This window comes from Pacificoceanicola niger (assembly GCF_048553275.1).
Lineage (GTDB): Bacteria > Pseudomonadota > Alphaproteobacteria > Rhodobacterales > Rhodobacteraceae > Pacificoceanicola.
In genome coordinates this window covers 112,402-201,792 of sequence record NZ_JBLZMW010000007.1, presented here as the reverse complement: position 1 = coordinate 201,792, position 89,391 = coordinate 112,402, and the positions used below count along the sequence as shown (strand labels likewise).

Here is an 89,391-nt window from a genome sequence, read left to right as displayed (position 1 = left end):
GGATGCGGCGCTGAAACTGGCAAGGGGCGAGGACGTGGCGCAGAAGGTCTATATCCCCTTCGAGCTTGTGACGCCGGCCAATCTCGACAGCTACACGTCGAAGAACTGATCGTTGCAAACGCAATGCAAGGGCGGAGCCATCTCGGCTCCGCTCTCCCGATTTTCTCGCGGGAAAGCACGGGTGAGACGACGCGCGCGGCATCGGTTGTCGCGCGGGACCGGGATGGTGGCTCAGAAGTTGATCTGATCAGATCAAGGATGGTCGCGCCAATACTGCGCCCGGTCGCTATGACAAGGTCGCGCAACAGGGAGGAAACAGGATGTCCGAGATGTCCCACGGTATCGGCGGGCTGACGTTCGACGCAAAGAAACGCGCTTGGCCGAACGAGATGAACGTGTTCATCGCATTGATCGCCATCATCGCGATTTTCGAAATTCTGGGGCAGATTCTGCCCTACATGAACGGCCAAAGCCTGCTTTTCGATTTCAACACGGCGCGGGACGGCACCATCCTGAACATGGTCCGATTGAAGATCATCATCCTTCAGGTCTCGATCATCGGCATCATCGCCATCGGCTCGACCCAAGTGATCATTTCGGGCGGGATCGATCTGTCGCCCGGCTCGGTCGTAGGCCTGACGGCAATGGTGGCGATGAGCTTTGCGCAGACGGCACTGGTGAACGGCAACCCGAACCCCAAGGCGGTTTTTGGCGATGCCTTCATGGACCTGCCAGTCATCGTTCCGATCCTTGTGGCTTTGGCCATCGGTATCCTCGCCGGGGCCGTCAACGGCTTGCTCATCGCCTATACAAAGATCCCGCCCTTCATCGCCACGCTGGGCATGATGGTCGCAGCGCGCGGCGCGGCGAAATGGTGGTCAAAGGGGCAACCCATTTCCTTCCCGACCGATCCGTTCGCCGCCATCGGCAACGGTTTGGCGGGCTGGTCGCCGGTGCTGATCTTCATTGGCCTCGCAATCCTGTTCCACCTGATCCTGAAATACACGATCTACGGCAAGCACACCTATGCCATTGGCTCTAACGAGGATGCCGCGCGCATGTCGGGCATCAAGGTCGACCGCCACAAGGTGCTGGTCTACACGATTGCCGGGATGCTGGCGGGCCTGTCGGCGCTGGTGCTGGCGTCCAAGAACCTGACGGCGCAGGCCGGTATGGGCGTGATGTATGAACTCGACGCGATTGCCATGACCGTGATCGGCGGCGTCAGCCTTGCTGGCGGACGTGGCTCAATCGTGGGCACCGTGCTGGGGGCGCTGATCTTTGGCGTGATCATCTCGGGTTTCACCTACCTTCGGCTCGACGCGTACTATCAGGAAATGGTCAAGGGCGCGATCATCGTGGCGGCCGTTGTGCTCGACCAGTGGCGCCGTCAACGGGCCGCAACGAGCGGATAAGGAAGAGAGACGATGAGCGACGTACAGACAGACATCCATAGCACCGACTTCTCCCATGGCGCAGCGCCCTCGGGCGAGGTGATCCTCGAAACCCGTGGCCTGACCAAGCATTACGGCGGCGTGCATGCGCTTCAAGATGCGAATTTCACCCTGCGCAAAGGCGAACACGTGGCGATCATGGGCGATAACGGCGCGGGCAAGTCCACCTTCGTCCGGCAGATCACCGGGGTCGAACAGCGCACGCGCGGCGATGTTATCTTTGACGGGAGGCCGGTGTATTTCGAGAATCCGATGGATGCCCGCAATGCCGGCATCGAGACCGTGTTCCAGACACTTGCGCTGGCCGATCAACTGGACGTGCCCGACAACCTGTTCCTTGGCCGTGAGCTGGTGAAGTTCAAGTTCGGGCCCTTTTCGATCCTCGACTACAAGTCGATGCGAGAGCGTACGATCGGCGCTTTGGAGAAAACCGGTGTAAAAATCCCCAACATTCGGGGCACGATCGAGCGCATGTCCGGCGGCCAGCGGCAATGTGTGGCCATCGCCCGCACCGCGACCTTCCATTCCAAGCTGACCATCATGGACGAACCCACGGCGGCGCTTGGGGTGCAGGAAACCGCACAGGTCGAAAACATCATCCGCACGTTGAAAGAGCAGGGTGAACCCTTGATCCTCATCAGCCACAACATGCGGCAAGTGATGGACCTCTGCGACCGGATCGTGGTGTTCCGCCGTGGGAGAATCTGCGCCAATCTCGACATTCGCGCTGGCGATATCACCGGCGAGGACGTGGTGGCCTATATCACAGGTGCGAAGACTCAGCCCGAATACGCTGACGCAGCGTAATTGGCTTTTTCGCCCTTCTACAGACATTCACTGCAGGCCGCGCGCCTTCAGTGCGCAACCGGGCTGTGCCCGTCATGAGGAAAACTATGACAGTCAAATTCGGAGTTCTCGGCGCCGGCCGCATCGGACAGGTCCATGCGCGCGCCATTGCCTCAGTTCCTGGCGCGGCGCTTGTCGCCGTTGCTGACGCAGTCGCGGCGGCGGCACAGGCCCTTCACGATCAGTATGGCTGCGAGATCCGCACCATCGATGAGATCCGGCAGGCCGATGACATTGATGCAGTCATCATCTGCACGCCCACCGACACCCACGCCGACCTGATCGAAGACTTCGTCAAGGCCGGCAAGGCAGTGTTCTGCGAAAAGCCCGTCGATCTGGACGTGGCCCGTGCCCGTCAGGTGATCGAAACCGTTGCGGCGGAAAACGGCACCTTGATGGTCGGCTTCCAACGCCGCTTCGATCCTGATTTCCGCGCGTTAAAGGCCGCCATCGACGAGGGTCGCATCGGTAAGGTCGAGATGGTCACGCTGACCTCGCGCGATCCCGGCGCGCCGCCGCCCGCCTATATCCAAAGCTCCGGCGGCATCTTCCGCGACATGACGATCCACGATTTCGACGTGGCGCGCTGGCTCTTGGGCGAAGAGGTGGAAACGGTGATGGCGCAGGCCTCGGTCCTGACCGATCCCGAGATCGGCAAGCTGGGCGATTATGACAGCGTCAACGTCATCCTGCGCACGGCGTCCGGCAAGCAGTGCACCATCACGAATACCCGACGCGCGACCTATGGCTACGACCAGCGGATCGAGGTGCATGGCTCGGGCGGTTCGGTCTCGGCGATGAACCAGCGCGAAGCGAACATCGAGATTGCCAATGGCGATGGCTACACCAAGCCGCCGCTGCTGAACTTCTTCATGTCGCGCTACACCGCCGCCTATGCGGCCGAGATCGCCGCTTTTGTCGAAGCGGTTCAAAGCGGCGCTGCGACACCGACGACCGGCCTTGACGGTCTGCGTGCGCTGGAACTGGCAGATGCCGCTTTGCAGTCCGCAAAGACAGGCCAAGCCGTCAGCTTGTCCGCATGCTGAAACGATACCCCGCGCCGGTTCCCAAGTGATCCGGTGCATTTACTGACGGGAGCCCCCCAATGACAAAACCATTGGACGTAATCACGATAGGCCGTGCTGGCGTTGATTTGTATGGCGCGCAGATTGGCGGGCGGTTGGAGGACATGTCGTCCTTCGACAAATACATTGGTGGCTCGCCGACGAACATTGCCTGCGGGACGGCACGGCTTGGGCTCAGGTCGGCGCTGATCAGTCGCGTGGGCGACGAGCACATGGGGCGGTTCATCCTCGAACAGCTGCGGCGGGAGGGGGTCGAGACCAAGGGCGTCGTGACCGATCCCGACCGGCTGACCGCGCTGGTGATCCTTGGCATCCGCGACCAGGAACAGTTTCCGCTGATCTTCTACCGCGAGAACTGCGCCGACATGGCGCTGTGCGAGGATGACATCGACCCGGAGTTCATCAAATCGGCGCGGTCCGTGGTGCCGACGGGGACGCATCTGTCGAACGAACGGACACGGGCGGCGGTGCTGAAGGCGCTGACGATTGCGCGTGAGAATGGGGTGAGGACCGCTTTGGACATCGACTACCGTCCGAACCTCTGGGGCGTTCTGGGGCATGGTGACGGCGAAAGCCGCTTTGCTGAAAGCGCCGAGGTGACGGCCCAGTTGCAATCCACGCTGCACCTCTTCGATCTGATCGTCGGCACTGAGGAGGAGTTCCACATCGCTGGCGGGTCCACCGACACCATCGAAGCGCTGCGCGCGGTGCGGGCCGTGTCCGGCGCCACGCTGGTTTGCAAGCGCGGGCCGATGGGGGCAGTGGCCTTTGAAGGCGACATTCCCGACAGCCTCGACGATGGCCAAACCGGCCCCGGCTTCCCGATCGAGGTGTTCAACGTGCTTGGGGCAGGCGATGGCTTCATGTCCGGTCTGCTCAAGGGTTGGTTGGATGGCGAGGCATGGCCTGTGGCGTTGAAATACGCCAATGCCTGCGGGGCCTTTGCCGTGTCGCGCCATGGTTGCACCCCGGCCTATCCCAGCTGGGAGGAACTGCAATTCTTCTTTGAGCGCGGGGTGGTGCAGCCCGACCTGCGCAACGATGTCGAACTGGAGCAGGTGCATTGGGCCACGACCCGCCACACCCGCCCCGGCGCGCCGGGCGATGTGCTGCGGACCTTTGCCTTTGACCACCGGATGCAGCTGGAGGAGATGGACGGGTATACCCCCGAGAAGGGGAGCGCGTTCAAGGAGTTGTGCCTTGACGCGGCCCTGAAGGTGCAGGGCGGTGGTCCCGGCTTTGGCATCCTGTGCGACAACCGCATCGGGCGGTCGGCCTTGCACCGGGCCAGCGGTTCCGGCCTGTGGATCGGCCGCCCGACCGAGGACCCCGGCTCGCGCCCGATCCAGTTTGAAAAGGACCTTGGCATCGACTTTGGTCGCTTGAAGGAATGGGCGGTCGAGGACGTGGTCAAGCTGCTGGTCTTCTGCCACCCGGACGACGACGCAACCTTGCGGGCGCTGCAGGAGGAACGCGTGTTGCGCCTGTTCACCGCCGCGCGGCGAGCGGGGCTGGAATTCCTGCTGGAGGTGATTCCGTCCAAGGTCAGCCCGGTGGACGACATGACGACGGCCACGCTGATCCAGCAGTTCTACGATGCGGGCGTCTATCCCGACTGGTGGAAGCTGGAACCGTTCCGGACCGAGGCGGCCTGGCAGAACGCGGTGGACGCCATCGAACGCAACGACCCGCGCACCTACGGCATCGTGGTGCTGGGGCTGGACGCGCCGGAAGATGAACTGGCGGCGTCCTTCGCGCTGGCGGCGAAACAGCCGCTGGTCAAGGGCTTTGCAGTAGGCCGGACGATCTTTGGCGACGCGGCGCGGGCGTGGATGGCAGGCGAGATGTCGGATGCGGATGCGGTTGCAATGATGGCCGGGCGCTATGCTCGCCTGTGTGATATCTGGGACAGTGCGCGCGGGTGACGGGGTGGGGGCTCTGCCCCCGCTCCTTCGGAGCCCCCTCGAGGTATTTGGGGACCAAAGAATAGACGGGCGTGTCTTTTTGAGGAGGACGAGATGGGAACGATCAGGCTGACCGCTGCGCAGGCGATGGTGAAGTGGCTTTCGGTGCAGATGACGGATGACGGGGAGAGGTTCATCGACGGAGTCTGGGCGATCTTTGGCCATGGCAACGTGGCCGGGCTGGGCGAGGCGTTGCACGATGTCGGCGAGGCTCTGCCGACCTGGCGGGGCCAGAACGAGCAGACCATGGCGCATACAGCGATCGCCTTTGCCAAGGCGTCGAAGCGGCGCCGCGCGATGGCGGTGACGTCCTCCATCGGGCCGGGGGCCACGAACATGGTGACCGCCGCGGCGTTGGCGCATGTGAACCGTCTGCCGGTGCTGTTGATCCCGGGCGATGTGTTTGCCAACCGTCGCCCCGATCCGGTCTTGCAGCAGGTCGAGGATTTTGACGACGGGACGGTTTCGGCGAATGATTGCTTCCGACCGGTCAGCCGGTATTTTGACCGGGTCACCCGGCCCGAGCATCTGCTGACCTGCCTGCCGCGCGCCATGTCCGTGATGACCGATCCGGCCAATTGCGGTCCGGTCACGCTATCCTTCTGTCAGGATGTGCAGGCCGAGGCGTATGATTACCCCGAGGCGTTCTTTGAGCCGCGCGTCTGGCGCATCCGCAGGCCCGAGCCTGACGCGGGCGAGCTGGCCGAAGTGGTCGAGCTGATCCGTGCTGCGAAAAATCCCGTGATCCTCTGCGGCGGCGGGGTGATCTATTCCGGCGCCGAGGAGGTTTTGGGGGCGTTTGCGACCCGGCACCAGATCCCCGTCGTGGAAACGCAGGCGGGCAAGTCGGCGCTCGCGCAGGCGCATCCCATGAACTTTGGCGCGTCCGGTGTCGATGGCTCGGCGGCGGCGAATGCGGTGTCCGAAAACGCCGATCTGGTGATCGGGGTGGGGACGCGGTTCCAGGACTTTACCACCGGGTCCTGGGCCTTGTTCAAGAACCCCGCGCGGCGGTTGGTGTCGATCAACGTCGCGGCCTATGACGCGGTGAAACATGGCGCGGTGCCGCTGGTGGCCGATGCCAAGGTCGCGTTGGAAAAGATCGGCGCGGCGCTTGGCGACCACACGGCCGGCGCGCCCGATGCCAAGCTGCGCAGCGACTGGCTGGAGGCCGTGACTGCCCACTGCGCCCCGCGTGCGGGCGGCGAAGGCGACCGCCCGCTCGATGCCGAGGTGATCGGCGCGGTGCAACGCGCCACCGGTGAGGACGCCGTGGCGATGTGCGCGGCGGGCACGATGCCCGGGGCGCTCAAGCTGCTGTGGCAGGCAAGCCAAGGCGGCTATCACATGGAATACGGCTTCAGCTGCATGGGCTACGAGATCGCAGGCGCCATGGGCCTCAAGCTGGCCACGCCCGAGCGCGAGGTGATCTGCTTTGTCGGTGACGGCAGCTACATGATGGCGAATTCCGAACTGGCGACGGCGGTGATGCGGCGGGTGCCCTTTACCATCGTCTTGACCGACAACCGGGGCTATGGCTGCATCAACCGGCTGCAGACGCTGGGTTGCGGTGGTGCGTCGTTCAACAACCTGTACGCAACGTCGAATATCGTGGCCCAGCCCGAGATCGACTACGTGGCCCACGCGGCCAGCATGGGGGCCCTTGCGGTCAAGGCCGCCGATATTCCAGCCCTCGAAGCCGAAATCGCCCATGCGCGGGGCCGCGACCGGCCCACGGTGATCGTGATTGAGACCAACCCGGCCGAGGGTCCGGGCTTTGGCGAGGCGGGTCATTGGTGGGACGTGGCGGTGCCTGCGGTCAGCGACCGCGAGGGCGTGCGCGCGGCCTATGCGGCCTACCTTGAAAACCGGATGCAACAACGGCTGGTCGACTGACCTCTCAGGAAAGACACTGATATGAAAGTAAAAATCGGCATCTCGCTGATCGCCTGGCAGAACGATGACCTGCCCGAGCTGACCGCCGCCTTCACCACCGAAGGCGCGATGGAGGATGCTGGGCGCATTGGCTACATGGGCGTCGAGCGGGGCCGCCGGATGCCCGCCGATACCGACGGGCTGCGCGCCTATCTGGATCGCTACGGGGTGGCGCTTTGTGGCGGTTGGTGCTCGGGCAACCTGATGGTGAATGATCTGGCGACCGAGCAGGACGCCATTCGGCAGCAGGTCGATCAGTTCGCCGCGCTGAACGCACCCTGCATCGTCTATGCCGAGTGTTCCAACACCATTCAGGGGGATCAGGGCACGCCCGTGTCTCGCCGCCCCAAGCTGAGCCGAGACGAGGTGCTGGCCTATGCCGCCAAACTGTCCGAGCTGGCCAAGTGGTCGGCGGATCGCGGCACGCCACTGGCCTATCACCACCACATGGGCGCGATGATCCAGGACGCCGAGGATATCGACTGGCTGATGGAGGGCTCGACCCCCGACTTGCACCTGCTCTATGATACCGGCCACCTGCATTTTGCCGGGGCCGATCCGTTGGCCGTGCTGGACAAATGGGGGCACCGCGTGCGCCACGTCCACTTCAAGGATGTCCGCCAGCCGGTGCTGGACTGGGTCCGGGCCGAGGATCGCAGCTTTCTCGATGGCGTCGCCGCTGGCGTCTACTCCGTGCCGGGCGACCCCGAGGGCTGCATTGACTTCCAGGCGATCACTGACCGTCTAGCGGCGATGGACTACAACGGCTGGATCGTCGTCGAGGCCGAACAGGACCCCGCCAAGGCGCCGCCATTTGACTACTCCAAACTGGGCTTCGACCATATCGTCGAGATTTGCAACAAGTCCGGCCTGACCGTGGAGCAATAAGATGTTCGACCTGCGCTATCCCTTCTTCAATCCAGCATGGCGCCGCGTCCTGACCGTGGTGTTGGCGCTGGGATGGGCGCTGGTCGAGTTGCTGACCGGCAGCCCGGGTTGGGCGATGATGTTCGGCGCGGTTGGCCTGTGGGCGGGCTATGTCCTGCTGCTGACATGGACACCGGTCGATGACGAAAGGACCTCTGATGACTGATCTTCTTCGCAAACCGTTTGGCACCCATGGCAAGGTCCACGAGATCACGCCCCAGGCCGCAGGCTGGCGCTACGTCGGGTTTGGCCTCTACCGGCTGCGCCCGGGCGATGTGGTCTCCGAGCAGACCGGCGATACCGAGGTGATCCTCGTGGTGGTCGAGGGCAAGGCCAGGTTCACCGGCGCGGGGCAGGACTGGGGCGAACTCGGCGAGCGGATGGATGTCTTTGAAAAGACCCCGCCGCATTCCCTGTACCTGCCCAATGGCACCGACTGGACCGCCGAGGCCACGACCAATTGCGTGATTGCCGTCTGCGCAGCCCCCGGCACGGGCGGTCACGCGGCGCGCAAGGTCGGCCCAGAAGGGATCGAGCTGACCCAGCGCGGCGAGGGCACGAACACCCGCTATATCAACAACATCGCGATGGAGAACGAGGACTACTGCGACAGCCTGTTGGTGACAGAGGTCTTTACCCCCGCCGGCAACTGGTCGTCCTTCCCCAGCCACCGCCATGACGAGGACGATTTCCCCAACATCACCTATCTCGAAGAGACCTATTACCACCGTCTGAACCCCGCTGACGGGTTCGCCGTGCAGCGTGTCTACACGGACGATCTGCTTTTGGACGAGACGATGGCGGTGCATGATGGCGACGTGACCCTGGTGCCCCGCGGCCACCACCCCTGCGGCGCGCCCTACGGGTTCGAGTTGTATTACCTCAACGTGATGGCCGGGCCGTTGCGGAAATGGCGGTTCATCGCCGCGCCGCCGGTCGCACATTTGATGAAGTGAGGAACGTCGTTCCGTGATGGCTTGCTCGCCTGAAGGCGGCTGGCATTTACTGCTTCGCGGTGGGTCATGTTCAAGTAAGGTTGGCCATGATGCGCTAATCGGAGGAGACGATGCTCTGCCCATTTCCCCGGTGGGCTCAGGCAATGGCTTCGATCTCGGCCCTTCCAAGGGTCGAGCAGCGGTTCATGATAGCGATGCGGATCTGAGTTTCGGCGGTCTGACGGTCGGGGTCACGTGACATGATCCGTTCGCCAAAGAGCTTCAGGCGGTTCATCTAAGATTCGACGCAACTTCGGGCGTGATAGCCTGCCCATTTCTTCCAGATCAATCGCTCCATGCAGCGCGTCGCCCTCAGGATCTCGTTTCGCGATCTCGCTGCGGGGCAGTCCGGCTTCCACGCTCGCCCATTGCGACGGATCGGGACAATGGGCTCCGCCCCATGCTCGAGGATCGCCGCATGGCAACGGCGTGTGTCATAGGCGCCATCGGCTGTGACTGTCTCGATACCCTCTTCGGCCGGGATCCGCGAAAGTAACTCCGGCAGGATCGGGCTGTCGCCCTACCTGCTCGAGGTGAATTCGAATGCGTGGATGTCGCCAGTGGTCGTGTCCATTGCCAGATGCACCTTCCGCCATTCGTGTCTGCGCGTCGCACCATGCTTGCGCAAGCCATTCCCCGTTGCCGCGAAAGCGAATGCCGGTGCTGTCGGTCAGGAGGTTCAGCGGCTTGTCTGAACGCCGATACGGGATCTGCACGTGCATCTGAGCCTGACGTCGGTTCAAATTCGAATAGTCCGGCACAGGCCAGTCGAGCCCGGCTATCTCGATAAGGCTTGCGACCAGACCGACGATCCGGCGAAGCGGCAGGCCGAACAAGATACTCAGCGTGAGACAGGTCTGGATCGCACTGTCGGAGAAGGTCTCGAGATGACCGCGCTGGCCACTTCGGGCTGCCCGCCAGGACATGTCCGGATCGAACCAGACGGACAATGATCTTCGCCGTTTCAGAGAAGCGTTATAGTCGGACCAACTTAACGTCCAGTAACGGGTGTCGGAAGACTTTGGCATGCCATGGCATCTAGGCTCCGGCCTCATTAAGATTTGACAGACAAGGTGATGCCGGGGCGTCGTGGAGACCTGCATCATGAGCGATTTGTTCTGGCTGACGGAGGCGCAGATGGTGCGTCTGCGTCCCTTCTTTCCCGAAGAGCCGTGGTCGCCCGAGGGAGGATGACAGGCGCGAGCTTGGCGGGATTATCTTCATTAATCGCAATGGTTTGCGCTGGCTTGATGGTGAGGGTCGAGCCGCCACCGGTTCGAGGCCGACCCGAACGGGGAATACGGCCCGCACAAGACGCTCTACAACCGCTGGCGTCGGTGGAGCAAGATGGGCGTCTTCGCCAGGATCCTGGTCGAACTGGCCGATCAGGGGCGCCGAAACGAGCACCGTCATGATCCCCTCTCCGTGATGCCCTGCCGGGCACTGGACGCAAGCCATCTCAAGGCGCACCGCACAGCCTTCAGCCTGCGGGCAAAAAAGGGGGCGTGATGGAGCTGGAGGTCGGCTCCAAGACCGGCGCCGACTACGGCGAGCAGAGCAGTGAGCGCATGGCGCAACGCAATGGCTACCGCGACCGGGATTGGCAGACGCGGGTCGGCAGCGTCGAGCTACGCATTCCGCGTTTGCGCACGGGATCCTACTTTCCCTCGTTTCTCGAGCCACGGCGCTCGGTTGAAAAGGCACTGACAGCCGTGATCCGGTAAGCCAATGTTCATGGCGTCTCGATGCGTTCGATGGACGACCTAGTGCTGGCGATGGGGTGAGGAGGATCAGGTGAACGTCCAGTGGACGGTCACCCAGACGAACGCGGTATCTCGAAGAGCCAGGTCAGCTGCCAGTGCGAAGAGATCGATGAGTGTGTCGATGCTTTTCTGACCCGGCCTATCGAAGGCGATTGGCCTGACCTCTGGATCGACGCCACTTGCCTGAAGGTCCGCCAAGGCGGCAGGATCGTCAGCGTCGCGGTCACGCTCGCGGTGGGCGTGAACACGGACGGCAGACGCGAGGTGCTGGGCATGGCGATCGGCGCGTCAGACGCCGAGCCCTTCTGGACCGAGTTCCTGCGCGATCTCGTCCGCCGCGGCCTCAGCGGCGTGAAGCTGGTGAATGATGACGCGCATGAAGGGATCAAGGCCGCGACGGTCCGGGTCCTTGCCACGAGCTGGCAGCGATACTGGGTCCACTTCCAGCGCAAAGCCCTTGCCCATGCCGGCAAGAGCAGTCGCCGGGTGGTCTCAGCCTTCATCGCGACCGCCTTGGGCCAGCCGGACCATGCTACGGCCAAGGCATAGTGGCGGCTAGTTTCGGATCCGATGCGACCCAAGCTGCCGAAGCTCGCGACGCTGATGGACACGGCCGAAGAGGGCGTGCTGGCAGACATGACCTTCCCCGCCCAGCACCGAACAAAGTCGCATTCGTCAAATCCGATAGAACGCCTGAACGGTGAGATCAAGCGCGCACGGATGTTGTGGACGTTCGGGCATTGCTTCGAGCCAGTGGCAGTCATGCCCTGACTTCCGAACGAGGATTCGATCCGGCGCCTCGTCGGCGCGATCCTGATGGAGCAGGCCGAGGAATGGACCGTCCCGCGCGCCAAACACATGACACTGGAAACGCTTTCGCCCATCTGCGATGATCTAACTGTCAGCCTGCCTGCCGCGCAGACAGAATGACCAAACCGGCCGGCCTCTGAGCGCGAGGCCCGCGGCGAGATACACCGCTTGCCGGGACTTCATCGTGATCTCTTCATGACGTCCGTATCCTTTGTTGGGTCGGACTCTACCTCAAACCGGAGGAGGAAACGGGTATCAGGTCAAGAAGCACACCCTCAAATCGATTTGGGCAACAAAGACAGCCCGCAGCCAACGGAAAAGGCTCCCCTGGATCGAAGATATCCAAGGTCCGGGCGGGGCTTATTCCAAATCTATCACAGTTCCGCCGCCTAGCTTCGCCTGTTCACATGCGGCTAAATCGGTATGGCACAAAATCGTGTCGCGGCCCGTCAGTTGACGCATACGAGAGATGAGAGCCGTTTCCGTTTGGATGAAGGCTGCCTTGGCCGATGGGAGTTGAAGTACCTGTCCTTGTAAATAAATCGGTTCCTGCGCGGATGCGACTATTGTCGCCAATCTACGGGTTTCTTGCTGCCATGGGCGATAAGTCGAGTACTGCGTAAATGTTTGTAGCAAGTAGCTCCCAAGGATCAACAAAACGAAATTGCGAGCCATCCGTCCCGACAGGCCGCCTTTTTGCGTAAGAATTTCTGAAGCCCGCACAATCAGCAAAGCATAAAAAACCCAGACGAATATAAAGGCGCGCGGTGGCGCAATCACACCAAGTTTGCTGATCTGTACCGTCATCAGGCCAAGACCCATCCAAAGGCCGGCATGCAAGTAAAGCGCTTCCAGCCGGGCATTCCGCCACAACACGATTGAGGCTGCCATCAACATCCCAATGTGAAAAACGACCGCCGGTTTGAACTCAAACGCTGTTTTGACCAAAAAGTCTGAGACGGATTGCGTTACACGCGGCAGGTTTGCGAGTAGGCCATCGAAATCTGTGGCCGGATTACCATCGCGCCATTCTGCCAAAGGCACACCAAAGATCCCGTGTATCTGCCAATTCAGGCTATATGCCGTTAATACCGCGAGTGCGAAGCTGAAAATGAACAAGACAAGGATACTCGCCAAGTCTTTCAGTGACCTTTCATCGCTGCGGACCAAAACAATAGCGAGCAATAGCAACGGATATGTCGAATAGGCCATAAAGCTGACCACGACAAAAACCGGCAACAGCATGCGAAGTTTGGTGGGAGGCAAATAGCAACCTAAGACAGCATACAAAGAAACAATCGCAAGACCTGGGATCAAAGTATTAAACCACAAGGAGATCAGCGATGCAGGCGGGGCCACGAGGATCAGTAAAGCCAGAACAACCGAAAACCATCCCGGTCCCTTTTTCCCAAGCGCCGCCATGGCAGTTGCTGCAGCAAAAAGAGCCCAAAGAGCTTGATACACTGAGAAGTTCAGCCACGCAGGTGTCTCTATTCCACGAAGATGCCAGACATAGTTGAGCCATCGTCCTTCATGCAGCGTCTTTTCCCAAAAAGTTGCAGCGTCACCAAAGTACGCCGGATAATCATCGTGACGGATGATTGGATCCAAAAGATTTGGCAGTGAAATAATCAGTATGCTCAACAGCGCTGCGGTCAAAACCGGGAAAATGCGCGTCCGTTGCGCGTGATCAGAAACCGGAACTGTATTTGGCAAGCTGTCGATCAGGGTCATGATACAGCATTTGCCTCTTTGGCGGAACGGGATGCCCGTGTCGCAATCAGCCATGCACGGGCCTGAGCTATGCGTGTCACAGCGTTTTGCGGTAGATGCGTGACAACAGCGCGGCGCAATTTCCACAACGCATTGCCGCCATTGGCCAGCTTTTGACCATAAGGCACTGAGTGGCGAAGCACATCATCCGGCAAACCTTTTCTGCCTGCCTCATTAACGTACAAAACGGTGTTGAAACGGTACCAAGGCTCAACGCCGGTGGCATTCTTGAGCTTTGGGCGCACGCAATCTATTGCGTGATATCCACGTTCTTCGAATAATCCCTGCCAAAAGGAAAGCGGCCGTTCATTGATATGGAATTCACCGCCTTGTCCGATGACGGCTGCCGAAAACAATACCCGATCGGAGGCATTGGTTAGGCTGTCGATCAGAGTATCAGACGCGGATCCAGGCAAGTGTTCGCCCACTTCCAAACTTTGGGCAAGATCAAAACGGCGTCCTGTTTCGATCGGGCGGGTTAGATCGGCCGCGATGAAACTTTTCTGTGGAATAGTGAGCTGCTTACGGTCCACATAATCGCCATCAACGCCAGCAACCGTCCGGGCGCCAGATCGCGCCCATTCATTCAGCCAGACACCTCTGCCACACCCGAGATCCAGAACGCTTTGCGGTTGAAGGATCGGACCCATTTTGGCGATCAGACTGCGCGCCGAGCGCTGCGCACCTTGATCAATATAGTCGAAAAACGTGTTGTTGTAGATGTGAGTCATGACGCTTTTTCCAGTTGCACAGACCCTTTGGCAAAAACCCAAAGAGACATGAGAAGATAGTTCTGAATTGGCAAGATAATTGTGACCAACAGGGCAGATACCCCGTGACTCAGGCCAAGCTTAGGGCCCAGAAAGCCGGTAATACCTGCTGACGTCATGAAGCCAATTCCAACCATCACGGTAAATTTTAGAACCTGACGTGTATCGCCGACGGGTTTTGCAAAAGTGAAACGCGCTTGGGCGAGATACTGAAACGACACCGCTACTACAAAGGCCGCGGCATTGGCGACGATTATTGGCAATCCGACCCAAAGAAGAGTAATGTACAGGGCGATATAAAGACCCGCCACCGTTGCCCCTACGAGAGCAAATCGGAAGAGTGTGGATTGCATGACCATAGTCAGGCCAAGGAACGGAGATTGACTTGCGCGTCTTGCGAGCCACTTTTGGCCTCGGCGTCTCCGACCTGTTCTGAAACGTAATACAGGGGGCGGCCCTTGGCCTCGACATAAAGCCGGCCGATATATTCTCCCATGATTCCCAAGGTCAGAAGTTGAATCCCGGAAAAGGCACTGATGGCCAAAACGATAGAGGCCCAGCCCGGAGCGGTTTGATAGACGATCAATGAATGGATCACATAGATCATCATCAACCCTGCAACACCCAGACTGAAGAAGGACAGCTCCGTAGCCAGCTTCAGCGGCTTGGTCGAGAAAGCGGTCATGGCATCCGTTGCAAGACGCAGCATTTTGCGGAAAGGGTATTTGGTTTCACCGTATTCGCGTGAAGCGCGGCTATATTCGATACCAACCTGGTTGAACCCGACCCAGGCGAACATACCGCGAATAAACCGCGCGCGCTCCGGCATGGCCAGGACAGCATCGAGAGCGCGGCGGCTAACAAGGCGGAAATCACCGGTATCTTTTGGAATGTCGACGTCGGACATCACATTCAGTAGCCGATAAAACGCATGAGCGGTGGCCCGTTTGAACAGAGTTTCCCCCTGACGTTCGATCCGTCGACCATAGACAACATCATAGCCGCTATCCATCAGGCGCATCATGTCCTGCAGCAGCTCCGGCGGATCTTGCAGGTCCGCATCCAGCATGAAAATCCGATCGCCCTTTGCCGCCTCCAGACCGGCAGTCAAAGCGATCTGGTGTCCGCGATTGGCAGAAAGGCGAAGCCCAACCAGTTGTGGGCAAGTGCGCCTTGCATCTTCTATGGCAGCCCACGTTCCATCAGTCGACCCGTCATCAACCAGCAGGATTTCCGTCTGGTCCTTGTAAGGTTCGACGGCCTCGGCGAGGCGATCCACCAGGAAGGGAACCATCTCCTCTTCGTTGAAACACGGGACCACAATCGACACGAGCATTACGGCATTCTCCACTGCTGCTTGGAAAATGATTAATGCTCTACTGTGCTTCAATTGGGGCAGGGATCGGACATCTGTGTGAAATTGGTCCCGGTTAATCCGACCGGTCCGAGCGTGGTCATCTCTCAGGCTGTCAGGCCCTTTCGCAGAGCGGCAAGGTCGAGGTGCCCTGCGACAAAGACAGCGCCGGCTTCGATGGCCTGCTCCCGCACATCGGGGGAGAGGGTGAGGATGCCTGGTGGCAACCCGGCGGCGCGGATGCGGCGGATCGAGTCGAGAACGGCCTTGATCACGTCCGGATGGGTTGGCTCTCCGGGATAGCCGAGCGAGGCGGCGAGGTCGGCGGGGCCGATGAAGATGCCATCAACGCCGGGCACAGCGGCGATTTCCTCGATCCGGTCCATGGCGGCGCGGGTTTCGACTTGCAGCAGCAGGCAGATCTCTTCGCGGGCTTTCTTGTGGTAGCCCGGAATGGTTGCAAAGCGGGTGGCCCGCGTCAGGCCCGCGACGCCGCGGATGCCAGCTGGCGGATAGGTAACGGCGTCAACGGCCTGCTGTGCCTCTTCGGGGGATTGGATGTAGGGCACGAGGATGGTCTGCGCACCGATGTCGAGCAGCTTTTTGATCTCGGCGGCGTCCAGACAGGTGGGGCGGACGATGGGCGTGACCGGATAGGGGGCGACGGCCTGTAGCAATGGCAGTAAAGTGATGGAGTCCAGAGGCGAGTGTTCGGTGTCGAACATCATCCAGTCAAAGCCGCAGTCGGCCATCATCTCGGCGGCGAGCTGATCGCGCATCGTGCACCAAAGCCCGCGTTGCAGAGTGAAGGTCTTGAGTGCGGCCTTGAAGGTGTTCTTGGGCAAGTCAGCCATGGGAAAGTCCTGCTATTGCGGCCGGTTGAGGGCGGTGAGTTCGGCGCGGTGGTCCTGCATCCTGAGGAAGGCCCGGTAATCGAGGGCATAGGCGGCCTGCGCGGCGGGATCGGGGGTGAAGATCGAGGGTTCCTGTGCCATGGCGCGGGCGATGGAAGTCAGATCGGGTGCGTCTTGCACACTGGCGAAGGCCATGGTGGCCGTGCCGAGCAGGACTGTATCCTGACGGCGCTGGCTCAGGATGCGGCGGCCAGTGACATCGGCGAAGAGCTGGGTCAGCAGATCGCTTTGCGTCAGGCCGCCGACCACGGCGAGATCGGCGGGCGTGCCGGATTGGCCGCCGATGTGTTCGATGATCTGCCGCACGCCGAGCGCGAGAGACAGGGCGGAGCGCCAGTAGAGGCCGCAAAGGCCGTCAAAGCTGCGATCAAGAGTGAGGCCGCTGACGACACCCTTGGCCAGCGGATCAGACAGAGGCGCGCGGTTGCCGTTGAAATCGGGCAGAACATGGATGTGGTTGGCGAAGGTTGGGCCGTTTTGAGCGATCAGCGCCTCCAACCGGCGCAGAATTTGCGCGTGGGTTGGGCGGGGTTCGCTGGCGGCGCGCGGCCATGTATCAAGCATATAGTCGAGCAGAGCCCCGGCGGCGGATTGTCCCCCTTCGCTGACCCATTTTCCGGGCAGCACGGCGCCGAGATAGGGGCCCCAGATGCCGGAGCGATAGAGTGGCTCGGTCCCGATTGACATGATGCAGTTCGAGGTGCCGGTGATCAGGGTTTGTTGCGGGGTGTCGGGGGTTTGCCGAAAAAGACCCTGCGTGCCCAAGGCCCCTGCGAAGGCGTCGATGATGCCACCGCCGACAGTGGTCCGGGGTGTCAGGCCGAGCGCTTGGGCGGCCTGCGGGGTCAGCTTGCCTGCGGCGGTGCCGACCGGGAGAAGGCTGTCCGACAGGCCGGCTTTTTGAGGCAGATCAGCGAGGTCTATTTGGGCAAGGAAGTCGGTTTGCCAGCCGCCTGCGTCAGGCAGGAAAGGCCATTTGGCGGCGCTGGTACAGATAGAGCGGGCGCTGATGCCGGTGGCCTTCAGCACGAGGTAGTCGGCGAGATCGCCGGCCCAGCCGAGCCGTGCCCAAAGGTCGGGACGCTGGCGTTTGAGCCAAAGCAGCTTGGGCGATTGCATTTCTGGCGACATGGTCGCGCCGAGGTGGCGGATCAGGTCGGCGCCGGTGGCGGTGCACAGGTCGGCCTCGTGGACGGCGCGGTGATCGAACCAGGCGATGGTATCGCGCCCTCCCTCTCCGAGGGAGAGCGGGGTGTGGGCCGTATCAAGCAGGACCAGCGAGCAGGTGGCATCAAAGCCGAGCGCCGCGATGGTGCCCGGATCGACGCCCGAAGTGGCGATTGCGGCGCGGGTGGCCGCACAGACCGCCTGCCAGATCTGATCCGAGGCGTATTCGGCGTGGGCCCTGTCCGGTTCGTGCACGGCAAAGCCGACGACTTCGCGCGAGAGCATGGTGCCCTCCGACGAAAAGATGGCCGCGCGGGCGCTTAGGGTTCCGACGTCCACGGCGCAGACATGGGATGTCATGAAGTCACCGGACGTTGGTCAGTTTTTCGATTTGCTGTGGTAGATCCCGCATGGTCGCGATGATGGCATCCGGCGCGAGTTTTGCAAGTTTATCATGCAGGTTGGCCGGACCGGCGTGGCTGCCGCCGGTGAATCCGATGACCCGCATGCCTGCCGCCTTGGCCGCCGTGACCCCGGCGGGGCTGTCCTCGACGACGATGCAGCGCTCGGGCGGGACGCCGCGTTGCTGGGCGGCATAGAGAAAGAGATCGGGCGCGGGTTTGCCGTTTTCAACCATGGTGGCGCTGTAGACAAAGGGCTCCAGCAGCTCCGACAGGCCGGTGAGTGCGAGCGAAAGGTGAATGCGATCGGGTTGCGAGGAAGAGGCGACACAGGCCGGCCATGGCAGCGCGCGGATCGCGTCGAGCACACCCGGAATTGGTTCCAGGTCAGCGCGAAACCGGGTGTAGAGCGCCTCGCGCATTTCATCGATCTGGGCTTCGGTCAGTTCGACGCCGCAAGCCTCGCGCAGCCAAGCGGCGTTGGATGCAGCAGACTTGCCGAGCAGCTGGTCATAGCCTTCCTGCTCGGTCATCGGGCACTTCAGAGCGGCGAGTTGATCAAGGGTGATGGCAAGAGAGATGGGTTCGCTGTCGACAAGCACACCGTCACAATCGAAGATCACCAACCTCCCCTGCATCCTGCCATCCATCATTACTCAACTGCTTTCGAGATAGCGGGTCAGCACCGCCTTGGTTCCATCTTTCCAGAGCGCGTCGAGCCAATGGGCGAACCGTTGGGCGAAGGCTTCGTCTTGCGCAAGGTCACCATAAACGGCGTCCTGTTCAAGCCATGCTTGCGGTCTGTCCTTCGCTTCGAGGGCGAGTGGGACCAAAACGTCCCAGTTTGGGTCGTTGGCTTCAATGTTGGCGCCGGATTCGGTCGTTCCGGCGCAATACCGGCACCAGAGCGCGCATTCGAGCGCGAGACCGTCAAACCTGGCATGCGCCGCGAGCGCGTCGCGCACGGCGGGAATGACGAACTTCGGCTGGCGGTTGGTTCCGTCGAGGCAAAGGCGGCGGATGGTGTCGCCGATCTTGGGGTTGGAGAAACGCTCTTCGATTTTGTCGAAGTAGGCAGAGGTGTCTGTATCCGGCACCGGCGGAATGAGCGGGATGATCTCCTCCTCTTCGATCTTGCGCAGAAAAGCGCGGATCAGCGGATGCTCCATGGCTTCATGGACAAAGTGAATGTCCATGAGGCCCGCCGGGTAGGCGATGATGGCGTGCCCGGCGTTGAGGATGCGCAGTTTCATCAGTTCGAAGGGGATGACGTCGGATGTGAATTGCACCCCGACCTTTTCCAGCGGCGGACGGCCGAGGGGAAAATTATCCTCCAGCACCCATTGCGTGAAGTCCTCGCAGAACACGGGCCAGCCGTCGTCGATGCCGAATGCGTCACGCAGGATGCCACGCTCGCGGTCGGTGGTGGCGGGGGTGATGCGATCCACCATGGCGTTCGGGAAGGCGACGTTGACCTCGATCCAGTCAGCCAGTGCCGGATCGGTCAGCCGCGCCAGCCCGGTCAACGTGCGCCGGGTGACATCGCCGTTGTGGGGAATGTTGTCGCAGCACATGATGGTAAAGGGCGCAAGGCCCTTGTCCCGGCGGGACTTGAGCGCGCAGAGGATCATGCCAAAGACGGTCTTTGGGTTGTCCGGGTTCTGTGCGTCGTGCTGGATTGCGGGATGCTTTGGGTCGAAATTATCCTTTGAATCAAGGAAATAGCCGCCTTCGGTGATCGTCATGGAGACGATGCGGATATCGGCCTGCGCCAGGCGGTCCACGATGGCCGCGGCGTTGCCGGGTTCGATAAAGTCGATCATGGAGCCAAGGACGCGGGCGTCGGAATGGCCTGCCTCCTGCTCGACTAGAGTGGTGAGCCAGTCCTGTGCCTGCAGGATTGCGCGCCCCTTCTTTTCGCCGTCGAAGACGCCCGCCCCGACCAGCGCCCAATCCAGTGCCTCGCCCTTGTTCATGAGCGAATCGAGGTAGGTTGCCTGATGGGCGCGGTGAAAATTGCCCACGCCGAAATGTACGATGCCTGCACTCAGGGAGCGGCGGTCATAACCGGGGCGTCCGACAGTGTCCGGCAGATCGGGCAGCGTGGCGTTGGAGAGTTTGAGGGTCATAGTCTTTCCCACAGGTCGGAGGGGTTGCAGCGGTCCGGGGCAGGGATTGGCCAGCCCCGGCGCGTCTCAATCGATACGCAGGCCATCGGCGCCGAAGCGGTGGATCTTGTCCGCCTCGGGCGTCAGGTAGACGGCGTCGCCATGGTGAGCGTCGAATTCGCCGCCGACGCGCACGGTGATGGTCTCGTCGAGGCCGGTGTCATGCACATGAAGGAAGGTGTCCGAGCCGAGGTGTTCGGAGACGCCGACTGTGCCCTGCCATAAACCTTCGGTCTTGGAGGCCTGCAGGTGTTCGGGGCGGATGCCGATGGCATGCGCATCGTGTTTGGCCGCCTCGGGACCCTCGAAGATATTCATCTTCGGCGAGCCGATGAAGCCTGCGACAAAGCGATTGCGCGGAGCGCGGTAGAGATCGAGCGGGCTGCCGACCTGTTCGATCACACCGGCCTGAAGCACCACGATCTTGTCGGCCATGGTCATGGCTTCGACCTGGTCGTGGGTGACGTAGATCATCGTCGTGTCGAGTTTCTTGTGCAGTTCGGAGATTTCCATCCGCATCCCCACCCGCAGCGCCGCATCGAGGTTCGACAGCGGCTCGTCGAAGAGAAACGCGGCTGGCTCGCGCACAATGGCGCGGCCGATGGCGACGCGCTGGCGCTGACCACCGGAAAGCTGCCCGGGGCGGCGGTCGAGGTAATCCGCGAGGTTGAGCGCCTTGGCCGCGGCGTCGATGCGGCGCTTTTGCTCCTCTTCCGGCACACCCGCCATCTTCAGCGGAAAGGCGATGTTCTTGCGCACGGTCATATGCGGGTAGAGGGCGTAGCTCTGGAACACCATGGCAAGGCTGCGCTTGGCTGGCGGCAGGGCGGTGGCGTCGTTGCCGTCGATGCGGATCTGGCCGGAGGTGACATCCTCAAGCCCGGCAATCAGCCGCAACAGGGTGGATTTGCCGCAACCGGAGGGGCCGACGAAGACGACGAATTCTCCGTCTTCGATGGTCAGGTCCAGCGGCGGGATGACGTTCACTTCACCGAAGCTTTTGGTCACCTTGTCGAGGGTAATGCGTCCCATGTCAGTGGTTCCTTGTGTATTGCGCTACCGCTTTGCTACTTGAGCGCGTTATTTCACTGCGCCGAAGGTGAGGCCGCGGACGAGTTGTTTCTGGCTGAACCAGCCCATGATGAGGATCGGGGCAATGGCCATGACGGAGGCCGCCGAAAGTTTGGCGTAGAACAGGCCCTCGGGGGACGAATAGCTGGCGATGAAGGCCGTCAGCGGCGCCGCGTTGGCAGCTGTGAGGTTCAGCGTCCAGAAGGCTTCGTTCCAGGCCAGGATCACGTTCAGCAAGAGCGTCGAGGCGATGCCGGGAATGGCCATGGGCGTGAGCACATAGAGGATTTCTTCACGCAGCGATGCCCCGTCCATCCGCGCCGCTTCGAGGATTTCGCCCGGAATTTCGCGGAAGTAGGTGTAGAGCATCCAGATGATGATCGGCAGGTTGATCAGCATCAGGACGATCACCAGACCAAAGCGGCTGTCCAGTAGGCCGAGTTTGATGAACAAAAGGTAGATCGGGTAGAGTACGCCGACCGCCGGGAGCATTTTCGTGCTGAGCATCCAGAGCAGGATGTCCTTGGTCCTTTTCGATGGCACGAAGGCCATGGACCAGGCGGCGGGGATGCCGATGATCACGCCGAGGATGGTGGACCCCCCCGCGATGATGACCGAATTCCAAAGGAAACGCATGTAGTCGGAGCGTTCCTGCACCACCGAATAGTTCTCCAGCGTCCAGTCGAAGAAAAACCAGATCGGCGGATCGCTGATCGCCTGGGCTTCTGTCTTGAAGCTGGTGAGGATGGTCCAGAGGATCGGGAAGAAGATCAGCAGCCCAATCGCCCATGCGATTGCCGTGTTGATCGACTTGCGTTTTGTCGTGACAGCGCGTGCCATGGTCAGGCCCTCCTCAGGCGTCCAGGTTCTTGCCAACGATGCGCATCAGGAAGATGGCAAGGATATTGGCGAGAATGATTGCATAGACACCGCCGGCCGAGCCGAGACCGATGTTCTGGCTTTCCAACACGCGCTGGAAGATCAGGTAGGACAGGGTCTTGGTGCCAAAGGCGCCGCCGGTGGTGACGAAAATCTCGGCAAAGATGCCCAGAAGGAAGATCGTCTGAATCAGGATCACGATTGTGATCGCCCGGCTGAGGTGCGGCAGGATGATGTAGTAGAAGCGCTTGATTGCGGGCGCGCCGTCCATTTCCGCCGCTTCGAGCTGTTCGCTGTCGAGCGACTGGATCGCGGTCAGCAGGATGAGTGTCGCGAAGGGCAGCCACTGCCAGCTGACGATCATCACCAGCGAGGGCAGGGAAGCCTGGGACAGCCACTGGACCGGTTCGGCCCCGAAGAAGCGCCACAAATGCGCAAGCAGGCCATTGGTCGGATCCATGAACATGTTCTTCCAGACCAGCGCTGAAACCGTGGGCATGACGAAGAAGGGGGCGATGACGAGGATGCGGACAACACCTTGCCCCCACATCGGCTGATCGAGGAGGATCGCCAGAAGCACACCGAGGCAGATGGTGATCGCCAGCACGCCGCCAACGATGATCAGCGTGGTTTGCACCGAGGGCCAGAACGCGCTGGATGTCACGAAGCGGACGTAGTTCTCGAAGCCCACCCAGCCCAGATCACCGCCGCGCAGTGGCAGGTATTTCTTGAACGAAAAGTAGAGCGTCATGATGAGTGGAACGAGCATCCACCCCAGCAGCAGGACAACGGCGGGAGCCATCATCAATCGGGCTGCGGACCGCGACTGTTGCGTCGCCATGTCTTCATCCTCCCAAGTGTAGCGGGTCATGTGCCGCCGCGGTTGGCGGGCGTTTCGGGCCAGTGAGAAAGGGATCAAGGCAAGTCCTGGACCGGCTGGATCTGCAAGACCGGGCCGCGCGGCGCAGTCTCGGGATCGTGGCGAGACAACTGCGGTTGCCGTTTCCCGAAGGGCAGGAACATCCGGGGGCAGCGCGCAGGCCGCCCCCGGACGGGAAGGCGTTAGCGGTAGCCCGCTGCTTCCATTGCATCATTGGTGATCGCTTGCGCCTTCTCCAGCGCCTCTTCGACGGTCTGCTGACCGGCGTAAGCTGCGGAGAACTCCTGGCTCACTTCGGTTGCGATGCCGGCGAACTCGGGGATGGCCGCGAACTGGACGCCGACATAGGGAACCGGGTCTACGGTCGGGTTGTTCGGGTCCGCCGAAAGGATCGAGTCCAGCGTCATCTGGGCGAAGGGAACTTCCATGTAGTTCGGGTTCTCATAGAGCGAGGTGCGCGCGCCCGGAGGTACGTTCGCCCAGCCTTCGTTCTCGGCAACAAGATCAATGTAGCTCTTGGAGGTGGCCCACTCGATGAACTGCTTGGCGGCGGCTTCTTTCTGGGTGCCTGCCGGAATGGCGAGCGCCCATGCCCAAAGCCAGTTGGCGTTCTTGCCAAGGCCGGTGTTCGGCGCGAGGGCAAAGCCGACGCTGTCCGCGACGGTCGAGTCGTCCGGGTTGGTCACGAAGGAGGCCGCGACCGTCGCGTCGATCCACATGCCACACTTGCCCTGCTGGAACAGAGAGAGGTTCTCGTTGAAGCCGTTGGTGGCGTAACCGGCGGGGCCGGACTCGTCCATCATGCCCTTGTAGAAGTTCAGGGTGTTGGCCCAGGCCTCTGTGTCGAACTGGGCGTTCCAGTCCATGTCGAACCAGCGCGCGCCAAAGGAGTTGGACATTGCTGTGATCAAGGCGCCGCCCTCACCCCAGCCGGCCTTGCCGCGCAGGCAGATGCCGTTGATGTCGTTTTCGCGGTCGGTCATGGCGGCTGCCGCTTCGCGGATGAAGTCCCATGTCGGAGACTGCGGCATTTCCAAACCGGCCTTTTCCATCAGGTCGGTGCGATACATGATCATCGAGCTTTCGCCATAGAAAGGCGCGGCATAGAGAGTGCCCTCGTGGCTCAGCCCGCCTGCCATCGCGGGCAGGATGTCATCCACGTCATAGTCTTCGCTGAGATCGTCCAGCGGCACCAGCCAGCCGTTCGCACCCCAGATCGGGGTTTCGTACATGCCGATGGTCATGATGTCGAATGCGCCGCCTTTGGTGGAAATGTCGGTGGTCACGCGCTGACGCAGGACGTTCTCCTCCAGTGTGACCCATTCGACTTCGTGTCCGGTCTTTGCGGTGAAGTCGTCGGTCAGCCCCTGCATGCGGATCATGTCGCCGTTGTTCACGGTTGCGATGGTCAATGTTTCTGCAGTCGCGGAAAATGCGGTTGCGGTGAGTGCCGTTGCGCCCAGAAGAGCGCGGATCGTGGTGTTCATGAATTCCTCCCGAATTGAGCGATTGCTTGGCTCATGGGCAAATATTCATTACTGAATGCCCTTCGGTCAATGAAAATCGTTTCCGCACTGCAGCAATTACAGGCAGTTCTTGGTTAATGCATTGTGAATATTTGGATAATAATTTGGGACCGTATGTGGCGACCAAGGGGGACGCCGTTGATTTCAGGCGATTTTGTCCTGTGGGAACCGATTCACTTCTGGGGTGAATCCGTCTCGACCGGCTTCAATTTGCGCGCCGCAAGTGCGCTGATCGCGACCATCGCGGCCGCGGTGCCAAGGCAGAGCGGAAGCCCGCCAATCTGATAGCTGACTCCCGAAAAAAGCGTCCCGAGCAACCGCCCGGCCGCGTTGGCCATATAGTAAAAGCCCACGTCCATGGTAACCCGGTCGCCGGTGGTGAAGCCGAGGATCAGATAGCTGTGCAGCGCGGAGTTGACAGCGAAGAGAGCGCCGAACGCCAGCAGGCCGAGGACAAGCGTGACCGTCAGCCAAGGCGCCGGAGCACCCGCGAGCCAGCTCAGCAGCGCCAGCCCGGCGGGGATCACACTGAGCGCTGCGGCCCAATGGCGGGCAAGGCCGGTGATCTCTGCCATGCTGCGGGTCTTGGCTCTGAGCAGACGCGGGGCATTGGCCTGCACGATCCCATAAAGGATAATCCAGCCCGCCATGAAGGTGCCGATTGCGAAAAATGCTGCCCGGTTGCCCGCTTCCGTGCCGTCCGAGAGAACCGCATAGAAGTAGATCGGAATGCCGACGACGAACCAGACATCGCGCGCGCCAAAGAGAAAGATGCGAGCCAGGCTTAGCCAGTTTATGTTGCTGTTTGTGGAGAAAACCTCGGAGATTTTCGCGTCTTTGCGACCGCGCGGCAACCCGCCTGGCATCTTGAGCGCCACGGCCGCGAGGATCAAAGCGAGGATTGCCGCCATCGACAGAATTGCGGCGACAAAGCCGAGCGTGGCCAGCAGGGCGGCGCCAAGCAGGAACCCGAAGCCTTTGATGGCGTTCTTGGAGCCAGTGAGCAGTGCGACCCAGCGAAACAGCCCGTCCTTCGTATCCGGGGCGAGCAGTTTGACGGCTGACTTGGAGGACATTTTGGCCAGATCCTTGGCCACGCCTGAGGCACCCTGCACCAGCATGACAAAAGTGACAGAAGCCGCAATCGTCCAGCCCGGATCAAGCTGTGTCAGTGCCAGCAAGGCGATGACCTGAAGGCCAAGCCCGGCATAGAGCGTAGAGGTCAGACCAAAACGTGCGGCGATCCATCCCGCGCAGAGATTTGTGATCACGCCGGCCACCTCATACAGCACAAAGAGATAGGCGAGTTGGACGGGAGAAAATCCGAGGCTGTGAAAATGCAAAAGCACCAGCATCCGCAGCGCGCCATCGGTGAGCATGAAGGCCCAATAGGCGGCCGTGACCGCGATGTAGGCTGAAAGTCCCTGTCTCACAGGGACTTTCCAACCATCAGAGCAACATCGACGAGCCGGTTCGCATAGCCCCATTCGTTGTCGTACCAGGCATAGATCTTCACCTGCGTGCCATTGATGACCATGGTTGACGGCGCGTCCACGATGCTGGACCGCGGATCATTGGTGTAATCTGTGGACACCAGCGGGCGGGTCTCGTAGCCGAGGATGCCTTTGAGCGGGCCGTTGGCGGCGGCTTCGAACAGGGCGTTGACTTCCTCTGCCGTTGTGGGCTGTTCTACTTCGAAGACGCAGTCGGTCAGCGAGGCATTGAGCAGCGGAACGCGGACCGCGTGTCCGTTCAGTTTTCCCTTCAGTTCCGGGTAGATAAGTGTGATCGCGGTAGCGCTTCCCGTGGTGGTCGGGATCAGGGAATTGAGCGCGGAGCGGGCGCGGCGCAGGTCTTTGGCAGGGCGATCAACGATGGTCTGAGTGTTAGTCACGTCGTGGATCGTGGTGATCGAGCCATGCCTGATCCGCAAGGCTTCGTGAATGACCTTCACCACGGGCGCGAGGCAGTTGGTGGTGCAGGAGGCCGCGGTCACGATGCTGTGCTTTTTCGGGTCGTAGACATCATCGTTGACGCCGAAAACGATGTTGGCGGTTGGGCCATCCTTGACGGGCGCGGAAACGACGACCTTCCTGACGCCGGCGGCGAAATAGGGGGCGAGCTTTGCCTCTGTCTTGAAGGCGCCGGTGCAGTCAATGACCACATCGACGCCCCCGAGCGGTAAATCTTCTAGATTCTTCGAATTAAAGACAGGCAAGCGCGTGCCGTCTACCGAGATGCTATTTCGATCAAACGTGAAATTCGCATCCCAACGGCCATGCACTGTATCAAATTCCAGAAGATGGGCGTGCATCTCTGGCGTGCCAACCGTGTCGTTGATCCAGGCAATCCTCGCGCCGCTTTCGAGCAAGGGTTTGAGGGCGAGTTTGCCGATACGGCCAAGGCCGTTGAGTGCATATGTGATCATGTCGGTTCCATCGTGGCGATGCGATCCATCGCTTTTTGCAGGTCGTTTCGGTGCATTTGCGTCAAAGGTAGCCCGGCGAATGTATCGATCCGGTGTCGCAGGGTGTCGTAGGTTCTCTGGAACGCGGCCTTGCGCGCTTTCTTGTCGCCGTCGATCTGCACCGGGTCCGGCAGTCCCCAATGGGCCATCACCGGATTGCCCGGCCATTTCGGGCCAACGCGGTTGGCGGCGCGATCACACACGGTAAGCAGCAGATCGACACGAGGCAGGGTCTCGCCGATTTCCTCCAAGGGTTTGCATCGAAGAGTGTCGATGCTATGCCCTTGCTTTTGAAGAATCTTTAAAGCAGTTTGGTTTGGATTTCGATACGGATCCGTGCCGGCGGAATAAACCTTCATGCCCGGAATAGTGGCATCGCGCAGAATTGCTTCTGCCATCAAGGAGCGGGCTGAATTGCCGGTGCAGAGGAAGACAACGTTGAGGTGATCGGCGTTAAGCGGCTGCGGTGCCGGGCAAAGATCGGCGCGGCCCTGACAGCAGTCTTCGACGAGAAAACCGACAAGATCCCGAAGCGCGGGCAGCGTCGCACGGTAGAGGAGTGACGTGCCGATACGATGCTTCCGGATCAGCCCGGTTTTTGTCAGAGCGCCGAGGTAGACCGAGCCGGTCGATGGCTTCAATCCGAGTGCGGTGACGATCTCGCCGGCCGGAACTTCGTCCGGATAGCGGCGCACGAGCAGGCGGAAAATAGCAAGGCGTTGAGGGTGGCTCAGGCACGCAAGTTGTGAGAGGGCAGTTTCATCCATAATTCGTGAAATATAGAAATTTGATACGCGGTCAAGCGATTCTTGCGTGTGACTAGCGATTATTTCGTAGTTTATTGAATTAATTAGAAGTCAGGAACACCGGGCGTGTGACGGAGCCGTTTTTGCGCGGCGATGCGAAAGGGCGCATTGGGGGCGCCAAAGCCGGTATAGCCGTGACTGCGCTGAACGATCTCGAAGAACAGGCCGCCGGCGAAAGCCTTTGAATAGACTTGAAAGAATTCGCCTTTCTCGTCCCGGTCATAGAGCACATTGCGGGCCTGCATGCGTTCCATCAGCCCGGCTGGAAAGTCAAAGCGCGCGGCAAGATCGTCGTAGTAGTTCCGCGGCATGGGTAGAGGTTCGAAGCCGCGGTCCGCCAGGCGATCCATGGTGGAAAAAATATCGTCCGTGGTCATGGCGATATGCTGAACCGGGGCACCGAAACTCTCCGACAGAAAGCGCCCGGCAAGCGTGCGATGCGTGTCAGCGCCATTGAGCGTGATGCGCAGGGCTCCGTCGCTGGTTTCGAGGACCTGCGAGCGCACAAGCCCGTCGGGGTCGATGACGTCGTGCATCGGGCTTTTCTGCATGTCGAAAACCGCGCCGTAAAAGAGCGTCCAGCTGAGCATGTCCTCATAGCTCATGGTTTGCGCAAGGTGGTCGATTCGGGTGAGACCAGCTCCCTTCGGCGTGGTCGCGACGCCGAACTCTGCCTCCCAGACGGAGGCAAGGTCGGAACTGTCGTCGAGCAGATGCAAAACGCTGCCGGAGAGACCGCGCATGGCGGGAATGTCCAGCTCACCTGGGCCAGTTGGTTGGGAAAAGGGTTCGATTCCGAGGGCTTTTGCACGGTCGAGGGCATCAGTGGCGGCGCTGACCTGCAGGCCGATGTCGCAGACAGCAGTGCCACGGGCGTTCCAGCTGTGGTCAGCGTGGCCGGTTGTTTCGGCGTTTAACACGATCCGGATCTCGCCCTGTTGCCAGAGCGTCAGCGCCTTGTTCCGATGTTTGCTGGCTTGTTCGAACCCGAGAGCGTGAAGCGTGGCTTCGAGGTCGCGCGCCTCCTGTCCGCGCGTGGCGAATTCGACAAAGCTGACGCCTTTCGGCCTGACGCGGGCAGGAATGACGGGCAGGTCCACGGCCAGTGTCGGCTCGGCGCGGCGCACGTCATCCATTAGCGAGATCAGCGAGCGGTAGCCGTCGCAGGCGACTCCGCGTGTGGAGCTGCCGCGGAAGTGATCATTGAAGATCTCCAGCGAGATCGGTCCGCTGTAGCCCGTGGCCATAACGGCGCGCATGAAGTCGGTCACGGCGAGGTCGCCCTCTCCGGGCATGTTACGGAAGTGACGCGACCAGTAGAGCAGGTCCATCTCGATCTGCGGTGCGTCGGCGAGCTGGACAAAGAAGATTTTGTCGCCGGGAATGCGGCGGATGGTCTCCGGGTCGATCTTGCGAGCGAGCGTGTGGAAGCTGTCGAGCACCAGCCCGATGTTCGGATGATCGGCGCGGCGGACGATCTCCCACGCGTCTCGGTGATCGTTGACATGGCGGCCCCAGGCGAGGGCTTCGTAACCGACGCGCAGGCCGCGTTGCGCCGCGCGTTCCCCGAGTTCGTGGAAGTCGGCGGCGGCCCGGTCGATCCCACCAAGCGCGGCCTTGTGGCACGAGGAACAGACCAGCACCAGGTCAGTTCCGAGCGCCTGCATCAGGTCGAACTTGCGTTCGGCGCGGTCGAAGGCTTTGGCGCGAAGCGGTTCTGGCAGCCCCTCGAAATCGCGGAAGGGTTGAAAAAGAAGGACGTCCAGCCCGTGATCGCGCACCATTTGGCCGACGTCGTTGGGAGATCCGTCATACGCGATGAAATCCTGTTCGAAGATCTCGATGCCGGAGTAGCCGGCTGCGGCGATGGCAGAGAGTTTCGTGCGGAAATCGCCGGAGATTGAGACAGTCGCGATGCCTGTTTTCATTGGGATAATCCAGTATCAAAGGCCTCGAAGCGGGCGCGCATCACGGCGGGGTCTGGCTTTGTCCCGGTGAAGAGTTCGAAGGCGCGGACCGCCTGAAAAAGCGCCATGCCGCCGCCGTTGAGAGTGCGGCACCCCTTGGCGCGCGCGGCGCGCAGGAGGGCTGTTTCAAGAGGGAAATAGACAATGTCCGTGACCCAGTGATCCGCGCGCAGCAGGTCGGGCGGGATGGCGGTGCCGGGCAGCTTGGCCATGCCCATCGGGGTGGCGTTGACAACGCCGGTCGCGGCCCTTGAGGCCGCTTCGAGGGAGGTGACGGGAGTGCCACCGGTCTGCTCTGCGAGGGCGTCGGCGGTCTTCGGGTCGATGTCATGGATCAGCAAGGTCTGCGTGCCGAGCGCCTTCAGCGCATGGGCCACGGCGCCGCCCGCGCCACCCGCGCCAAGCAGGAGCGTGGTTGCCATATCGGCGCCGGGCAGATGCTGGCGCATGCCCTCGGCAAAACCCCAGAAATCGGTGTTATGACCGTGACGCTCCCCATCGCGGAAAACCACTGTATTCACTGCACCAACGGTTCGGGCGGAGTCGGACAGGTGGTGCAGGTGCTGCATGACCTGCTTCTTGTAGGGAAATGTGATGTTGAGCCCGGCGAAGCCTTCGGCCTCTGCCTTGTCCAGCAGGTCACAGAGCGCCGGTTCGGTGGTCATTTGGTCGAGATCAAGCAGGGTGTAGCGGTAGTCGAATCCGAGGACCTGACCTGCGGCGATGTGCATCGCGGGGGTGCGCGACGCCTGAATACCGCGTCCGATCAAGCCTACCTTGAAAGGGCGCGTTTGGGCCATGGATCGGGAAAAGTCAGTCATGATGGACTCCGCAGTTTGGTCAATTTGTACCGCATGGTTCATTCGCCGTCAAAAGATTTTGTACCATACGGTTAAATGTGCTATGCGATTGCCAGTGTTGGAGACCCGGATGCAGCCGTCAGCCCGCAAGACATGGAAGCAAAACCCGGATGCGGTGCGCGGCGATATCCTGCGTGTCGCGATTTCGGTATTTTCCGAAAGTGGGCTAAAAGGTGGGCGGATCGAAGAGATCGTCGCCCTAACAAAGACCTCCAAGCGCATGATTTACTACTATTTTGGCGACAAGGAGGGGCTCTATCGTGCCGCTCTGGAAGCCGCCTATGGGCGTATTCGAGAGGCAGAATCGCAGCTCGATCTGGCCGGTGTGGAGCCGGTGATGGCGCTGGCGCGGTTGGTTCGCTTCACGTTTGACCATCACCGGGAAAACACTGACCTTGTCCGGCTGGTCATGATCGAAAACGTGCATCGTGCCGCGCATTTGAGCGATTCCGAGGTGATCCGGAGCGTGAATGCCGGTGCGATTTCGGATCTGGAAAACCTTGTGAAACGCGGCATTGCCGCAGGGGCGTTTCGGGCCGATCTGGATGCGATGATGCTGCACTGGCAGATCTCGGCGCAGTGTTTCTTCAACGTCTCGAACCGGCCCACATTTTCGGCGCTCTACGGTGACGCTCTGTTCCGCGATCCGGAGCAGGAGCGCCTGCGCGAAGAAGTGGTGCGGACGATCCTTGGCTACGCCCGCGCCTGATGGCTCTCAGTCCCGCGCGCCGATGGTGACGGTGCACTCGGCAAGACCGACGACCGAGGCGGTGCAAATGTCGCCCGGCTTCAACGCGCCGACACCAGCGGGGGTGCCGGACATGATCAGATCGCCGGGCTGCAACGCGATGGAACGGGAGAGGATCGAGATCACCTCCGGAATCGACCAGATCAACTCTGTCAGGTCGCCGTCCTGCCTCGTTTCGCCATTCACGGTCAGGGAGATCGAGCCGGACGCCGGGTGCCCAACCTTGGACACCGGGCGGAGCGGCCCGATGATGGCGGAGTTGTCGAAGGCCTTGCCCCAATCCCAGGGGCGGCCCATGTCCTTGGCCACTTTCTGAAGATCGCGGCGGGTGAGGTCATTGCCGGTGCCATAGCCCCACACGTGATCGAGCGCGTCCGCCTCTGAAATGTCGCGTCCGCCGGTGCCGATTGCGACGACCATTTCCGCTTCATAGTGCAGGTCTTCGGTTTGCGGCGGATACGGCACGGTCTGGCCGGTGTCGACCACGGCATCTGCCGGTTTGGTGAAGAAGAAGGGCGGTTCGCGATCCGGATCCTTGCCCATTTCGCGGGCGTGGGCGGCATAATTGCGCCCGACACAGAAGATGCGCCGTACCGGGAAGCGGTCTTCGGTGCCGTCAACGGCGACAGAAGGCGTGGGGGCGGGGTCGATCACATAGCCCATGGGTATGTCCTTTGCTTGGTTCGCGTAAGCGCGTTTTGCAAACCGTAGAGCCAATGCGGTGGGAGTTTCCAGCCCCGCAGGATGCCATGTGTGCATATTGTTGGAATGCATACTACCGGAGGAGCGGGGTGTTTTGTATGATCCGCCGAAGCAATCCAGAGCGAAGAGGTCACGGTGCCCGAGATCAAGCCAACAATGGCGTTTCAACGCATGGCGGGGCATTTGATTCGCCGTCTGCACCAGCTGTCCCATCAGAGATTTCAGGCGGAAGCGAAGGCGGCGGGGCTTGATCTGACGCCGGTGCAATATGCTGCGATGGAGGCGGTGGGCGCCAACCCCGGTGTCGATCAGGCGACCGTGGCGGCGCTTATCGCCTATGACCGGGCCACGATTGGCGGCGTGATCGACCGATTGGAGCACAAGGGACTTCTGGCGCGGGAGGTCTCAGAGACGGATCGGCGCGCCCGGGTCCTGACGTTGACCGAGGCGGGCACGGCGCTGCTCGATGGCTTCCGGCCGACGGTGACCCGCTTGCAGGAGGATATCCTCGGCGGTCTGGATGAAGGCGAGCGCGAGCGGTTTCTCGGGCTCGCCCTGAAGGCAGCGTATGGGGATGACGCCTAGACCATGGCGGCGCGGCGCATGCGGCGTTTGTTGACCCAGTACCAGATGCGGTAGACTTCCAGCGCGGCAAGCGGCGCGAAGTGGACAACCGCGCCCATCGGATGACCCCAGTTGTGCAGCGAGGCCCAATGCAGCAGCGTCAGCACGGCAGCCGCATAGGTAAAGCGTTGCACCGTTTTCCACCGGGGTCCCATGACGCGTACAAAGTAGTCCATAGAGGTTATGGCCAGCGGAATGAAGATGGTGAAGGCGATCCAGCCGGTCCAGATGTAGAAGCGCGGCACTTCGGCGACAATGGTGTCCAACGATCCTTTGTCGGTCAAGTAGAACAGCGTGTGCAGCGCGGCATAGCCAAAGGCCGCAACACCGAGATAGCGGCGGTTCTTCTTGAGCCATTGCGGCCCGCGCCAGCCCTTGAACAGCATGACGAGTGGCGTGGCCATCATGGTGATGATCAACAGCCGCGCGGACCATTCGCCGGTGGGATGCACGAGAATGTGGATGATGCGGGCATTGTCGGATGAGAGAGCCTGATAGCTCCAGTACAGCGGCGGCAGGGCCAGCAAAGCCCAAAGCCAGTAGGGATTTAGTCGGGTCATGAAACGGTGCCTGTTTTGATGTGGACGATGGTCTAACGCGGCAGGTTGAATTCTCCGTCGGTGTTTTGCGAAAAATCCTGCAATACTGCGACGGGCTTGCGCCGGTCGTGGTGCTGTGGCTTGTCAGGGGCAGGATGCGGAAAGGGCGAGACTTGGGTTATCTGCGATTCATCTGTCTGTGTGTGGCGCTGGTTGGCGCGGCGGGCGTGGCCTCGGCGGAACGGATTACGGTCTTTGCCGCCGCGAGCCTGAAGACGGCCCTGGACGAGATCGGGCCGCTGTTCGAGGCGGACACAGGACATGACCTTGTCGTATCACTGGCGGGATCTTCGGCGCTGGCGCGGCAGATCGAACACGGCGCCCCGGCGGATGTGTTCATCTCGGCAAATGTCGGTTGGATGGATCATATCGCGGCGCTGGGCCTTTTGGAGCCGGGCACGCGGCGTGACGTTCTGGGCAATACGCTTGTGCTTGTCGGGCAGGGCGCAGCACTGGACGATTGGGCCGATCTGCCCGGGCGGCTCGGCGCCGGGCGGCTGGCCATGGCTTTGGTCGAGGCGGTGCCGGCGGGGATCTATGGCAAGGACGCGCTGATGAGCCTCGGCCTGTGGTCCGACGTGGAGACGCGGGTGGCACAGGTGGACAATGTGCGCGCGGCGCTTGCGCTGGTGGCGCTGGGCGAGGCGCCGATGGGCGTCGTCTATGCCACGGATGCGGCGGCTGAACCCGCCGTGGCCGTTTTGGCGGATTTCCCAGCGGGCAGCCATCAGCCGATCCTGTATCCGGCCGCGCGGATCGCAGGCAGTGGAGCGGCCGCCGATGATTTCCTGACCTATCTGCAAAGCGCCGAAGCCCGCGCCGTGTTCGAGGCGCAGGGCTTCACGGTGCTGGAGGACTGAGGTGGACTGGCTCACGCCCGAGGAATGGCAGGCGGTGGCGCTGTCGCTGCGCGTGGCCTTCTGGGCGGTGCTGGCCTCGCTGCCGTTCGGTCTCTTCGTAGCCTATGCTTTGGCCCGCTGGGATTTTCGCGGCAAGCAGTTGGTCAACGGGTTGGTACATCTGCCGTTGATCCTGCCGCCTGTCGTGACGGGGTATCTGCTGCTTCTGACGTTTGGCACGCGGGGGCCGATTGGCGCGGCCTTGCAGGAGATCGGCATTGTCTTTGCCTTTCGGTGGACCGGGGCGGCGCTGGCTGCGGCGGTCATGGCCTTTCCGTTGATGGTGCGGGCGATGCGGCTCTCGCTGGAAGCGGTCGATCCAGGATTGGAGCAGGCGGCGGCGACGCTCGGGGCCTCCCGGCTGTGGGTTTTTGCGACGGTGACGCTGCCGCTGACCTTGCCGGGGATCATCGCCGGCGCGATTCTTGCCTTTGCCAAGGCGATGGGCGAATTCGGCGCAACGATCACCTTCGTCAGCAACATCCCAGGGCAGACTCAGACGCTGCCTTCGGCGGTCTATGCCTTCCTGCAGGTGCCGGGTGGGGAGGCTTCGGCACTGCGGTTGGTGGCCATTTCGGTGGCCATCGCGATGGGCGCCTTGTTGGCCTCTGAGTGGCTGTCGCGGCGGGCTGCGAGACGGGTGGGCGGGGCATGACGTTGTCGGTGCGCCTCAAACATCGGTTCGATGGGCTGACGCTGGACGTGGATTTCGAGGCGCCCGCGGGGCTCACGGTGCTGTTCGGGCGGTCCGGGTCGGGCAAGACGACGATCGTGAATGCCGTCGCTGGGTTGCTGCGGCCGGATGTCGGGCGTGTGGCCGTGGATGGGCGGGTGTTGCTCGATACGGAGCGGGGCCTGTGCCTTCGGCCGGAGGCGCGGCGGCTTGGCTATGTCTTTCAGGAAGGGCGGCTGTTTCCGCATCTGACGGTGCGGCAGAATCTTAATTATGGCCGCTGGTTCGCGCGGGGACGTGGCGGGGCGGAACCGGATCAGGTGATCGCCATGCTTGGGCTCGAAGGGCTGCTGGAGCGGCGGCCCGGCGCCCTGTCCGGCGGGGAGAAGCAGCGGGTGGCCATCGGGCGGGCGCTTCTGGCGGGTCCGGAGTTGATCCTGGCGGATGAGCCCTTGGCAGCGCTCGATGAAGCACGAAAGGCGGAGATCTTGCCGTACTTCGAACGGCTTCGGGACGAGGCAATGGTGCCGATCCTCTACGTCAGCCATGCGCCGGCCGAGGTGGCGCGGCTGGCCACGTCGGTTGTGGCCTTGCAGAACGGGCGTGTAGCGCGGCAGGGGCCGGCGGCAGAGGTGCTTGGCGATGCGAGCGTGCTGCCGACCGGTGTACGCGGCGCGGGCGCGGTGCTGCGGGCCGTGGTGGTCGCGCATCACGCCGATGGGCTGAGCGAGTTGGACGCGGGGGGTGTCCGGCTGCATCTGCCACGGGTGCGCCATGCGGTCGGGGCAAGCCTGCGTGTGCGGATTCCGGCACAGGAGGTGATCCTCGCGCGGGGACGGCCAGAGGGGCTGTCGGCGCTCAACATCATTCCGGGCCGGGTCGAGGCGATCCGAGAGGGCGGCGGGCCGGGGGCGATTGTTTCGCTTGCCACACCTGCGGGAACGGTGCTGGCGCGGATCACGCGGCGGTCGGCGGCCGCGCTGGGCGTCGTCGAGGGGGCCGAGTGCCATGCGGTTCTCAAGACGGTGGCGATTGCACCGGAGGATGTCGGCGGCGCTTGAAGCCGGTGCGGTGCCCGCTATCTGCCGGGCATGAGACAGGCATTGATCATTGGGCACTCGGGGGGGATCGGATCGGCGATCTTTTCCGCGTTAGAGGCAAAAGGCGTGACAGTCACTGGAGTGTCACGGCGGGACGACGGGCTGGACGTTACCGACGAGGCCTCGGTTGCGGCGCATCTGGGCGCGCTGGAAGGGCCGTTCGATCTGATCTTCAACGCGACCGGAGCGCTAGAAATCGGCGGTGCGGAACCGGAAAAAAGCCTCGGCGCCCTGAATGCCAAGGCGCTGTCGGACCAGTACCTGGTCAACGCGGTTGGCCCCATGCTGGTGCTGAAGCACGCGGTACGGCTGTTGCCGAAGGATCGCCCGGCGGTCTTTGCGTCACTGTCGGCACGGGTGGGCAGCATTGGCGACAACCGGCTGGGCGGCTGGTACAGCTATCGTGCCGCGAAGGCCGGGCTGAACCAGTTGATGCACGGGGCAGCGATTGAATTGGCGCGCACTCACAAGCACTTGGCCTGTGTCTGCCTTCATCCCGGAACGGTCCGCACGGCATTTACGGAAAAGTACCTCGGCCGGCATCCGTCGGTTCCGGCGGATGAGGCGGCAGCGCGGCTTCTGGCGGTGATCGAAGGGCTGACGCCCGCGCTGACCGGTGGATTTTACGATTATGCGGGTAAGGAGATCGCTTGGTGACGCGTCTGGTTCTGGTGCTGGGTGACCAGTTGAGTGAGGGCATCGCCGCGCTGCGGTCGGCGGACAAGGGCTCAGATGTGGTGGTGATGGCGGAAGTCGCGGCGGAGACGGATTACGTCGCGCATCATCCCAAGAAGATCGCGCTGATCTTTGCCGCGATGCGCAAGTTCGCAGAGCGTTTGCGGAGCGATGGCTGGAACGTGCGCTATTCGGAGCTGGATGACACGAATAACAGCGGCTCGATTGTCGGTGAACTGCTGCGCCGTACCGAAGAGACCGGCGCGCAGGAGGTGATTGCGACGGAACCGGGTGAATGGCGGTTGATCGAAGCCCTGCAGAATGCGCCGGTGGCGGTGCGGATTTTGGAGGATGACCGGTTTATCGCCTCGCACAAGGAATTCGAGGACTGGGCCAGGGGTCGCAAGGCGCTGCGGATGGAGTATTTCTACCGCGATATGCGACGCAAGACCGGTCTGTTGATGGATGGTGACGGGCCTGAGGGTGGCAAGTGGAATTACGATCACGAAAACCGCAAGCCCGCGCCCGACACGATCAACACGGCGCCGATGCAGTTCACGCCGGACGATACGGTGGCGGCGGTGCTGGATCTGGTGGAGGCGCGGTTTGGCAAGACATTCGGTGATCTGCGGCCGTTCCATTATGCGACGGAGCCGGGACAGGCCAAACGGGCGCTGGCCCATTTCATCACGCATGGATTGCCGAAGTTCGGCGATTATCAGGATGCGATGCTGGATAGCGAGCGGTTTTTGTACCATGCGCTGCTGTCGGCCTATATGAACATCGGGTTGCTGGACCCGCTTGAGGTATGTCAGGCGGCTGAGGCGGCCTATCGCGCGGGGGATGCGCCGCTGAACGCCGTGGAGGGGTTCATCCGGCAGATCATCGGCTGGCGCGAATACGTGCGGGGCATCTACTTTCATGAGGGGCCGGAGTATCCGCGTCGCAACCGGCTGAACCATCAGCGGGGCTTGCCGCCGCTGTACTGGGGCGCGGAGACGAAGATGCGCTGCATGAGGCAGGCCGTTGCCCAGACCAAGGAAGAGGCCTATGCCCACCACATCCAGCGGTTGATGGTGACGGGGAATTTCGCGCTTCTGGCCGGGGTGAACCCGGCGGAGGTGCATGAATGGTACCTGAGCGTTTACATTGATGCGTTCGAGTGGGTCGAAGCACCGAACACCGTAGGGATGAGCCAATTCGCCGATGGCGGCGTGATTGCGTCCAAGCCCTATGTCTCCTCGGGCAATTACATCGACAAGATGTCGGATTATTGCAGCACATGCGCTTACGATGTGAAGACGAAGGTGGGGGACGGCGCTTGTCCGTTCAATTTGCTCTACTGGCATTTTCTCGACCGGCATCGGGAACGGTTCGAGGGCAATGGCCGAATGGGGAACATGTACCGGACGTGGGACCGGATGGACGCAGACAAGCGCAAGGCGGTGCTGGCGCAGGCGGACGATTTCCTTGAGCAGATGAGTGCCGGAGGCCGCGTCTGAGTTTGCGCCGGGTGTCCGCTTTCGTTCAGCGCCGGATGTGCGCGGCGAGGATGGTGTCGAGACGTTCGAGAAAGCGGGATTCCGACAGGTCGGTCTGGGTCTTGTGCCGGGCTGCGGCGGAGAGGGACTGCCGCAGGGCGGGTGCCTCTGCGATGCGGCGCAGCGCATCGGCGACGGTTTTCGGCTGATGCATGTCGATGATGAAACCGTTTTCGCCCTGTCTCAGGTAGCCTGCGGAACCGCTGTCGGAGGAAATCACCGGGATCGCGCCATAGGCCATGGCTTCGACGGGGGAGACGCCGAGCGGCTCTGCGAAGCTGGGCAGGACACAGACATCGGCGGAGGCGTAGACGTTGGCCATATCGGCAAAGGTGATACCGGAGCGCAGGGTGATCCAGTCGTGTTTTGACAGCGCCTCGATGCGGGCGGCATGTTCGGCCTGCTTCGGGTCGTCGCTCTTGGCGGGGGAGCCGACGAGGGTGACATGGTAGTGCGCGTCGAGACCGGCGGCCTCCATCGCGTCGATCAGCTCCGGCTGGTTTTTGCGCGGCAGGCCAAGCTTTCCGATGCAGACGATGTGCAGCTTGGCCCCTGGGCCGGGCTTTGCCAGGGGCGCAGGCGTTGGCAGTGCGGCAACCGGCCAGGGCAGATAATGGCCAAAGGGATCGGACCGGCCCGAGGCGCCGGGCAGACCAGGCACCGGGGTAATACGCTGTCGGGGCAAGCCTTTCCAGGCCAGCTCTGCGCGGCGCAGTATCGAGGTTGGCGCATTCATCGGAAGCAGATTGTAGAGCAGCGCCGGAATGTTGCGCGTCCGTGCCGCCCGCGCTGCGCGCCGGGACAGGGCCCAGGCGTTGCGGACGACCACGAGGTCGGGTTGAAAAGCGTCTACGGCGGCGTCGACGTCGGATTGCGCCGGATGTCGGCCCATGACCCGTGGGGTCAACAGGCTGTGATCCTCGCCGCTGCCGCTGCCGTTTGCCAGGATTTGCAGTTCATGTCCGGCGGCCAACATGGCCCGGACGGCGAACCACAGGTTTGTGTGAAAGCGCGGTAACGCGAAGAGAATGCGCGCCATCAGTTGTTGTCGGCGGCCGGTTCCGGGGTGGTGGGGTTTTCCGGGGTCACGCCATTGCTGGTTGTGGCGCCGTCGGAGGACAGCGCGCCGTTGATCCACTCCCCGCTGGCTTGCTGCCCGGTGGCGTATCGCATGATGCCCTGCCCCTGTCGCTTGCCATTGCGGAAGCTTCCTTCGTAAACGTCGCCGTTGGCGTAGGTGGCGAGACCCTGGCCGGAAATCTCGCCCTTGTCCCATTCGCCTTCGTAGCGGAAGCCGCTGGACATCACGATCGTGCCGAGGCCGTGACGTTGACCGTCGCGGAACTGGCCTTCGTAGACTGTTCCGTCGGGGTAGGTTGCCTTGCCCGCGCCGTGGCGCTGGCCACCTTGCCAGTTGCCTTCATAACGGTAGCCGTCCGGGTAGGTCATCACCCCGAATCCCTCGTTGCGCGCATTGCGAAAGCCGCCCTGATAGGTCAGTCCGTTGGCATAGGTTGCAATACCGTCGCCCTCGATCACGCCATCGACCCAATCTCCTTCGTAGGTAGAGCCGTCGGGGTAGGTGATCTTGCCCTTGCCATTGGCCAGATCGCCCTTGAAGTCGCCGGCATAAACGGAGCCGTCGGGATAGGTGACCTGCCCCTTGCCTTCGATCTGGCCGGAAACCCAATTGCCGGTATAGCTATAGCCATCTTTGCCGTTGAAGGTGCCGGTGCCGTGGCGCTGGTCGTTGTTGAATTCGCCGTCGTATGTGTCACCATTGGCGTAGGTGACCTTGCCGCGGCCTTCGCGGCGGCCATCGACAAGCGCGCCTTCGTAGACGTCACCATTCGGCTGGATCAGCTTGCCCTGACCGTCGATCTGCCCGTCGCGCCAGGTGCCTTCGTAGATCAGCCCGTCGGTCATGGTCAGTTTGCCGGAGCCCTCCCGCTCGCCATCCGCCACGCGGCCTTCGTAGACCGAGCCATCCGGGTAGGTGATCTTGGCCGCGCCTTCCTTGACCCCGTTGACCCAATCGCCCTCGTAGACATAGCCGCCGGGGGAGGTCATTACGCCTTTGCCGTGGTGCAATGCGTTGCGGAACGCGCCCTCGTAGCGCACACCGTTGGCGTAGACCGCGACGCCCTGTCCGGTGATCTTGCCATCGAGCCACGAGCCTTCGTATGTGCCGCCGTCGGCAAAGACGATCTTGCCCATCCCTTCGGGTTTGCCCTTGGCGAACTGGCCTTCATAGACCGAGCCATTGGGAAAACGGGCAACGCCCTGACCCTTGATTTCGCCCTGCACCCAGTCACCGGTGTATTCGTACCCATTGGGAAGGCGATAGGTGCCGGTGCCATCCTGAAGCCCGTCCCGGAAGGTGCCTTCGTAGACGCCGCCATCGTCATATTGCTTGGTGACGACCTCGTCATTCGTTTGCGCCAGAGCGAGGCCGGCGACGGCCGCCGCGAGGGTGAAAGTGATGCCTGCCAGCTTCATGCGCGTCCTGCCCAGATCCTGCGTAAGGTTTTGCTTCTGTACCTGAAACGTAAAGGACGCCATGGGCCGGGGCAATCTCTTTTGCCGGAGCGGGCTTCCCCTTGGGCGTGCATCTGCTATTTGGACCGGGACTGGATCGAAGAGGACTGGCCATGAGCGATCACTTCCGCCTGACGCTGGCTCAACTGAACCCCACGGTGGGGGACATCACGGGCAATATCGCCAAGGCGCGCGCCGCCTGGGAGGCGGGCCGCGAGGCCGGATCGCAGTTCGTGGCCCTGCCAGAGATGTTCGCTGTGGGCTATCAGACGCAGGATCTCATCCTCAAGCCCGCGTTCGTGCGCGACGCGGTGGATCAGATCGAAGCGCTGGCCGTTGCCTGTGGTGATGGGCCTGTTCTGGGCATCGGGGGGCCATGTCCGGGTGAGGATGGCAAGCTGCACAACAGCTACTACATTTTGTCGGGCGGTGCCGTTCAAACCGTGACACACAAGTTTTTCCTGCCGAATTTCAACGTCTTCGACGAGGTCCGCCTGTTCTCGCGGGAGCGGATGCAGGGGCCGGTGTCGGTCGGTGGCGTGCGTCTTGGGATCCCGATCTGCGAGGATGCGTGGTATCCCGATGTGGCGGAAGCGATGGCCGAGAGCGGGGCGGAGATCCTTGTCGTTCCGAACGGTTCACCCTACTTCCGCAATAAATACGAGACGCGGCAGAACCACATGGTGGCGCGGGTCGTGGAGACGGGTTTGCCGTTGGTTTACCTGAACATGTGCGGCGGGCAGGACGATCAGGTGTTCGATGGCGGCTCTTTCGTGCTGAACCCGCACGGGCGTCCGGCGGTGCAGTCGCCGGTTTTCGACGAAGACATCACCCATGTCGATTTCGACCGCACGCCGGAGGGCTGGCGGGCGCGGGATGGCGCGTTCGTCCAGCATCCAGGCGCTTGGGAGCAGGATTACCGCGTCATGGTCGAGAGCCTGCGCGACTACTGCCGCAAGACGGGGTTCGGCAAGGTGCTGCTTGGCATGTCGGGCGGCATCGACTCGGCGCTGGTGGCGACCATTGCGGCGGATGCTTTGGGGCCTTCGAATGTGCGCTGTGTGATGCTGCCGTCGGAGTATACATCCGAGCATAGTCTTGAAGATGCAAAGGCCTGCGCGGAAGCGCTGGGCGTGCATTATGACTTCGTGCCAATCACCGAGGGGCGGGACGCGATCACCAACACGCTTGCGCCGCTGTTCGAGGGAACCCAGCCGGATCTGACGGAAGAGAACATCCAGTCGCGGCTGCGCGGTCTGCTGCTCATGGCTTTGTCGAACAAGTTCGGGGAGATGTTGCTGACCACGGGCAACAAGTCCGAGGTGGCGGTGGGCTATGCGACGATCTACGGCGATATGGCGGGCGGCTACAACCCGATCAAGGATCTGTACAAGACGCGTGTCTTCGAGACGTGCCGCTGGCGCAATGCCAATCATCGCGACTGGATGGGTGGACCGGCGGGCGAGGTGATCCCGGAGCGGATCATCACCAAACCGCCCTCGGCGGAGCTGCGCGAAGATCAGAAGGACAGTGACAGCCTGCCGGATTACCCGGTGCTGGATGGCATCCTGACAATGCTGGTGGACGACGAGGCGAGCGTGTCCGACTGCATCGCGGCGGGCTATGCGCGGGAGGATGTAAAGAAGGTCGAGCACCTGCTTTACATCAGCGAATACAAGCGCTTCCAGTCCGCGCCGGGGGCCCGGCTCACGCGCCGCGCCTTCTGGCTCGACCGCCGCTATCCGATCGTGAACCGCTGGCGGGATGAGGGCTGAGGATCAGCCAGCCGCGCCTTTGCGCCGGAGCAGACCGATCCCGAGGAGACCCGACAGCAGCAACCATGCACTTGCGGGAAGTGGGACGGGCGCGGCAAGGCTGGATGCCGACAGAAAGTCCGGGTCTGCGGCGGTAGCCTGCAATGTTCCCGTGGTTTCAACCCAGAGCTGCGCCGTGTTGCCGAAGTCGATGGTTCCGTTGCCCGCGAGCAATTGTGTTATAAGGTAGAACTCGACGGCGATCGTGGTGGAGGATGCACCAAGGGTGTAGGCCGATGAAACCGACAGCGCGTAACCCTCGATAGACCCGCTGTTCGCAGTGTTCAGTGAAGGACTACAGGAGGTGCCAAGGCAGAGCGAGTCATAGCTGCCGCCCGTCCCGATCATTACCCTCGATTGCACTTGCCATGCCGGGATGCCGGGCCCGCCGCCGGGCAATGTTCGTGTAAGGTCCCACATGCCGTCAATAAGGATGCTTGCCGTAAACGTACCGGATCCCGTGAGGGTGAAAGTCTCGGTGAGAGTGCCGCCTGCGTTCGTGTTGCCGTCACCGGTCCCGTCGCCGTTGTTGCCGGACATGGTGCTGAACGACCGGAGGGTCCCCGCGTCGCCGTTGGCCGTGAAGCTGGACGAACCAGACGTGCTTCCGGAAGCGGCACTGGCCGATACGGAATACACCGGCGTCGTGATCGTGCTGCCCGAGGCGTTGTCCGTAGTGTTGTCCTGCGGCGTCAGGTTTGTGTTGGCGGTGGCCGCAGCGAAAATATTGACGGTTGCGGCGCTTGCCCCGGTCGCCGCGAGGGCGAGGGTTGCCGTCAGTGCGATTGTCCTGAGCATGAATATTCTCCTTAAAATAACTTTACCTTACGTCAAGTTTAGGTTGATTCGCGCGATTCAGTCAAATCAGCCACAACCCGCGCGGGAGGCAGTCTGTTCTGGATGACATTCTGTGAATGGAATGTTATCTTAAGTCTGTCGCAAATGTGCCAGTCTCTTGGCGCGGGGTCGGGAGAGTGTGATGCATTTTGGTTTGTTTCTGCGTTTGGGTGCGATCAGTCTGATTGCGGTGATTGCCGCATCAGGTGCATCGGCCCAGATGATGCATGGCGGCGGGATGGGCCATACGCACGGCGCGGACGGCACCGGACATGACGAAATGACCATGCCGGGACTGCGTGGGTTGGATGCTACGCCGGAGGAAAGTGCGGAGATGGCGGTGATGTTCCGTAATTTCCGGTCGATCGAACGCAGCGTCGAAAATCTGCCGAACGGCATTCGTACCGTGACGCGTTCCGATGTTCCGGAGGTCATGGATGCGATCGTCAGCCATGCCGTGGGGATGATCGACAGGGTCGGGCAAAAGAGCGATCCTCAGGTGTTCATCCAGAGCCCAACGCTCGACATCGTCTTTGCCCGCGCGGAGGGGATCAAGTCAGCGGTCGAGGTGACCGAGGAGGGATTGGTGGTGGTGCAGACCTCTGACGATCCGGAATTGATCGCGGCGCTGCATACCCATGCCGCCGAGGTCAGCGACATGGCCGAGCGGGGCATGCAGGCCGTTCACGAGATGATGATGCGGCGCGCGGCAGCCCGGTAGGGCATTACTCCCACCAGTGATCGATCAAAGCGATATCATCGTCTGACCAGCCGAAGTGGTGCGCGAATTCATGCACGACGACATGGGTGATGAGATCCGGCAGGTCCACGTCGCCGCGGTCGCGCCATTCGGCAAGGATTGGCTGGCGGTAGAGGGTGACCGTGTCGGGCCAAGGGGTCGGGTCGGCGAAGCTTTTCTCCGTCATCGGAATCCCGCTGTAAAGGCCGGTCAGATCAAACGGATCGTCGATCTCCAATTCCTGAAGGGTTTGCGGATCGGGGTATTCCTCGATCCGTATGAGCACTTCCAACGCGCTCTTGCGAAAGGGCGCGGGGAAGGTGTCGACCGCGTCCTGTGCCACTTTGAGGAAGTCATTTTGATCCATGGGCTGGATATGGGGGATCGTCGCGCCGCCGGAAAGGGTTAGCCAAGCGGATAGGTGGCCAGTGGTTCGTAAATGGCACCCGCATCATGCAGCGTGGATTGGATCAGGCTGAAGCTATGGGCCGAAAACGATGGGACATGCGCGGTGCAAAGCGCGGCAAGGGCCGGGCCGGGGTCCACGCGGCCGGGCAGGCGGGCGAGGGTGACGTGCGGGCGAAAGCGACGGCGTTCGAGCGTAACACCCGCGCCTCGCAGGCGGGCGCGGATGCGGTCGTGCAGCTCGTGCAGCGGAGCCTCTCCTTCCGCTTCGAGCGCCAGGGCTTGCCCGTGGCGACCGCCGTAGACTGTGGCGCCGGTCAGCGCCAGATCGACCTTCGGCGCGCGAATGGTTTCCAGCCCCTCATGGGCGGCCTGGGCAAGATCTTCGGACACATCGCCAAGAAAGGCCATGGTCAGATGCAAGTTCTCCTCCGGCACGCGGCGCAGATCGCCGGGCAGGCGGTCTTGAACGGCACTCAGCACGGTGAGCGGGTCTTCGGGCAGGTTGAGAGAGACAAACAGACGCATAACCAATTCCTGTCACAGCGAATCGCGGAGGACCAGTGAACGCTGTGTTTCCGGCGGTTTACAGCCGGGTGAGCGCGGTGATCGGCAGAAGCCGGGCGTAGTCCTGCGGCAAGCACAGCTGTGTGCCTTCGCTCAGGACGGCGGCGCTGGCGGCGGCGGCGCCCATGCGCAGGGCTTCCTGCGGGGGTTGCCCCCCGGCCAGACCCATGACCATGCCGCCGACAAAGCTGTCTCCGGCGCCGATGGCGCTGACCACGCCTTCGTTGGCGGCGGTGACGTGCCAGAGGCCGCCGGGTTCGGCCATCACGGAGCCGTCTGCGCCCCGAGCGATCACCACGATCGAACCGGCGCCGCGCTGGCGCAGAATTTCGGCAAAGCGCGCGCTGTCGAGACGGGTGTCCAGCGGCAAGCCCGACAGATCGCGCGCTTCGTGGCTGTCCATCCGCAAGATGTAAGGCGCGGGGGCGATGCCTTTGGCCTGATGGGTCAGGTGCGGACCGGAGGTGTCGATGACCACGCGCCGCGCACCGAGCCGGTCGATGGCACGGGGCAGGAAGCCCGGTTTCGACCCCGGCGGCATGGAACCGGAGAAGACGATGAACGAATCGTCGTCGGTGTCCGTTGCAATGCGTTCCAAGACCGCATTCAGTTGCGCCTCGGTCCAGACCGGACCGGTGAGAACAAAGCGGTATTGATCGCCGCTGGCGTCATCGGTGACCGAAAAGCTGTGTCGGGTGCCGCCGGGCGCGTCGATGCGCACCCAATCAAGACCCATTCCGTCGAGCAAGGCGCCGAGCGCCTCACCGTTTGGACCGCCAAGCGCCACCCAGGCCTGTGCGGAGCCGCCCAATTGCGTGATGGCCCGGGCCACATTGACCCCACCGCCGCCCGCCTCGGCGGTTTCGGGGGCGCAGCGGAGTTTGAGATTTGGGGCGACGCGCGCAGCGCTGGTGGCCAGATCGAGCGCGGGATTGAAGGTGACGGTGAGTATCTTCGTCATGCAAACCTCTTGGTTACCGGTATCATGGCAAGGGAGCGTGCGGGGCGAAAGCCTAATCTGGACAAATCACCGGCAGTATGAAAACACCCGCCGGATCAGGAGGCACTGCCATGACCGTCACTCGTTTCGCGCCCTCGCCCACCGGATACATCCATGTCGGCAACCTGCGCACCGCTCTGTTCAACCATCTCATCGCCCGCAAGACCGGCGGTCAATTCGTGCTGCGCATCGACGACACCGATCCGGAGCGCTCGAAGGAAGAATACGTCGACGCGATCAAGCAGGACCTCGAATGGCTCGGCCTGACGTGGGACCGTGTGGAGCGGCAATCGGCGCGGCTGGACCGGTACGAGGACGCCGCACAGCGCCTGCGCGATATGGGGCGGTTCTATGAGGCGTGGGAGACGCCCACGGAGCTTGACCTCAAGCGCAAGAAGCAGCTGAACATGGGCAAACCGCCGGTCTATGACCGCGCGGCGCTGGCGCTGTCGAACGAGGAGAAGGCAGAGCTTCGCGCGGAACGCGGCGATGGCGTCTGGCGGTTCAAGCTCGATCAAGAGCGGATTGTCTGGCCGGACGGTATTCTTGGCGAAGTGTCGATCGATGCAGCATCGGTTTCGGACCCGGTGCTGATCCGGGCCGACGGGCAATTCCTTTATACGCTGGCTTCCGTGGTCGACGATATCGAGATGGGCATCACCCACGTGGTGCGCGGCAACGACCATGTGACCAACACCGCGACGCAGATTCAGATGATCATGGCGCTGGGCGGCACGCCGCCGTCATTCGCCCACCATTCGCTGCTGACCGGGCCGCAGGGCGAGTCGTTGTCCAAGCGACTGGGCACGCTGGCGCTGCGCGATCTGCGCGAGGCCGGGGTGGAGCCGGAGGCGCTGCTGAGCCTGATGGCACGGCTCGGGTCGAGCCAGCCGGTGGAACTGCGGATGTCGATGGACGAAATTGCAGACGGCTTTGAACTGGAGCAGTTCGGTTCGGCCCCGACGAAATTCGACGTCGAGGACCTCTATCCGCTGACCGCGAAGAAGCTGCATCAGTTGCCGTTCGAGACGATCAGGGATGATGTCGAGGCGCTGGGCGTTCCGGAAGACAAAGCGGCGCTGTTCTGGAAGGTCGTGCGCGAGAACATCACTACACGCAAGGATATGGCGCCATGGTGGGCGTTGTTCCGCGATGGTGCGGAGCCGATGGTGGCCGACGAGGACAAGGACTTTATCGCCGAAGCGATGGGCCTGCTGCCGGACCCGCCGTACACGACCGAAACCTGGGGCAGCTTTACCGCCGCGGTAAAGGACGCGACGGGCCGCAAGGGCAAAGGTCTGTTCATGCCGCTTCGCAAGGCGCTGACCGGTCAAGAGCGGGGCCCGGAGATGGCCGATGTGATGCCGTTGCTTCAGAAGGTTCCGGCAAAGAGCCTGGCCGGTTAATCGCGGCTGGAGAGGTTGAGCGCATCGCGGTCCGCCTCGGCGGGGATGTGCACGTCTGCCTGATCGAGAGCATAGTGCCGGTGGGCCCGCGCGGCTTCGGCCATAGCGGGCCAATCGCACTCTTCCAGCCGGTCCAGCGCATGACGCAATTGTGTGACCACTTCGATGCGTCCCGCGCCATCGCGGGCGATGGTATCGAAGGCATCCTGCACAAGATCATCCGCCGCCACCTGCGGCGCGATGATCCGGCTGAATTGCGGCGGCTCCTCCGAGGGCCCGGGGCAGGATTGCAGCAGGTTCATCAGCCGGTGGATGACGTCGATGGCGGTGCCGGGATCGTTGATGCCCGGTGAAAGCGCCCGCGTGGCGATCTCTGCCAGCACCATGAGGCCAAAGCGGGCATCCTGTTCGAGCGAGCGGGTCTTGCCGATGGTGAACATCGGCTGCGCCTTTCGGGCCAGATCGTCGCCCGCGATGTTCAGCTCCGCGATGGTGTCACCTTTAATGACATAGTGCCCTGGCGGAGCCATGAGCCAGAGCCGGGCCTCGGCCTCCGACAGCAGATCGTTGAGGCTTGGCATGTCAACGAACTGCAGATAGCCGGAGTGCGGCGCGGTGACGGGAAATGTCCGCGGCGGCGGGCGTTCGGCCTGTGCCGATGGCACGCCGCCAAGCGCGGGATGCGTCGATAGCGCCCTGAGCGGCGGTTGGGCCGCCTTTTCGACGAGGTTCAGCGTATGGTCCATGCTGCCAAGCCGGGACAGATGGCCAATCCAGCGCAGGATAGCGAGAATGATCGCGGCGATCACGAAAAGGGTGAAGAAGAAGATCACAACCGAAGCGGCATCATCGTAGATATCGGCGCGGAACATGACGATGGCAGTAAGCGAAAACAGAAAGGCCCCGACGAAGGTTGCCAGCACCGTCTGGGTTGTGCCGTCCTGCATCAAAATCCGGTAGGCGCGGGGCGTGGCCTGGGACGAGGCGCTCTGAAACGCCTGAACCATGACCCCGAGAGAGAAGGTGGTCACGGTGAGCATCGACGAGGCGAGGATGGTCAGAACCGGCAGCACCGCCTCCTGTCCGAAGCGTTCCTTCAGTGCGTCGGAGATCAGCCAGTCGAACAGCGGCGCGACGAAGACAGAAACGAGCGCGAGCAGGGTCATCAGAAGCGCCCGCACCCCGAGATTGCGCGACAGGCGCAGCGCGAGCATGAGGTACTTGGACAGGCTCACCGGACCAGGACCTTGCAATCGAGCGCACGCAGGGCGTCCCGAACGAAGATCCGCTCGTCGCGGGTGAGCGATTGTGCGCGGGGATAGACGGGATCGCTCCGGTCGTCGAGGATCGGTGCGTCCCAACCGTCGGTCGTGTCGATGAAGTCCTGCGCGCCAGCTTCGCCAAACACGCGCAGATAGCCCTGAAGAACGACATCGAGGTAGGACATGAGTACCGGGTGATCGTCGTCGGGCCGATGCAGGCGCGCCGGATCTATGGCATAGATCGCGATGTCAGAGGCCTGCGCCTCGTGATGAACCTCATGGCCTGCTGGGAGCCGGTCGTAGGCCGCCTCGCGCAGGTCCAGGGTGGCCCAGCCCTCTGCGGGTACAGGAGCGATCAGGCCGTCGATGCTGTGACCCGGCGCGCGAATCGCGGTCAGATAGGCAACCGAGCGATCCGGAGTGTAGCGCCATGCGCGCCGCCAGTTCCGCGCCGTTGCCCGGAAAACCGGGTCGTATCCGTGCGTTAAGGTGTTGACCAGAGAGCCATATCCAAAAAAATATGCATCACACATGAAGAATAAGCGGCCTCGTATTGATGTATGTCAATCCGGCTTTGCCGCGATCGGTATAGGAACACTTGGGACTTTCCGAGCAAAAGGCAATCCGATGCGGGTAACCAAACGAACCAACATTGCCATGCGTGTGCTGATGTTCTGCGCGGTCAACCCCGGTCGCCTTGTGACAAAAGCAGAGATCGCCAGGGCCTGCAATGCGTCGGAAAACCATCTTGCGCAGATCATCAATCAGCTGGCTCAGCTGGGTTATCTGCACACGCAGCGGGGCCGCAATGGCGGGTTGGAATTGTCGCGGCCTGCGGATCAGATTCACATCGGCGAGATCTTTCGCGCTCTTGAGGCGCCGGTGCCGCTGGCCGAGTGCTTTGCGGATGTGGACAACACCTGTCCATTGACCGAGGCCTGCCGTCTGCGAACTGCTTTGAACGACGCGGCCGGGGCTTTCTACGCGACGCTTGATCCGATCAGTCTTGATGCATTGATCTGCGACAATGCACCTTTGATGCACATTTTACAGCCAGTGCAGCCCTGCCACGTTGCGACGTCACAGGCTGATCTTGCCACCGCAGAATAACTCGCTTATCCATGCGCTCATCGTGATGGGAGAACCGGTGGAGATGCCGGTGCCGAAGGAGCAACCGCCCCGGAAACTCTCAGGCCACAGGACCGTTGCGATATCTGACACTCTGGAGAGTGGCGCCCGGATGCGCCCGCCGAAGGGATAACGATCTCAGGCCAAAGGACAGAGGGGGCATGGATGGCGCGGGATAAGTCCGCGCCGAAATGCCCGCACCCCTGCGCAAGCCGTGGTCCGGGAGTGACGGACCGGAGGGCGTATGGCCGAAGACGACCTGAAAAAGACAGTTTTGTTTGATCTGCATCTGGAGCTAGGCGCCAAGATGGTGCCGTTTGCCGGCTATGAGATGCCGGTGCAATATCCCATGGGCGTGCTCAAGGAGCACCAGCACTGCCGCGCGCAGGCCGGTCTGTTCGATGTCTCGCACATGGGGCAGGTTGTGCTGCGTGGCGACGGAGCGGCAGCGGCGTTGGAGAGCCTCGTGCCGGTCGATGTGATCGGCCTTGGCGAGGGGCGCCAGCGCTATGGCTTCTTCACGAACGACAGCGGTGGCATAGAAGACGACCTGATGATCGCCAATCGCGGCGATCACCTGTTCGTGGTCGTCAACGCGGCCTGCAAGGATGCGGATGTGGCGCGCATGACGGCCGCGCTGGAGCCAAAAGGCGTTACGGTCGAATTGATCGAGACCCGGGCGCTTCTGGCGCTGCAGGGGCCGGGCGCGGCGGCGGCACTGTCTGCGCTCTGCCCCGATGTGGCCGGGATGCGGTTCATGGATGTGGCGACCGTCACGATTGCCGGTGCGGAATGCTGGGTGTCGCGGTCGGGCTATACCGGCGAAGACGGCTTTGAAATTTCCGTGCCCAATGGCGATGCGGTCGAACTCGCGCGGGCGCTTCTTGCCGATGAGACTGTCGCGCCGATTGGTCTTGGCGCGCGGGATTCGTTGCGGCTGGAGGCGGGGCTTTGTCTCTATGGCCATGATATTTCAAGTGAAACAACACCGGTGGATGCCGCGCTGACCTGGGCCATCCAGAAGGTTCGCCGCAGTGGCGGGGCGCGGGAAGGCGGCTTTCCGGGCGCTGACCGAATTCTGAAGGATTTGGCTGAGGGGACGCCGGTCCGGCGCGTCGGCCTGCAGCCGGAGGGGCGCGCCCCGATGCGCGAAGGCGTCGAGATCTTCGCCGAAGCGGAGGGCGGTAAGGCGGTTGGCCGTGTGACGTCCGGCGGCTTTGGCCCGACAGTCGGTGGACCGGTGGCCATGGGCTATGTCCCAAGTGCCCTGTCCGAGGTGGGTACAACGCTTTTCGGTGAGGTGCGCGGCAAGCGCATGCCGGTTCAGGTTGCCAAGCTGCCCTTCGTTCCGGCAGGCTTCAAGAGATAATCCAACAGGAGAAACGGATATGAAATACACCGAAGAACACGAGTGGCTGGAAATCGAGGGTGATCTGGTTGTCGTGGGCATCACCAAGCACGCGGCGGAGCAGCTGGGCGATGTGGTGTTTGTGGAACTGCCGGATGTGGATACGGAAGTTGCCAAGGACGACGAGGTCGTTGTGATCGAGTCGGTGAAGGCGGCGTCTGATATTCTGGCACCGCTCGATGGCGAGATCGTCGAGGTGAATGAAGCCATCGTCGAGGATCCGGGCAAAGTGAATGAGGACCCCGAAGGCGACGCGTGGTTCTTCAAGATGAAGGTCGAGGATTTGAGCGCCATGGACGACTACATGGACGAGGCGGCCTACAAGGATTTCATCGGCGAGTGATGGGACGGGGTGCGGGGCAAAGCCCCGCCCTACGGACCGTTTCGCGGGATCCGGCCGTTCATTGGCGCCGGGTTCCCCCGATGAAATTGAGTATTTCTGCCAAGAAGAAGCACCGGGCGGTTGCCCGTGTCTGACGGAGGCTTTGGGATGAGCTACGAACCGATTGATTATTTGCCCTATGATTTCGCCAACCGGCGGCATATCGGGCCTTCGCCGGAAGAAATGGCCGAGATGTTGGAGGCGCTCGGTGTGACCGATCTTGGCACGCTGATCGAGGAGACGGTACCGGGAGCGATCCGGCAGGCGGCGCCGCTGGATTTCGGCAAGCCGTTGTCAGAGAGCGAGTTGCTGTTCCGGATGCGCGAAGTCGCTGGCCGCAACAAGGTGATGACCAGCCTGATCGGGCAGGGCTATCACGGGACGGTCACGCCGCCGGCCATTCAGCGCAATATTTTCGAGAACCCGGCCTGGTACACGGCTTATACGCCGTATCAGCCGGAGATTTCGCAGGGGCGGCTGGAGGCTCTGCTCAACTATCAAACGATGGTTTGCGATCTGACGGGGCTTGAAGTGGCGAACGCCTCCCTGCTCGATGAAGCGACAGCCTGTGCCGAGGCGATGACCATGGCGCAGCGGGTGGCCAAGTCGAAGGCCAGGGCGTTTTTCATCGACGAGAACTGCCATCCACAGAATATCGCCGTGATGAAAACCCGCGCCGAGCCTCTGGGAATCGAGGTGATTGTCGGCGCGCCCGAGGCGCTCGATCCGCAGACGGTGTTTGGCGCGATCTTCCAGTATCCCGGCACATACGGCCACCTGCGCGATTTCGGCGATGATATTTCACGCCTGCACGAGGCCAAGGCGATTGCGATCATGACGGCCGACCCCATGGCGCTTTGCCTGCTGAAGGAGCCGGGCGCGATGGGTGCGGATATTGCGGTGGGCAGCACCCAGCGGTTTGGCGTTCCGATAGGCTATGGCGGTCCGCACGCCGCCTATATGGCCTGCCGCGATGCCTACAAGCGCAACATGCCGGGGCGGATCGTGGGTGTCTCCATCGACAGCCATGGCAATCGTGCTTATCGCTTGTCCCTGCAGACGCGCGAGCAACACATCCGGCGCGAGAAGGCGACGTCGAACGTCTGTACCGCGCAGGCGCTGCTTGCCGTGATGGCGGGATTCTATGCGGTGTTCCACGGGCCGAAGGGGCTGCGTGCTATCGCACAGCGCATCCATCGCAAGACCGTGCGTCTGGTCAAGGGGCTGGAGGCGGCGGGTTTCAAGGTAGAGCCGGAAGCCTATTTCGATACGGTCACCGTGGATGTGGGCCTGCTGCAGCGCGGTGTCCTGCAGGCGGCCGTGCGCGAGGGGATCAACCTGCGCCGCGTCGGCAAGAGCAAGGTCGGCATCACGCTGGACGAGCGGACCCGGCCCGAAACCATCGAGGCGGTCTGGCGCGCCTTCGGCCTTGTGCGTAAGGATGAGGATTTCACGCCGGATTATCGCATTCCCGACGGGCTGGTCCGACAAAGCACCTATCTGCAACATGACGTGTTCCACATGAACAGGGCCGAGACCGAGATGATGCGCTATATGCGCCGCCTCGCGGACCGCGATCTGGCGCTGGACCGGGCGATGATTCCGCTTGGCTCCTGTACCATGAAGCTGAACGCCGCCGCCGAGATGATGCCGGTGAGTTGGAGCGCGTTCTCGACCATGCACCCCTATGCGCCGAAGGATCAGGCGAGGGGCTACGAGGAAATGATCGGCGATCTGTCGCGGAAGCTCTGCACCATCACTGGGTATGACGCTTTCTCAATGCAGCCCAACTCCGGGGCGCAGGGCGAATACGCCGGTCTGCTGACCATCCGCGACTGGCAGGTCGCCCGTGGACAGGGGCATCGCAATGTCTGTCTGATCCCGGTCAACGCCCACGGGACCAACCCGGCCAGCGCCCAGATGGTTGGCTGGAAGGTGGTTGCCGTGAAATGCGATAACCACGGGTCGATCGATATCGAGGATTTCCGCGCAAAGGCAGAGAAATTCTCGGATGAATTGGCGGCCTGCATGATCACCTACCCGTCGACACACGGCGTGTTCGAGGAGACGGTGAAAGAGGTCTGCGACATCACGCACGAGCATGGCGGGCAGGTCTATATCGACGGGGCCAACATGAACGCGATGGTCGGCCTGTCGCGGCCCGGGGATCTTGGCGGTGATGTCAGCCACCTGAACCTGCACAAGACGTTTTGCATTCCGCATGGCGGCGGTGGTCCTGGCATGGGGCCGATCGGTGTGAAGGCGCACCTGGAACCGCATCTGCCGGGTGATCCGGTGAAGCCGGGCTCTGTTGGGCCGGTGTCGGCGGCCGCCTTTGGCTCGCCATCGCTGCTGCCGATCTCATGGGCCTATATCCTGATGATGGGCGGCGAGGGTCTGACGCAGGCGACACGCGTGGCGATCCTGAACGCCAACTACATCGCGAAACGGCTGGAGGGTGCCTATGACGTACTCTATCGCGGCGGCAATGGGCGTGTGGCGCACGAGTGCATCCTCGATACCCGGCCGTTCGAAAAGAGCGCCGGCGTGACCGTGGAAGACATCGCAAAGCGCCTGATGGATGCGGGCTTCCACGCACCGACCATGAGCTGGCCGGTTGCCGGGACACTGATGGTGGAGCCGACAGAGAGCGAGACCAAGGCCGAGCTGGATCGTTTCTGTGATGCGATGCTGTCGATCCGTGAGGAGATCCGTCAGATCGAAGCGGGCGAGATCGACAAGGAAAACAACCCCTTGAAGAACGCGCCGCATACGATGGAAGATCTCGTGCGAGATTGGGATCGTCCGTACTCGCGGGAGCAGGGCTGCTTCCCGCCGGGCGCATTCCGGGTGGACAAATACTGGCCGCCGGTCAATCGGGTGGACAACGTATACGGCGACCGGCACCTGATTTGCACCTGCCCGCCGATGGAAGACTACGCCGAAGCGGCGGAATAAATAAAAAGCCCCCGGTTTTCCGGGGGCTTTTCAATGTGTCAGGCTTCCAGCGCTCTGATCATGTCCACCCGGGTCCCATGGCGCCCACCTTCGAATTCGGCGTCCAGAAAGGCGTCCACGATTGCGATGGCTTTTGCCTCGTCGAGAACCCGCGCCCCGAGCGAGAGCATATTGGCGTCGTTGTGAGCGCGGATCATTTCAGCGGAGAACGTGTCGGCGCAGACGCCGCAGCGGATGCCTTTGACCTTGTTCGCGGCCATCATGATGCCTTGCCCGGTGCCGCAAAGGATGATGCCAAACCGGCAGTCGCCAGAGGCAACGTGACGCGCGGCGGCTTCGCCATGCTGGGGATAATGTGTGCTTTCCGGCGAGGTCGGGCCAATGTCCACCGGCGTCCAGCCGCGCTCTGCGATATGGGCTGCGATGGCCTGCCGGAGGGCGATTGCTGCGTGATCGCTCGAAAGGACGATGCGTGTGTTGTTTGTCATTTTTTCGGTTCCGTTCACTTTAGTCGCGGGTCAGGCGTCGCTGTCGACGGCGATCTCGCCGGGGAAGGCGTTCTTTTCGGGAGGTTGCGTGGTTTCGGGGGCGGGCGGGTCGATCAGGAAGTCAAAGACATCGCGCACGCGGCCCCAGGTTTCGGCATTGCAGGCCGCCAGAAGATAGCCGCTCTTGACGTCGCCGCGATAGTCCGAGCCATCCAACATGGCCACGTGGCCGCCTGCCCGGCGAATGGCCACGACACCGGCGGGTTGATCCCAAGGGGTCAGTTTCGCGAAAAGTACAAAGTCCATTTGACCCTGCGCAACCATACGCATTTCATGGCAGGCGCAGCGCAGCATTCCGGTACGGGCGAAGCGCGGCATGGTGGCGGCAAACTGCTGTTGCTTGTCTGCCGGGATCAGGTCGAGCGGAAAAAAGCCCATCAACTCTTCGACCGGTCCGCCGGCGGAGGTGCTTAGCGTGCGGCGGATGCGGCGCGGCAGGACAAGTTCGGCGTCGGTTTCGGTGTCGGCGATGATGAAATCGTTGAGGATCGGGTCATAAAGCAGGCCAAAGACCGGCTGACCAAAGCGCAGGATTGACACCATCACGCCAAAGACCGCGAGTCCGTGGGCGTAATTCCATGTTCCATCCACCGGATCGATGGTGAAACAGAGTTCAGCTTCGGCAATCTGATCAATTATTTCCGGGTTTACCGAGGCATGTTCCTCTCCAACGATGAGTGCGTGGGGAAACATGATCTGAATGCCGCGCGTGATCATCGCCTCGGCGGCCTTGTCCGCCTCGGTGACGAGATCCTGTGGCCCGGTCTTCATGTCGATCTGATGGCTTCCGAGTTGCCGGAACCGCGGGAGGATTTCGGCCTTGGCCGCGCGGCGAACCAGATTGATCAGCTGGGTGCGCTGCGCGTTTGTCAGGGGGGCGGTGATCGGCATGGGCAGGGAATCGGTCATCAGGCTCGTCCGGTGATTGCTGCGGTCGCACGATGAAGTGCCAGTGATGGCCGCAGTAATCAAGGTGACACCGGGATCAGATACCTTATTCCCGGGCTCTGAGCACACGCGCGGGTCGGGCCGCCAAAGGCCTGAGCGCAAAGGCCAGACCGGCAAGCAGCGTTGCCAGAATCCCGCCAAGGATCACTCCGAAGGCGTTTGACCAGATCACGGTGAAGTCGGTCTCCATGACGAAATGGCTCACGCCCCAACCCCCTGCGATGCCCGCGCCAAGAGCCACAATGCCCGCCCCTCCGCCCAAAAGCGCAGAGCGCAAAGCAAAGCTGCGCAGGATACGGGCGCGGCTGGCTCCGAGGGTCTTGAGCACAGCGGATTCGTAGGTCCGCGCATTTTCGCCTGCCGCGGCCGCACCGATCAGCACAAGAAAGCCGGTCAGCAGGGTTGCCGCGGCGCCCCAGCGAATGGCCGCGCCGATTCCCTCTAGAAGCTCGCTGACCCGGTCAATGGCGTCGCGCACGCGGATTGCGGTGATGTTGGGATAGTCGCCAGCAAGATCCCGCAGAATCGCGGCCTCGGCTTGCTCTTCCGCATAGACCGTGGAGATGAACGTGTGCGGCGCGCCCTGCAGTGCGGAAGGGCTGAATGTCATGACAAAGCCGATCCCGGCGGTGGAAAAATCCACGTCACGAAAGGATGTGATCGTTGCGGTGATGTCGCGGCCAAGGATGTTGACGGTTATCGTATCCCCGAGCTTGAGGCCGATTTCCTCGGCCTCCTCGGCGGCAAAGCTGACTTGCGGGGGGCCGCTATAGTCCTCGGGCCACCATTCTCCGGCGGTGACGGTGGTGCGGCTGTCTGGCTGGGAGGCATAGGTGATGCCGCGATCGCCGCGGACGACCCAATGGCCGCCGGCCACCTCTTGCGCGTTCTGGCCATTAATCTTCGTGACGATACCGCGCAGCATCGGGGCACTGTCGACCCGGGAGACTGCGGGATCGTTGTCCAGCCGTTCAAGGAAACCCGGCATCTGGTCCTTTTGAATGTCAACGAAGAAATAGGACGGCGCGACGTCCGGCAAGTCGCGGGCGATGGCGCTGCGCAGGTTGCCGTCGATTTGTCCAATAGCCGCCAGAACGGTGAGTCCAAGGCCGAGCGAGAGCACAACTGCTCCGGCACTTTCGCCCGGTCCGCCGATAGCCGAGAGCGCCCAGCGCAGGATTGGCCGACCGCGTGCGGCTGGTGTCGCAACGCGGGCCAGCCAGCGCATGCCCTGGGCGGCGAAGGCGAGTGTAAGAAGCGCGGCCAGAATGCCTCCCGCCGCCCAGAGTGTCAGAACCGGCCTGCCGGAAAACGCCATGGCTGTGCCGACAAGCAGGGCGAGCAGAGCCGCCACGGCGATCAGATAGCGCGGCGCAGGCAGTGCGCTCGCCCCTTCGAGCGCGTCCCGGAAGAGTGTGGCCGCGCGGACTTCTTCGGCGCGGGATAGTGGCCAGAGTGTAAAGACCAAGGCGGTCAGGACGCCGTAAAGCGCCGCCTCGCCCAAGGGGCCAGGGTGCAGCGTAAACACGGCGGGGACCGGCAGGGCGGCATTGATCAACGGCCCAAGCAAGATCGGCACCAGCGCGCCGAGGGTCAGGCCAATGGCGATACCGACAAGCGCAAGGGCTCCGATCTGAAGGAAATAGGTCAGGAAGATCACCTGACGGCTGGCGCCAAGAGTGCGCAATGTGGCAATTACGCTGGTCTTGCGCGCGAGGTAGGCGCGGACGGCGGCAGAGACGCCGATGCCGCCAACCGCCAATCCAGACAGGCCGACGAGGACGAGAAAATCGCCAAGGCGTTCTACGAAACGCGCAATGCCGGGGGCGCCGTTGCGCGCGTCGCGCCACTTCAATCCCTTGCTTTCGAACCGGTCGCGGGCCTCCTTTGCGGCTTCGTCAAGGTCGGTACCCGGTGGCAGAAGCAGGCGATATTCCGTGTCATAGAGCGAGCCCGGCGATAAAAGGCCAGACCCCTCGAGGTCCTGCGTGCGCACGATGGTCCGGGGACCAAGGCCAAAGCCATCCCCCGCGTCGTCGGGTTCGACGACGATCCGGGCGCGCAGGGAGAACTCTTGTTCTCCCAGCCGGAAGGTGTCCCCGGGGGCAAGACTGAGCCGGTCGGCCAACACCGGTGCCATGACCGCTCCGTGATCGGCCAACGCTTCGGAAATCGGCATGGGCGGATACAGGACGATCTCGCCGAGCAGCGGATAGGCGCTGTCCACGGATTTCACCTGTGTCAGCCCGCGCTCGGTTTCTCCATTCCTGGTGACCGTCGCCATGGAGCGGAAATCGGTGACTTCGGAGATGTCCGTGGCGATGGTCCGCATCCAGGTCCGCTCGTCCTCGTCGGCAAACCGGTAGGTGAATTCAACCTGCGCATCGCCGCCAAGCAGAATGGCGCCCTGCTCTTCCAGACCTGCCTGAATAGCGGACCGGACAGAGCCGACCCCGGCAATCGCGGCCACGCCGAGCGCAAGGCAGGCGAGAAAAATGCGGAATCCCTGCAAGCCACCGCGCAGTTCGCGCCGGGCAAATCGTGCGGCTGTGGACAGGCTCATGCGCGCGCCCTGTGCGCTTGGGCTTCGGAGGTGTCGAGGCTGCCGTCGCGCAGGCGCACAACGCGATCGCATTGCGCTGCGAGGTCGGGTGCATGTGTCACCATGACCAGCGTCGCGCCATGCTTCTCCGACAGGCCAAGCAGCAGATCCATGATAGCGCCGCCGTTGGCCCCGTCCAGGTTGCCGGTTGGCTCGTCCGCGAGCAGGATGCCGGGACGCGGCGCAAGCGCACGGGCCAGTGCCACGCGTTGCTGCTCACCGCCGGACATTTGCGCCGGATAATGGTCTGCACGATGGGCGAGGCCGACGGTGTTCAACTCGGACTTGGCCCGGTCAAACGCGTCCTTGTGTCCAGCCAATTCGAGCGGCGTCGCAACATTTTCGAGCGCTGTCATCGTGGGAATCAGGTGAAAGGACTGGAACACCACGCCCATGTTATCGCGCCGAAATCGCGCCAGGGCGTCTTCGTTCATCGCAGTCAGATCCTGCCCCATGGCCAGAACGCTGCCGGCGGTGGCGCGTTCAAGGCCGCCCATAACCATCAGCAGCGAGGATTTGCCGGATCCGGACGGCCCGATCATACCGATTGTCTCTCCTTTCTGGATGTCGAGCGAGATACCGTGCAGAATTTCGACCATTCCGGCATTGCCCTTCAGGCTGAGGGTCACATCTTTTAGAGAGAGAATAGGATCAGGCATGTCGAGGAGACGTCCTTTTGTTTGAACGTTTTACATATGGGTCACTGCGGCGCGTCAACAAGGGGCTGGCTGCCGCGCTTGTCCTGGCAGCCGGATCGGCCTCTGCAGCGGATGTCGATATTCTGGCGTTGGGCGACAGCCTGACGCAGGGTTATGGGTTGATCGAACAGGAGGGGTTCGTCCCGCAGCTTCGCAGCTGGCTGGAGAACCGTGGTTATGATGTGCGCGTGGTCAATGGCGGTGTGTCCGGGGATACTACAGCGGGTGGTTTTGCGAGGGTCGAATGGTCGCTGACGCCCGAGATTGATGCGATGATCGTGACGTTGGGCGGCAATGACCTGCTGCGCGGTATCGCTCCGGACGTCGCGCGTGCGAATATCGAGGGCATCCTTAAAACCGCTGAGGCCCGCGAGATCGAAGTTTTGTTGATTGGAATGCAGGCGCCGGGAAACTACGGTGCGGAATACAAGGCAGCTTTTGATGCGATCTATCCCGAATTATCGGACGCCTACGGCACGGTCTATCTTGATAGTTTTTTCGCGGGGCTGATGGAGAACGGTGCCTTGCCCCAGGATGTAACGCCTTACATGCAATCCGATGGCATTCATCCCAATGGCGAGGGTGTCAGTCGGATTGTTGATGCAGTGGGTCCGAAGGTGGAAGACCTGATTGAGCGGGTCAAAGGAGCGCCTAGCTGAAGGCGCGGTGACCCAGTCGTGCGCCAAGCGTCGTACGAACGCACCCCTGAATGGCAAAAGTGAACCCAAGAGTTACCCCAAGGCCAAGATAGATACCCATCGCACCCAGCAGGCTGACGTCAAAAGCGACCCAGCTGGTGACGCCGGCAACGAGGCCGAATATACTGCCGATGAGGAAACCGAAGACTGCCATTGCGTACCTCCTTGATCCACTATGACCGTGAATTCCTTAAAAAGAATTAAGACCGGCGAATCGGGGCGGGAAAGTGGCATCGTTTTGGCGTCGAGGTGGCGAATACTCTCAATTTCTTCGTATTGCGCGCAGCGCGAACCCAGGAAGCCGTGTGACCAGATGGCGCATCAGGTCCGTGTATTCTCCATCTCCGGCCATCATCCTGAAATACTCTGAGCGGAGGCTTCTTGAGCCGCGAAAGCTACGGATGAAGGCCGGCCTCAGGCGGTTCTGGAACATGATTTGGCGCAGCAGGCCAGCTTGACGAAGCGCCTTATGAATCGGCGCAAGGCTCTGACAATAATAACCGAGAGCCTGGTCCGGGATGCCTTCGGACAGGGCTTTTTTGGCGGCCTGTGCGGCCAGGTGACCGCTGTGAAGCGCGTGCCCGATGCCTTCTCCGGTGATCGGATCGACAAGCCCTGCGGCGTCCCCGGCAAGCAGAATGCGCCCTGCGCCGGGCCTCTTTCGGAAAGCGCCGAACGGCAAGAATTGACCCTTTACTGTCAAACCGGCTTCGACACCGAGGTTCTGCAAATAATGTGCGAGCGCCGCTTTCATATCGGAATTCCGGGAAAGGACGCCGCCAACACCAATTGTTGTCCCCGTGGTCTTCGGAAACCGCCAGCCGTAGCCCCATTCGGCAGCGCCAAAATCAATCCGCAACGGAGCTTCGCGCGCTTCCGGGCTTTCCACTTCCAGCGCAAAGCCGATGCGCGACCGATCAAAAGGCTGCCCGAACAGTTTCCGGGCCGTCGCGCTGTTGACACCGTCCGCAGCGACCACGATTTGGGCGGTCAATCGCCGATCATTCAGCTGCAGCGCGGGTTGCGGGCCGTCCACGTCGAGATGTCCGCTGTGCCCCGTGAAGTCTTCCGCACCGCTTTCCACGGCACGGGCGACAAGGTGTCTATCCAGCTCGCGCCGCATACCGAGGTAAAGGGGGGGAACATCCCGAACCAGGCCGAGGTCCTCCCCGAACGCAAAAAACGAAACATCTTGGCATTGTACGAGCGGAACGTCTGGCAAGTCCGCACCGAAAACGTGCCTGTAATGCCCGATCGCCCTGCCGGTGATCCCGCCGCCACAGAGCTTGTCCCGCGGGAAGCGTTGTTTGTCTACGAGCGCAACGCGCAGGCCTGCATCCGCCGCAGTACGCGCAGCCGCCGCTCCAGCAGGACCAGCGCCGATGACAATCAAATCAAATCGGTGTGCACCCGAACCGGGCTGTGTTGTCACAGAACGGTCACGGGCGTGCCAAGCGGAACACGTTGATACAGGTCCATCACGTGCTCGTTGATCATCCGGATACAGCCGTTGGACACTGATCGACCGATGGATCTGGGAGACGTGGTGCCGTGGATCCGGAAAAACGTGTCGCGACCGTTTTGGAACAAATACAGTGCCCGTGCCCCAAGTGGATTCGACGGGCCGCCCGGTTGGACATAATCATTGTCCTTGAATTTACCGTATGCCCCAGGATCGCGTTCGATCATTTCCTGAGTCGGGCGCCAAGTCGGCCATTCCTTTTTTGCACCGATCTTTGCACTGCCGGTGAACTCGAGTCCGGCTTTCCCGACCCCGACTCCATAGCGCATGGCCTGTCCAGGAGCGTCGACGAAATACAGGAAGTGGGCCCTCGGCAGGATCAGAATTTGACCCGGTTCAAGATCAGCCTTCATGCTGACTTTTTGCGGGCGATAAATCGGATCGACCTCGAATGCATAGGCGGGCATTGCGGCTGTCGCGGCTGCGGCGGCAACAAAGGTACGGCGTGTGATCATGGCAGCAACTCGTTCCAATCTGTCGGGTTTGTATAAGAAATCGCGCAGGTGTGGCAGAAAATCAATCCCGGCGCCGGGAAAGCCTTGTCACGATGGCGTGCGGGTCACATATATTGTTTTTGTAATGTGATCGGAGATCAGGATGACTGACCTGAAACTTGTTTGTCTCGATTGCGGCCAAACCAATCGGATCCCCGCACAGAAACTGGGGCTGTCGGCCAAATGCGGAACGTGCGGAGCTGGGTTGATCGGGTCCAAGCCGAAAGACGTGGATACGTCCACTCTTGCGAAGGCCGTGCAAACCGATGGGTTGCCTCTGCTCGTGGATTTCTGGGCACCTTGGTGCGCCCCTTGCAGAACGATGGCGCCGGAATTCTTCAAAGCAGCAGACATTCTGCAAAATCGTATCCGGTTGGTCAAAGTGAACACGCAGGATCATCCCGATGCTGGCCAACGGTATGCTATCCGGGGAATTCCGACTATGATCCTCTTCGCGACCGGCAAAGAAAAAGCACGTCACTCTGGCGCCATCCCTGCTGCAGAGATCGTGGAATTCGCCAGTAGGGTGATGGGCAAAGCCTAGATCATTCCTTGGGGACATTTGCATTGCGACCCGCCAGAACAACGCTAATCGTGTAGGCGGCTCCCGGTGTGAGCCCAGCCATGATGGCGGCGGCAGAATTCGCGCGCATTCGTCCGAGGAAACCAGCTGCAAACTCCGGGTCCATTTCCTCGAACAAGGCAGCGGCCTGCTTTGGTTTCATATTTGCATAAACCTCGGTCAGACGAGTCAGATCATCTTCTGCTGCGGTTTGAGCAAGGGCAAGAGTTGACCGCAGTTTCGTTTCGGCGTCCTGAAGCTCCGCCAATTTTCGGTCGATCTCTTGTTCGGCCAATGAAAGCGCCTGCATTCTGACTTCAATGTCTTCTTCCCGCTGCTCTACGCGTGCCTCGCGTTTGTTCAACGCCTCGATCAACGGCATGACGTCTTCGTCCGCCACACGTTGAATCATCGGGGCGGTATGGCTGTCCATGACGGCGTTAGCGGGTTTGGACGGTGCAAGTGCAGCCATTTGATCGCCTGCATCGTGTGACGTTGCTGCCGTTTGCGTCATCGGCTCATTCGCCGCACCTTCCCGGGCGAATGCCTCACTTGCGCCAATGGCAGTGCGCAGCACTGCAGATGCAATCAGAAGGCCGCCGACAGCTGTTAGAGCACCGCGCATTGGTTTGCGGGATTTCTTTTTCTTCGCCACAACTTTGGATGCGGGCTTGAGTATTTTGTCCTTGGCCATGGGGTATCCTCAGTTTCTGGGATGACGGAAGAAGACCGTGTCGGATTGCGCAGGCTGGGCGACGGGCGGTGCCTCGTTTGGCTGCTGTGGCAGGTCATGCATGGAGGCAACCATCAGTTCCAACCGTTTTGCGACGTCTTCTGCCCGCTCGGTCAATTCCTGCAGCGATTTCGACGATTCGCCTGCGGTCGACTGCGCCGCGTTCAACGTCTTGGTCAGATCATCGACTTGCGCGGAAAGAACGGCGACAGCGCCGCCTACGCCGTTTTCCAAGTCTGTAAAACGCGTCAGCCTTCGCGCTAGGATAAAACAATAGAAGCCTGCTCCAAGCGCACCTGCCACAAGCAAGATATCGGCGATAAAGTCCATTCCCTTCCCCTTCAGTTCAATACGAATTCCAGAACGAGCAGATCCTTGATGCGGTCTTTTCCGGCCACCATGCTGACTCTCCGGAGCATTTGAGAGCGCAGTTTGACCAACGCACCAGGCTTCTCTAGCGAGGCGGGATCGAGCGCTCTGAGATAACTGTTCATGACATCCTGAACACGCGGCAGAAGGCCTTCGACCTCTGCGGCGTATTGCTTCGGTACTTCGAGGCTGGCACGAAACTGCAAGTGATCAGCTTTAGCCGATGGCCCGAGTGAGATCAGCAGCTTCGGCACTTCGACAAAGGTAATATCCGCCAACGGCGCGTTATCGACCGTCACCCCAAGATCCTCTTCTGCGGTCTTCGAATCGGTGTGTTGTTCTTCACCGCCGCCGCCGCCAAGCATGCCAGAAGAAACCGCAAAGAATCCGCCACCGCCGCCCGCAAGCGCCAGAACGATGCCGATTATCAGGGGCAGTTTCGACGGTTTCTTATCGCCTGTGTCTGCTTCGTCTGCGGTGGTGTCAGCCATACCCAACCTCTTTTCCGTTTCACAGCGTTATAGGGTGAATGGGCTAACTGATTGTTAAGCCCAATCGGTCAGTTTGAGGTCAACCGAACAGAATGTTTGGAGCGGAGGTTTCCCTTGCAGCAAAGTCTATCAGTCTGGAATGCGTTGAGCGGCCGTCAAAGGATCGTGGTTCTTGGTGCATCTGTTGCCATGATTCTTGCAGTCCTTGGTATCGCCCGAATGGCGTCGGCGCCGAATATGGAGCTCCTTTATGCGGGGCTTGAGAATGGAGCAGCCGGGGAAGTCGTGCAGGCGCTTGAAAGCCGCGGGGTTGCCTATGACGTTAGAGGCGGCGCTATCTTCGTGCCGAGCACCGAACGCGACGCATTGCGATTGACCTTGGCGAGTGAGGGTCTGCCCGCGAACAGCTCTCAGGGCTACGAGCTTCTGGACGGGCTGTCAGGATTTGGCACCACGTCGCAAATGTTCGACGCGGCCTACTGGAGGGCGAAAGAAGGCGAACTGGCACGGACCATCGTCTCGAATCCGCAGATTGCAACCGCGCGGGTGCACATTGCCAACAGCAGTGCGAATCCCTTTCAGCGGGACGTCAAACCGTCGGCATCTATCTCAGTGAGCATGAACGCGGGCATCCTGTCGCCACAACAGGCTCGTGCTCTGAAATTTCTCATTGCATCCGCTGTGCCGGGACTGGAACCGGAAGGTGTTGCTGTCATTGATGGCAAGGGAGGGTTGATCGGTGCGGATGCCGACACGCCGACAGGTCAATCTGCGGACGACAAGGCGTCCATGCTTCGCGAACGCGTGCAGCGCCTGATGGAGGCTCGCGTCGGGACCGGCAACGCCGTGGTCGAGGTCAGCGTAGATACGGAAACCGAAGCCGAATCGATCCGGGAACGCCGGTTTGATCCGGAGGGCCGCGTCGTAGTGTCCACGGACACAGAAGAGCGCAATGACAGCTCGCAGAACTCCGGGGCGGGTGATGTCAGTGTGGCGTCCAACCTCCCTGATGGCCAGGCGGGTGGTGGCGAGAATTCGTCTGCCACGACAGCTGAGACCCGAGAGAGAATTAACTATGAAGTTTCTGAAACCATGCGGGAAGTCACCCGCGTTCCTGGCGCGATCAAGCGATTGACCGTGGCGGTCCTGGTAAACGGCACCTATGCGCCGGATAGCAATGGTGTGCAGCAGTTCGTTCCGCTCGCCGATGAAGAACTACAGGCGCTTCAGGCTCTTGTGTCCTCGGCCGTCGGCTTTGACGCGGATCGCGGCGATGAAATCACGATCCGATCCTTGCCGTTCGAACGTCCGGAAGGTCTCGGGACCGGGCCGATCGAGCCGGGCCTTTTTTCTGGCACCATCGACACCATGCGCCTGATCCAGATCGGTGTTCTTGCTGTTGTGGCTCTCATTCTTGGTTTGTTCGTAGTGCGGCCGGTTCTGTCCCGGGCCGAGTCTTCTGGCGATGTGATGGGAGCTCTGCCCTCGCCGGGTGGCATGGCGGATGACGTTCTCGATGGGGAGATCGAAATGGACAACAGCTTTGGTGATCTGCCGGTGATGAGTGGCGGCGGGGATTTCAGTGGCATGGGCATGGTCGACTTTGACAGTCCGGCAGAAGAGGACCCGGTGGACCGTCTTCGGAACCTGATCGAAGAGCGCAAGACCGAGACGGTCGAGATCCTGCGCAGTTGGCTTGAAGACGACAAGGAAGAAGTCAGATGAGCTCATTGAGGCAAATGTTCGAAGACTTCGGTGATGTTGCGCCCAAAGCGGAGGTGCGGTCGGAGGCGGCTTTTGACGAAGCCGACCTTGAAGGCCAACGGCTTGAAGCTTTCGAGAACGGGTTCAAGGCTGGCTGGGACGATGCGATCAAAGCCCAAGCCGACGACAAGGCGCGCATCTCCAGTTCGCTCGCTCAAAACTTGCAGGACCTGTCCTTCACCTATCACGAGGCGACAAATCAGGTGCTCGATGCAATGACGCCGCTTCTGAACGAGATGGTCAACGTGTTGTTGCCGCAGATGGCACGCGCGACGATCGGGACCCATGTCGTCGAAAAACTGCAAGAGATGGCCAAGGAAATCGGCTCGGTCGAGGTCAACATCGCCGTATCACCGACGAACGTCGAGAGTGTAAAACAGTTGCTTGATGGTGACTTTGGCCTGCCGCTCGTGGTGGTTGAGGATTCGACCCTCGCGGATGAACAAGCGGACATTCGCTTCGGGCAAACAGAAAAACAAATCGATCTTGGCGACCTCGTGTCCTCGGTTTCCGAGGCGGTGGAAGGGTTCGCCCACGACAACCGGAGAAAACTAGCCAATGGATAATGCTCAGACCACTTCCGCTTCCGGGCAGAGCACGCCCTTTACGTCCGTCCCGATTGAAATCACTGTATCCGTTGGCCGGGCCCGTCCGCTGGTTCGTGAGTTGCTGCAATTGGCGGAAGGATCCGTTTTGCCGCTCGACAAACGCCTAGAAGATCCGGTCGAGCTTTATGTCGGCGAACGCTTGATTGGCATCGGCGTTCTTGAGGTCGTGGAGGGGGATGGTCACAGCCAGCTTGCCGTCCGGCTGACTGAAGTGGTCGACTTGCAGACGCCAGCATAAATCATGCGGGGGGCCCTGTACTTCATCGTCCTGCTGCTGCTTCCGGCAGCAGCACAGGCGCAATCGGTTGCGATCGATCTCGGCAATGGCGGCTCCGTCACGGCCACGAGTATCCAGTTGATCGTCCTGATCACGTTGCTCAGCCTTGCGCCGGGCATCGCGATCATGGTGACCTGCTTTCCATTCATGGTAACCGTTCTCGGCATCTTGCGACAGGCGGTCGGGTTGCAGCAGTCACCGCCAAACATGCTGATCGTCAGTCTCGCGCTGTTTCTCACCTATTTTGTGATGGAGCCCGTATTCAAGCAGGCCTGGGAGCTGGGCGTTCAACCGTTGCTGAACGAGGAACTGACAGTGGAGGAAGCTGTTCCATTGACGTTGGAGCCATTCCAGACCTTCATGGCTGGGCGGACAGACCCGGATACCTATCGTGCCATGGCTGATTTGCGTCCGGATGCGGCGGGCAGCACTTTGGATCCGGAGGCTCCGCTCTCGGTGCTCATTCCGAGCTTCATGTTGTCAGAAGTGGCGCGTGCCTTTCAGGTTGGCTTCCTGATATTTCTGCCGTTCCTGATCATCGATCTGGTCGTCGCGGCGGTGCTCATGTCGATGGGTATGATGATGGTGCCGCCCGCAATCGTGTCCTTGCCATTCAAGCTGGCGTTCTTCGTGATCGCGGACGGTTGGTCCTTGCTCGCCGGGAGCTTGGTGCGCGGGTATTTCTGATTGAAACACCACGTGCGAGCGTCGGTTCGTAGGGCGGGGCTATGCCCCGCACCCCCGATCAGCCAAGCACTTCCGCCACCGCCTGCGCCGTCTTGCCAACGATCTCGTCTGCCTCTTCGCGGGTCAGGCAGAACGGTGGTGCAAAGCCCAGAATGTCGCCCTGTGGCATGGCCCGGGCAATGATACCGCGCGACAGGAGCGCCGCAGCGACCCGTGGGCCGACCTTTTCGGAGGCATCGAAGAAGGCGCGGTCTTCCCGGCCTTTGACGAACTCCACTGCACAGAGCATGCCCTCTCCGCGCACGTCGCCGACGTGTACGTGGCCGCCCACAGCATCGCGCATGGCCGCGTTGAAATAGTTGCCGGTCTCGCCTGCATTTTGCACCAGATTCAGATCGTCGATCAGCTTGAGGTTGGCCACGCCAGCCGCTGCCCCGATGGGGTGGGCCGAGTAGGTCCAGCCATGGCCGATCGGCCCGTTTTCGTCCGTACCCTGTTCCAGAACCTTCCACATCTTGTCCGACACGATGGAGCCAGAGAGCGGCGCATAGGCTGACGTAAGTCCTTTGGCGATGGTGATCAGGTCGGGCTTCAACCCATAGTGTTCGGAGCCGAACATGCTGCCGAGGCGGCCAAACCCGGTCACAACCTCATCTGCGACCAAAAGAATGTCATGCTTTTCCAGCACGGCCTGGATTGCGGCCCAATACCCGGCAGGCGGTGGCACGATGCCCCCTGTTCCGAGCACGGGCTCGCCGATAAAGGCGGCGATGGTGTCTGCGCCTTCGCGCTCGATCAACGCTTCGAGTTCGGCCACGCAATGCGCCACAAATGCCTCTTCGGACATGTCCAGATCGGCGCGGCGGAAGTAGTAAGGCGCCTCGGTATGCACCACCTGGGCCAGCGGCAGGTCGAATTTCTTGTGGAAAAGTTCAAGACCCGTCAGTGAGCCGGTCATCAGCCCCGAGCCATGATAGCCGCGCCAGCGCGAGATGATCTTCTTCTTCTCTGGCCGCCCAAGGATGTTGTTGTAATACCAGATCAATTTGACGTTGGTTTCGTTCGCATCTGAACCGGACAATCCGAAGTAGACCTTGGACATATGATCCGGTGCGCGGTCGAGAACCATTTTGGCCAGTGTGATCGAGGCCTCTGTGCCATGCCCGACATAGGCATGGTAATACGCCAGTTCCTTGGCCTGTGCGGCGATGGCCTCGGCGATCTCCTGTCGGCCGTATCCGGCGTTGACACAATACAGACCGGCAAAGGCATCAAGCAGGCGTGTGCCATCGCGATCTTCGATATGGCAACCCTGTCCGGTGGTGATCACCCGCTGCGGCACATTCCCGCGCGCGAATTCCGCGAGATGCGTCGAAGGATGGAAAAAGTTTTCGCGGTCCCATTGGTCCAGCTGATCGTTTCTGAGCATGTGCGGCCCTCCTTTCGGGAACTTCAGTTAGGTCGCACCATAGGGTGGCAAGGCCGGACTTGAAAGGGGAGCCGCGGTTCAGTCCCGTGCGATGCGGATGGTCGTGCGTTGGTGGTAGGGCGAGTCGGGAGTGCAGAAAATGGAGCCAAAAGCCGGTGTATTCAGTGTATTCGGGAAATCCTGCGCCTCGATGCAGAAGCCGGCAAAGGGACCATGTCGCACGCCGGCATGGCGTGTGCCATGGCTGGTCAGAAAGCCCCCGGTGTAGAACTGCAGCCCCTTGCGGTTGGTCCAGAGCGTCAGCCGCATGCCATCGGGAGATGCGATCTCGACCTGTGGAACGTCGCCGCCATCAAGGGCGAAATTCCAATCATAGCCCTGACCCTCAGGGTCAATCTCGCTCAGAACACGGGGTTCGCGAAAATCATAGCGCGTGCCGTCGACGGGCATGATCTCTCCGGTCGGGATCAGCGTCTCGTCAGTCGGCGTGACGTGGGACGCATTCAACCGAACGCTATGCTCGCGGATCGTTCCCTCTCCGGCGAGGTTGAAGTAGACGTGCTGTGCCATGTTGATCGGCGTTTTTCGGTCCGGTGTCGCAGTCATCTCCCAGGTCAGGGCGGGTCCGTCGAGCGTCAACATCACTTCGAAATCCACCGCCCCGGGATAGCCTTGGTCGCCATCGGGTGAGTGCAATGTCAGCCGCACAGCGGTCTCGCCCTGGGGTTCCATGGTCCAGTTGCGCCATCCGATTCCGCCCGGCCCGCCGTGCAGGTGGTGCGGACCGCCACGGCTGGCCAGCGTGTAGGTCTCTCCGTCCATCTCGAATTGACATTGCGCCGTGCGGTTCGCGACGCGGCCTACGGTGATCGCCATCGACGCCGGGTTTCCCCGATAATCCTCGATGTCCTGGTATCCGAGGATCACCCGCCGTCCGCCGACCGTCCAATCCTGAATGACGCAGCCCATGGACAGCACCGTGACCTCGGTTTCGCCATCGCGCAGGGTGTGTGTCTGGATCGTATCGCTCATCTGGGTCTCCCGAAGTCGTGAGTTTGGACCTATCAGTGCGGCACGACGCGGCATAGTGTCCAGCCATGAATTCCGAATCTCTGCTCGACTCCCGCTATTCTTGGCTTCGTCTCGGCATCACGTTGTTGATCGCCGTAGTCGGCAACGTTGGGATGTGGGTCATCACCGTGGTGATGCCCGAGGTTCAAACAGAATTCGGCGCGAGCCGCGCACTGGCGTCCATGCCCTATGTCACCACAATGATCGGATTTGCGATCGGTAACTTTGCAATCGGGCGGATTGTCGACCGGTTTGGCGTGACCACGGCGCTGACCGCGGCGGGGATCTTGATCGCGGCGGGCTATGCGCTTGCCGCACTCGCGCCGTCCATTTGGGTTCTTGCGTTGGTGCAATTGGCGATAGGCTTTGGCACGGCCTCCTGTTTCGGCCCGTTGATCGCGGATATTTCGCAATGGTTTCAAAAGCGCCGGGGTATCGCCGTCGCCATCGCCGCGTCGGGCAATTATGTCTCGGGCGCGGTTTGGCCGCCGTTGCTGAGCTATCTGGCGGCGGATGCGGGCTGGCGCTGGGCGTACTCGGCGCTCGCGGTGATTACGGTGGTTGCGCTGCTGCCGCTGGCGCAATTGCTGCGCAGGCGCGTGCCCGCGGATCTGCTCTTGCAGACGGATGCTGCATCGCAGGGGCGTGCCGCCAGCACCGGCTTCACACCGCGCCAGCTGCAATGGATGCTCGGCCTGGCCGGGATCGGTTGCTGCGTAGCCATGGCCATGCCGCAGGTCCACATCGTGGCGCTTTGCGTCGATATGGGATTTGGCGCGGCGGTGGGGGCGGAGATGCTCTCGCTGATGCTGCTCGGCGGCGTGGTCTCGCGGCTGATTTCGGGGGCGCTGTCCGACAGGCTCGGCGGCGTTCGGACACTCCTGATCGGCTCGATGCTGCAAACCATCGCCTTGTTCCTCTATTTGCCTGCCGGGGGGCTGGTCAGCCTGTATACGGTCAGCCTGATCTTTGGTCTGAGCCAGGGCGGTATCGTGCCAAGCTATGCGGTGATCGTGCGCGAGTACTTGCCTGCGCGGGAGGCCGGCGCGCGGGTCGGCTTTGTGATGATGATGACGATCCTCGGGATGGCGCTGGGCGGCTGGCTGTCTGGTGCAATCTACGATTGGACCGGAAATTATCAGTGGGCCTTCATCAACGGCATCGCCTGGAATGCGCTCAATGTCGCGATCATGGTGGTGATCCTGATGCGTGGAAACCGGGCACGTGGCGGGCTTGTCGCGGCCTGAGGACGGGCGTCAAAGTTCGGTCGGGTAGTCCTCGACGTCCGCGTGCAGATGGCGCTCGCCCCGGGCCTTCGCAAGCGCGATCTGCTTTTGTCGCTCGCGAAACCGCGCCTTGTCCTCTTCGGAGGTTTCCTCTGCGCACAGGTGACAGGACACGCCGTGCTCATATTCCGGGCGCTCCATGTCTTCGGGCAGGATTGGGCGACGGCAGGCATGACAGAGCCTGTGCGGCCCCTCTGTCAGCCCGTGCCCGACTGAGACACGCCCGTCGAAGACAAAGCATTCACCCTGCCATGCGCTGTCCTGCTGTGGCACCTCTTCAAGGTACTTCAGGATGCCACCCTTGAGGTGATAGACCTCTTCAACGCCTTGACCCAGAAGGTAATTCGTCGACTTTTCGCAGCGAATGCCACCGGTGCAGAACATCGCGACACGCTTGTTGTGAAACCGGTCCTTGTTGGCCTCCCACCATGCTGGAAAATCGCGGAAGGTGTCCGTCTGCGGATCGATCGCGCCTTCGAAAGTGCCGATGGCCACTTCGTAATCGTTGCGCGTGTCGATCAGCGCCACATCAGGCGAGCGGATCAGCGCGTTCCAGGCGGCGGGCTCGACGTAGTGGCCGACCTTTGCCAGCGGATCAACGTCCGGCTGGCCCATGGTCACGATCTCCTTCTTCAGCCGCACCTTCATGCGGGCGAAAGGGCGCTCGGTGGCGGTCGACAGCTTCCACTCAATGTCGCTGCAGCCGGGCAAGCCTTTGATATGGCGAAGCAAGGTTTCAATCCCCGCCGCCGGACCGGCCACGGTGCCGTTTATCCCTTCCGCGGCCAGAAGCAGCGTGCCGGTAATCTCCTCGCGGCGGCACAGGTCCAGCAAAGGCGCACGCAGCGCGGTGTGATCGGGAAACCGGGTGAAGTGATAGAGGGCGCAGACAGTAAACATGGCCCGCCTCATACGCCTATCGCGCGCCTGCGCCAAGCGGAACAGATGCCGCATTCCAGTTGAAGCCTGCCGGGCGCCGTCCTACCATCGCGCCAACACCATCAGGAGAGCGGAAATGCGTGCATTGATTGTCATCGACGTCCAGAACGATTTCTGCCCCGGTGGGGCGCTTGCGGTGGCGGGCGGAGACGAGATCGTGCAGCCGATCAATGCCCTGATGGCCGAGTTCGATGCGGTGATCCTGACGCAGGACTGGCACCCGGCGGGGCATTCGTCCTTTGCGTCGCAGCACCCGGGCGCGGCGCCGTATAGCTTGACCGATATGCCCTACGGCCCGCAGGTGCTCTGGCCCGATCACTGCGTGCAGGGGTCGACCGGTGCGAATTTCCACATGGAACTGGAAGCCGATCGCGCCGATCTGATCATTCGCAAGGGCTTCCGCCCGGAGATCGACAGCTATTCGGCCTTCTTTGAGAATGATCATGAAACCCCGACAGGGCTCGAAGGCTACTTGCGCACACGGGGCATTGCCGAGCTGGTCATGGTCGGGCTTGCTACAGATTTTTGTGTTAATTTTTCGGCAGTTGACGCAGCAAACCTCGGATTCGAGGTGAGCGTCCGACAAAACCTATGCCGCGCCATCGACATGGACGGAAGCCTTGTGGCCGCGCAGGACGGCATGCGGCAGGCGGGGGTGACACTGGCCTGACGGGATCGCCGGACATTCGCCATTTCTAAACCTTGGCTCGTTACACCCGGCTGACACATCAGCGAGCCGCCCATGTCTGCCGAACCACGGTCCGAGCAAATTTCCAGCGATGCCGCCTTTCAGGCGCGCTATGGCCGTGGCGTGCTCTTTGATCGCTTTGTCAGCGGACGGATTCGGTATTTCTGGCAACGCCAGGTCGCGACATTGATCGGATCGGCCTATCTTGGTTTTTTCGTTTCAATTGATGTGGCGATTGCGGCGTTCATTCTCGCCAACTTCGGGGAGGGGGTCGAGATAGTGCTGCTACGCGCCGCTCTGCGGGCACGGCAGCGCGGCGTAGCGCTTGGGCGCCTCATGGCCTGGACAACGATTGGCGGGGCGGTTCAGGCGCTCACGATTGTTGGCTGCGTCGCGCTCGGGATCGCCACGGCACCCAACCACGAGGCTGAGCTTGTTGCCTTGTGTTTCCTCATGGCGGCGGCGGTGAATGCGGGCTATGCGCTCACCCACCATCCGCCGTGCACAATCCTGAAACTCACCATATACGGGATCTGCGCCGTTGCCTTCGTCTGGTTCGAATCGAACTCACCCGGGGAGACAGGGCACCGTTTGATCACGCATGTGGTGGAGGTCGCCCTTCTTACCTATCTGACCCAGAATTTCATCGGCGTCTCTGTCCGAACGTTCAAGCGGCGAATGCTGAACGAAAAGGCACTGCTCGAAAGCGCCGAACGGTTGAACGAGTTGAATACCGAGATCGCGGAGCGAGAGCGGGACATGCGAAAGCTGTCGCTCGTGGCCAGCGAAGCCAATGATAGCGTGATCCTGTTTGAACCGGACATGACGATCTCCTGGGTCAACGAAGCCTTTGTCAAGCTGACCGGATACACGCGCGAAGAAGTGCTGGGCCGGAAACCCTGGGAGTTCTTGTCCGGACCGGGCAGCGCCAACAGCGCCGGCTCGGAAGCCCTGGCCGAACTGCTGCGAGAGCCAAACTGCAAGGCGCGCATTCTTAACTACTCCAAGAGCGGGCGAAAGTTCTGGGTCGATGTGAACCGTGTTCCGATTTACGGGCCGCAAGGTAAGGTCGAAACCTTGATTTCCATCGAGCGAGACGTGACTGAGCTGGTGCGGCATGAACGGGAAATGGCCGAAGCGCGGTTGCAGGCAGAGGATGGCGTGCGGGCGAAATCCGCATTTCTCGCCACCATGAGCCATGAAATGCGGACGCCGTTGAACGCCATTGTCGGGATGGCAGACTTGCTTGCGTCCAACGATCTGGGCCCCGAACACAATGAATATGTCAGCACGATCCAAAGCGCGTCGATCTCGCTCCTGGCGATTATCAATGACGTTCTGGATTACTCTCGGCTCGAAGCGGATAAGGTCCAGATCGAAAAAAGACCGAATGCCCCTGCGCAGCTGATCGAAGATGCCGCGAGACTGCTCCGGACCATGGCCCGTGACAAGGGTTTGTATCTCGACGTGCGCACAGACGGATCGTTGCCCGGGCTGGCTGTTTTTGACGGCAGTCGCCTTCGCCAAATCCTTATCAATCTCATCGGCAACGCGATAAAATTTACCGTTTCCGGCGGGGTAACAGTGCTGGCATCTGCGGAAGAAACTCCTGACGGCTGGACGCTTAGGGTGGAGGTCCGCGATAGCGGTGTCGGTGTTCCACAGGACCGCGCGGAGCATATTTTTGGGGAGTTCCAACAGGCTGACGCGGCGACCACCCGGCGCTTCGGCGGCACTGGGCTTGGTCTGCCGATCTCGCAGAAACTGGCGCAGCGTATGGGCGGCGACATTCGCCTTCTCTCGACGCCGGATCTGGAAGGGTCGATCTTTGAGGTCGCGATTGCGCTTGAGCCGCCGGGTCCGAAAGACACGCTGCCAGAGGCGAAGCCCAGCCGGTCTGTCGAGCGGCTGACCCGGCCGATGCGCGTTCTGCTGGCCGAGGACAACGCGACCAACCGACTCTTGGTAAAACGCTGCCTGAAAGATCAGCCGGTGGAATTGATGGAGGCGGTCAATGGCCGTGAAGCCGTTGAAATGGTGCTCGACTGCCGTCCAGACGTGATCTTCATGGATATGTCGATGCCTGAGCTCGACGGGATTGCGGCAACCCGGCTCATTCGCGACATGGACATTCCTCAGCCGCATATTGCCGCGTTGACCGCCAATGCTTTCGAAAGTGACAGGGAGGCCTGCGCCGCTGCGGGCATGGACGACTTTGTGCCGAAGCCACTGCGCCGAAAGGATTTGATTGCGGCTTTGGGGCGGGCAGAGCGCGGGGAGAAACCCCTTTCAACCAGGGCGGAAACTGGCGTATCACGGCAAAATGCCGCAAGAGGGACAGAGACTTGGACATCGCCACCCGCGTCTGGAACCACAAATGGAAAATCGATCCGATCGTCCGGTCGCTGATCGATACGGATTTTTACAAGCTTCTGATGTGTCAGTCGGTCTTCCGGAACCGGCGCGACACGCAAGTGACCTTCAGCCTGATCAACCGCTCGACACAGGTGCCGCTGGCCAAGCTGATCGACGAAGGCGAATTGCGCGAGCAGCTTGATCATATCCGCAGCCTGCGTCTCACACGCGGCGAAAGCACTTGGCTGCGCGGGAACACCTTTTACGGCAAGCGCCAGATGTTTACGCCCGAGTTCATGGGCTGGTTCGAAAATCTGCAATTGCCGGCCTATCATCTTGAGCGGGTCGGAGATCAGTACGAGCTGACCTTCGAAGGCAAATGGCCCGAAGTCATGCTTTGGGAGATTCCCGCGCTTGCCGTGTTGATGGAGCTGCGTGGCCGCGCCGTGCTCAACACTATGGGCCGGTTCGAAATCCAGGTGCTTTATGCCCGCGCCATGACCAAGCTGTGGGAAAAAGTCGAACATCTGCGCAGCGAGCCGGGAGTCCGCATTGCTGATTTTGGCACCCGTCGGCGACACTCTTTCCTCTGGCAGGACTGGTGCGTTCAGGCCATGCTGGAAGGGCTGGGCAGCAGTTTTGTCGGCACGTCCAACTGCCTGATCGCCAAGAATCGCGACCTCGAAGCGATTGGCACCAATGCCCATGAACTGCCCATGGTTTACGCCGCCTTGGCAAAGGACGACACGGCTCTGGCGCAGGCACCCTATGCGGTTCTGGCCGATTGGCACGAAGAGCATGATGGCAACCTGCGTATCATTCTGCCCGACACCTACGGCACCGAGGGCTTTCTTGAGAAGGCGCCCGACTGGCTTGCCGGTTGGACCGGAATCCGCATCGACAGCGGCGATCCCGCGGCGGGCGCCGAAACCGCGATCCGCTGGTGGCAGGCACGGGGGGAGGATCCGACCAGGAAGCTGGTGATCTTCTCCGATGGCCTCGACGAGACCAAGATCCTTGAGCTTTACCGCCAGTTCAACGGGCGCGTCCGGGTTTCCTTTGGTTGGGGCACTTTGCTGACCAACGATTTTCGCGGCCTCGCGCCGAACGACGGGCTGGCGCCCTTCTCGCTGGTCTGCAAGGCGATCAGCGCGGATGGCAACCCAACGGTAAAGCTGTCTGATAATCCGAACAAGGCGATGGGACCGGAGGGCGAAATCGCGCGCTACAAGCGGGTCTTCGGCGTCGGTCGGCAACAAGCGCAAGAGGTTATCGTCTAGAGCCTTGGCGCAGGGGCGTTTCACGCTTTTCTTGGCGGCAACACGCGGTTAAGCAGATTTCCGCAAGGAGGCACCCATGTCCAAGATCGAACCGCAGCCGGGTATCATGGAAATCTCGCCGTATGTCGGGGGAAAATCCCGCATCGACGGTATGACGAACATCATCAAGCTGAGCTCAAACGAAAACCCGTTCGGGCCGAGCGACGCGGTCAAGGACGCCATCGTCCGCGCCGCGCATGAGGTGCATCGCTACCCCTCGACCGACCACGCCGAGCTGCGCGCCGCAATTGCCGAGGTGCATGGGCTGAAGGCGGAGCGGATCATCTGCGGTGTTGGCTCGGATGAGGTGCTGCATATGCTCGCGCAGGCCTACGCCGGCCCGGGCGACGAGGTGATCTACACCGAACACGGGTTTTCCATGTACAAGATCATGGCCCATGCGGTCGGCGCGACACCGATCAAGGTGCCGGAGCAGGAGCGCGTTGTCGACGTGGATTCGATCCTCGCGGCCTGTAATGCGAGTACGAAGCTTGTCTTCATCGCCAACCCGGCGAACCCGACCAGCACGATGCTGGGCCTGTCGGAAATCGAACGGCTGGCAGAGGGCATCCCCGAGCAGGCGATCCTGGTTCTGGACGGCGCTTATGCCGAGTTTGTCGATGGTTACGACGGCGGGGCGAAACTGGTTGAAATGCGCGACAACGTGGTCATGACGCGCACGTTTTCAAAGCTTTACGGGCTAGGCGGGATGCGTGTCGGTTGGGGCTATGCGCCGCTGGAGATCATCGCTGTACTGGACCGGATCCGGCAGCCTTTCAACCTGTCGACCGTGGCCCTTGCGGCGGCGGAAGCGGCGGTGCGGGACACGCGCTATACCGAGCATTGCAAGGCGGAGAATGCCCGCCTGCGCGTCTGGCTGGCCGAGGCTTTGGGCGAGCATGGTGTGCCCTGCGACACCTCCATGGCGAACTTTGTTCTGGCCCGTTTCGGCTCGCAGGACGAGGCCGAGGCTTGCGACGACTACCTGCAGCGTCAGGGCATCATCGTGCGGCGCGTGGCGGGCTATGGTCTGCCGAATGCGCTGCGGATCACGGTGGGGGATGAATCCTCCTGCCGCCGTGTCGCGCATTGCATCGGCCTGTTCAAGGCGGGTGAGAGATGACCCAGCGCTATGAAAAGGTTGCACTTATTGGTCTGGGCCTGATCGCGTCCTCGATGTTTTGGGCGATGAAGCGTGACGCTGTGGCGGGCACGGTCAGCGGCTATGCACGCAGTGCCGAAACCCGCGAGACCGCGCGGCGCATCGGACTGTGCGATGAGGTCTGCGAGTCAGCGGAAGAGGCGGTCAGGGATGCCGATCTCGTGGTGCTGGCGGTTCCCGTTGGCGCCATGAGCGCGGTCGCGCAAGCCATTGCGCCGCATTTGAAAACCGGTGCCACGGTCACCGATGTGGGCTCGGTCAAGGCCACGGTGATCGAGACGGTCTCGCCGCACATCCCGGAGGGCGTGCACTTCGTTCCGGCGCACCCGATGGCGGGCACCGAGCACTCCGGGCCTGAATCGGGCTTTGCGACGTTGTTCGACAACCGCTGGTGCCTGATTGTGCCGACCGAAGGGTCGGACGAGCCGGCGGTGGCGCGGCTCGAAGGCTATTGGCAGGCGCTGGGCGCCAATACGGAGCGGATGGAGGTGGGGCACCACGATCTCGTCTGCGCGGTGGTCAGCCATGTGCCGCACCTGATCGCCTATACGATGGTCGGCGTGGCGGATGATCTCAGACGCGTTTCAGATCAAGAGGTTATCAAGTTCTCCGCAGCCGGTTTCCGCGACTTCACGCGCATCGCGGCCAGCGATCCGACCATGTGGCGCGACGTTTTCCTGACCAACAAGGAAGCGACGATCGAGATTCTCGGGCGCTTTACCGAGGAGTTGATGGCGTTGCAGCGGGCGATCCGGACGGGGGACGGTGAGCAGCTTCATGCCTATTTTACCCATACCAGGGCGATACGGCGTGGCATTTTGGATGCAGGTCAGGATACTGATGCTCCGGATTTTGGTCGCGTAAAGGTAGAGCGGTGAAGGCAGTCGGGCTTCTTCTGTGTGCATCCCTGGTCCTTGTGGCCTGTGGGGGGTCTCGGGAAAAATCGAGTGTTTCCAATGAACTGGACGGCGTTCGAGGGTTCCTGCAGAGTGCCTTTTCAGGCCGGGAGCGGGGTAGTTTCCAGGGCGGTGGGCTGTGTGGAGATCCGCTTCTGGTTGGCGAGCGAATCGCGCCGGTGGACGGAAACGGCATTTGCGGCGTGCAGGATGCGGTGCGGTTGCGGGCCGTTGGCGACATCGCTCTGAGCCAGCCCGCGACGATAAATTGCAAGACAGCTCAGACACTTAGGGCCTGGGTCGAGGGGGGCGCAAAGCCGAGTGTCGGCAAGCGGGGCGGGGGGCTGAGCTCGCTGAAGGTGGCTGCGCATTACGCCTGCCGGACCCGGAACAGCCAGCGCGGCGCGAAGGTGTCGGAGCATGGCAAAGGCAACGCCATCGACATCAGCGCCGTGCGGCTCAGGGACGGAACGGAGATTTCGGTGCTGGAGCATTGGGGCCGTGGAAAAAATGGCAAGATATTGAAAAACATGCATAAAGCGGCTTGCGGGCCGTTTGGCACCGTCCTTGGCCCGAACTCTGACCGCTTCCATCAAGACCATTTTCACTTTGACACGGCGGAGCATCGCTCTGGCTCCTACTGCCGCTGACGTGCCCGGTTAACGCGGCGGGGCCTCTGCTTAGGGGCCGTGCCAGTTAATGGCGCGCGCGGTGGGGTTAAGCCAGCGCCCGGTGGGCCGCGCAGGCCAGATGTGGTGGGGCCCCGGCGCAAGGCCACAAGGCTGTGACAGAAATTAACCATTCGCAGCGGGCATTAACCGCCGTTTGGTACGATTCGGTGCGAGTTTTGTACCAAATCCAAAATCTGAATATAACTCAGGCGCATCATCTCGCCGGATCACGCGATGACTTTGCGTCAAATCTGGTTAACGTAGAAAAAAGCCCCGGACGTGACCGGGGCTTCGGGATTGTTCCGGGCCGAACCCGTTCAAGGGGGCCGGTGTCTGAGATCAGGCATCCAAGGGCGGCGCGGTGTCGTCGGCCCTTGGCGCGGCCGCAGGTTTGGCGGGCGTGTCCTCCAGCGTGCTGTTGATCAGTCCGTCGAGGCTGCCGTCCATGGAAATCCCCAGCTCTTCGCCGAGCTTTTTCAGCGCGGGCATTTGCACCGCCATGCCCATGATCGAATCCATCGCCTGATTGACCACCGGCTTGTCGCCGCCCTCGCCAGAGCCAGAGCCGCCGCCGGTGCCGCCACCCAGTCCGGTGACCTGATGAATGCGGATCGAGTCGATCTTTTCCACCGGCTTCATCGCCTGCGACAGGATTTCGGGCATGGCCTCCAGACGCGCCAGCGCGATCTTCATCGCGATGATGCCCTCGGACAGCGCATTCTCGGCGTCGGTGATGGCGCGCTTGCCCTCCGCTTCGGCCAGCATGTCGGTCTTTTTCGCCTCGGCGCGAATGGTGATTGCGTCCGCGTCGGCGCGGGCCTCTTCGCGGCGGGCCTCGGCGCGGTCCTGCGCGGCGTCCTTCTCGGCCTGCGCGGAGAGGCGGACCTTGGTGGCCTCGCGCTCCGCTTCGCGGGCGGCTTCGATCAGGGCGATCTGCTTGGTCCGCTCGGCTTCGGCCACCTGTTTGGCGGTCTGCACGGCTTCCTGGGCCTTTGTCGCCTCGGCGCGGGCGAGATCGGCGGAGGCGCGGGCGCGGCTTTCTTCTTCGGACTTCTGCGCGATGATGATCTGGCGCTCCTGATCGGCGACTTCGAGTTCGCGCTCCTTGGCGATTTCGGCTTCGCGGATGTTCTTTTCGCGCAGGATCTCGGCGCTGCGGATGGCCTCCTCGCGGGCGATGCGGGAGCGCTCGGTCTCGCGCATGGAATCCTCGCGGCGGGCGGCGATTTCCGCCTCCTGCGCGGCCTGCATCGTCTGGACCTGCTGGATCTGCTCGATGCTGGCCTGCTTTTCATCGCGTTCAATGGCGAGGCGCTGGCGCTCGGCCTCCATCCCGGCACGGCGCACGGCGACTTCGGCCTCCGCGTCGATCTGGGCGCGCTCTTTCTTGGAGGTGGCGATGACTTCCGCGAGGCGGCGCATACCCACGGCGTTGAAGGCGTTGTTTTCGTCCAGCGCCTCGAACGGGGTCTGGTCGAGCGCGGTGAGGGAGACGGATTCGAGCGAGAGGCCGTTTTTCAGCAGGTCCTCGGAGACGGTGTTCTGCACCTCCTGCACAAAGTCGGCGCGGTTTTCATGCAGGCTGTCCATGGTCATCTGCGCGGCAACGGCGCGCAACCCGTCGATCAGCTTGCCCTCGATCATCTCGCGGAGTTGGTCGATGTCGAAGGTGCGCGCGCCGAGAGTTTGCGCGGCGCGGGCGATGCCTTCGTCGGTGGGCTGCACCGAGACGTAGAACTCGACGCCCACGTCCACGCGCATGCGGTCCTGCGTGATGAGCGCGCCGTCGCCGTCGCGTTTCACCTCAAGGCGGAGGGTCTTCATGTTGACCGGCGAGACCTCATGCAGGAGCGGCACGACGAGGGTGCCGCCGTCCATAATGACCTTCTTGCCGCCGGCGCCGGTGCGCACGAGGCTGACCTCGCGGGTGGCGCGTCGGTAGAGGCGGGCCAGCACAAGACCGATGAGAAGGAGAAAGGCGAGGGCGGCACCGACGATGATGCCAAGGGTCATGAGGTCCATGTCTTTGAAACTCCTTTGGGTTTATGCGGTCAGCGGAACGAGGCGGTAGCCGCCGTCGCGTTTGTGCCTCAGGACGAGGACCTCGCTGCCTTGGGGGATGTGCGCGTCGTCGCGGAGCGGCTCGGCGCGCAGGTAATGGGTGTTGCCATAGCGGTCGGTGACGCGGACCTCTGCCGGGCGGCCACGGGCAGCGGTCCCCTGGGTCACGGTGCCGGGGCGGCGGCCAAGATGGCGTTCGGAGAGGCTCTGGGTTTCGGTTTTTGGCAGGAGCCGGGCAAAGAGCGCGCCGAAGTGGCGGGCAAAGAGAATGGCGGCGATCACGGCGGGGATGGCCGCGATGCTGGCGGGGATGGCGGTGCCGAGGAGCAGCGTCGCGATGGACTGGATCAGCAGACCCGTGGCACCAAAGGCGATGAGGATCGAGGCGAGCCAGATCAGCGCGGGCATTTTGCCAAAGCCGAGCCAGGCGGCGAGGCCGGTTGTGGCGCTGGCGGGGTCGGGGGTGTCGGAGGTCACGTCGAGATCGGGCAGTTCGAAATCCGCCGGATCGGCGTCGAGGCCGTCAAAGTCGATATCGAGATCGCCGACGTCCATGTCCCATGCGTCCGGATCGAGGTCCGGTCCGTCGGCGCCGGCGCCAAGGAGCGTCCCGCCAAGCAGGGCAAAGGCGAGCTCCAGCGCCAGCAGCCCGAAGAGAAGCGCGAGAGCGATGGCAAAGGGCACATACGGCCCGGTCAGATACAGGTCGAACATGGGTTACGGCTTTTCAGTATGCATTGGTATACATTTTATATGGGGCGTTCACGGATGCGTTACAAGAGAGGCGCGTACGATTTCTGGCAGGCTGGCAACGGGTTGGGCGGAGGATGCCTGAAATGACGGGCTGCGGGTAGTCCGGTATTCCGCACGGGTGGCGGGTCTCCTTGGCAACCGGTTGTCGGTGAGGGCGGGTCAGGCGGTGATTTCGGTAATGCGTCGGGCCCAGTCGCGCGCCTCCTGCGGGGTGAGCGACAGGTGTACCGCGGCGTCCGGCAGGTGCAGGGTCAGTCCGCTGTCTGTTGTGTCGGCGGTGGCGTCGGTGAGCAGCCGGGCGAGGGTGTCCTTGCCGCGCGTCCAGACGAGGCCGGGGCCGTCATCGGTTTCGATCAGAGCGGCGGTTCTTGCGGTCGCGAGGCGCAGGTCGGTGACGGGCCGCCCGGGGAAGGCGCGCTGCCAGGCATAGCGCGCGTCCGCGTCCGATTCGAAGCGGCGCGGTTTGTTCCGGCCCTTGACCACAATGGCGATCATGAGGGCGAAAATCCCTCCAACGATCAAGGGAACGAGCAGGTGCAGCGGCATGACAATCCTCCTGCGCGGCATTTTGCGCAGGCGGATCGCGCTGTCAAAACATGCGTGTCGTCGCAGTATTGTTGGCTGTATGGGGACAGTGCCTCCGAATTCCCGTGATTGTTTTTAAGTTATTGAAAGAATTGAGAATTGTGGCGAAAGGCGGTTGCCTTGTGCCGCATTTGTGTCGCATTCTGACATCGTGGGTGGGGGCCCGCGACCCGGAGAAACACATGCGCATCGTGATCTTTGTCCTCATCCTGGCTTCCCAGACTTTCGCCGTGATGGGTGGTCCCTCGAAGATCGGGATGACGGATGGTGTCTCCGGGTCGGACCTGCTGGCCGATGACTCCAAGGACGAAGCCGACGACGGCAAGAAGAAAAAGCGTGGCTGGGTGCCGCGCAAGCGTACCGTGATCGTCTGAACCGCCAGCACTTCTCTCTCTCTCTCTCTCTCTCTCCAAGTGCTCACGAATAGGGGCGGCCATCCGGGCCGCCCTTTTTCGTGCACGAAGACGCCGATGGCACGGTATGCGCGCGCTGCGTTTGGTGCCTCTCGGGACCGGATGCCGTTTCTGGCTGAGCCGCATGAACGCCTTGCGCGCGGCAGGTTTGCCCGCGGTCCCGCAGCCTGTGGGCATTTCGGGGGCTTGCAAAGGAAAATTCCCCCTGCCTATAGTGCCCACACGCAGGGGAGTCCCGCTTAGGGGACTGAGAGGCTGACAGGGCAATTGCCCGGTGACGCGACCCTTTGAACCTGACCCAGTTGATACTGGCGTAGGAAGCTCGGGACGCATCGCGGCACGCAGTCGATGTGCGTTTCACAATAGGGCCTGCGGGCCTTTGCCTCCTCTCCACGCTCTTCTGGTGTCTTTTTGAGACTTGTGCTTGAGGAGCGCCAAAATGACTGTCCCCAATCCCACCATCACCACCGGACCACTGCCCGCATCGCGCAAGATCCATGTCGCGGGCGCGCAGTATCCCGAGCTGCGCGTGCCGATGCGCGAGATTTGTGTGCACCCGACGGCCGGGGAATCGCCGCTTCCGGTGTACGACACGTCGGGGCCGTACACGGACCCCGATGCGCAGATCGACATTCGCAAGGGCCTGCCGCCGCTGCGCCGCGATTGGATCGTGGGGCGCGGTGATGTGGAGGCCTACGACGGGCGCGAGATCAAACCCGAGGACAACGGCTTTGTGGCGGGTGACCGGCTGACCCCGGCGTTTCCGGTGCGTCGGCGTCCGCTGCGCGGCAAAGCGGGGCAGGCGGTGACACAGCTGGCCTATGCCCGCGCGGGGATCATCACGCCGGAGATGGAGTTCATCGCCATTCGCGAGAACGAGCTGCGCGGGCTGGCGCCCTGCCACCGCGACGGCACCGATTGGGGGGCCACCCTTCCCGATTACGTCACGCCGGAGTTCGTCCGTGACGAGGTCGCCGCCGGACGCGCCATCATTCCGGCCAACATCAACCACCCCGAAGTCGAGCCCATGATTATTGGCCGGAATTTCAAGGTGAAGATCAACGCCAACATGGGCACCTCGGCGGTGACCTCCTCGATGGAGGAAGAGGTCGACAAGATGGTCTGGTCGATCCGCTGGGGCGCGGACACGGTGATGGATCTTTCCACGGGCCGCAACATCCACAACACGCGAGACTGGATCGTCCGCAACAGCCCCGTCCCGATTGGCACCGTGCCGCTGTATCAGGCGCTGGAAAAGGTGAATGGCATTGCCGAGGATCTGACCTGGGAGGTGTTCCGCGACACGCTGATCGAACAGGCCGAGCAGGGTGTGGATTATTTCACCATCCACGCGGGTGTGCGGCTGCACATGGTGCCGATGACGGTGGACCGGGTGACAGGGATCGTGTCGCGCGGCGGTTCCATCATGGCCAAATGGTGCCTGCATCATCACAAGGAGAGCTTTCTTTACACGCATTTCGACGAGATCTGCGAGATTTGCCGCCGGTACGATGTGAGCTTTTCGCTGGGAGACGGGCTGCGGCCCGGGTCGATTGCCGATGCCAATGACGCCGCGCAGTTCGCCGAGCTGGAAACCCTGGGTGAGCTGACAAAGATCGCCTGGGCCAGAGATTGTCAGGTGATGATCGAAGGGCCGGGCCATGTCGCCATGCACAAGATCAAGGAGAACATGGATAAACAGCTTGAGTGCTGTCACGAGGCGCCGTTCTACACGCTCGGGCCGCTGACCACGGATATTGCGCCGGGGTATGATCACATCACCAGCGGCATCGGCGCGGCGATGATCGGTTGGTTCGGCTGTGCGATGCTGTGCTATGTCACGCCGAAGGAGCATCTGGGTCTGCCGGATCGGGACGATGTGAAAACCGGGGTGATCACCTACAAGATCGCCGCCCATGCCGCCGATCTGGCCAAGGGCCTGCCCGGGGCGCAGCGCCGCGATGACGCGCTGAGCCGGGCGCGGTTCGAGTTCCGCTGGGAAGATCAGTTCAACCTGTCGCTCGATCCCGAAACGGCGCGCGCCTTCCATGATCAGACGCTGCCGAAGGAGGCACACAAGGTGGCGCATTTCTGTTCGATGTGCGGGCCGAAGTTCTGCTCCATGCGGATTTCCCACGACATCCGCGCGGAGGCACAGAAGGAGGGCATGGAGGCCATGGCGGCGAAGTTCCGGGCCAATGGCGATCTGTACGTGCCGGTCAAGGACACCGTCGAATGATCACCATCGCGGGTGCGGGCCTTGCCGGTCTTGCCTCTGCCCTGGAGCTGGCCCGCGCCGGGGCGGCGGTGCGGGTTTTCGAGGCCGGGGCAGAGATCGGCGCGCGCAGTGTTTCGCGCTATGCGGGCGGGATGCTGGCGCCGTGGTGCGAGGGCGAAACCGCCGAAGACCGCGTGCGCATCTGGGGCGCAGAGGCGGCGGATTGGTGGGCGGCGATCACGCCAGTCACCCGGCTTGGCACGCTGGTCGTGGCGCCGCCGCGCGACCGCGCGGAGCTGACCCGCTTTGCGCGCCGGACGACGGGCCATCGCGGCCTGGATGGCGCAGGGATTGCCGCGTTGGAGCCGGCCCTTGCGGGGCGGTTTCCGGGAGGGCTTTACTTTGAGCGGGAGGCGCATCTCGATCCGCGCCGGGCGCTGCGCGATCTGGCGCAGGCGGTGCGCGATCTCGGGGTCGAGATCGTGCTGGGCACCCCCGCCCCGGGGCCGGTGGATCTTGATTGCACGGGCATCGCCGCGCCGCTTGATGATCTGCGCCCGGTGCGCGGCGAGATGGCGATCCTGCACTGTCCCGATGTCGAGATCCGGCGCACGCTGCGCCTGCTGCATCCGCGTGTGCCGCTGTATCTCGTGCCGCGCGGGGCGGGCGTCTACATGATCGGCGCGACGATGATCGAAAGTTCATCAACGCGCGCGATCAGCCTGCGCTCCCTGTCGGAGATGCTCGGCGCGGCCTTTGCCATTCATCCCGGCTTTGCCGAGGCCAGCGTCATTGAGACCGGCACCGGCCTGCGCCCGGCCTTTCACGACAACCTGCCGCGCCTCGCGCTGCGCGGCGGGACTCTCCACCTCAACGGGCTGTATCGGCACGGCTTTCTGCTGGCCCCGGCCATGGCGGCGCGGGTCGCCCGACATTTCATTCCGGAGACATCCAATGCACATCACCGTAAACGCCACACCGCATGACATTGCGGCCGAAACGCTGGCCGCGGCGCTTGAGGAGCTGGGCTATGCCAACCCTGCCATCGCTACCGCCCTGAACGGCCGGTTCGTTCCCAAGCCGGAGCGCGCCACGACTGTCCTTGGGGACGGCGACCGGCTCGAAGTGCTGACCCCGATGCAGGGAGGGTGAGATGGAGCTTTATGACACGCAGGTCACATCGCGCCTGTTGCTGGGGACGGCGCAATATCCCTCGCCGGCGGTTCTGGCCGACGCGATCCGTGAAAGCGGGACGGAGGTCGTCACGGTCAGCCTGCGCCGCGAGAGTGCGGATGGCAGCGGGGCAGGCTTCTGGGACGGGCTTCGGGGCCGGGGGCTGCGCATCCTGCCGAACACTGCCGGGTGCCACAGCGTGCAGGAGGCGGTGACCACGGCGCATATGGCGCGGGAGATTTTCGGCACACCCTGGATCAAACTCGAAGTGATCGGCCATGCCGATACGCTGCAGCCGGACGTTTTTGCGCTGGTCGAGGCGGCGCGGGTTCTGGCGTCGGAGGGCTTTGCGGTGTTCCCCTATACGACCGACGATCTGGTGGTGGGCGAAAAGCTGATCGAGGCGGGCTGCGAGGTGCTGATGCCCTGGGGCGCGCCGATCGGATCGGGGCAGGGGCTGCGCAATCCCGACGCGCTGCGCGCCATGCGGGCGCATTTCCCCGGTGTTCCGCTGATCGTCGATGCCGGGATCGGGCGGCCTTCCGATGCGGCGCGCGCGATGGAGCTTGGCATGGATGCAGTCCTGCTCAACACGGCGGTGGCGCGGGCAGGGGACCCGGTCGGGATGGCCGGGGCCATGGCGCGGGCCGTGGAGGCGGGCCATGCGGGCTATCGCGCCGATCCGATGGAGCCGCGCGATATGGCCGTGCCGTCGACGCCGCTTCTCGGGCTGGCGGAGCTGGCATGATGGAGCGCTTTTACCTGATCACCGATCACGTCTCGAAGGTGGAGCTTTTGGTGCCGCGCGGCGTGCGGCTTGTGCAGTTGCGGCTCAAGGACCTGCCGGAGGCCGAGCTGCGCAGGCAAATCGCAAGGGCGCGGGATTTCTGTGCAGTGGAGGGCGCGCAGCTTGTGGTGAATGACTATTGGGAACTGGCGCTGGAGCTGAAGTGCCGTTTCGTCCATCTCGGGCAGGAAGACATGGACGGGGCGGATTTCGCCGCGCTGCGCCGCGCCGGGGTGCGCTTTGGTCTGTCGACCCATGACGAGGCTGAGCTGGAGCGCGCGTTGTCGCATGATCCGGACTATGTGGCGCTCGGGCCGGTTTATCCGACGCTGCTGAAGGCGATGAAATGGGCGCCGCAGGGGCTTGAGCGGGTGACCCGCTGGAAGGCGATGGCCGGGGCGGTGCCGCTCGTCGCGATCGGTGGCCTGACGCCGGAGCGCGCGCCCGGCGTGTTCGCCGCCGGGGCGGACAGTGTTGCTGTGGTGACGGATGTTTTGCAGGCTGAAAATCCCGAGGCGCGCACAACCGAATGGCTGCGGGTCTGCGCGCCATGAGCCGCTACGCCCGCCAGATGCTGCTGCCCGATGTCGGGGCGGAAGGACAGGCGCGCCTGTCCCGTGCGCATGTCGCGGTCGTTGGCGCGGGTGGCCTTGGCTGTCCGGTGATCCAGTATCTGGCCGGGGCCGGTGTCGGGCGGATCACCGTGGTCGATCCCGATCATGTGGAGGAGAGCAATCTGCACCGCCAGACGCTCTATCGCATGGCCGATCTGGGCCGCCCCAAGGCCGAGGCCGCGCGGGAGGCGGTGCGCGGTCTTAATCCGGCTGTCGCGGTGCAGGCCCGGGTCGAGGCGCTTGGTCCGACCGAGGTCGCCGGGATCGTCCGGGACTGTGATCTGATCATGGATACGGCGGACAGCTTCGCGGTGTCCTACATCCTGTCGGATGCCTGTTTGCGCCTTGGCAAGCCGCTGATCTCGGCCAGTGTGTTGGGGCAGACCGGCTATGTCGGCGGCTTTTGCGGGCCTGCGCCTTCGCTGCGCGCGGTGTTCCCGGAGTTGCCGCTTTCGGGCGCGCGCTGTGCTACGGCGGGGGTGCTCGGGCCTGCGGTGGGGGTGATTGGCGCGCTGCAGGCGCAGATCGCGCTGCGCACCCTTCTGGCGGCGACGCCGTCCGCGCTGGGGCAGATGGTCACCGCCGATCTCGCGTTGCTGCGCTTTGGCGGGTTTTGCTTTTCCGGCACGCCGGAGCCGGAGCCGGCGCAGGTCTTTCCCTTTATCGCGGCATCCGGCCTGCGGTCGGACGATCTGATCGTGGAGTTGCGCGACCCGCAGGAGGCCCCGCACCCGATCTCCGCCGGAGCGCTGCGCCTTGGCTTGGACGCGGCGGGCGCGCTCGATCCCGCCCCCGGCCAGCGGGTTGTCCTGTGTTGCCAGAGCGGGCTGCGGGCGTGGCGCGCGGCGGCGGCGCTGCGGGCGCGCGGGGCCGGGGCTATCGCTCTGCTGGCTGCGACGGCCTGCGCATGAGGACGATCCTGACCATTGGCGGCACCGACAGCAGCGGCGGCGCGGGGCTGAGCCGCGATGCCTTCGTCGCGCGGGCCATGGGGTTTGACGTGCAGCCCATCGTCACCGCCGTCACTGCGCAGTCCCACGCGGGGGTGTTCGCGGTAGAGGTGATGCCGCCGGACCTCGTGCGGGCGCAGATCTCGGCGGCGCTGGAGGCGCAGGCGCCTTCTGCCGTGAAGATCGGGATGCTGGGCAGCGGCGCCATCGCCGCGGCGGTGGCCGTGGCGCTG

86 protein-coding genes, 3 pseudogenes and 2 riboswitches (1 of these 91 only partly in view) are annotated in these 89,391 nt (G+C 62.1%); of the genes and pseudogenes, 45 read left to right on the top strand and 44 right to left on the bottom strand.

Going from position 1 to position 89,391, the window contains the following annotated elements; genetic code table 11:
* Positions 1 to 329: 329 nt before the first annotated feature.
* The 8 genes from ACN2XU_RS11495 to iolB all read left to right on the top strand — a co-directional run bounded on the left by ACN2XU_RS11495 (position 330) and on the right by iolB (position 9,167).
* A complete protein-coding gene (locus tag ACN2XU_RS11495) occupies positions 330 to 1,415 on the top strand; it encodes an ABC transporter permease (RefSeq protein ID WP_500797239.1) in 1,086 nt (361 codons plus the stop codon).
* A gap of 12 nt (positions 1,416 to 1,427) precedes the next feature.
* Positions 1,428 to 2,261 (top strand): ATP-binding cassette domain-containing protein, encoded by an 834-nt coding sequence (locus ACN2XU_RS11490; RefSeq protein ID WP_419410579.1) that lies wholly within the window; start codon positions 1,428 to 1,430, stop codon positions 2,259 to 2,261.
* Between the two features lie 86 nt (positions 2,262 to 2,347).
* Positions 2,348 to 3,346 (top strand): inositol 2-dehydrogenase, encoded by a 999-nt coding sequence (gene iolG, locus ACN2XU_RS11485; protein ID WP_419410578.1) that lies wholly within the window; start codon positions 2,348 to 2,350, stop codon positions 3,344 to 3,346.
* A 59-nt stretch (positions 3,347 to 3,405) separates the two neighbouring features.
* Positions 3,406 to 5,310: a bifunctional 5-dehydro-2-deoxygluconokinase/5-dehydro-2-deoxyphosphogluconate aldolase gene (locus ACN2XU_RS11480; protein ID WP_419410577.1), complete on the top strand. Its 1,905-nt coding sequence runs from the start codon at positions 3,406 to 3,408 to the stop codon at positions 5,308 to 5,310.
* 93 nt (positions 5,311 to 5,403) lie between these two features.
* Positions 5,404 to 7,245, top strand: coding sequence for a 3D-(3,5/4)-trihydroxycyclohexane-1,2-dione acylhydrolase (decyclizing) (gene iolD / locus ACN2XU_RS11475; protein WP_419410576.1), 1,842 nt, complete (start codon positions 5,404 to 5,406; stop codon positions 7,243 to 7,245).
* 21 nt (positions 7,246 to 7,266) lie between these two features.
* Positions 7,267 to 8,172 carry a myo-inosose-2 dehydratase gene (iolE, locus tag ACN2XU_RS11470; protein WP_419410575.1) on the top strand — a complete coding sequence of 302 codons (906 nt, stop codon included), beginning with the start codon at positions 7,267 to 7,269 and terminating at the stop codon, positions 8,170 to 8,172.
* Position 8,173: 1 nt separating this feature from the next.
* Entirely contained in the window at positions 8,174 to 8,377 is a 204-nt protein-coding gene (locus ACN2XU_RS11465; protein ID WP_419410574.1) for a hypothetical protein, read from the top strand.
* Complete coding sequence (iolB, locus tag ACN2XU_RS11460; protein WP_419410573.1) at positions 8,370 to 9,167, top strand: 5-deoxy-glucuronate isomerase; 798 nt, start codon at positions 8,370 to 8,372, stop codon at positions 9,165 to 9,167. Before ACN2XU_RS11465 ends, iolB begins: the two co-directional genes overlap by 8 nt.
* A gap of 136 nt (positions 9,168 to 9,303) precedes the next feature.
* Here the strand turns inward: iolB and ACN2XU_RS11455 are convergent.
* A pseudogene (locus tag ACN2XU_RS11455) lies at positions 9,304 to 10,234 on the bottom strand (IS5 family transposase).
* Between the two features lie 76 nt (positions 10,235 to 10,310).
* On the opposite strand from ACN2XU_RS11455, the pseudogene ACN2XU_RS11450 reads away from it, so the two are divergent.
* Both ACN2XU_RS11450 and ACN2XU_RS11445 read left to right on the top strand, forming a co-directional pair.
* Positions 10,311 to 10,709: pseudogene (locus ACN2XU_RS11450) on the top strand (transposase); the annotation flags it as partial.
* 2 nt (positions 10,710 to 10,711) lie between these two features.
* A pseudogene (locus tag ACN2XU_RS11445) lies at positions 10,712 to 11,899 on the top strand (IS256 family transposase); the annotation flags it as partial.
* Positions 11,900 to 12,139: 240 nt separating this feature from the next.
* Here ACN2XU_RS11445 and ACN2XU_RS11440 read toward each other — a convergent pair.
* The 17 genes from ACN2XU_RS11440 to ACN2XU_RS11360 form a co-directional block, all read right to left on the bottom strand.
* Positions 12,140 to 13,513: a hypothetical protein gene (locus ACN2XU_RS11440; RefSeq protein ID WP_419410572.1), complete on the bottom strand. Its 1,374-nt coding sequence runs from the start codon at positions 13,511 to 13,513 to the stop codon at positions 12,140 to 12,142.
* Entirely contained in the window at positions 13,510 to 14,283 is a 774-nt protein-coding gene (locus ACN2XU_RS11435) for a class I SAM-dependent methyltransferase (RefSeq protein ID WP_419410571.1), read from the bottom strand. The genes ACN2XU_RS11440 and ACN2XU_RS11435 overlap by 4 nt, the downstream gene beginning before the upstream one ends.
* Positions 14,280 to 14,675, bottom strand: a complete 396-nt coding sequence (locus ACN2XU_RS11430) for a GtrA family protein (RefSeq protein WP_419410570.1) — start codon at positions 14,673 to 14,675, stop codon at positions 14,280 to 14,282. Before ACN2XU_RS11430 ends, ACN2XU_RS11435 begins: the two co-directional genes overlap by 4 nt.
* Before the next feature lie 8 nt (positions 14,676 to 14,683).
* A complete protein-coding gene (locus ACN2XU_RS11425) occupies positions 14,684 to 15,658 on the bottom strand; it encodes a glycosyltransferase family 2 protein (RefSeq protein WP_419410569.1) in 975 nt (324 codons plus the stop codon).
* A 125-nt stretch (positions 15,659 to 15,783) separates the two neighbouring features.
* Positions 15,784 to 16,530 carry an HpcH/HpaI aldolase family protein gene (locus ACN2XU_RS11420; protein WP_419410568.1) on the bottom strand — a complete coding sequence of 249 codons (747 nt, stop codon included), beginning with the start codon at positions 16,528 to 16,530 and terminating at the stop codon, positions 15,784 to 15,786.
* A gap of 12 nt (positions 16,531 to 16,542) precedes the next feature.
* Positions 16,543 to 18,117, bottom strand: a complete 1,575-nt coding sequence (locus tag ACN2XU_RS11415) for an FGGY-family carbohydrate kinase (RefSeq protein WP_419410567.1) — start codon at positions 18,115 to 18,117, stop codon at positions 16,543 to 16,545.
* A 4-nt stretch (positions 18,118 to 18,121) separates the two neighbouring features.
* Positions 18,122 to 18,781, bottom strand: a complete 660-nt coding sequence (locus ACN2XU_RS11410; RefSeq protein ID WP_419410566.1) for an HAD family hydrolase — start codon at positions 18,779 to 18,781, stop codon at positions 18,122 to 18,124.
* A gap of 33 nt (positions 18,782 to 18,814) precedes the next feature.
* The gene (locus ACN2XU_RS11405; protein WP_419410565.1) at positions 18,815 to 20,287 is read right to left on the bottom strand and encodes a mannitol dehydrogenase family protein; all 1,473 of its coding nucleotides are present in this window, start codon (positions 20,285 to 20,287) and stop codon (positions 18,815 to 18,817) included.
* Between the two features lie 66 nt (positions 20,288 to 20,353).
* The gene (locus ACN2XU_RS11400; protein ID WP_419410564.1) at positions 20,354 to 21,358 is read right to left on the bottom strand and encodes an ABC transporter ATP-binding protein; all 1,005 of its coding nucleotides are present in this window, start codon (positions 21,356 to 21,358) and stop codon (positions 20,354 to 20,356) included.
* A 48-nt stretch (positions 21,359 to 21,406) separates the two neighbouring features.
* On the bottom strand, positions 21,407 to 22,237 hold the full coding sequence (locus tag ACN2XU_RS11395) for a carbohydrate ABC transporter permease (RefSeq protein WP_419410563.1): 831 nt from the start codon (positions 22,235 to 22,237) through the stop codon (positions 21,407 to 21,409).
* Positions 22,238 to 22,250: 13 nt separating this feature from the next.
* On the bottom strand, positions 22,251 to 23,117 hold the full coding sequence (locus tag ACN2XU_RS11390; protein WP_419410562.1) for a carbohydrate ABC transporter permease: 867 nt from the start codon (positions 23,115 to 23,117) through the stop codon (positions 22,251 to 22,253).
* A 221-nt stretch (positions 23,118 to 23,338) separates the two neighbouring features.
* Complete coding sequence (locus tag ACN2XU_RS11385) at positions 23,339 to 24,643, bottom strand: ABC transporter substrate-binding protein (RefSeq protein ID WP_419410561.1); 1,305 nt, start codon at positions 24,641 to 24,643, stop codon at positions 23,339 to 23,341.
* A gap of 212 nt (positions 24,644 to 24,855) precedes the next feature.
* Positions 24,856 to 26,115: an organoarsenical effux MFS transporter ArsJ gene (gene arsJ / locus ACN2XU_RS11380; RefSeq protein WP_419410560.1), complete on the bottom strand. Its 1,260-nt coding sequence runs from the start codon at positions 26,113 to 26,115 to the stop codon at positions 24,856 to 24,858.
* Positions 26,112 to 27,110: an ArsJ-associated glyceraldehyde-3-phosphate dehydrogenase gene (locus ACN2XU_RS11375; protein WP_419410559.1), complete on the bottom strand. Its 999-nt coding sequence runs from the start codon at positions 27,108 to 27,110 to the stop codon at positions 26,112 to 26,114. The genes arsJ and ACN2XU_RS11375 overlap by 4 nt, the downstream gene beginning before the upstream one ends.
* Entirely contained in the window at positions 27,107 to 27,916 is an 810-nt protein-coding gene (locus ACN2XU_RS11370) for an arsenate reductase/protein-tyrosine-phosphatase family protein (protein WP_419410558.1), read from the bottom strand. The genes ACN2XU_RS11375 and ACN2XU_RS11370 overlap by 4 nt, the downstream gene beginning before the upstream one ends.
* Before the next feature lie 83 nt (positions 27,917 to 27,999).
* Entirely contained in the window at positions 28,000 to 29,883 is a 1,884-nt protein-coding gene (locus tag ACN2XU_RS11365) for a bifunctional sugar phosphate isomerase/epimerase/4-hydroxyphenylpyruvate dioxygenase family protein (RefSeq protein ID WP_419410557.1), read from the bottom strand.
* Positions 29,880 to 30,743: a shikimate dehydrogenase gene (locus ACN2XU_RS11360; protein ID WP_419410556.1), complete on the bottom strand. Its 864-nt coding sequence runs from the start codon at positions 30,741 to 30,743 to the stop codon at positions 29,880 to 29,882. The genes ACN2XU_RS11365 and ACN2XU_RS11360 overlap by 4 nt, the downstream gene beginning before the upstream one ends.
* Before the next feature lie 109 nt (positions 30,744 to 30,852).
* On the opposite strand from ACN2XU_RS11360, the gene ACN2XU_RS11355 reads away from it, so the two are divergent.
* Positions 30,853 to 31,491, top strand: coding sequence for a TetR/AcrR family transcriptional regulator (locus tag ACN2XU_RS11355; RefSeq protein WP_419410555.1), 639 nt, complete (start codon positions 30,853 to 30,855; stop codon positions 31,489 to 31,491).
* A gap of 6 nt (positions 31,492 to 31,497) precedes the next feature.
* Here ACN2XU_RS11355 and ACN2XU_RS11350 read toward each other — a convergent pair whose 3' ends face one another.
* Positions 31,498 to 32,193: a fumarylacetoacetate hydrolase family protein gene (locus ACN2XU_RS11350; RefSeq protein WP_419410554.1), complete on the bottom strand. Its 696-nt coding sequence runs from the start codon at positions 32,191 to 32,193 to the stop codon at positions 31,498 to 31,500.
* Positions 32,194 to 32,367: 174 nt separating this feature from the next.
* On the opposite strand from ACN2XU_RS11350, the gene ACN2XU_RS11345 reads away from it, so the two are divergent.
* Complete coding sequence (locus ACN2XU_RS11345) at positions 32,368 to 32,817, top strand: MarR family winged helix-turn-helix transcriptional regulator (RefSeq protein WP_419410553.1); 450 nt, start codon at positions 32,368 to 32,370, stop codon at positions 32,815 to 32,817.
* On the opposite strand, the gene ACN2XU_RS11340 is transcribed toward ACN2XU_RS11345, so the two are convergent.
* Positions 32,814 to 33,416 (bottom strand): protein-methionine-sulfoxide reductase heme-binding subunit MsrQ, encoded by a 603-nt coding sequence (locus tag ACN2XU_RS11340; protein WP_419410552.1) that lies wholly within the window; start codon positions 33,414 to 33,416, stop codon positions 32,814 to 32,816. The genes ACN2XU_RS11345 and ACN2XU_RS11340 overlap by 4 nt on opposite strands.
* A 134-nt stretch (positions 33,417 to 33,550) precedes the next feature.
* On the opposite strand from ACN2XU_RS11340, the gene modA reads away from it, so the two are divergent.
* The 5 genes from modA to ACN2XU_RS11315 are packed head-to-tail and all read left to right on the top strand — an operon-like array spanning position 33,551 to position 38,304.
* Positions 33,551 to 34,315 carry a molybdate ABC transporter substrate-binding protein gene (gene modA, locus ACN2XU_RS11335; RefSeq protein ID WP_419410584.1) on the top strand — a complete coding sequence of 255 codons (765 nt, stop codon included), beginning with the start codon at positions 33,551 to 33,553 and terminating at the stop codon, positions 34,313 to 34,315.
* 1 nt (position 34,316) lies between these two features.
* Positions 34,317 to 35,009 (top strand): molybdate ABC transporter permease subunit, encoded by a 693-nt coding sequence (gene modB, locus ACN2XU_RS11330; RefSeq protein ID WP_419410551.1) that lies wholly within the window; start codon positions 34,317 to 34,319, stop codon positions 35,007 to 35,009.
* The gene (gene modC / locus ACN2XU_RS11325; RefSeq protein ID WP_419410550.1) at positions 35,006 to 36,088 is read left to right on the top strand and encodes a molybdenum ABC transporter ATP-binding protein; all 1,083 of its coding nucleotides are present in this window, start codon (positions 35,006 to 35,008) and stop codon (positions 36,086 to 36,088) included. Before modB ends, modC begins: the two co-directional genes overlap by 4 nt.
* Before the next feature lie 30 nt (positions 36,089 to 36,118).
* Positions 36,119 to 36,784, top strand: a complete 666-nt coding sequence (locus ACN2XU_RS11320) for an SDR family NAD(P)-dependent oxidoreductase (protein ID WP_419410549.1) — start codon at positions 36,119 to 36,121, stop codon at positions 36,782 to 36,784.
* Entirely contained in the window at positions 36,781 to 38,304 is a 1,524-nt protein-coding gene (locus ACN2XU_RS11315) for a cryptochrome/photolyase family protein (RefSeq protein ID WP_419410548.1), read from the top strand. Before ACN2XU_RS11320 ends, ACN2XU_RS11315 begins: the two co-directional genes overlap by 4 nt.
* Before the next feature lie 25 nt (positions 38,305 to 38,329).
* On the opposite strand, the gene ACN2XU_RS11310 is transcribed toward ACN2XU_RS11315, so the two are convergent.
* Together ACN2XU_RS11310 and ACN2XU_RS11305 are read right to left on the bottom strand one after the other, a co-directional pair.
* Positions 38,330 to 39,382, bottom strand: a complete 1,053-nt coding sequence (locus tag ACN2XU_RS11310; RefSeq protein ID WP_419410547.1) for a glycosyltransferase family 4 protein — start codon at positions 39,380 to 39,382, stop codon at positions 38,330 to 38,332.
* Entirely contained in the window at positions 39,382 to 40,842 is a 1,461-nt protein-coding gene (locus ACN2XU_RS11305) for an MORN repeat-containing protein (RefSeq protein ID WP_419410546.1), read from the bottom strand. Before ACN2XU_RS11305 ends, ACN2XU_RS11310 begins: the two co-directional genes overlap by 1 nt.
* 152 nt (positions 40,843 to 40,994) lie before the next feature.
* On the opposite strand from ACN2XU_RS11305, the gene ACN2XU_RS11300 reads away from it, so the two are divergent.
* A complete protein-coding gene (locus ACN2XU_RS11300; protein ID WP_419410545.1) occupies positions 40,995 to 42,656 on the top strand; it encodes an NAD+ synthase in 1,662 nt (553 codons plus the stop codon).
* 3 nt (positions 42,657 to 42,659) lie between these two features.
* Here the strand turns inward: ACN2XU_RS11300 and ACN2XU_RS11295 are convergent, their stop codons facing one another.
* Positions 42,660 to 43,493 carry a VPLPA-CTERM sorting domain-containing protein gene (locus tag ACN2XU_RS11295; protein WP_419410544.1) on the bottom strand — a complete coding sequence of 278 codons (834 nt, stop codon included), beginning with the start codon at positions 43,491 to 43,493 and terminating at the stop codon, positions 42,660 to 42,662.
* A 181-nt stretch (positions 43,494 to 43,674) separates the two neighbouring features.
* Here ACN2XU_RS11295 and ACN2XU_RS11290 point away from each other — a divergent pair, with 181 nt between their 5' ends.
* Entirely contained in the window at positions 43,675 to 44,253 is a 579-nt protein-coding gene (locus ACN2XU_RS11290) for a hypothetical protein (protein WP_419410543.1), read from the top strand.
* Positions 44,254 to 44,257: 4 nt separating this feature from the next.
* Here ACN2XU_RS11290 and ACN2XU_RS11285 read toward each other — a convergent pair whose 3' ends face one another.
* The 3 genes from ACN2XU_RS11285 to ACN2XU_RS11275 are packed head-to-tail and all read right to left on the bottom strand — an operon-like array spanning position 44,258 to position 46,204.
* Positions 44,258 to 44,638 carry a metallopeptidase family protein gene (locus ACN2XU_RS11285; RefSeq protein WP_419410542.1) on the bottom strand — a complete coding sequence of 127 codons (381 nt, stop codon included), beginning with the start codon at positions 44,636 to 44,638 and terminating at the stop codon, positions 44,258 to 44,260.
* 38 nt (positions 44,639 to 44,676) lie between these two features.
* Positions 44,677 to 45,204 carry an RNA 2',3'-cyclic phosphodiesterase gene (gene thpR / locus ACN2XU_RS11280; protein WP_419410541.1) on the bottom strand — a complete coding sequence of 176 codons (528 nt, stop codon included), beginning with the start codon at positions 45,202 to 45,204 and terminating at the stop codon, positions 44,677 to 44,679.
* A 58-nt stretch (positions 45,205 to 45,262) separates the two neighbouring features.
* The gene (locus ACN2XU_RS11275; protein WP_419410540.1) at positions 45,263 to 46,204 is read right to left on the bottom strand and encodes a 1-phosphofructokinase family hexose kinase; all 942 of its coding nucleotides are present in this window, start codon (positions 46,202 to 46,204) and stop codon (positions 45,263 to 45,265) included.
* A gap of 110 nt (positions 46,205 to 46,314) precedes the next feature.
* Between ACN2XU_RS11275 and gltX the strand changes: the two genes are divergently transcribed.
* On the top strand, positions 46,315 to 47,649 hold the full coding sequence (gltX, locus tag ACN2XU_RS11270) for a glutamate--tRNA ligase (protein WP_419410539.1): 1,335 nt from the start codon (positions 46,315 to 46,317) through the stop codon (positions 47,647 to 47,649).
* On the opposite strand, the gene ACN2XU_RS11265 is transcribed toward gltX, so the two are convergent.
* Complete coding sequence (locus ACN2XU_RS11265) at positions 47,646 to 48,884, bottom strand: DUF2254 domain-containing protein (RefSeq protein ID WP_419410538.1); 1,239 nt, start codon at positions 48,882 to 48,884, stop codon at positions 47,646 to 47,648. The two genes, gltX and ACN2XU_RS11265, sit on opposite strands and share 4 nt — an antisense overlap.
* The gene (locus ACN2XU_RS11260) at positions 48,881 to 49,444 is read right to left on the bottom strand and encodes a gamma-glutamylcyclotransferase family protein (protein ID WP_419410537.1); all 564 of its coding nucleotides are present in this window, start codon (positions 49,442 to 49,444) and stop codon (positions 48,881 to 48,883) included. Before ACN2XU_RS11260 ends, ACN2XU_RS11265 begins: the two co-directional genes overlap by 4 nt.
* A 94-nt stretch (positions 49,445 to 49,538) precedes the next feature.
* On the opposite strand from ACN2XU_RS11260, the gene ACN2XU_RS11255 reads away from it, so the two are divergent.
* The 4 genes from ACN2XU_RS11255 (at position 49,539) to gcvP (ending at position 54,787) form a co-directional block, all read left to right on the top strand.
* Positions 49,539 to 50,021 carry an RrF2 family transcriptional regulator gene (locus ACN2XU_RS11255; RefSeq protein WP_419410536.1) on the top strand — a complete coding sequence of 161 codons (483 nt, stop codon included), beginning with the start codon at positions 49,539 to 49,541 and terminating at the stop codon, positions 50,019 to 50,021.
* 16 nt (positions 50,022 to 50,037) lie between these two features.
* A riboswitch (glycine riboswitch) is annotated at positions 50,038 to 50,126 on the top strand.
* A gap of 157 nt (positions 50,127 to 50,283) precedes the next feature.
* Positions 50,284 to 51,408: a glycine cleavage system aminomethyltransferase GcvT gene (gcvT, locus tag ACN2XU_RS11250; RefSeq protein WP_419410535.1), complete on the top strand. Its 1,125-nt coding sequence runs from the start codon at positions 50,284 to 50,286 to the stop codon at positions 51,406 to 51,408.
* A 19-nt stretch (positions 51,409 to 51,427) separates the two neighbouring features.
* On the top strand, positions 51,428 to 51,790 hold the full coding sequence (gene gcvH, locus ACN2XU_RS11245; protein ID WP_419410534.1) for a glycine cleavage system protein GcvH: 363 nt from the start codon (positions 51,428 to 51,430) through the stop codon (positions 51,788 to 51,790).
* Between the two features lie 147 nt (positions 51,791 to 51,937).
* Positions 51,938 to 54,787, top strand: coding sequence for an aminomethyl-transferring glycine dehydrogenase (gcvP, locus tag ACN2XU_RS11240; RefSeq protein ID WP_419410533.1), 2,850 nt, complete (start codon positions 51,938 to 51,940; stop codon positions 54,785 to 54,787).
* 38 nt (positions 54,788 to 54,825) lie between these two features.
* Here gcvP and rpiB read toward each other — a convergent pair whose 3' ends face one another.
* The 4 genes from rpiB to ACN2XU_RS11220 form a co-directional block, all read right to left on the bottom strand.
* Complete coding sequence (rpiB, locus tag ACN2XU_RS11235) at positions 54,826 to 55,275, bottom strand: ribose 5-phosphate isomerase B (RefSeq protein WP_419410532.1); 450 nt, start codon at positions 55,273 to 55,275, stop codon at positions 54,826 to 54,828.
* A 30-nt stretch (positions 55,276 to 55,305) separates the two neighbouring features.
* A complete protein-coding gene (locus tag ACN2XU_RS11230) occupies positions 55,306 to 56,244 on the bottom strand; it encodes an inositol monophosphatase family protein (RefSeq protein ID WP_419410531.1) in 939 nt (312 codons plus the stop codon).
* Between the two features lie 85 nt (positions 56,245 to 56,329).
* Positions 56,330 to 58,846 carry an ABC transporter permease gene (locus ACN2XU_RS11225; protein WP_419410530.1) on the bottom strand — a complete coding sequence of 839 codons (2,517 nt, stop codon included), beginning with the start codon at positions 58,844 to 58,846 and terminating at the stop codon, positions 56,330 to 56,332.
* Positions 58,843 to 59,544, bottom strand: a complete 702-nt coding sequence (locus ACN2XU_RS11220) for an ABC transporter ATP-binding protein (protein WP_419410529.1) — start codon at positions 59,542 to 59,544, stop codon at positions 58,843 to 58,845. Before ACN2XU_RS11220 ends, ACN2XU_RS11225 begins: the two co-directional genes overlap by 4 nt.
* A 17-nt stretch (positions 59,545 to 59,561) precedes the next feature.
* Here ACN2XU_RS11220 and ACN2XU_RS11215 point away from each other — a divergent pair, with 17 nt between their 5' ends.
* The gene (locus ACN2XU_RS11215; RefSeq protein WP_419410528.1) at positions 59,562 to 60,242 is read left to right on the top strand and encodes an arylesterase; all 681 of its coding nucleotides are present in this window, start codon (positions 59,562 to 59,564) and stop codon (positions 60,240 to 60,242) included.
* On the opposite strand, the gene ACN2XU_RS11210 is transcribed toward ACN2XU_RS11215, so the two are convergent.
* The 3 genes from ACN2XU_RS11210 to ACN2XU_RS11200 all read right to left on the bottom strand — a co-directional run bounded on the left by ACN2XU_RS11210 (position 60,235) and on the right by ACN2XU_RS11200 (position 62,258).
* Positions 60,235 to 60,435, bottom strand: a complete 201-nt coding sequence (locus ACN2XU_RS11210; protein ID WP_419410527.1) for a hypothetical protein — start codon at positions 60,433 to 60,435, stop codon at positions 60,235 to 60,237. The genes ACN2XU_RS11215 and ACN2XU_RS11210 overlap by 8 nt on opposite strands.
* A 108-nt stretch (positions 60,436 to 60,543) precedes the next feature.
* Positions 60,544 to 61,713 carry a geranylgeranyl reductase family protein gene (locus ACN2XU_RS11205; RefSeq protein WP_419410526.1) on the bottom strand — a complete coding sequence of 390 codons (1,170 nt, stop codon included), beginning with the start codon at positions 61,711 to 61,713 and terminating at the stop codon, positions 60,544 to 60,546.
* Positions 61,710 to 62,258 carry a L,D-transpeptidase gene (locus ACN2XU_RS11200; RefSeq protein ID WP_419410525.1) on the bottom strand — a complete coding sequence of 183 codons (549 nt, stop codon included), beginning with the start codon at positions 62,256 to 62,258 and terminating at the stop codon, positions 61,710 to 61,712. The genes ACN2XU_RS11205 and ACN2XU_RS11200 overlap by 4 nt, the downstream gene beginning before the upstream one ends.
* Before the next feature lie 142 nt (positions 62,259 to 62,400).
* On the opposite strand from ACN2XU_RS11200, the gene ACN2XU_RS11195 reads away from it, so the two are divergent.
* Positions 62,401 to 62,841 carry a thioredoxin family protein gene (locus ACN2XU_RS11195; protein WP_419410524.1) on the top strand — a complete coding sequence of 147 codons (441 nt, stop codon included), beginning with the start codon at positions 62,401 to 62,403 and terminating at the stop codon, positions 62,839 to 62,841.
* 1 nt (position 62,842) lies between these two features.
* On the opposite strand, the gene ACN2XU_RS11190 is transcribed toward ACN2XU_RS11195, so the two are convergent.
* From ACN2XU_RS11190 to ACN2XU_RS11180, 3 genes are read right to left on the bottom strand one after another with little or no spacing between them, the layout of a single operon-like run.
* Positions 62,843 to 63,553, bottom strand: coding sequence for a MotE family protein (locus tag ACN2XU_RS11190; protein WP_419410523.1), 711 nt, complete (start codon positions 63,551 to 63,553; stop codon positions 62,843 to 62,845).
* Between the two features lie 9 nt (positions 63,554 to 63,562).
* On the bottom strand, positions 63,563 to 63,922 hold the full coding sequence (locus ACN2XU_RS11185; protein WP_419410522.1) for a hypothetical protein: 360 nt from the start codon (positions 63,920 to 63,922) through the stop codon (positions 63,563 to 63,565).
* Between the two features lie 11 nt (positions 63,923 to 63,933).
* Positions 63,934 to 64,452 (bottom strand): flagellar basal body-associated FliL family protein, encoded by a 519-nt coding sequence (locus tag ACN2XU_RS11180; protein WP_419410521.1) that lies wholly within the window; start codon positions 64,450 to 64,452, stop codon positions 63,934 to 63,936.
* 114 nt (positions 64,453 to 64,566) lie between these two features.
* Here ACN2XU_RS11180 and fliF point away from each other — a divergent pair, with 114 nt between their 5' ends.
* The 4 genes from fliF to fliP are packed head-to-tail and all read left to right on the top strand — an operon-like array spanning position 64,567 to position 67,788.
* Positions 64,567 to 66,177: a flagellar basal-body MS-ring/collar protein FliF gene (gene fliF / locus ACN2XU_RS11175; protein ID WP_419410583.1), complete on the top strand. Its 1,611-nt coding sequence runs from the start codon at positions 64,567 to 64,569 to the stop codon at positions 66,175 to 66,177.
* 14 nt (positions 66,178 to 66,191) lie between these two features.
* On the top strand, positions 66,192 to 66,782 hold the full coding sequence (locus ACN2XU_RS11170) for a FliH/SctL family protein (protein ID WP_419410520.1): 591 nt from the start codon (positions 66,192 to 66,194) through the stop codon (positions 66,780 to 66,782).
* On the top strand, positions 66,775 to 67,062 hold the full coding sequence (locus ACN2XU_RS11165; RefSeq protein ID WP_419410519.1) for a FliM/FliN family flagellar motor switch protein: 288 nt from the start codon (positions 66,775 to 66,777) through the stop codon (positions 67,060 to 67,062). Before ACN2XU_RS11170 ends, ACN2XU_RS11165 begins: the two co-directional genes overlap by 8 nt.
* Positions 67,063 to 67,065: 3 nt before the next feature.
* Positions 67,066 to 67,788, top strand: coding sequence for a flagellar type III secretion system pore protein FliP (fliP, locus tag ACN2XU_RS11160; protein ID WP_419410518.1), 723 nt, complete (start codon positions 67,066 to 67,068; stop codon positions 67,786 to 67,788).
* A 58-nt stretch (positions 67,789 to 67,846) separates the two neighbouring features.
* Here the strand turns inward: fliP and ACN2XU_RS11155 are convergent, their stop codons facing one another.
* Together ACN2XU_RS11155 and ACN2XU_RS11150 are read right to left on the bottom strand one after the other, a co-directional pair.
* Positions 67,847 to 69,217, bottom strand: a complete 1,371-nt coding sequence (locus ACN2XU_RS11155; protein ID WP_419410517.1) for an aspartate aminotransferase family protein — start codon at positions 69,215 to 69,217, stop codon at positions 67,847 to 67,849.
* 78 nt (positions 69,218 to 69,295) lie between these two features.
* On the bottom strand, positions 69,296 to 70,249 hold the full coding sequence (locus tag ACN2XU_RS11150) for an aldose epimerase family protein (protein WP_419410516.1): 954 nt from the start codon (positions 70,247 to 70,249) through the stop codon (positions 69,296 to 69,298).
* A gap of 65 nt (positions 70,250 to 70,314) precedes the next feature.
* Here ACN2XU_RS11150 and ACN2XU_RS11145 point away from each other — a divergent pair, with 65 nt between their 5' ends.
* Entirely contained in the window at positions 70,315 to 71,535 is a 1,221-nt protein-coding gene (locus ACN2XU_RS11145; RefSeq protein WP_419410515.1) for an MFS transporter, read from the top strand.
* A gap of 9 nt (positions 71,536 to 71,544) precedes the next feature.
* Here the strand turns inward: ACN2XU_RS11145 and trhO are convergent, their stop codons facing one another.
* Positions 71,545 to 72,474, bottom strand: a complete 930-nt coding sequence (gene trhO, locus ACN2XU_RS11140) for an oxygen-dependent tRNA uridine(34) hydroxylase TrhO (RefSeq protein ID WP_419410514.1) — start codon at positions 72,472 to 72,474, stop codon at positions 71,545 to 71,547.
* 115 nt (positions 72,475 to 72,589) lie between these two features.
* On the opposite strand from trhO, the gene pncA reads away from it, so the two are divergent.
* The 6 genes from pncA (at position 72,590) to ACN2XU_RS11110 (ending at position 79,583) form a co-directional block, all read left to right on the top strand.
* Positions 72,590 to 73,183 carry a bifunctional nicotinamidase/pyrazinamidase gene (gene pncA, locus ACN2XU_RS11135; protein WP_419410513.1) on the top strand — a complete coding sequence of 198 codons (594 nt, stop codon included), beginning with the start codon at positions 72,590 to 72,592 and terminating at the stop codon, positions 73,181 to 73,183.
* Positions 73,184 to 73,255: 72 nt separating this feature from the next.
* Positions 73,256 to 75,610: an ATP-binding protein gene (locus ACN2XU_RS11130; RefSeq protein ID WP_419410512.1), complete on the top strand. Its 2,355-nt coding sequence runs from the start codon at positions 73,256 to 73,258 to the stop codon at positions 75,608 to 75,610.
* A complete protein-coding gene (pncB, locus tag ACN2XU_RS11125) occupies positions 75,547 to 76,836 on the top strand; it encodes a nicotinate phosphoribosyltransferase (protein WP_419410511.1) in 1,290 nt (429 codons plus the stop codon). The genes ACN2XU_RS11130 and pncB overlap by 64 nt, the downstream gene beginning before the upstream one ends.
* Before the next feature lie 76 nt (positions 76,837 to 76,912).
* Complete coding sequence (gene hisC / locus ACN2XU_RS11120) at positions 76,913 to 77,998, top strand: histidinol-phosphate transaminase (RefSeq protein ID WP_419410510.1); 1,086 nt, start codon at positions 76,913 to 76,915, stop codon at positions 77,996 to 77,998.
* On the top strand, positions 77,995 to 78,915 hold the full coding sequence (locus ACN2XU_RS11115) for a prephenate/arogenate dehydrogenase family protein (RefSeq protein WP_419410509.1): 921 nt from the start codon (positions 77,995 to 77,997) through the stop codon (positions 78,913 to 78,915). The genes hisC and ACN2XU_RS11115 overlap by 4 nt, the downstream gene beginning before the upstream one ends.
* Before the next feature lie 197 nt (positions 78,916 to 79,112).
* The gene (locus ACN2XU_RS11110; RefSeq protein WP_419410508.1) at positions 79,113 to 79,583 is read left to right on the top strand and encodes an extensin-like domain-containing protein; all 471 of its coding nucleotides are present in this window, start codon (positions 79,113 to 79,115) and stop codon (positions 79,581 to 79,583) included.
* A gap of 360 nt (positions 79,584 to 79,943) precedes the next feature.
* On the opposite strand, the gene ACN2XU_RS11105 is transcribed toward ACN2XU_RS11110, so the two are convergent.
* The 3 genes from ACN2XU_RS11105 to ACN2XU_RS11095 form a co-directional block, all read right to left on the bottom strand.
* Positions 79,944 to 81,626: a flotillin family protein gene (locus tag ACN2XU_RS11105; RefSeq protein WP_419410507.1), complete on the bottom strand. Its 1,683-nt coding sequence runs from the start codon at positions 81,624 to 81,626 to the stop codon at positions 79,944 to 79,946.
* 21 nt (positions 81,627 to 81,647) lie between these two features.
* Complete coding sequence (locus ACN2XU_RS11100) at positions 81,648 to 82,379, bottom strand: OB-fold-containig protein (RefSeq protein WP_419410506.1); 732 nt, start codon at positions 82,377 to 82,379, stop codon at positions 81,648 to 81,650.
* A 198-nt stretch (positions 82,380 to 82,577) separates the two neighbouring features.
* Entirely contained in the window at positions 82,578 to 82,964 is a 387-nt protein-coding gene (locus ACN2XU_RS11095) for a hypothetical protein (RefSeq protein ID WP_419410505.1), read from the bottom strand.
* Between the two features lie 221 nt (positions 82,965 to 83,185).
* Here ACN2XU_RS11095 and ACN2XU_RS11090 point away from each other — a divergent pair, with 221 nt between their 5' ends.
* The 8 genes from ACN2XU_RS11090 to thiD all read left to right on the top strand — a co-directional run.
* The gene (locus ACN2XU_RS11090) at positions 83,186 to 83,377 is read left to right on the top strand and encodes a hypothetical protein (protein WP_419410504.1); all 192 of its coding nucleotides are present in this window, start codon (positions 83,186 to 83,188) and stop codon (positions 83,375 to 83,377) included.
* 255 nt (positions 83,378 to 83,632) lie between these two features.
* A riboswitch (TPP riboswitch) is annotated at positions 83,633 to 83,753 on the top strand.
* 102 nt (positions 83,754 to 83,855) lie between these two features.
* Positions 83,856 to 85,655, top strand: a complete 1,800-nt coding sequence (gene thiC, locus ACN2XU_RS11085; RefSeq protein ID WP_419410503.1) for a phosphomethylpyrimidine synthase ThiC — start codon at positions 83,856 to 83,858, stop codon at positions 85,653 to 85,655.
* A complete protein-coding gene (locus tag ACN2XU_RS11080) occupies positions 85,652 to 86,620 on the top strand; it encodes an FAD-dependent oxidoreductase (RefSeq protein ID WP_419410502.1) in 969 nt (322 codons plus the stop codon). The genes thiC and ACN2XU_RS11080 overlap by 4 nt, the downstream gene beginning before the upstream one ends.
* Positions 86,589 to 86,786, top strand: coding sequence for a sulfur carrier protein ThiS (gene thiS / locus ACN2XU_RS11075; RefSeq protein WP_419410501.1), 198 nt, complete (start codon positions 86,589 to 86,591; stop codon positions 86,784 to 86,786). Before ACN2XU_RS11080 ends, thiS begins: the two co-directional genes overlap by 32 nt.
* A gap of 1 nt (position 86,787) precedes the next feature.
* On the top strand, positions 86,788 to 87,555 hold the full coding sequence (locus ACN2XU_RS11070) for a thiazole synthase (protein WP_419410500.1): 768 nt from the start codon (positions 86,788 to 86,790) through the stop codon (positions 87,553 to 87,555).
* Positions 87,555 to 88,148: a thiamine phosphate synthase gene (locus ACN2XU_RS11065; RefSeq protein WP_419410582.1), complete on the top strand. Its 594-nt coding sequence runs from the start codon at positions 87,555 to 87,557 to the stop codon at positions 88,146 to 88,148. Before ACN2XU_RS11070 ends, ACN2XU_RS11065 begins: the two co-directional genes overlap by 1 nt.
* Entirely contained in the window at positions 88,124 to 89,119 is a 996-nt protein-coding gene (locus ACN2XU_RS11060) for a HesA/MoeB/ThiF family protein (protein ID WP_419410499.1), read from the top strand. Before ACN2XU_RS11065 ends, ACN2XU_RS11060 begins: the two co-directional genes overlap by 25 nt.
* Positions 89,116 to 89,391, top strand: the 5' portion of a protein-coding gene (thiD, locus tag ACN2XU_RS11055; RefSeq protein WP_419410498.1) for a bifunctional hydroxymethylpyrimidine kinase/phosphomethylpyrimidine kinase. Its footprint extends 468 nt past the window's final position; the window shows 276 of its 744 coding nt (coding positions 1-276); its start codon is at positions 89,116 to 89,118; the stop codon falls past the right edge of the window. The genes ACN2XU_RS11060 and thiD overlap by 4 nt, the downstream gene beginning before the upstream one ends.

What these genes read in the sequence shown, in the direction of transcription:
- ACN2XU_RS11195 (WP_419410524.1), top strand. Translation starts at nt 62,401, where the DNA reads ATGACTGACCTGAAACTTGTTTGTCTCGATTGCGGCCAAACCAATCGG.
- ACN2XU_RS11415 (WP_419410567.1), bottom strand. Translation starts at nt 18,117, where the DNA reads ATGACATCCCATGTCTGCGCCGTGGACGTCGGAACCCTAAGCGCCCGC.
- ACN2XU_RS11130 (WP_419410512.1), top strand. Translation starts at nt 73,256, where the DNA reads ATGTCTGCCGAACCACGGTCCGAGCAAATTTCCAGCGATGCCGCCTTT.
- gcvP (WP_419410533.1), top strand. Translation starts at nt 51,938, where the DNA reads ATGAGCTACGAACCGATTGATTATTTGCCCTATGATTTCGCCAACCGG.
- ACN2XU_RS11440 (WP_419410572.1), bottom strand. Translation starts at nt 13,513, where the DNA reads ATGACCCTGATCGACAGCTTGCCAAATACAGTTCCGGTTTCTGATCAC.
- ACN2XU_RS11065 (WP_419410582.1), top strand. Translation starts at nt 87,555, where the DNA reads ATGGAGCGCTTTTACCTGATCACCGATCACGTCTCGAAGGTGGAGCTT.
- ACN2XU_RS11405 (WP_419410565.1), bottom strand. Translation starts at nt 20,287, where the DNA reads ATGACCCTCAAACTCTCCAACGCCACGCTGCCCGATCTGCCGGACACT.
- fliP (WP_419410518.1), top strand. Translation starts at nt 67,066, where the DNA reads ATGCGGGGGGCCCTGTACTTCATCGTCCTGCTGCTGCTTCCGGCAGCA.
- ACN2XU_RS11060 (WP_419410499.1), top strand. Translation starts at nt 88,124, where the DNA reads ATGGCTGCGGGTCTGCGCGCCATGAGCCGCTACGCCCGCCAGATGCTG.
- ACN2XU_RS11320 (WP_419410549.1), top strand. Translation starts at nt 36,119, where the DNA reads ATGAGACAGGCATTGATCATTGGGCACTCGGGGGGGATCGGATCGGCG.
- ACN2XU_RS11465 (WP_419410574.1), top strand. Translation starts at nt 8,174, where the DNA reads ATGTTCGACCTGCGCTATCCCTTCTTCAATCCAGCATGGCGCCGCGTC.
- modA (WP_419410584.1), top strand. Translation starts at nt 33,551, where the DNA reads ATGCGGAAAGGGCGAGACTTGGGTTATCTGCGATTCATCTGTCTGTGT.
- ACN2XU_RS11305 (WP_419410546.1), bottom strand. Translation starts at nt 40,842, where the DNA reads ATGAAGCTGGCAGGCATCACTTTCACCCTCGCGGCGGCCGTCGCCGGC.
- ACN2XU_RS11495 (WP_500797239.1), top strand. Translation starts at nt 330, where the DNA reads ATGTCCCACGGTATCGGCGGGCTGACGTTCGACGCAAAGAAACGCGCT.
- ACN2XU_RS11080 (WP_419410502.1), top strand. Translation starts at nt 85,652, where the DNA reads ATGATCACCATCGCGGGTGCGGGCCTTGCCGGTCTTGCCTCTGCCCTG.
- ACN2XU_RS11105 (WP_419410507.1), bottom strand. Translation starts at nt 81,626, where the DNA reads ATGGACCTCATGACCCTTGGCATCATCGTCGGTGCCGCCCTCGCCTTT.
- iolE (WP_419410575.1), top strand. Translation starts at nt 7,267, where the DNA reads ATGAAAGTAAAAATCGGCATCTCGCTGATCGCCTGGCAGAACGATGAC.
- ACN2XU_RS11290 (WP_419410543.1), top strand. Translation starts at nt 43,675, where the DNA reads ATGCATTTTGGTTTGTTTCTGCGTTTGGGTGCGATCAGTCTGATTGCG.
- gcvH (WP_419410534.1), top strand. Translation starts at nt 51,428, where the DNA reads ATGAAATACACCGAAGAACACGAGTGGCTGGAAATCGAGGGTGATCTG.
- ACN2XU_RS11285 (WP_419410542.1), bottom strand. Translation starts at nt 44,638, where the DNA reads ATGGATCAAAATGACTTCCTCAAAGTGGCACAGGACGCGGTCGACACC.
- ACN2XU_RS11350 (WP_419410554.1), bottom strand. Translation starts at nt 32,193, where the DNA reads ATGGGCTATGTGATCGACCCCGCCCCCACGCCTTCTGTCGCCGTTGAC.
- ACN2XU_RS11435 (WP_419410571.1), bottom strand. Translation starts at nt 14,283, where the DNA reads ATGACTCACATCTACAACAACACGTTTTTCGACTATATTGATCAAGGT.
- ACN2XU_RS11225 (WP_419410530.1), bottom strand. Translation starts at nt 58,846, where the DNA reads ATGAGCCTGTCCACAGCCGCACGATTTGCCCGGCGCGAACTGCGCGGT.
- ACN2XU_RS11370 (WP_419410558.1), bottom strand. Translation starts at nt 27,916, where the DNA reads ATGGATGAAACTGCCCTCTCACAACTTGCGTGCCTGAGCCACCCTCAA.
- thpR (WP_419410541.1), bottom strand. Translation starts at nt 45,204, where the DNA reads ATGCGTCTGTTTGTCTCTCTCAACCTGCCCGAAGACCCGCTCACCGTG.
- ACN2XU_RS11365 (WP_419410557.1), bottom strand. Translation starts at nt 29,883, where the DNA reads ATGAAAACAGGCATCGCGACTGTCTCAATCTCCGGCGATTTCCGCACG.
- ACN2XU_RS11100 (WP_419410506.1), bottom strand. Translation starts at nt 82,379, where the DNA reads ATGTTCGACCTGTATCTGACCGGGCCGTATGTGCCCTTTGCCATCGCT.
- ACN2XU_RS11425 (WP_419410569.1), bottom strand. Translation starts at nt 15,658, where the DNA reads ATGCTCGTGTCGATTGTGGTCCCGTGTTTCAACGAAGAGGAGATGGTT.
- ACN2XU_RS11310 (WP_419410547.1), bottom strand. Translation starts at nt 39,382, where the DNA reads ATGGCGCGCATTCTCTTCGCGTTACCGCGCTTTCACACAAACCTGTGG.
- ACN2XU_RS11375 (WP_419410559.1), bottom strand. Translation starts at nt 27,110, where the DNA reads ATGATCACATATGCACTCAACGGCCTTGGCCGTATCGGCAAACTCGCC.
- ACN2XU_RS11155 (WP_419410517.1), bottom strand. Translation starts at nt 69,217, where the DNA reads ATGCTCAGAAACGATCAGCTGGACCAATGGGACCGCGAAAACTTTTTC.
- ACN2XU_RS11420 (WP_419410568.1), bottom strand. Translation starts at nt 16,530, where the DNA reads ATGGCTGACTTGCCCAAGAACACCTTCAAGGCCGCACTCAAGACCTTC.
- ACN2XU_RS11090 (WP_419410504.1), top strand. Translation starts at nt 83,186, where the DNA reads ATGCGCATCGTGATCTTTGTCCTCATCCTGGCTTCCCAGACTTTCGCC.
- ACN2XU_RS11490 (WP_419410579.1), top strand. Translation starts at nt 1,428, where the DNA reads ATGAGCGACGTACAGACAGACATCCATAGCACCGACTTCTCCCATGGC.
- ACN2XU_RS11430 (WP_419410570.1), bottom strand. Translation starts at nt 14,675, where the DNA reads ATGCAATCCACACTCTTCCGATTTGCTCTCGTAGGGGCAACGGTGGCG.
- ACN2XU_RS11220 (WP_419410529.1), bottom strand. Translation starts at nt 59,544, where the DNA reads ATGCCTGATCCTATTCTCTCTCTAAAAGATGTGACCCTCAGCCTGAAG.
- thiS (WP_419410501.1), top strand. Translation starts at nt 86,589, where the DNA reads ATGCACATCACCGTAAACGCCACACCGCATGACATTGCGGCCGAAACG.
- trhO (WP_419410514.1), bottom strand. Translation starts at nt 72,474, where the DNA reads ATGTTTACTGTCTGCGCCCTCTATCACTTCACCCGGTTTCCCGATCAC.
- modC (WP_419410550.1), top strand. Translation starts at nt 35,006, where the DNA reads ATGACGTTGTCGGTGCGCCTCAAACATCGGTTCGATGGGCTGACGCTG.
- ACN2XU_RS11145 (WP_419410515.1), top strand. Translation starts at nt 70,315, where the DNA reads ATGAATTCCGAATCTCTGCTCGACTCCCGCTATTCTTGGCTTCGTCTC.
- ACN2XU_RS11300 (WP_419410545.1), top strand. Translation starts at nt 40,995, where the DNA reads ATGAGCGATCACTTCCGCCTGACGCTGGCTCAACTGAACCCCACGGTG.
- ACN2XU_RS11360 (WP_419410556.1), bottom strand. Translation starts at nt 30,743, where the DNA reads ATGACTGACTTTTCCCGATCCATGGCCCAAACGCGCCCTTTCAAGGTA.
- ACN2XU_RS11385 (WP_419410561.1), bottom strand. Translation starts at nt 24,643, where the DNA reads ATGAACACCACGATCCGCGCTCTTCTGGGCGCAACGGCACTCACCGCA.
- ACN2XU_RS11340 (WP_419410552.1), bottom strand. Translation starts at nt 33,416, where the DNA reads ATGACCCGACTAAATCCCTACTGGCTTTGGGCTTTGCTGGCCCTGCCG.
- ACN2XU_RS11275 (WP_419410540.1), bottom strand. Translation starts at nt 46,204, where the DNA reads ATGACGAAGATACTCACCGTCACCTTCAATCCCGCGCTCGATCTGGCC.
- iolG (WP_419410578.1), top strand. Translation starts at nt 2,348, where the DNA reads ATGACAGTCAAATTCGGAGTTCTCGGCGCCGGCCGCATCGGACAGGTC.
- ACN2XU_RS11170 (WP_419410520.1), top strand. Translation starts at nt 66,192, where the DNA reads ATGTTCGAAGACTTCGGTGATGTTGCGCCCAAAGCGGAGGTGCGGTCG.
- ACN2XU_RS11095 (WP_419410505.1), bottom strand. Translation starts at nt 82,964, where the DNA reads ATGCCGCTGCACCTGCTCGTTCCCTTGATCGTTGGAGGGATTTTCGCC.
- ACN2XU_RS11115 (WP_419410509.1), top strand. Translation starts at nt 77,995, where the DNA reads ATGACCCAGCGCTATGAAAAGGTTGCACTTATTGGTCTGGGCCTGATC.
- ACN2XU_RS11255 (WP_419410536.1), top strand. Translation starts at nt 49,539, where the DNA reads ATGCGGGTAACCAAACGAACCAACATTGCCATGCGTGTGCTGATGTTC.
- ACN2XU_RS11390 (WP_419410562.1), bottom strand. Translation starts at nt 23,117, where the DNA reads ATGGCGACGCAACAGTCGCGGTCCGCAGCCCGATTGATGATGGCTCCC.
- ACN2XU_RS11295 (WP_419410544.1), bottom strand. Translation starts at nt 43,493, where the DNA reads ATGCTCAGGACAATCGCACTGACGGCAACCCTCGCCCTCGCGGCGACC.
- rpiB (WP_419410532.1), bottom strand. Translation starts at nt 55,275, where the DNA reads ATGACAAACAACACACGCATCGTCCTTTCGAGCGATCACGCAGCAATC.
- iolB (WP_419410573.1), top strand. Translation starts at nt 8,370, where the DNA reads ATGACTGATCTTCTTCGCAAACCGTTTGGCACCCATGGCAAGGTCCAC.
- gltX (WP_419410539.1), top strand. Translation starts at nt 46,315, where the DNA reads ATGACCGTCACTCGTTTCGCGCCCTCGCCCACCGGATACATCCATGTC.
- iolD (WP_419410576.1), top strand. Translation starts at nt 5,404, where the DNA reads ATGGGAACGATCAGGCTGACCGCTGCGCAGGCGATGGTGAAGTGGCTT.
- ACN2XU_RS11150 (WP_419410516.1), bottom strand. Translation starts at nt 70,249, where the DNA reads ATGAGCGATACGATCCAGACACACACCCTGCGCGATGGCGAAACCGAG.
- ACN2XU_RS11165 (WP_419410519.1), top strand. Translation starts at nt 66,775, where the DNA reads ATGGATAATGCTCAGACCACTTCCGCTTCCGGGCAGAGCACGCCCTTT.
- ACN2XU_RS11355 (WP_419410555.1), top strand. Translation starts at nt 30,853, where the DNA reads ATGCAGCCGTCAGCCCGCAAGACATGGAAGCAAAACCCGGATGCGGTG.
- ACN2XU_RS11180 (WP_419410521.1), bottom strand. Translation starts at nt 64,452, where the DNA reads ATGGCTGACACCACCGCAGACGAAGCAGACACAGGCGATAAGAAACCG.
- ACN2XU_RS11190 (WP_419410523.1), bottom strand. Translation starts at nt 63,553, where the DNA reads ATGGCCAAGGACAAAATACTCAAGCCCGCATCCAAAGTTGTGGCGAAG.
- ACN2XU_RS11070 (WP_419410500.1), top strand. Translation starts at nt 86,788, where the DNA reads ATGGAGCTTTATGACACGCAGGTCACATCGCGCCTGTTGCTGGGGACG.
- pncA (WP_419410513.1), top strand. Translation starts at nt 72,590, where the DNA reads ATGCGTGCATTGATTGTCATCGACGTCCAGAACGATTTCTGCCCCGGT.
- gcvT (WP_419410535.1), top strand. Translation starts at nt 50,284, where the DNA reads ATGGCCGAAGACGACCTGAAAAAGACAGTTTTGTTTGATCTGCATCTG.
- ACN2XU_RS11185 (WP_419410522.1), bottom strand. Translation starts at nt 63,922, where the DNA reads ATGGACTTTATCGCCGATATCTTGCTTGTGGCAGGTGCGCTTGGAGCA.
- ACN2XU_RS11400 (WP_419410564.1), bottom strand. Translation starts at nt 21,358, where the DNA reads ATGGGACGCATTACCCTCGACAAGGTGACCAAAAGCTTCGGTGAAGTG.
- hisC (WP_419410510.1), top strand. Translation starts at nt 76,913, where the DNA reads ATGTCCAAGATCGAACCGCAGCCGGGTATCATGGAAATCTCGCCGTAT.
- ACN2XU_RS11210 (WP_419410527.1), bottom strand. Translation starts at nt 60,435, where the DNA reads ATGGCAGTCTTCGGTTTCCTCATCGGCAGTATATTCGGCCTCGTTGCC.
- thiC (WP_419410503.1), top strand. Translation starts at nt 83,856, where the DNA reads ATGACTGTCCCCAATCCCACCATCACCACCGGACCACTGCCCGCATCG.
- ACN2XU_RS11230 (WP_419410531.1), bottom strand. Translation starts at nt 56,244, where the DNA reads ATGACCGATTCCCTGCCCATGCCGATCACCGCCCCCCTGACAAACGCG.
- ACN2XU_RS11480 (WP_419410577.1), top strand. Translation starts at nt 3,406, where the DNA reads ATGACAAAACCATTGGACGTAATCACGATAGGCCGTGCTGGCGTTGAT.
- ACN2XU_RS11260 (WP_419410537.1), bottom strand. Translation starts at nt 49,444, where the DNA reads ATGTGTGATGCATATTTTTTTGGATATGGCTCTCTGGTCAACACCTTA.
- ACN2XU_RS11200 (WP_419410525.1), bottom strand. Translation starts at nt 62,258, where the DNA reads ATGATCACACGCCGTACCTTTGTTGCCGCCGCAGCCGCGACAGCCGCA.
- ACN2XU_RS11395 (WP_419410563.1), bottom strand. Translation starts at nt 22,237, where the DNA reads ATGGCACGCGCTGTCACGACAAAACGCAAGTCGATCAACACGGCAATC.